This is a genomic window from Sinorhizobium kostiense, from assembly GCF_017874595.1.
Lineage (GTDB): Bacteria > Pseudomonadota > Alphaproteobacteria > Rhizobiales > Rhizobiaceae > Sinorhizobium > Sinorhizobium kostiense.
Genome location: NZ_JAGILA010000002.1, coordinates 789,763 through 903,172 on the forward strand (window position 1 = coordinate 789,763; position 113,410 = coordinate 903,172).

Consider the following 113,410-nt stretch of genomic DNA (forward strand, 5'->3'; position numbering starts at 1 on the left):
CGTTTCGGCGTTCGGAACCCACAAGGGTCGATCTGACTGCATTTTCTCCTCCACTCCCGTTGTTTGCTTCTATACCATGCTGCAACGCAAAATAAACAGCATGCTTCGGCCCCGGAGCGAGCGGCACGACATTTCCCCGTCGCTTGCATTTGCATTATCCCAAGCATCGGCCTATCCAGACGATCTTGCGCAAGGGCGACGGCAAACGGGGCAACGGCAAACGGGCAGAATGAAAACATCTATGCTGAAGGCATCGAGCGCCTTGAGGCAGCGGCTGAGCCGCCGCCATCTCGCCTGGTCGGCGGCGGTCGGCGTCGTGCTTGCACTCGGTTACAACGCCGCCCTGCCCCTGATCGTCACGCGAACGGATGCGCGCGCTACGATGGAGCGGTTGCTCGACAGCTGGTCCGGCGGCAAAAGCAGGATCAGCGGAGAACCCCAGATCCGCTTCTGGCCGGAGCCTCTGGTCATTCTTCCCTCCACAGCGATCATGTCGACCGGAGCGCAGCCGCGCCCTCTGGCCGAGATCGGCCGCATCACTGCCTCCTTCAGTTTGCTGTCGGCAATTCGTGGCGAACCGGCGCTCGAGGACGTCACTCTCATCGATCCGGTCATCACCATCGAGCGCCTTGCCGACGGCACGACCAACTGGCAACTGCCGCACTGGCTGGCCCGACCGACACCGGGAATGGACAATGCCGTCGGCGGTATCGCGATTGAAAACGGCCGGCTGAAACTAAGGGATGCACTGTCGGGTAACAGCACCGATGTTGCCGGCATCGCCGGCACTGTCAAATGGCCCTCCTACGCCGAGCGGCTCAGCGCGCAATTCTCGACGGTTCTTGCTGGACAAGAGGTGGGTTGGGCATTCGTCTGCGACGATCCGCTGGCGTTTTTCGCCAGGCGCAACGCGCCCGTCAAGACCTCGATCACCTCAATTCCGCTTACCTTCTCATTCGAGGGCACGGGCAATCTTCTTCTCACGCCCTTTGCGTCCGGTCATCTGCAGCTGTCGGTACCCTCGCTCGCGGCGCTCGCCACGTGGTTGGGTGAGGCGAAGGACACCGGCCTTCCGCCAGGCGCTCTCAGCATCGATGCCAAGGTGGCGACGGGCGAAGACATACTGAAACTCGACGATTTGCAGCTGACGGTGGGTGGTGCCATCGCGACGGGCGTTCTCGACATCGCCCTACCAAAAGGGAAGGAGCCGCAGATCGGCGGTACTCTGGCTTTCGACCGTATCGACCTGAACGGCCTGTCGATTTCGATGCCGCCTCCGATCGACCGGAGCGGTCGCCTGTTGCAGCTGTTCGAAAACTTCGTCAGCAGATGGCGCACTGATGTCCGGCTTTCTGCACAGGAGGTGCTCGTCGGATCCTTGCATGTGACGGACCTGGCCGCCGGAGTGATCATCAACGGCAACCGTGCCTCGCTCGATATCGGCGACAGCACCTATGCCGGCGGCAGCTTGAGCGGCCGTGCGGCGCTGTCCGAAAAAGGACTGGAGCATGGCGGGCGGCTGCAGTTGAGCCTCAGAAACGCGGACTTTGCCACGGTGCTCGGCGGTTTCGGCCTCAAAGGCCCGATGCCGGACGGCAAGGGATTGCTGAACCTCGATATTGGCACCGATCGGCCCCTCTGGGATGCCGGCCTGGGCGACGCTTCCGGGCGCATCCGCTACTCGCTGACGAATGGAAGCCTGGTGGGATTCGACGTCCACGCCTTCAACGACCTCCTGCACAAGGGCGAGTTCTTTTCTTTGTCTGAGGCAAGCGAAGCAACGTTCGACTTCCAGGCAGCCGACATTGAGGCGAGCTTTGCCGATGGAACGGCGCGACTCGATCGGGCGGATCTCGTCAGCCCATCGGGCAATATTTCCCTGGCCGGCATTATTCCATACCGCAACGGCAGCCTGGCACTCGCCGGAACGCTCAAGGACGCCGCTGCTGACGACGGAAAGCCCCTGCGCTTCTTCGTCGGCGGCTCGTGGCCGAATGCCGTCATCTCGCCGCTTTCGATGCTCGTCGGTCCGAAGTGAGGCACCCGACGGGTGCAGCCGCGCGTCTTTTCAGACGCTGTCAGAGGCGCAATTGAATATACGCAAATCGTTCCGATTCTCTGGCCGATGCGTTAGCCGATTGCCGCAAAGGCTGCGCGCTCGTCCCTCTCGCGCTGTACCTCCCGCCGCTTGGTCACGAGTGAAGCGATAGTGGCACCCAGAGCCACAATGCCGATCAGGATCGTACAGATTGCATTGATTTCCGGCGTGACCCCCAGGCGGACCTGACTGTAGATCTTCATCGGCAAGGTCGTCGCGCCCGGGCCGGTCGTAAAGCTCGCAATGACGAGGTCGTCGAGCGAAAGCGTGAAAGCGAGGACCCAGCCCGAAAACACCGCCGGCGCGATCACCGGCAGCGTGATCGCGAAGAAAGCCCTGACCGGAGTGGCCCCGAGGTCCAGCGCCGCCTCCTCGATCGATTGGTCGAAACTCAAAAGGCGCGATTGCACGACGACGGCAACGAAGCACATGGTGAAGGTGATGTGGGCGAGGGTGATCGTCCAGAAGCCGCGATCGAGACCGATCGCCACGAAGAGCAACAGCAGTGAAAGCCCGGTGATCACCTCCGGCATCACCAGGGGCGCGTAGACCATGCCGGAGAAAAGCACACGTCCGCGAAAGCGCGAATATCGCACCAGCGCCAGCGCCGCCATCGTGCCGAGAACCGTCGCCAAGCTCGCCGACAGAAATGCCACTCGCACGGTTACCCAGGCGGCATTCAGCAAACTCTCGTTGTACCAGAGCTGGCTGTACCATTTCGTCGAAAACCCGGCCCATACCGTCACCAGCCTCGACTCGTTGAACGAGAAGATCACCAAGAGGACGATCGGGAGGTAAAGAAAACCGAAGCCCAAAAGCACGGAGGCGATGTTGAAGCGCGACCATCTCTCCATTCTCACCTCCCCCCGCTTTCGGACTTTGACTGGACGTTCTGGAAATAGACGATCGGAATGACGAGGATCAGGAGCAGGATCGTCGCCACCGCGGACGAGACCGGCCAATCGCGATTGGAATTGAACTCGTTCCAGAGCGTCTTGCCGATCATCAGCGTCTCCGATCCGCCGAGCAGGTCGGGAACGACGAATTCGCCTACGGCCGGAATGAAAACGAGCAGGCAACCTGCCACGACGCCGGGAAGCGAAAGCGGGAACGTCACGCGCCAGAAGGCTTTTATCGGAGTGCAGCCAAGGTCCTGGGCCGCCTCGATCAGCGAATGGTCCATCTTCTCGAGCGCCGAGTAGATAGGCAGCACCATGAAGGGCAGGTAGGAATAGACGATGCCGATATAGACCGCCGAGTTGGTGTTCAGGATGATCAGCGGCTGATCGATAATGCCGATCGCCAGCAGAAATTGATTGAGCAGCCCCTCGGGCTTCAGGATCGCGATCCAGGCATAGACGCGGATAAGAAAGCTCGTCCAGAAGGGCAAGATCACCATCATCAAGAGCATCGGCCGCATGGACCGCGGCGCCTTCGCCATGCCGTAGGCGATCGGGTAGCCGATCAGCAGCGTCAGGAAGGTGGAAACCGTCGCGATGACGACGCTCGATACATAGGCATTGAAATAGAGGACGTCCTCGGTAAGCCAGACATAGTTAGCCGCCGACAACTCACGCATGCTTTCGAAAACGCCGGACAGGCCTTCAGCCAGATCAAAAATCGGCGTGTAGGGCGGCATTGCGATTGCGGTCTGCGAAAGCGAGATGCGGAAGACGATGAAGAAGGGAACGAGGAAGAAAAAGAGCAGCCAGGCATAGGGGATGATGATCACCAAACGGCTGACGAGGGCTGGAACGAGCTTCGCCATGGCTCAATCCTTCAGCACGACGCCGGCGTCTTCGGCGAACGAGATCCAGACCTGCTGATCATAACCGAGCGGATCCTCAACCGCGCGAACCGCGTTCAGGGACGATGCCTTGACGACCTGGCCGCTCTTGAGCCGGACATGGAATATCGTCATGTCACCAAGATAGCCGATGTCCCAGATTTCGCCCTCGCCGGCATTGGTCGGTGCGTGGGCGGGTGGCTGGCGGCTGACCCGGATCTTTTCAGGACGGATGGCGACGGCCGCGCTGGTGCCGTTCGAAAGTTTCTCCGTGGACACCATCCGAATCGGAATGCCGCCGACCGACTCCAGCCGGGCGAAGCCTTCATCCATCGCAGTGATGGTGCCGTCGAAGAGGTTCACGTCGCCGATGAAATCGGCGACGAAGCGCGAATTCGGCGCCTCGTAGATTTCCGCCGGCGTCGCCACCTGGATGACCTTGCCGTGGCTCATGACGGCAATGCGATCTGCCATGGTCATGGCCTCCTCCTGGTCATGGGTGACGACGACGAAGGTGAGGCCGAGTTCCTGCTGCAGGTCCATGAGCTCGAACTGGGTTTCCTCGCGCAGCTTCTTGTCGAGGGCACCGAGCGGCTCGTCGAGCAACAGCACCTTGGGACGCTTGGCGAGCGAGCGGGCGAGCGCCACGCGCTGGCGCTGCCCGCCGGAAAGCTGGTGCGGCTTGCGCTTGGCGAACTTCTCGAGCTTGACGAGCTTCAGCATCTGCTGAACGCGTTCGGCTATGTCCGACTTCGGCATGCCATCCTGCTTCAGGCCGAAGGCGATATTGTTCTCGACCGTCATGTGCGGAAACAACGCATAGGACTGGAACATCATATTGACCGGTCGCCGATAGGGCGGGATGCCCGCGAGATTCTGGCCATCGAGGATGATCTCGCCCGAGGTCGGCTGTTCAAAGCCGGCAAGCATGCGCAACAGCGTCGACTTTCCACAGCCCGAAGCGCCGAGCAAAGCGAAGAATTCCCTTGTGTAGATGTCCAGCGACAGGTCATCGACGGCGGTGAATTCACCGAATTTCTTGGTTACGTTCTTGACGGAAATGAATGGTTTGGACGCCGGGTCCCCCCAGGGGGCAAAAGACCGACGGATACTGCCGAGAGACTTCATCATCTATCCCCGATGCCACAGCCGATGGGCGCGGCACCGCAACCGACACCCATTCTTCTTGCGGGATAAAACCGTTGCCACGATTTTACCCGCCCCCGCAAAAAATTGCCCGGAGCGAGATCCGGGCAATTTCCTTCCATGCCTATTGGCCGGTAACGATCTTGGTCCAGAGCCGGGTCAGGACCCTCTGCTCCTTTGGATCAAACGGCGTGGTCGTGAACAGTTTCTGCATGACCTCGTTCGACGGGTAGATGGCGGTGTCCTCGAGCACTTCCTTGTCAAGGAACTGCTGCGAGGCCTTGTTGCCGTTGGCGTAGAACACGTAATTCGAAGCTTTGGCGATGACCTCGGGCTTCATCAGATAGTTGATGAAGGCATGCGCTTCCTCGACATGGGGCGCATCGGCGGGAATTGCCAGCATGTCGAACCACATCTGCGCCCCTTGCGCGGGGATAGAATAGTCGACCGTCACCCCGGCATTCGCCTCGGCCGCGCGATCGCGCGCCTGGAAGACGTCGCCGGAGAAGCCGATAGCGAGGCAGATATCGCCGTTTGCCAGGGCATTGATGTATTCGGACGAGTGAAACTTGCGGACATACGGCCGAACCTTCATGAGCAAGTCGGCTGCCTTGTCGAGATCGGCCTGTTCATGGCTGTCGGGATTGAGCCCCAGATAGGCGAGCGCCGAAGGCATGACGTCGGTCGGAGAGTCGAGGAGGTGTATGCCGCAGTCCTTAAACTTCGCCGCAAGCTCGGGATTGAAGATCACATCCCAGTTCGGCTTCTCGTCCGTGCCGAGGATTTCCTTCATCTTGTCGACATTATAGCCGATGCCGGTGGTGCCCCACATGTAGTCGACGGCGTATTGGTTGCCGGGATCGTACTTGGCCGTACGCTCCATGATTACATCCCACATATTGGAGAGGTTCGGCAGTTTCGACTTGTCGAGCTTCTGGAAAACGCCGGCGGCAATCTGGCGCTGCAGGAAACTGGCCGTCGGCACCACCACGTCGTAGCCGGAGCCGCCGGCAAGCAGCTTCGTCTCCAGGATTTCGTTGGAATCGAAGACGTCATAGACGACCTTGATGCCAGTCTCCTTGGTGAAGTCCTCGAGAATACTGTCGTCGATATAATCCGACCAGTTGTAGACGTTGACGACCCGCTCCTGTGCGGATGCAAGCGTCGCCGAGCCGGCAAACAGCGCGGCCGCCAAGGTTGCGACGATGAGTTTGGACATGTAACTCCCCTCTTATTGTCGGATCGAGACAAGCCGTGGAACCCGCGCGGTCGTGTCCTGTCCGTTGATCTTGCAACGGCGAAGTTAGGCATGTTTTCCGATAACCTCAAGCGCTTTCGCGCCCCGCAACTTGGCAAATTCAGGTGCAAATTCAAGTTTCTCAAGCGCAGTGAACACGGGTACTTACATGACCGGGTCCGCCCGATCGTTGGGCGGAGCAAGACAGCTACTGGAAATCGAAGACGCTCAATCCCGTCGCCATTTCGTCGAGGCCAAGCGGTCGGGTAACGGGCGGTTCGGCTCGGGCAAGGCAGCCCTGCCGCTCGCACAGACGGCAAGCCGGGCCTACAGGAACTGCCGGAATGCGGGCAGCGCCGTAGATCGTGTCGTCGGCAAATGCCGCGTCACAGCCGATCAGCAACGCCGTACGCCTGACCCGCTCCTGAAAACCCGCCTGTGGCCCGTCGATCGTGCGCGCAATCACCAGGAAAGCACCGCCATCCGGCACTTCCACCCGATCGACAAGAATCTGGCCCGGCACTGCAAAGGCCGCATGGATATTCAGTTTCGGACAGGCGCCGCCGAAGCGGGCGTGCGGAAAAGCCTGAGCACCCATGCGACGCAGGCGGTTACCGGCGTTGTCGATCTCCATCAGGAAGAACGGGATGCCTGGAGCGCCGGACCGCTGCAGCATCGTCAAGCGAGTTGCGGCTTGTTCGAACGACACCTGGAAGCGCGCTTTCAGGACGTCGATATCGTATCTCGCGCGCTGGGCCGCGGCGTGAAACGCTGCATAGGGCATCATCAACGCGTGGGCGGCATAGCGCGCAAGCTCAAAGCGGCCGATGCGCCGGGCCTCGGCGGTGGAGAACCGGAACTGATCGAGCTCTGCCACGATCGCCTCGTGACCGGCGATCGATGCCACCTCCATGGCGATCTCCCGCGTCTGGTCGAAGGGAGACAGCCGCTCGGAAACGAAAAGGCGCATAGAGTGACGATCGAAGCGGCGGCGAAGATTCGGCATGACATGCACCGGCAATGCGCGGACGGCAAGGCCGTGCTCCTTCTTCAGCCAGGTCTTCAGCGCACTCACAAGATCGTCGCCGGGAGAGAGGCTCGTGTGAAAGGCTTCCATCGCCTCCTCGATCCGCGCGAAATGATGAGGCCGCCCCTCGAAGGCCTCTCGAACTTCGTCGATCGGCAGGCGCGTATCGGAGAGCGCCGCCATGTGCCCCTGACCGGCCAGTAGGTCCGCGAGGTCCTTCAGCCGCAATGCCTGCTCGCGATAGGCGCGATAAAGCTTGACGACACCCCCTGCGACGTTCGGTGCCGCTTCGGTGACCTCGATCAGCTCCTGGTCCCCGGGGAGCTCGGCGGCAAGCAACGGATCTGCAAACACCTCCCGCAATTGCGGCAAGCTGCCGCCCGTCTCGCCCTGCAGCTCGTCGAGGTCAACCCTGTAGACCGAAGCCAGCTTCAGCAGCAATTGCACAGTCAGCGGCCGCTGGTTGCGCTCGATCAGGTTCAGATAGGACGGTGAGATTCCGAGCGCCTCCGCCATGGCAGTCTGCGTCAATTGCAGGCCGTTGCGGATACGCCTGACGCGGGGGCCGGCGAAAATCTTGTTCTCAGCCAATTGTAACTCCTTTACAAGCGAGGCTGCATAAGAAGCTTTACATGATTTACAAATTTACTTTAGCGCGTTGTCAAACGCAATACAGGCTAACCCTTTATAGCGGCTCGATTTGATGATTTTCGTAGCCTGATGCCGCAGCGCAATGTAAAAAATGTCACATGACCTTACCGCGGATTGGCTGCGTAAGACGAAAGTCGAAGATCTATCGAATTTTTGCGAGGAGACGTTGATGACTGATTTTTACAAACTGGTTCCGAGCGCGCCGCAAGGTCGTTTCGACAGTGTCGAGCGCCCCTATTCCGCCGAGGACGTGAAGCGCCTTCGGGGCTCGGTCGAAATCCGTTATTCGCTGGCAGAAATGGGCGCGAACCGCCTTTGGAAACTCATTCACGAGGACGACTTCGTCAACGCGCTTGGCGCGCTTTCCGGCAACCAGGCGATGCAGATGGTGCGCGCAGGTTTGAAGGCGATCTATCTTTCCGGCTGGCAGGTCGCAGCTGATGCCAATACTGCATCCGCGATGTATCCGGACCAGTCGCTCTATCCGGCCAACGCGGCGCCGGAACTCGCAAAACGCATCAATCGCACGCTGCAGCGTGCCGATCAGATCGAGACTGCGGAAGGCAAGGGCCTTACGGTCGAGACCTGGTTCGCGCCGATCGTCGCCGATGCGGAGGCCGGCTTCGGCGGGCCGCTCAACGCCTTCGAGATCATGAAGGCCTTCATCGAAGCGGGCGCTGCGGGCGTCCACTATGAGGACCAGCTGGCGTCGGAAAAGAAGTGCGGCCACCTCGGTGGCAAGGTATTAATCCCGACCGCGGCGCATATCCGTAACCTGAACGCCGCCCGGCTTGCCGCCGATGTCATGGGCGTGCCGACACTGGTCATCGCCCGCACCGATGCGGAAGCGGCGAAGCTGCTCACCTCGGACATCGACGAGCGCGACCGGCCCTTCGTCGATTATGACGCCGGCCGCACGGTCGAGGGCTTCTATCAGGTGAAGAACGGGCTCGAGCCCTGCATTGCCCGCGCGATCGCCTATGCGCCGCATTGCGATCTCATCTGGTGCGAGACTTCGAAGCCGGACCTGGAGCAGGCGCGCAAATTCGCCGAAGGCGTGCACAAGGCCCATCCTGGCAAGCTGCTCGCCTATAATTGCTCGCCGTCGTTCAACTGGAAGAAGAACCTCGACGACGCGACGATTGCCAAGTTCCAGCGGGAGCTCGGCGCGATGGGCTACAAGTTCCAGTTCATCACCCTCGCCGGCTTCCATCAGCTGAACTTTGGCATGTTCGAGCTGGCGCGCGGCTACAAGGAAAGGCAGATGGCCGCTTATTCGGAGCTCCAGGAAGCAGAGTTTGCGGCAGAGGCCAACGGCTACACCGCAACCAAGCACCAGCGCGAAGTCGGCACCGGATATTTCGATGCCGTGTCGCTCGCGATCACAGGCGGCCAGTCGTCGACGACCGCCATGAAGGAATCGACCGAGCACGACCAATTCCGCCCTGCGGCAGAATAGGAAAGACGCGAGGTGCGCGGCATCCCTGCCCCGTCACGCACCCTGCGGCAAACCTCGAACCCCGGAAGCGGGAGAATACCAACCCGCTCCGGCTCTAACCCTTAAAGGAGCACTCCCATGACAGTTCAGACACGCGTCAAGGAACGGGCCGAGGAACAATCGTCGGCCATGACACCGGAACAGCAGGCGGCAATCCGCATGGTCGCCAACGACCTGCACAGACTCAACCAGTCAGTCATGAAGGCAGTCGATGCCGGCGTTTCCGTCGAACTCGTACGCTCGGCGCGTCACCATGGCGGTGAAGGCAATTGGGGCGACCTGCTGATCCCCGTCATCGTCACCCAGGGGCGGAAATGATGATAGCGCTCGCCTTGCTTGCAACCGCGCTCATCCTCTGCACCGCGAGCTGGTCAGAACCCCTGCTCGCGAGGACGCAGGCCCTTGCGGTTCGGTCGCGGCGGAGCGACGGATAAAGGCCGAGACGCCCTCCGAGAGGGCAGCAAGCGGCCGGCGACAGCCGGCCGATTTGCGCGTTAGATGGCGTTCCGCCGCGGCCGCTTTCCGGCGAAGAGGTCCACATGGCTGCGAAACAGCCGCGTCATCCGGTCGACGACGGTGCGAATATCCCGCCTGTGGCGGTCCTCGTTGTTCATCACGATCCATTGACGGTGTCTGAGGCCGTCGATCTCCTCGCCCGCACGTTCGAGCTGCGGATCGAGATCACCGACGAAGCAGGGCAACACGGCCTTGCCAGCGCCCGCCCTCGCAAGGTCGAGCAGCGAGCGTGGGCGCGTGACCGTCGCTACGATCCTTGCGGACGCCTTATCGTGCGGCCAGCGCAAGTAGGCCGAGCGTGCTTCGTCTTCGCTGACGGCCACCCATCGCTCCGTTCCGCCGGCCGCGTTCTTTTGGCGATAGGCGGCATAGGCGACTTCGCCGATCAGCCGCGAAGCGAGATAGGTCTCCTCCGGCTCGAAAGCGCGAATGCCGATGTCGCTCTCGCGATAGGCAAGACTTGCCCGCGCCTCACCGATCGAAAGTGAAATGCCGAAGGAGTCGCGCTCGGTACAAATCGCCGGAAAGTTTTCGGCAATCAGCCACGATCCCCATGTGCCTGCCGCGATGCGGACGATCGTGTTCCCCTCGCTCTCCTGCTGCCAGCTCTCCACCTTGCGAGCGGCCGCTTCCATCTCCTGCAATTGCTCAAACAGCAAACGGCCGTCGGCGGTCAGGGCATATCCGGTCTGGCTGCGAATAAAGAGCGCGCGGCCGGTGTGCTCTTCGAGCTCCAGCATGCGTCGCCCGATGGTCGCCGGGCTGAGACCCGTGGCCTGTGCGGCGCCCGTAAGCCCTCCGCCGCGCGCCACGGTCATGAAACAGCGGTAGATGTCCCAATCGATGTTTTTCATGAGTGAAAAACATATGACGAAATCGAGTGTATGTAAAACAGGTTGAGATGCATAAAAAAAGGGATGCCAAGACAAGAACAAGCATGACAAGGAGCATCACCAATGGACATGATGGCAATGGCTCTCCTGTTCGACATGGCATCGAGAAATCGACGCCCAGGCGACGCGTTCAACGTCCGATCGCCTGCTCGCGAAACGACCTTCGCGGAACGCTTGTTTCCTGCACTGCTCCGCGGACGGAAGCAGCTGGAGATTGACCGCGACTGCACGCGCGGCGAGATGCCGTAGAAACCATTGGCGCCGCGCATCTCGGATGCGCGGCGGCCGATCGTGCACAATGGTGCCCCTGGTCTAGGCGGCGCGGTAAACGTCACCCAGGGCAGCGTCCGGCTCCAGGCGGAACTGCTCGACGAGCATCATTAGAGTGTCCGCCTGGTTGGCCAATGCCCGGCTTGTCGCCGTCGCTTCCTCCACCATCGAGGCGTTCTGCTGGGTCATCTGGTCCATCTGGTTCACGGAGCCGTTGACCTCGTGGAGTGCGGTTGCCTGATCTCGGCTGGCGGTGGCGATCATCTCGACGTGCCTGCTGACGGCGACGATATCGGCGCTGATCGAGGCAAGCACGGCGCCCGTCTCCTTGACGAGCAGCGACCCGGAATTGACCTCCTCGGTCGATTTGTTGATGAGGTCCTTGATTTCGTGGGCCGCCTCGGCGGAACGCTGCGCCAATTCGCGGACCTCCTGCGCGACGACGGCAAAGCCCTTGCCGGCCTCACCGGCACGCGCCGCCTCGATTCCGGCATTGAGTGCCAGGAGGTTCGTCTGGAAGGCGATGTCGTCGATCACCTCGATGATCTGCTCGATCCGGCGCGAGGCTTCCTCGATCCGGCCCATCGCCGCAATGGCGTTGGAGACAACCGTCGCCGAACTGTCGGCGCTCTTCTTGGTCTGCGAGACGGCCTGGTTTGCTTCGTGTGCGCGTTCGGCGGAGGAGCGTACCGTGGCGGTGATCTGATCGACGGCCGCGGCCGTCTGCTCGAGAGAGGCGGCCTGTGCCTCGGTGCGCTTTGACAGGGCGTCGGCCGAATGATGCATGTCGGCTCCGTTCTGCTGGATCGCCTGGGCATTCGAGCGGATCTGCGCCAATGTGTCCTGGAGACGGATGAGAGATCCGTTGAAATCGAGCCGCAGCTGCTCGAGCCGGCCCTGGAAAGGCACATTGATCTGCCGCGACAAATCACCTTGCGCCAGGCGCCCGAGTCCGGCGGCAAGCTCGTTGACCGCCAGATCGATCTGCCGATCGAGCTCGCGCTTTTCCGCATCGTTGCGGCTGCGCTCCGCCTCGGCGCGAGCGCGCTCTTCGGCGCTCTCAGCCTCGATGCGCACCTTGGAAAGCGCATTTTCCTTGAAAACGCCAAGGGCCCGAGCCATGTCGCCGATCTCGTCGCGCCGGCCGTCGCCGTCGATGGCGGTGTCGAGCATGCCGTCGGCGAGGCGGCGCATGGCCGCAGTGATCTGACCTATCGGCCGCTTCAGGGTCAGCGTCAGGGCAATGCCGGCGAGAAGCGCAATCACTACGCCAATAACGGTAGCGGCGACGGAAATCTGGTTTGCGTCCTCGCGTTCCGTGCCGGCGGCGACCTTCTGCTGCTCGGCAAAGCCGGTCAGGTCGTTCCAGATTTCATTGATCGCGGCGCCGGCGGCGTTGAACTCGGACCTCCGCTTTTCGGTGATCTCGACGAGGGACACGCCGTCCTTCTTCATGGCGTTGATGACAGGTATGATCGCGTCGGCCAAAGCTTCGAACGAACTCGCGTTCTTTACGATGCCACGCAAGGTTGTCACGTTGGACTGAACGGCGAGGAACTTGTCCAGGAGCTTCTGACGGTTCTCCTCGGTCGTGCTGCCGAGGAATGCGGCCGCTGAGATCTGGACATCGGTAAGCGATACGGACAGCCGGCGCATTGCCGTCAAAACCGCTTCGGTGCTGGCGATCTTGCCGTCGAGTGTGCTGAAGATCTGCGTGGCCTCCCGCATCTTTCCCACGGCAGCGGCTTCGAGGCGGAAGCTGGCGTTGCGGAACCGGTCGACGAATTTCGAGAGCCCTACAAGCGTTTCAGACCCGGCGGGGGCCCTGATGATGGCGCCGATTGCACCCGAGGCCGAGTTGACCGTCTCCGAAAGCGCCTTCTCCTCTTTCGGTAGCAGAGCGAAAATGTCGCGCTGCGTGCGGCCGAGGATCGGGAACAGTTCCTGAGCGACCTTTATCTTTTCCTCGGCGGTAGCCGCGCTGCTCACCTTCGTCGCGAACTCGTTATAGAAGCGGCTGGCGCGCAAGAGCTTTTCGGCATTACGCAACATCGTCTTTGCCGCATTCTCGTCCTTGCGCACCGCGTATTGCAGATCGTTGGTCTGTCCGCTGATCTTTGCCTGCTCGACAGCCAGCTTTTCCAGATTTGCCTTGCTTGCCCGGTACAACCGCTGTTCATTCTCGTGCAAGGTCCAAAGGCCGTCGATACGGTTCTCAATCTCACTTGTCGCGGCTATCGCTCCAGCGAGTTCCGTTTCTCCGCTGGCGCCGGCGACCTGAGCCGCCGTCGCGGCGAGAACGCCCTTTTGCGCCGCGATCGTGTCCTCGACGGCCTTGCGACTTTCCTCGGTGGTCTCGTGCAGGAAATGGTTCATTCCCGCATAGACGTCCTTGAAGCCGCTCAGCGTCTGCAGGACGCTGTTGGAAATCTCCATACGCCCCTGCAGCAGCCCCGAAGCGTAGAGGCCGGTGAGACCAACAGCCGAGATGCTGACGACGAAGGGCAGGATGAACAACAGAACCTTCGTCTGAATCTTGAAGCGAGCAAGAATCCTGTCAATGAGCATGGGAAACCCTTTGGCTCAGCGCGTTTCGCCTCCTCCAGTGGCTCAAGCTCCGTTCCGTCGACCGAGACGTGATCAGGGACAGATGCGCAGGTGCCACGCGACGCGTAAACAGGCTGATTTTCGGAAAGTCATGCGGCGCGCGCCGCCAGTCCACCTGCAATCATTGCGGGACCCGCGCCACTATCGCAGCGAGGGCCTTGCGGACTCACATCCCGGCCATCTTCAGGCGGAACGATTAAAATTCTTATAAGCAGTCCACGAAGGCGACGGATGAACGCCGACGACTCGTCGGACTGGCCCATGCGACCGACCATCCGACTCAGAAGGCGCGGAAGACGGCGACGGCTGCGATCGTGAAAAGTGCGAGAACAGCGGCAAAGGCGATGAGTTCCGCCTGCGAGCGGCGTTCCTCGACACGGGCGATCGTAATGGCGCGGGGCCGGCGGCGTTGCATGTTCATGGCATCCAGTCCTTGACTTGCATGGCGGCAGGCCCAGCCTGCCAGCGACCCGTCTGAGAAGACGTGCCGCGCTATCCGAGGTTCAGCCATTTCCCTTAAGAATGGCTGAAGATGCAAATCACCAATCTTGCCGGCCCGTTACACCGCTTGACCGGCGACGAAACCTGACGCCCAGGCCCATTGGAAATTATAGCCGCCAAGCCAACCGGTGACGTCCACGCATTCGCCGACGAAATAAAGGCCGGGGACCTGCCGCGCCTGCATGGTTCTGGAGTCGAGCTTACGCGTGTCGACGCCGCCGAGAGTCACTTCGGCAGTCCGGTAGCCCTCCGAGCCCGCGGGCTTCAGCCTCCAGGCCTGGACGGACGCGGCCAGCGCATCGATCGCCCTGTCCGAAAGATCGGCAAGCATGCGCCCGGTAACCCGTGCCTCCTCGGCGAAGAAATGCGCCAGCCTGCGCGGCAGCATATCGGCGAGCACCGTCTGCGGCGCTTGACGCCCGTTCGTGCGGCGCATGGCCTTGAGGGCCGCAGCAATGTCGACATCCGGCATGAGCCTAAGGACGATTTCCGCGCCTTCGCGCCAATAGGAGGATATCTGCAGGATCGCCGGGCCGCTCAAGCCCCGGTGGGTGACGAGCACCGCCTCGCGGAAAGCCGCCTTGCCGAGCCGGACTTCGGCATCGGCGGCGACGCCGGCGAGCGCCCCGAGCCTTTCAAGCTGAGCCGGATCGAGCGTCAGAGGCACCAGCGCTGGCCGCGTCTCGACGACCGGCAGCCCGAACTGCTCCGCGAGGCGGTATGCAAGCCCCGTCGCGCCCATCTTCGGGATGGACTTGCCCCCGCTTGCAACCACCAGAGAGGCCGTCTCGATCGTCCCTCCGCTTGTCGTCACGCGAAAGCCCGATGATAACTTTTCGACTGCCGAGATTGCCGTCTCGAGTCTCAAAATCGCGCCCGCCTGCTTCATCTCGGAAAGCAGCATCTGCACGATGTCCTTGGCCGAATGGTTGCAGAAGAGCTGCCCCAACGCCTTCTCATGCCAGGCAATGCCGTGCCGCTCGACCAGAGCCAGGAAATCCTGCGGTCCATAGCGAGAGAGCGCCGACTTGCAGAAGTGCGGGTTTTCGGACAGGAAATTCTTCGGGCCCGCGTCAATATTGGTGAAATTGCATCGGCCGCCACCGGATATGCGGATCTTTTCACCGGGTGCCTTGGCGTGGTCGAGCACGAGTACGCGGCGGCCGCGCTTTGCCGCCTCGATCGCGCACATCATGCCGGCGGCACCCGCCCCGATGATCACCACATCCTGTTTTTCGGCCACGCATTGCCCCCTGGAATTTCCCTTCCTTTTCGAGATGCGCGGCGAAAGTCAATCGTGAAGGACGCTCCTGCGGCAAGTTGCACGGTGACATGGGTGCAAAACGCAATTTTCTCATCCGGCGCTAGCCAATCGTCAAACTGCGGCTATGATGCGCTATCCGAGGCCAAATCCGGTGATTTATGACTTCCAAGAGAAGTATTGCCCAAGAGACAGCAAAGGTCAGCAAAAGCTCCAACATACCTCTAGCGTTGCATTCCCCGCGAGGGGTGAAAACCTGGAAGGAAGCGGTCGACTGGCTCAAGATACGCGGCATCGAAGACATCGAATGCATCACTCCCGACCTTGCGGGGGTGCCTCGTGGCAAGATGATGCCGACCTCGAAGTTCACGTCCAACACCTCGCTGGCACTGCCTTCGGCGATCTACCGTCACACGATCTCGGGCGAGTACCCCGATGAGACCGCGCAGTTTCGCTATGACTCGCGCGACAGTGACATCAAACTGGTGCCGGATCTTTCGACCCTTTCCATAGTTCCGTGGGAAACCGATCCGACGGCGCAGGTGATCTGCGATATCGTCGGCTCCCAGGGCGAACAAATCAGCTACACGCCTCGCAACGTTCTGAAGCGTGTCGTCGACCTCTATCGTCAGAAGGGCTGGAAGCCGGTCGTCGCGCCGGAAATCGAGTTCTACCTCGTCGCGCAGAACGACGACCCGGACTATCCGTTGCGCCCGCCGAAGGGGCGTTCCGGCCGCTCGATCGTCGGAGGCCAGGGCTATTCGATCGCCGGTATCAACGAGTTCGACGAGCTCATCGACGACATCTACCATTTTTCGGAAAAACAAGGGCTGGAGATCGACACGCTTATTCACGAGGAGGGACCGGCACAGCTCGAGATCAACCTCAGGCATGGCGATCCGATCGAGCTTGCCGACCAGGTCTTCCTGTTCAAGCGCACGATTCGCGAAGCGGCGCTGAAGCACGGCATCTATGCCACCTTCATGGCGAAGCCGATGCAGGGCCAACCGGGTTCGGCGATGCATATTCACCAGTCGGTCATCGAGATAGCCTCGGGCCGCAACATCTTTTCCAATCCGGACGGCTCGCCGTCCAAGGAGTTCTTCTCCTTCATCGGCGGCATGCAGCATTACGTACCTAAGACATTGGCAATGATGGCGCCCTATGTGAATTCCTACCGGCGTTTGACGCCCGATATGTCGGCGCCGGTCAATACAGCCTGGGGCTACGACAACCGGACGACGGCCTTCCGAATCCCCGTCTCGGACCCGGTCGCGCGGCGGATCGAAAACCGGCTGCCGAGTTCCGATGCGAACCCGTATCTGGCGCTCGCCGCCTCTCTCGGCTGCGGCTATCTCGGCATCGTCGAGGACCTGCAGCCGACGCCCCCTTCCGAAGACACGGCGAATGAAGGCGAGATCGATCTGCCGCGCGGTCTCCTCGAGGCGGTGTCGCTCCTCGAATCGGCGACGTCGCTCGCCGACGTCTTCACTGCCGAATTCATCGACATCTACGCCGGCGTGAAGCGCGGCGAGTTCGAGACCTTCATGCAGGTGATCAGCCCCTGGGAGCGCGAATTCCTACTGCTGAACGTCTGACCGGAAGTTCTCCTCATGACCTGGCAAAGCCCGATATCGCCCGGAATCTCCTGGTATGAGGCAACCGTGCCCGAGCGGCCGGCCTATCCGGCGATGCCGGGCTCGCGCAAGGCCGACGTCGCCATCATCGGCGGCGGCTATACGGGGCTGCAAGCTGCATACACGCTTTCGAAAAGCGGCGCCGACGTGACGCTGATCGACGCCTGCCGCTTCGGCGACGGCGCGTCCGGCCGCAATGGCGGGCAGCTTGGCACGGGCCAGCGCGCCTGGGCGGAAGATCTCGAAGATCTGCTCGGCCACGAACGGGCGCAAGCCATGTTCGACATGGCGGAGAACGCCAAACGCTACTTGCTCGAGTTTGCGCATGAGCACGAGATCGATATCGAGTTCATGCCTGGCCAGCTCTCGGTCGGCCACAAGGCCAGCTTCGAACGGCATTACCGCCGCCATGTCGAGGCGATGGCCGAGCGCTTCGGTTACCCCCATCTTTCCTTCATGAACCGAGAGGAAACCGCAAGCCGGCTTGGATCGAGCCACTATCGCTTTGGCATCCGCGACACCGGGACCGGCCACATCCACCCGATGAAACTGCTGGTCGGTCTGGCGAAAGCGGCTGCCATGGCCGGCGCCAATCTCCACGAGCGAACGAAGGCGCTGAAAATCGAGAAACGGAACGGGGCGGTCATCGTCGAGACTGATCGCGGGGAAATCGCAGCGGACCGGGCGCTGATCGCCTGCAATGCCTATATCGGCAACCTTGAGCCGGTAACGGCCAGCCACGTCATGCCGATCCGTTCCTTCATCGGCGCTACCGCTGTTTTGACCGAACATCCCGAGGTTCTTCCTGGTGGCGAATCGGTCGACGATTCGCGCTTTGTCGTGCGCTATTTCCGCAGGTCGAGGGATGGCAGGCTGCTCTTCGGCGGCCGCGAGGCCTATACGGCCGACAATCCACGCGACATTTCCAGCCACATTCGCCGCCAGATCCGCGAAATCTACCCGGCACTTGCCGATGTCGAAATAATCCATGCCTGGGGCGGGGCGGTCGGCATCACCATGCCGCGCCAGCCCTTCTGCCGAGAGGTCATGCCGGGCGTCATCACCATCGGGGGTTATTCGGGCCACGGGGTCATGCTCTCCAACTATTGCGGCAAGCTCTATGGCGATCTCGCGCTTGGCAAGCAGACCGAGCTCGACCTACTCAAGGACCTGAAAATACCGGCGTTTCCGGGAGGAGCACGCTTCCGCTCAGCCCTCCTCTACCTTGCGCTGAGCTGGTACGCCCTTCGCGACCGACTTTAAAATTGCCATGGAAGAAGTGTGATACTCTTCGGACCGTGCATCCTGCTTGCGGCGGGAAAGTGCGGTGCGGCAATTTTGTTGCGGGGCACCCTAGCGCTTTTAAATCGATTAGATTATACCTGCCCTGACCTCAACGAGATCGAGACATCCCATGAGCAGCCAGATCATTCCCGTCGAACCGTTTGATTACGTCGTGTTCGGGGGCACCGGCGATCTTGCCGAGCGCAAGCTGCTGCCGGCGCTCTACCATCGGCAGATGGAGGGCCAGTTCACGGAGCCGACCCGCATAATCGGCGCTTCTCGCGCGGCATTGACCCATGACGACTACCGAAATTTCGCAACCCAAGCACTCAAGGAACATCTGAAGCCCGGCGAGTTCAACGAAGAGGAGGTGGCCAAATTCACCGCCCGGCTCTTCTACGTCTCGATCGACGCCAAGTCGGAGCAGGGCTGGGACGATCTCAAGAAGATTCTGGAAGAAGGCAAGGACCGCATCCGCGCCTTTTATCTCGCCGTCGGCCCGGCCATCTTCGGCGACATTTCGGAAAGGATCCGCGATCACAAGTTGATCACCAAGAACACCCGCATCGTCGTCGAAAAGCCGATCGGCCGTGATCTCGCCTCGGCCAACGAACTCAACGACACGATCGGCAAGGTGTTTCGGGAAGAGCAGATCTTCCGCATCGACCACTATCTCGGCAAGGAGACGGTGCAGAACCTGATGGCACTGCGCTTCGCCAATGCGCTCTACGAACCCTTGTGGAACTCGGCCCACATAGACCACGTGCAGATCACCGTTTCGGAATCGGTCGGCCTCGAGAACCGCGCAGGATACTATGACAAGGCGGGCGCATTGCGCGACATGGTTCAGAACCACATTCTCCAGCTCGTCTGTTTCGTCGCCATGGAAGCGCCTACTTCGATGGACGCGGAAGCGGTGCGCGACGAAAAACTCAAAGTCCTGCGTGCCCTGAAGCCGATTACTGCCGCCAATGCCGAGCAGGTGACGGTCCGCGGCCAGTACCGTGCGGGCGCATCGGCCGGCGGTCCGGTCAAAGGCTATCTCGAGGAGCTCGATGGTGGCACCTCAAACACGGAAACCTTCGTAGCGATCAAGGCCGAGATCAGTAACTGGCGCTGGGCCGGCGTGCCCTTCTACATCCGCACCGGCAAGCGCATGGCGGGCCGCATGTCGGAGATCGTCATCACCTTCAAGCAGATCCCGCACTCGATCTTCGACCAGAGCGCCGGCCGCATCTCCGCCAACCAACTGATGATCCGCCTGCAGCCGAACGAAGGCGTCAAACAGTCGCTAATGATCAAGGATCCCGGCCCCGGCGGCATGCGGCTCAGGAACGTACCGCTCGACATGAGCTTCGCCGAGGCTTTCGACGTGCGCAATGCCGACGCCTATGAGCGGCTGCTGCTCGACGTCATCCGCAACAATCAGACGCTGTTCGTGCGCCGTGACGAAGTGGAAGCCGCTTGGCGTTGGATCGATCCGATCCTGAAGGCCTGGGAGACGACGGGACAACAGGTACAGGGCTACACCGCCGGCACCTGGGGACCAAGCCAGGCAATTGCGCTGATCGAGCGCGATGGCCGCACCTGGAACGATACGATCTAAGGCCCGGTCGATGAGCGCAACTCAGCACATATTCGACGACGGTAACGCCCTTGCAGAAGGGCTCGCGGATGCGGTCAGCAGCAGACTTGCCGCAGCCATCGAAACACACGGCGCCGCGAGCATTGCGGTATCGGGCGGCTCGACACCCAAGGTCTTCTTCCGGGCGCTCTCGCAGCGCGAACTCGACTGGGCGAAGGTGACGGTCACGCTCGTTGACGAGCGCTTTGTGCCGCCGGAAAGCGACCGCTCCAATCACGCCCTCGTCGCCGCCAACCTCCTCACGAACAGGGCGACGGCAGCGAACTTCGTACCGCTCTACCATGAGGCGGCAACGGCAGACGATGCGTCGGCACTGGCGAGCGCAGCAACGACAGGGCTCGCCCCCTTCGATGTGGTGGTGCTCGGCATGGGAACGGACGGTCACACGGCCTCGTTCTTCCCAGGCGGCACGCGGCTCAAGGAAGCACTCGATCCCGCGACGCCGCGCGGCGTGATCACCATGGAGGCCGACGGCGCCGGCGAAACCCGCCTCACTTTCACCTTCTCAAGCCTCCACGACGCGGGATTTCTGGTCCTGCATATCGAAGGCAACGGCAAGAAGGAGGTGCTTGCGCAGGCGGAATTGCCAGGCGACGAGGCGGAGATGCCGATCCGTGCGATACTCCGACGCGCGGCCTCGCCGCTGCAGGTCTACTGGGCGCCGTGAGCAACAATACCGGGCGTCGGCCTCGAGCCTCCGCTCGGTTCGGTTCGGCATAGGCGATTCATTCGATGTCGAATCGAGGTAAATTGCGTGTTAATTCAAAGTGGTACAGCGGCACCTACCCGGTAGGGTCGTCGCCGTTGTGACGCCAGAGGAAGAAGAGGAGTCCGAGGACTCCGGAACAGGATGTGCCATGTCCGCCGATTCCCGCATTTCCGCCATTACCGCCCGTATTGTCGAGCGTTCGAAGCCCTGCCGTGAACCCTATCTCGAGCGCATCCGCAGCGCAGCCACGAGTGGACCCCACCGCACGGTGCTCGGCTGCGGCAACCTGGCACATGGATTTGCCGCCTGTTCCCCCGGCGAGAAGGTGGCACTCGCCGGCGACCGAGTCCCCAATCTCGGGATCATCACCTCCTATAACGACATGCTTTCGGCGCATCAGCCGTTCGAGACCTATCCGGCGCTGATCCGCGAAGCGGCGCGAGAGGCTGGAGGCGTGGCACAGGTCGCCGGAGGCGTTCCGGCGATGTGCGATGGCGTGACTCAGGGCCAGCCTGGCATGGAGCTGTCGCTCTTCTCACGTGACATTATCGCGATGGCGGCGGGCGTCGGCCTGTCGCACAACATGTTCGATGCCGCCGTCTATCTCGGCGTCTGCGATAAGATCGTGCCTGGCCTGGCAATTGCGGCGCTTACCTTTGGCCATCTGCCGGCGGTCTTCATCCCGGCCGGGCCGATGACGACGGGCCTGCCGAACGACGAGAAGGCGCGCATCCGGCAGCTTTTCGCCGAGGGCAAGGTCGGCCGCGACGAATTGCTTGAAGCCGAGTCCAAATCCTATCATGGACCTGGCACCTGCACCTTCTACGGCACCGCCAATTCCAATCAGATGTTGATGGAAATCATGGGCTTCCATCTGCCCGGCGCCTCCTTCATCAATCCCGGTACGCCACTGCGCGACGCGCTGACCAGGGAAGCGGCGAAGCGGGCGCTGGCGATCACCGCTCTCGGCAATGAATTTACGCCTGCCGGCGAGATGATCGACGAGCGCTCGATCGTCAACGGCGTCGTAGGCCTGCACGCGACCGGCGGCTCGACCAACCATACGCTGCATCTCGTCGCCATGGCGCGGGCCGCCGGCATCATGCTGACCTGGCAGGACATCTCCGAGCTCTCCGACGTCGTGCCGCTGCTTGCCCGCGTCTATCCGAACGGACTGGCGGATGTGAACCACTTCCATGCCGCCGGCGGAATGGGCTTCCTGATCGCTCAGCTCCTGAAGCACGGATTGCTGCACGACGATGTGAAGACCGTCTATGGTCATGGACTCGATGCCTATGCGATCGACGTGAAGCTTGGCGAAAACGGTACGGTCAAGCGCGAGCCGGCGCCTGATGAAAGCGCCGACCCCAAGGTGCTCACGACCATCGACCGGCCGTTCCAGCACACCGGCGGGCTCAAGATGCTGACGGGCAATCTTGGCAAGGCGGTCATCAAGACCTCGGCGGTCAAGCCGGAGCGCCACATCATCGAGGCGCCGGCCAAGATCTTCAACGACCAGGCGGAGCTCAACGCCGCCTTCAAGGCGGGCAAGCTTGAGGGTGATTTCGTGGCCGTCGTGCGCTTCCAGGGCCCGAAGGCCAACGGCATGCCGGAACTGCACAAGCTCACCACCGTGCTCGGCATCCTACAGGACCGCGGCCAGAAGGTGGCGATCGTTACCGATGGCCGCATGTCCGGCGCCTCGGGAAAGGTTCCGGCGGCGATCCACGTCACCCCGGAAGCCAAGGACGGCGGACCCATCGCCCGTATTCAGGAAGGCGACATCATCCGTATCGACGCGGTCAAAGGAACCATCGAAGTGCTGATCGAAGACATCGCGCTGAAAACGCGCGTACCGGCGCATGCCGATCTTTCAGACAATGAGTACGGCATGGGCCGTGAACTCTTCGCACCCTTCCGTCGGATCGCCGGAACAGCCGACCACGGCGCAAGTGTGCTCTTTCACTGAGCCGGGCACCTCGCGCAATCGGATCTGAAAGCAAGGCGCCGGCTTCAGTCGAGAGAGGATCCCGCGCAACCTGCTCCCGCTAACACCTTTTGACGTCAGGTGGAATCACTTGAGGTCGCACCAATGCGGCAACAACCGACGGGGCGGCGCATTTGAGTGCCCCCTAGCTATAGATGTCGAGTGTGCGATTGCGGTGGTTCGGATGGGTGCTGTAGACGAAGATCCGGTTGAGGTCGCGGTCGCTCAAAAGCCGCAGGAAGCGCGCCTCGATGAGGTTGTTGGCGTGAACGCGCTTCAACAAGCAGCCGATCAGCGGGATGCGGGCGCTCGGAACGTCGAGATAGAAGTTCTGCGGCAGTTGAAATTGCGTCAGAATGCCGATGACCGCGCTGCTCTTCGACAGCTTAATGATCTCGCAACGCCTCGACGAGAGATGCTGCATCCCCTTCTCGGTATATTCGATCCGCGCCTCGTTGCGCGTATCTTCCATCGGGAAATTCGTTTCCCGATCATACATGAAGGATTCTTCCTTATTTAGAAAGTGCCGGTGCATCATAGGGGCACTGCCGCTCATCGAAACTACCTTTCGTGTTTCATTTCGGCTCAGGCTAACCCATGAAAATTTAACGGAGGGTTTGGCTTAGCGGCGGGCCTGTGGAAAAGCAGGCCAAACATCCATCTGAAAATCACCATCACATGCCTGCCCACACCGTCTCCCCGCGGGGAGACGGAACAAGCTACGCTCCCAAGTCCCTCGGGCCAAGCTGGCTGGTCCGGGAGCGAACCTGCGGCGCTGCCGTGCGCAATCTAAGGCCTATAGCTGTGTCCCTTGGCGTCGAAAAGATGCAGCTTGGCCTTGTCGGCGGTGAAGCGCACCTTGTCGCCGCGGCCGACTTTGAGGATGCCCGGCAGCTTGGCGATGATCGGTTCGTTTTCGACGAGCCCTTCGATGTAGAGCAGCGTCACTTCACCGAGCGCCTCGACGATCGCGATCGTACCCTCGAACAGGAAGTCCTCGCCCTCGGTCACTTGGAGATCTTCCGGACGCACGCCAAAGCTCGCCGTCTTGCCGTTTTCGGATGCGCCTGTCGCAATATCGAGAGAAACTGACTTGCCGCCTGTGAGCGTCACCGCCGTCCGGGAGCCGGTCGCCGTGATCGTCGCGGGGATGACGTTCATAGCCGGCGAACCGATGAACCGGGCGACGAAAAGGTTGGCGGGCCGCTCGTATAGTTCGAGCGGAGCGCCCACCTGCTCGATATGGCCGAGAGACAGGACGACGATGCGGTCCGCGAGCGTCATCGCCTCCACCTGGTCGTGGGTGACGTAGATCATCGTCGTGTCCGCCATGCGCTCGTGGAGCTTGGCGATCTCGATGCGAGTGGCGACACGCAGTGCTGCGTCGAGGTTGGACAGCGGCTCGTCGAACAGGAAGACCTTCGGGTTGCGGCAGATCGCCCGGCCGATCGCCACGCGCTGGCGCTGTCCGCCGGAGAGCGCCTTCGGCAGACGATCGAGATACTTGGTGAGCTGGAGAATTTCCGCGGCTGCGCGGACGCGACGGTCGATCTCCTCCTTCGATTCCTTCGCGATCCGCATGCCGAAAGCCATATTATCGTAGACCGTCATGTGCGGGTAGAGCGCGTAGGACTGGAACACCATGGCGATGCCTCGCTTCGACGGCGGCACATCGTTGACCCGCTCGCCGTCGATGTACATGTCACCGCCGGTAATCTCCTCCAGGCCGGCGATCATTCTGAGCAGCGTCGACTTTCCGCAGCCGGACGGGCCGACGAAAACGACGAACTCGCCCTCTTTGATGTCGAGATTGATGCCGTGAATGACATCGACCGCCCCGTAGGACTTGCGGATATCTTTTAGCAGCAGGCCCGTCATGGCATCCTCCCCCCGTTTTCCTAAGCCAGACGCGCGAAGAACGCGCCCCATGCCGGTAGATTGATCTCATTGTCGTTTATATCAGAAACGAATCCGTGGCCTTCGAGCGGCTCCAGTGTCCCGTCCGGCATGGACCCGGTCGCGGTCTCCCCGCTCATGTTGAACAGGCAGAACAGCGTCTCATTGCCGTGGGTCCTGAGGAAGCCGAGCAGCGGCTCTCGCGTCTCGATGAATTCTATGTCGCCCTTGGCGAAAGCCGGATAGGCCTTCCTGAAATTCAAGAATCGGCGGTAATGCTCGAGCACGGACGCCGGTTCGCCTTCCTGCATGGCAACCGCATGCGACAGGTGGTTTGCCGGAATGGGCAGCCAGGGTCTCCCGTCGCTGAAGCCGCCGTCGATGCGGCTCTCCCACACCATCGGCGTGCGGCAACCATCGCGGCCCTTGTAGTCAGGCCAGAACTGAATGCCATAGGGGTCCTGCAGATCCTCATAGGCGAGTTCCGCCTCCGCCAGCGCCAGTTCCTCTCCCTGATAGATGCAGACGGTGCCGCGCAGCGACATGAGCAGGCTCGAAAGCAGCTTGGCATGGGCGACATGATCGCTGACGCTGCTGCCCCAACGGCTGACATGGCGCACGACGTCATGGTTGGAGAAGGCCCAGCAGGCCCAACCCTCAGGCGCCACCCGCTGAAACTCGCCGAGCACTTCGGCGATCCGCTCCGGCGTCAAGGGATCCGGCGCCAGGAACTCGAAGGCGTAGCACATGTGCACCTTGTCGCCGCCGGACGTGTATTCTCCGGCAATCTCGAGCCCGCGCTGGCTGTCGCCGACCTCGCCGACGGCGGCGATCGCTGGAAACTCGTCCATCACCGCACGGAAGCGCTTCAAGAACTCCAGGTTCTCCGGCCGGTTCTTGTCGTAGATATGCTCCTGATAGTTGTACGGGTTGACCGCCGGTGCGGTCGAGGCATTGCGCCGCTCCGGCGCCAACGCGGGATTGTCACGCAACTCCAGATCGTGGAAATAGAAGTTGATGGTATCAAGGCGGAAACCGTCGACGCCGCGCTCCAGCCAGAAGCGTTCGACCGCAAGTAGCGCCTCCTGGACTTCGGGATTGTGCAGGTTGAGGTCCGGCTGCGAGGACAGGAAGTTGTGCAGATAATATTGCTGCCGGGTCGGATCCCAGGCCCAGGCGGAGCCGCCGAAGATCGACAGCCAGTTGCTTGGCGGCGTGCCGTCCGGCTTGGAATCTGCCCAGACATACCAGTCCGCCTTGGCATTGCTGCGGCTCGAGCGGCTCTCCATGAACCACGGGTGCACGTCGGAAGTGTGCGACAGCACGAGGTCGATCATCACGCGGATGCCGAGGCGGTGCGCTTCGGCGATTAACGCATCGAAGTCCTCGAGTGTGCCGAAGATCGGATCGACATTCGTGTAGTTTGAGACGTCGTAACCGAAGTCCCGCATCGGCGAGGTGAAGAAAGGCGAGATCCAGATGGCATCGGCACCGAGTGCCGCCACATGCGCGAGGCGGTCGGTGATGCCGTTGAGGTCGCCGATACCGTCCCCGTTCGTGTCCTGGAAGGAGCGCGGATAGATCTGGTAGATCACCGCGCCACGCCACCAGTCCTTGTCAGGCTGCAGAATGGAATTGGTCGTTCCGGTCAGGTGCATGCGTCTCTGGGTCCTTGTCTTGTTTGAATCAGCCGCCCTTGACGGAGCCTGCCAGCAGCCCGCGAACGAGGTAGCGCTGAAGGGCAAAGAACACGATCAACGGCACGACGATGGTGATGAAGGCGGATGCGGTGAGAATTTCCCAATTGCCGCCACGCGACCCCAGAAGGTTGACGAGACGCCCCGTCAGGACGAGCTGGTCATTACCGGTGCCTAGGAAGACGATGGCGACGAGAAGATCGTTCCAGGTCCAGAGGAACTGGAAAATGGCAAAGGAGGCGAGCGCCGGGAACGACAGCGGCAGGATGATCTTGACGAAGATGTCGAAATCGCTGGCGCCATCGACCCGCGCCGATTCCATGATCTCGCGCGGCAGGCCGGCCATATAGTTGCGCAGGAGATAAATCGCGAGCGGCAGGCCGAAACCGGTATGGGCGAGCCAGATGCCCATATAGGTCTTGGCCGAGACCCCGAGGAAGGCGCCGACGTCGTTATAAAGCCTGAGGAGCGGAATGAGCGACATCTGCAGCGGCACGACCAGTAGGCCGACGACGACGGCGATGAGGATCGCGCGCCCCGGAAAACGCATCCAGGCGAGCGCATAGGCCGCGAAGGCCGCGATCAGGATTGGAATGACGGTGGAGGGAACGGCAACGGTCAGCGAATTGATGAAGGATCTGCCGATGCCTGCGGCGCTCAGCACTTCGCCGTAGTTTTCGAGCGTGAAACGTGGCGGCGTCGCAGCGGTAAAGAAGATCCGCTGGCCTCGCGAACCCTCCATGCGGGTGTCGGAGACGATCTCGTAACTGCCGTCGGCCTGGACCGTGAGGCTTTCTCCATCGTTGAGTTCCGCCGTCTCTCCCGCTTGGAACTTGGCGGGTTCGCGGCTGGAAAAGCCGAAGGCGGAGATCTCGCCGCCCTGGCCCTGCAGCAGATTGCCGGCAATGACGAATTTGCCGTCCCGTTCGACCTGGCTCTCAGGCGACGGTGCGCGCGCGACATCATTGCGCGACGATGTGGCGAGAGCCGTCCACCAGCCGGATACGGCGAGCTGGTCCTTGTCGCGCAGCGACGAGATCAGGAGGCCTGCGGTCGGCATGGTCCAGAGGAGCACCAGGAACAGGACCGAGAGATGGACCACCCAGGTGAGCGGAGAACGCTTCGACGAGGTCATGTCAGTGTCCTCCCGTTTCCTTGGCCGCGTTGCGGATGTTCCAGATCATGATCGGGATGACGAGAACCATGATGATGACGGCGATCGAGGCGCCGCGGCCGAAATCGCCACCGCCACGGAACATCCAGTCGAACATCAAATTGGCGAGCACCTGGCTCTGCCATTGGCCGTTCGTCATCGCCAGCACGATATCGAAAACCTTGAGGACGAGGATGGTGATGGTGGTCCAGACGACGGCGATGGTGCCCCAGATCTGCGGCACCATGATCTTGAAAAAGATCTGCCAGCCATTGGCGCCGTCGATCACCGCCGCCTCGAGCGTCTCCTCGGGAATGCCGCGCAGCGCCGCGGACAGGATGACCATGGCAAAACCGGTCTGGATCCAGATAAGGATTACCATCAGGAAGAAATTGTTCCAGAAGGGAAGCGTGATCCAGGCCTGCGGTTCACCGCCGAAGGCAACGACGAGCGCGTTGAGCAGACCGATCTGCTCGGAACCCGCAGCCCGATAATCATAGATGAACTTCCAGATGACGGCTGCGCCGACGAAAGAGATCGCCATCGGCATGAAGATCAGCGTCTTGGCGATGTTGCCCCACCAGATGCGGTCCGTCAGCGCTGCGATGATGAGGCCGAAGAAGGTCGAGAGAGCTGGAACGACGAGCAGCCAGAGGAAATTGTTGAAGATCGACTGGCGAAACTCGCCGTCATTGACCATCCAGACGTAGTTGCGAAGACCTACGAAATTCTGCCCTGCCCGGTCGTGCAAACTCAACCACACCGACTGGATGACCGGATAAATCAGGTAGATCGTAAGGGCGAAGAGGGCCGGCGCCAGAAACAGCCAAGGGCGTATGGTGTTGGTGATGCGAAGGTTTCGCGACGCCGCGGGGCCCGACAGCCCCTTGGAGGGGAAGATCAAATCAAGAATGAAATTGGTGGCCCAGAAATAGGCTGCGCAGGCAAGGACACCCGCGATCATCGTGGCAATGGCAGCGATCAGCTGCATGACACATCCCTCCCCTCGAACGCTCCGGCACAGAACCCTCGGCGCATGACCCTTATTTTCGACGATACCCGCAATTCACCGGACACTTCCAGATCGCGGCGATTCTAGGCCAAATCGGTCCAGAATCATAAAACGCCATCGATGAAAGCCCGCGCGGGATGCGGTGGGAAAGCGGCGCGCACTTCTCCTCATCCCGCGCCAGGAACGGGCGGGCGACCCTGCCGGCCGCCCTCCAGATCCTTACTTGATTGCGTCCCAAGCCTTCTGCACATCGGCCGCAACGTCGGCCGCGGACTTGCCCCCGACGAAGTCGACCATGCCGGTCCAGAAGGCGCCGGCGCCGATCTTTCCTGGCATCAGGTCGGAACCGTCGAAGCGGAATGTCGTGGCGCTGAGCAGGATTTCGCCCTGCTTCTTCAGCGGCGGGTTGCCATAGACGTCGACATTGACGCTCTTGTAGGGCGTGAGGAAGCTGGTCTGCGCCATCCAGACCTCATGGGCGATCGGTGTCTTGAGGAACTCGATAAAGGCGCGCGCCGCCGGCGTGTCCCGCGTGATCATCGCAAGCGTGCCGGCACCGAGAACGGGATTGCCAAGCTCCTTCTTGCTCTCATAGGGCGGCATGTAGAAGAAGTCCGCATCCTCGCCAACGACCGTGCCTTCCGGGAAGAAGGACGGGATGAAGGAGGCCTGGTGATGCAGGTAGCACTTCGGCGGCGAAGCGAAGAGACCCTTCGGGCTGTCGCGGAAATCGGTGGACGCGACGGCCGCGGCACCGCCGTCGACAAACTGATCGTTGCGAGCGAACCAGCCGAACTCCTCGAGCGCGCCGACCACGGCCTGATCCGTGAAGGGAATCTCGTTGGTGACCCACTTGTCATAGACCTCCGGCGGTTGCGTCCGCAGCATCAGGTCCTCAACCCAGTCGGTTGCCGGCCAGCCGGTCGCCCCGCCCGAGCCTAGCCCGATGCACCAAGGCTTCTCGCCGTCGGCCGCGATCTTCTCCGTCAGCGCCTTCAGCTCTTCCATGGTCTTCGGCACTTCGTAGCCGGCATCCTCGAAGTTCTCCGGCACATACCAGACGAGGGACTTGACGTCGATTTTATAGGGGAAGCCGTAAAGCGCCGGCGTGCCATCCTTGCCGTTATAGGTAGCAAGATCGACCCAGGACTGGCCGGCCGAATAATTGTCGAGCAGCCATTGTTTCGTTTCGTCGCCGAGCGGCGTCAGATGGCCCTTGGAGGCGAGGTCGGCAATCAGGCCCGGCTGCGGAAGGATCGCCACGTCTGGCGGGCTACCGGCTTGCGTGTCGATGACGATCTGCTGTTCGTAGTTTTCCGAGGAGGAATATTTGACCTCAACGCCGGTCGCTTCGCTGAAATAGGCATAGACGCTCTTGAACAGGACCTCGTCCTCGCCGCGCCAGGGGCCGAAGATCGTGAGCGTCTGGCCCTTCAGGTCATGCCCCTTCTTGAACTCCTCGAAGCTCGCCCAGTTGAATTTTGAATCCTCACCCGGCTGGAACTTGAGGTCTTGAGCACTGGCCGCTCCCGCGAGCATAGCGAGCGCCGCAACGCCCATCAGCAATGATCTCTTCACGTTCGAGTCCTCCCCAAAATAAAGCCCGGGCGTCGCGCCGGGCGGGTCGTCAAGGCGCAAATTCAAAGCGCTTTGAGTTCGCTAACACTCCATTGCCGCCGTCGAAGAGTCAAGAGCTTTCCGCCACAGAGCAAAGATCTAGCGAATTTTTGCCATGCGTGATGATTTTTGCGTCGCAAAACAAGGATTTCCGCTTTGTCGGACCTCACCTGAATGGTACAGATCGGAGGGAGGCGCCGCGTAAAATGACACGAATGAAACAGATATCCAAAGCGCTTTGGGAGGTTTCCTGACCATGGCGGTCAATCTCAAGCAGTTGGCGGAGCTTCTCGGCCTGTCGCAAACGACGGTCAGCCGCGCTCTCAACGGCTATCCGGAAGTGAACGCCCACACGCGGCGGCGGGTGCTCGAAGCGGTGCGTGCTACGGGCTATCGACCGAACCGTGCCGCCCAGCGGCTTGCGACTGGGAAGGCTCGCTCGATCGGTCTCGTCATGCCGATTGCATCCGGCATCGATTCCGACATCCATTTCGGCGAATTTCTAGCGGGCCTTGCCGAGGAGGCAGTAAAGCACGACTTCCATTTCGTCATCAATCCGAGTGCGCCCGACGACGAGGAGGCGACCTTTCGGCGACTTGCTGCGAGTGGCAATGTCGATGCGGTGTTCCTCGCCTATATGCGCGCCAACGACCCGCGCATTTCGATTCTGAAATCACTCTCCATTCCCTTCGTCGTGCACGGCCGGTCCATCGGAGGACCGCGCGACTATCCGTTCGTCGACATCGACAATACCCGTGCCTTCTACGACGCGACGAAGCTCCTGCTGCAGCTCGGCCATCAACGGATCGCGCTCATCAACGGGCCGGACTATCTCGCCTTTTCCATCCGTCGCAGAAAGGGTCTCATGCGAGCGCTCGACGAATGGGGCCTTCGCCTGGACGACTCGCTCGTCCAGTACTCGGAGATGACGGACGAACATGGCTACAGGAGCATGCAGCGCTTCTTGCAGCAGCCGGACGCTCCGACGGCCGTCCTCTGCTCCAGTACAGTATTGGCGCTCGGCGCGGTGCGCGCCATCAACCAGGCCGGCCTGGTCATCGGCCGCGACATCTCCCTAATCGCCCATGACGACGTTCTGCCGATGCTTAAACCCGAGAATTTCAGCGTGCCGCTGACGACAACGCGCTCGTCTCTCAGAGCCGCCGGGGCCCGCATCGCGGCACGGCTGATCGGTGGCATTCTCGAACAGGGCGACTACCCGGAGCAGGAGCTCTGGCCGGCCGAACTGATCGTGCGCGCGTCCACCGGAGCGACTCCCGGACGCTAGATCACGAGATTTCGCTGAACCGGGACGGCGATACCTCGCCGATCAGAACTTAGGCGGCTGGCGGCCGGCCTTGCGGTGCGCGGCGATGATGGTGTTGGCCATGAGCATGGCGATCGTCATCGGCCCGACGCCGCCCGGCACCGGAGTGATGACGCCTGCGACCTCGGCGCATTCCTTGAAGGCCGCGTCGCCGACGAGTTTCGTCTTGCCCTCGCCGCGTTCTGGCGCCGGCACGCGGTTGATGCCGACATCGATGAGCGTTGCCCCGGGCTTCACCCAGTCCGCCTTGACCATTTCCGCCCGGCCGACGGCCGCCACCAGAATATCGGCATTGCGGCAGACGGCCGGCAGATCCCTGGTACGCGAGTGGGCAGTCGTGACAGTGGCATTCGCCGCGAGGAGAAGAGCCGACATCGGCTTGCCGAAGAGGTTGGAGCGGCCGATGACGACCGCGTTCAGGCCGGAGAGATCATCGCCGTGAATGTGGCGCACGAACACCATCGCGCCGGCCGGCGTACAGGAGACGAGCCCGCCTTCGAGATCGCCGGTCGCGACCTTGCCGGCATTGACGACGTGCAAACCGTCGACGTCCTTCTCCGGCAGGATCGACTGGATGATCGGCTCCGACATGAGGTGCTTCGGCAGCGGCAATTGCACGAGAATACCGTGGATGGAGGGATCCGCATTGAGCCTACCGACCAGAGCCGCGAGTTCCTCCTGCGTCGTCTCCTCCGGCAGCGTATGCTGGACCGAGAGAAAGCCGCATTCCTTGGCCATCTTGCTCTTCGCCGACACATAGGCGTGGCTTGCCGGATCGTCTCCGACGATCACAACCGCGAGTCCCGCGCGCACGCCCGCATCGGACTCCAAGCTCCTGGTGGCGGATTTCACAGATTCGATGACCGAAGCGGCGACGGCCTTACCATCAATCACAGTCGTCACGGCGTATCTCCCGGTTTGTTCCTCACATTCGGGCGCACTCTAGCCGGCGCGCCCTCAAGCGATTGCCTCAATGCGCCCTATGCTGTTCCAAACGCATAATTGCAAGAGCTTAAAGGGGGCCTGAATTGGCCTGCGGCCGGCGATCGCCGCATTTCGTTGCATCAATGAGAGACTGCAGCAATGACATCGCAATTCTTGAGAGTCTCCAGGCCCCAATGCCCAGCCGTCGATCACGACTTCAGGGAACGACATGGAATTTTCCCTTCGGATTCAGCATCCATTCAGGAACATTTTCCCTATTATCAGCCTAGGTCCTGAACCTACAGCGCCGCGCGTCTTACCAGACGCGCAAAGGTCGCTGTAGCACCTTGAATCGCTGCATATCTTTCGCCGTTAATCGAGGTCGATTTAAGGGCAAATGCAGTGGATCTGAGCGGATTTGTCGATGTCGCCGAGCGGTCAGGATATTTCCATCCATTTCCAAACCGAGCTGGAGAATAGAGCGGATATAGACCTCGTTGTCGTTGTTCCGACGTTCCGCCGCGCGGAGCATCTCGTCAAGACGCTGAAGACCATCGTCTCGCAACGGCCCGACCTTCCTTACGCGACGCTCGTCGTCGAAAACGACGCGGAGGGTCTCGCGGGTGCGGAGGCCGCAAAGAACTTCTTTCTCCAGCACCCGTCGAATGCGGCCGTTATCATCGCTCACCGCCCCGGACACAGCCATGCCTGCAACAGCGGCTGGGCGACGGCCCTCGACCTCTTTCCTAACCTGCGCGCCCTGGCCGGCATCTATGATGATGAAGTCGCCGCTCCCGAATGGCTCGATTGCCTTATTGCGGTCCAGGAAACCCACGGAGCGGACATAGTCGGCGGTCCGCAACTGCCTGTCTTCGAGGGCTCGGCTGGGCAAAGATGGAAACATCATCCGATCTTCTCGCCACGTTACGACGAAACCGGGCCGGTGCCTCGGCTTCTACTCCGCCGGCAACGTACTTCTGACGCGGCCAGTACTTGATTCCATGGCCCGTCCCTATCTGGACCCCGCTCTCAACCTCGTCGGAGTCGGCGACGCGGATTTCTTCAATCGGTGCAAGGCCAAGGGATTCTCATTTGCGTGGGCGGCAGAGGCCTGGGTCGCGGAAGCAGTTCCTCCGTATCACACGACTGCGTCATGGATACGGGCGCGCAGTCGCGAACGGGGCGCGATCTCGGCCCTCCTGGAGCACCAGCGTGATGCGTCCCCTGCAGGTCGGCTGAAGACACTCGGCCGGTCCACCGCCATGCTTGCCGCATCGCTGCCATGGGGCATCAAGCTTTGGGTGCAGACCGGCCTTGCCGCTGCGGCACTCTATCATTTTCACGTGGCGAGCGGCCGCCTCATGGGCGAGTTCGGCCTTGCGGGCGAACGGAAGCACGAGCCCGAATAGAGAACGGCAGCATGCTGCCGTTACCTTCATAGTGCTTTCCGGGGCCGGTGCGCTAGTGCGCGCTGACGGCGCCCTCAGGAAGCTTGTCGGAGGCGACTTCACCGTTCCTGTCGACGATTGGCGCCGGTTTCTCATAGCGCGCGGCCTGACCGTTGGCCGCACGCGCGACTTCCTCCTTGTTCAGATATTCGAGCTGCTCGACGAGCACCTCGGTGATCACTTCCCCGCCCAGTTTCCCGTTGAGCCCGTCTTTCACCGCAAGCTTGAAGTCCGCCAGGGCGAACGATCCGGTATCGGCGACATCGATGAACTTCGAGCCGACGAGCATGTCATAGAGCTCACTGGTCACGAGTTGGCGAAGTGGCGCGTGGAGCTTCGCAATCCCTTCCCTCTTTGCCGAGAAGGAGAGTTTCGCAAGGAAGTACCCCTGGACGGCGCCGTCCTCGATCACCGGAATGGTGATGATTTCTCCCGGGACATATTCCTCCGACGCACGGCGCTCGGCCTCAGCGTCCGAGATGGCGGGTGCCGACGCATATTGCATCGAAAAATAGACCGACCCGAGCGTGACGGCGCAGACCCAGACCCCGGTGAGAAGGAGCTTGAGCATTAGAAGTCGCTGTAGCGGAATTGCGCTTCGGTGTAGATGCCGTCCGCATCGGCATCCTGCACGGCTGTCTTCAGGAGCTCGACGACGGAGCGGACGGCCTCAAGATGAGCCTCGACCTTCTGGGCGTTGAGCGCAAGTTTCTTTCGCAAATGACGCGCCTGCGAGGTGAAGGCCGGCGAGATTTCGCCAGGAGCGGCATCGCGATGCAGCATCGTCAACTCATATAGGCAGCGGCTCTTGTGCGCATTTGACGTCTTCATGTCGAAATCGGGGTCGACGCCGATGCGGCTGTTCTCGTTGTCGATGATCATTTCCAGGCGGCCGAGGACATTTTGTATGCGCAGGTCATTGGTTGCCACAGCTTCCATAAATCAGCTCCAAGTGAATATCAGCGGGTCGAGGGCGGAAACGCCGGCCGCCGCTCAAGCTTTGTCTTTGTCTTGGTCTTCAGTCGTCAGAAAGGCGGAGAGCGCTTTGCGCTCGTATTCCTGAACCATACCGGAGGCGAGGTTCCGGCTGTCGCCGTCGAGCTTTGCGTTGACGCGGGCGGTCGGGTCGTCGCCGACCAGACTTTCAGCAATTCCGATGCCGCCGCCCTTGGCGATAACGTCGCCGATCTGCTCCGCCATCATGCTCTTCCAGATCTCGCCGGAGGTGCCCTTTCCGAAGACATTTTCACTGTCGTTCGGCAGCATGGATTTCACGAAGTTCTGCAACACCATCGCCTCGAACTTGCGATAGGTTTCAGGAATCTTCTTCTGTTCGACGCGGTTCGTGACATCGGCGAGGCCGCTCGACCCTTCCGAAGAATTCAAGACCGAAACGACGGCAGCAAAGCCATTGCCGTTTTCCGCAAGGCTGGTCGCCTGGAACGCGGCGCGATTGGCTTTAAGCCGCGCCTGTGCCTCCTGAACTTCCGCCGGATCGGCCGCGCGCACGACGTCCATCACCAGATCGCTGGGCGGGGAAATAGCCATTGTCAGATCCTCTCGAAGACGACTGCCGATCGGCAGCCGATCCGCGTTGCGAACAGGCGGTCCACCCTCAGAGGGCCGTCCGATAACGCACTATCGCCGCTCAACCTTACCGGAAGCTGGTGCGTGACCCGCGACGTACTGGTCGATCAGGTCGAGGATTTGGGCGTCTGCCGCCTCGCGCTCCTCCATCAGGCGCGCATCCATCATGCTCTCCTCGAGCCGGTCGCCCTTGGCGCGCTCCTTCGCGATGCGGGCCTCGTGCACCTCCTGGATGCCGAGCAGCATCTGGTCCTTCTGTACGAGCCGCCCGAGTTGGGAGCCGTAATAACCCGAGAACATGCGGTGCAGCGGATGAGCCGAACCCATCGCATCGACAACCGAAGTGATCGTCTCGGAAAGTAGGCCGCGCTGGCTGGCGATCTCCGCGAGCTCACTCTCGGCGATCCGTTCGAGATGCCTTTGAACGGCGACGAGGCGTTTCAGTTTCTCCGATCGCGTCTTCATTCTCTCAACCGCCCCGCATCACGGTCACGAAGCCGCCAGCAAACAGGTGCAGCATTGCGGCGATGCCGAGGTACAGCAGGAACAGGCCGCCCATGATCAGATAGGGCTGGGAAATGAAATAGATCGGGATCTGCGGCGCCAGCTTGTTCACCATGCCAATGGCGACGTTGAAAAGAAGGCCGTAGATCACGAAAGGGCTCGCAAGGCGCAGCATGATCATGAAGGTCTGCTCAAGCGAATTGGCTAGCGTGATCAGCATGCCCTGGGGGTCAAAACCGGCTCCGATCGGCATCACCCGATACGACTGTGCAATCGCCTCGAAGATGACGTGGTGGAAATCCAGCATGAAGAGAAGCATGACGCCAGTGAAGCTGATCAGGCTGGTCAACTGGCTTTCGGCCGTGTCTTCCAGTACGTCGCTGGACGGCGGCGGGTTGAAGCCGATCAGCATGGACAGGGCCGTCCCGGCAAACTGCAGACCGAGAACATAGTATCGCGCGACGAGCCCCATCACCGCGCCTACGACGGTTTCGGTCGCGACGAGATAGATATAGGTGTGCCCCCTACCCGCGACCTGCGGATGGATGTCCGTCCACATGAGCGGCAGAATGGCCATCGAGAGCGCGACGGCGATGAACAGCCTGACCTGCAGCGGCACGCGAGCGGTCGAAAATCCCGGCATTACCATGACGCAGCCGCCGATCCGGCAGAATGCTGCGAACAGCGCCAGCACCGTGCCTTCCGGGTCGCTTATCATGAAATCGAGCCGATGATCTTGATCTCAAGGCCCTTGGCAAGCTCGACATGGGAGAGGACCGGCAGCGTGGCGAAGAGTCGTTCGATGATCATGCGGACATAAGAACGAGATTCGGGCGAACTTACCAGCACGAAAGGCATGCCGCGATCGAGATGTTCACGGATTACCTTTGTCGCCTGCTCACTGAATTCCTCGAGCTGACGCGGATCAATATCGAACTCGACGATTTCGCCCTTGGCGTCGCGCTTCAACGCCTGATGGAAGACCATGTCCCATCTGTTGCCAAGGCGCAGAACACGCAGAACGCCGTTGTCGGCAAGATCGCCGCAGAGCTGCTGAGACATGCGCACGCGCACATGCTCAACGATCTGCTCGGTCTTGCGGACATGTGGCGCCAGCTCGGCCACGGCTTCGAGGATCAGATGCAGGTTGCGGATCGATACGCGCTCGGCCAAAAGCAACTTCAACACCGCCTGCAGGCCGGAATAGGACATGTGCGACGTGCAGATCTCGTCGGCGAGCTTGCGATATTCCGGATCGAGCCGCTCGATCAGCACCTTGACGTCCTTGTAGGACAGGAGCTGCGGCAAATTGTTGCGGATCACTTCGCTCAAATGCGTCAGCACGACGGAAACGTTGTCGATCGGATGGAAGCCTTCGCGCTTGAGGTCCTCTGTGAACGTCTCGAGAATCGAAAGCGCGGGCATGCCGAAGGCGGGCTCGCGCAGTTCGTCGCCGGGAATGCTCGGCCGGCGGCCGCCACCCGTGACGACCAGGACTTCGCCGACCCGCACCGTGTTGGAAGCAACAGTCGTTCCATGGATGCGAACCTGGTAGGCCTTGTCCGGGATCGAGATGTCGTCCGAGACCTTGATCTCCGGCACGACCAGTCCGTACTGAAGGGCGAACTTGCGGCGCATCTTGCCGACCCGGAATGCCAGTTCCTGGTGCGCCCCGAGCAGTCTGGTCGAGACCTGCTTGCCGAGCAGGAGTTCGATTTCCGCCGTCTTCAGGACCGATTTGACCGAGTCCTTGTCGCTCTCCTTGTTCTGCTGGGCCGTCGCCTCTTCCCGGGCGCGCTTCTCCGCATTGAGAGCCTCGATCTGCCTGGGGATGAACCAACTTAAAAATGCCATGCCGCCGCCAAGCGCGGCAAAAGGCAGGAACGGGAGGCCCGGCATCACCGATAGCAGAATAATCAGCCCGGATGCTACCATCAGTGCCCGGGGGTAGCCACTGAGCTGGCCGACGACGGCCTGGTCCGTCGAGCCGGCGGTGCCGCCGCGGGAAACGAGCAGGCCGGCAGCCAGCGACACGATCAGCGCCGGAATCTGCGAGACGAGACCGTCGCCGACGGAAAGCTTGACGAAAACGTCGGCGGCCTGACCGATCGGCATGTCATGCCGGAGATAGCCGATGATGATGCCGCCAAAGATATTGATCGCCGTAATGATCAGGCCGGCGATCGCATCGCCGCGCACAAATTTCGAGGCACCGTCCATCGCGCCGTAGAAGGAACTTTCCTCTTCCAGTTCGCGACGGCGCCGCTGTGCCTCCTTCTCGTCGATAAGTCCGGCCGACAGATCCGCATCGATCGACATCTGCTTGCCGGGAATGGCGTCGAGAGTGAAGCGCGCGCCCACTTCCGCGATACGCGTCGCGCCCTTGGTGATGACGATGAAGTTAACGGTGATGAGGATCAGGAAGACGATCAGCCCGATGACGAAGTCGCCGGACATGACGAGGCTTGCGAAACCGGAGATGACGCCGCCGGCAGCACCATGACCCTCGTGCCCGTGGGAAAGAATGACCCGCGTCGTCGCGATATTGAGCGACAGGCGCGTCATCGTCGAAATCAGAAGGATGGTCGGAAACGACGAGAATTCGAGCGGCCGCTGGATCCAGAGCGCCACCATCAGGATCAGCACCGAGAAGGCGATCGAAAAGGCGAGCCCCAGATCGATCAGGAACGCCGGTATGGGCAGGAAGAGGATCGAGAGGATCGTGACGATCCCGAGCGCAAAGCCAATGTCCCGGCTCTTGGGCGCGAGTTTCGGGATGGTCAGTGTCGCCGGTTGTGCCATGTCTTTTCCGTCTCTTCATGAGAGGCGGGCAGCGATCACGCAAGCTGCCCGAACGTTGACGGATAGACCTAAAGAGCCAAGCTTGCGCGAAGGTGGCTTCCAGCGGCGCACGTCTTACACAGAGGTCGCTTTAGAGCTTGGTTTCAGGAGACTTGCAGAAGAAGCAGCGACTTCAGAATCCGGACTGGATCCGGGAAAAGATGATGTCTGTGAAAATGGAAATCTGCCCACCGATGAAAGGCGCTGAAATCGCGGCGGTAACCATCACCGCCAGGATTTTCGGGACAAAGGTCAACGTCATTTCCTGCACCTGCGTCAATGCCTGGAAGAAGGCAATGACGACGCCGACCACCATTGCGGCAAGGACGGCAGGCCCCGCCGCCACGATCACGGTCCAGATCGCAGCCTGCACGATGTCAAGGGCGTCTGCTTCGTTCATTCCGCGGGGGTCCTTTCTGCCGCGTGCGTCGCCCGGCACATCGGGGCGCTTCGATCTTCGCGATGATTCGCTAAGAATCGCCGCTGCCACCCGCCGCCGTCAAGCGCCGTGCGGGCCTACGGTCGCCGCCTGAGCCACGCCTTCCGCGTGGTGCGTCCTTCGGGACGCATCACGGAGGCCCCAAATCTTTGTAACCAGGTGCCGTGCTAGGTCGAGGAGGTCATCGAAACCGTGATGCCGGGCTCGATCGCGATCTCCTTGCCACTTGTGGTGATCGCCGTCACTCCCTCCGACGTGACTTCGACTTCGGCGACGACGCCGCTCGTCTGACCGTCGCTGCTGGTGATCGTCTTGCCGATATAGGTCGACGCCTGCGTCAAGGATTCGCTTACCAGCAAGGTCTCGAGATTGCTGTTAATCTTGATCGACTGCTCGACCTGCGAAAATGTTGCTAGCTGAGCGATCTGCTCGCTCGCATCCATGGGTTCGGTCGGGTCCTGATTCTTCATCTGCGCGATCAGCAGCTTCAGGAAGCTTTGGTAGTTCAGGGTTGCGTCGGCAGCATCCGTACCGCTCGTCGAGCCCGGGCTCGCGGTGCTCGTTGGCGAGGTGCTGGAATTGACGCCGCTTACCGCCATGGTGCAATCTCCTTGCGGATCTGGTCGATCATTGCCGGCGCAATTTCCTGATTGTTAAGGATGCGTTCTTCAACGGGATAGAGGCCGCGGATCGCCTTCAGCGCTTCGAAAGCGCGACCCTGCGTCACCAAGCCGTCGATGCGCTTCAGTTCAGCCAGCACTTCCTCGTTCTTGAAGCAGGTCAGAAGCATCACGATCGACTTGCGGAACATGGCGGTCGATTGCTCGGCACCTTCCGGATTGATCAGAATCATCTGCGCGATGAAGTAGAGCTGGCGAAGCGGCGTCGTTGCATCTTCGGGCTGCAGGACGTGGTTTTCCAAAAGGAAAGTTACATCGTTCAGGAATTCGACGGCCACCTTGCGGTCGACGCGAAGCACCGCGCCGTTTACGAAAATTCTTTCACCCGATTTCAACGAAATACGCAGTGTGCTTTTCATTTCAGTCCATCCCTGATGATGGTGGTGATGTCAATTATGCCTTGGAAGTTGGAAGACTCGCGTCTGCGGATCTTCTCTATCTCGTTCAGAATCCAGATCCCGATCGAAATCAGATTGGCGCGCAATTCGGCGTCCAGCTGGTTATCCGGTGTGCGCAAGTCCTCGATGAAGCGTATCCAGAGGCGGCGCGTGAAATAGATCGCCTCGATTGCCTCCCTCGAATACCCCTTCTGCTGCTTTGCCGCCTCGAGTAGAGCGATCGAGCGGTTCAGGACTTGCCGCTCTCGATCCTTGGAGACGGCGACGCCTTCCTCCATGATCTCGGCGTATGCAAACTGATACATTCAGACATCCTTCATGATTGCCCTTATCCTCTTGTCATCAGAGGAAATTTATCAAATTCAACTGCTGGATTCGCGAGGTCAGCGTGTAGGATGTCTCCATCTGCGTTAGCAAAGTGTTCATCCGGACTCCGGCCGCGTAGGTGTCGACGCCCTCGAGATCGGTGATGTGCGTGTTGATGAGTTTGATCTGAACCTCGAGCGAGGTGTTGGCCTTTTCCACGCGCGCTTCAGAGATACCGAGCGTGCTGCGCTCGGCGGTGATGCCGGTGATCGCCTGCTCGACATAGCCGATCGCTGCTTCACCAATATAGGTGCGCACGTCGGAGCTGATGTTGGCGTCCATGAGCTCCGAGGAGATCACGGCGGCAAGAGCGAACCTCCGGAAGCCATCTGTCGTCGCATTGGTCGAGCTTTGGATCACCTCTCCCGCACTGATGCGGCTGGTCATGTTCTGGCTCGAGGCTTGGGACCAGTCGACCGTCCATTGCGCGCCGGTATAGAGCGGGGCCAGCGTATTGGTGATGAAGTCTTCCATCTGCGCCCGGGTAAAGTCGCTCATGGAAGCGATGCCGTTCGCCGTCATGTAGGTCGCGAGTTCCGTGTCGAAGGTCGTCTCTGCGGCCGAACCGGTTGCGTAATAGTCTTCGAGAGGCTTCACGTCGGTATTGATGCCGGCGAAGAGGAACTCGCCATTGAAGGACGTATTGGCGGCCGCCGTGAACATCGACATGGCGCTCTTGATCTCAGTCTCCTGAACGGACAGCTGATCGACCGAGTCGTTGCCCTTGAAGGTGACGAGCGTATTGCGCACCTGCTCGGCCGCTTTGGCCATCAACGAGAGCGACTCCTGCGAAGCCGCAAGTCTCTGGGTGACAATCGCGTTCGTGTCCTTCAGCGTCTCCAGCCGAGTCAGTTCCCGCTGCAGGCTGACGGAGCGTTCGGTGGAGGAGCCGAGCGCGACGCCCACATCCGCAAGCCGGCCCGTAGAAACTTCCGTCTCGAGCTTCAGGAGTTCCGCCTGACCCTGCTGAATGGTCAGGCGCATGGCATTCTGCACTGCCAGGTTAGAAACGAAGGATGTCTTCATGATTACCTCACGGCTTCCAGAAGGGCCGCCATCATGGCGTCCACGGTACTGATCAACTTGGCAGATGCCTTGTAGGATTGTTCAAGATCGAGCAGCAGCGAGAGTTCCTCGTCGATGCTGACCCCGGTCACCTTGCCGAAGGCCTCTTCCGTACGAGCCAGCAGCGCCGCCTTGTTCTCGTCGGCGGTGGAGGCGGCGCTGCGGATCTGCTCGAACCAGCCGATCGATGCGGCGGCGAATTCCATGATCGAGCTCGTGCCGTCGAGCTCCGTTGCAGCATCGAACGCCATGTCCGTGTCCATGGCTGCGATGTAGCCGTCGAGCAGATCGGTGTAGCCTGAGGCACCGGTCGTATTGGAGACGACGGCGTTGAAGCCGCCGTCGCGCAGCAGGAACGGATTTGCTTTCGCAAGCGGATTGACGGTCAGAGATGCCGCGATTCCCGGCTCGATCGTGCCGGCCACGGGAACCGTTCCGCCGGTCCAGGTGAACAGGCCGGGCTGACCGCCTTCCTGGAACAGCTCCACGAGTCCGCGAGCCATCTCGTCGAGCTGCGACTGGAAGGTCGGCGCAATGTCGTCCCGCAATTGCACCAGGCTGGCAAGCTTGCCCTGCGCTGTTGTGTCGGCGCCCGAGCCGGCGGCGAGCGGCACGCCGTCGACGAAGATCGCGTTGCCAGTGACCGTCGCGTCAAATGCTGTCGTCGGGGTGAAGGTGACCTGCCGCGCCAGGGTCTCGAACAGGACAGTGCCGCCCGACGTGTAGATCACGGTATCGTTGTTCGCCCGCGTCACAGTCGAGATGCCGACCAGTTCCGATATCTGCTTCAGGAGCTTGTCGCGCTCGTCGAGCACGGCCGTCGTATCCGCGCCGGCTGCCGTCGCCGACTTTACCGCATTGTTCGCCGTCTCGAACTGCGCGAGGAGAGCGTTGAGATTGGCGACCTCCTCGGCGATCTGCTTGTCGGTATCGAGGCGCAGGTCCTGCACCGCCGCCGCCGTATTGCTGATCGAATTGGCAAGATCGGTTGCGTCTGCCACCACGGTTGCGGCAAGCGTCGAGTTTCCCGGCGTCGAAGCGAAGGTCTGAAGACTGTTGCGGAAAGCCGAAAGGTAGGTCGACGGCGCCGCCTCGTAATCGTTACCGCCGAGCGCTGATTTCAGGATTTCCAGTCCGGAAAGGAGGCTGCTCTGTGCGGAGGATTGCGAGATGCTGGCGAGGTTCTGCTTGAAGAGAGCCTCGTTCTGCGCACGGTAGATCGAGACGATCTGAGCGCCGTTCGGGGTAGTTCCCAGCATGGCCATACGGCGCGAGTAATCCGCATTGCTCGCATTGGCGACGTTCTTCGACACCGTGGCCGTCTGTTGCGCCGTGGTGCTGAATGCTGATTGCGCAATAGCGATTGCGGAGGACAACGACATGCTGGGACCGTCTTCCTGGAATTACCGCTTCAGATTAACGAGGACGTCCAGGAGCTCCGAACCGGTCTGAAAGACCTTGGAGTTGGCCGTGTAGTTGCGCTGCGACTCGATCATCGAGGTCAGCTCGTCGGCGATGTCGACGTTCGAGCTCTCGAGTGCGCCGGAAAGAATGGTGCCGAAGCTGCCGGAGCCCGCAAACCCGGTGATGATGACGCCCGAATCCACACCCTGCGAGTAGACGTTGCCGGATTCTGGGATGAGCTTGTCGGGGCTCTGGACGTCCGCAAGAGCGATGCGGTAGCGCGGCTCGAGCTCGCCATTGGCATATTTGATGTAGACGATGCCGTCCGTGTCGATCTGATAGCCGGAAATCTTGCTCGGCGCATTGCCGTCGATCTTACCGCCGTCCGGCGTGAAAGCGGTTCCGAGCTGGGTGGTTTTCGTGAAGTCGACGACGATATCGTTGAGGACGGCGCCGGTGCCGGCAATTGGACTGATTGCTCCACCGTTCAGGGTCAGGCTCGCCGGCGATGTGGTGAGCACGCCATTTGCGTCGAAGTCCAGTGTCGCGGTGCCGAGAGAAGTGCTCGATGTGCGATCGATGATCTCGAGCTCCCACTGGTTGTCGGCAAGCTTCTCGTAATTGAAATCGAGGATGCGGGTGTTGCCTTGGCTGTCGTACACGATGAGCGAGGTCGTGAATACATCGCCATTTGCAGCGCCCGAGGGCAGGTTCGCGCCCATCGAGCCCGCGGTCGAACCGGTCGCCGTCAGGCCTTCCGAGGCAAGATTGACCTTGGTGAGGCCGTCGAAGCCGTTGACGACGACGGTCGGATCGACGCCGGCCTCGTATTCATAGCCCATCAGCGTGAAGCCGGCGGAGTTGACGAGATTGCCTTGGTCGTCCTGGACGAATGCCCCGGCCCGCGTCAGATACTCCTGGCCGTTTGCACCTTCGACAATGAAAAAACCGCCGCCGCTGATCGCAAGGTCGCTTGCCGAGGTCGTGAAGGTCGTCGCCCCCTGATCCGAGATGCTGTAGCGGACCTGTGTCTGGACGCCGCCGGAATTATAGGAGCCATTGCTCGACGGCAGGATCATCGAGGAAAATTCGGTCGACGCACGCTTGTACCCAACCGTGCTGGAATTTGCGATGTTTTCAGCCACCGTGCTGAGGCGGTTCGCCTGGGCGTTCATGCCTGAAACGCCCGTTCTCATGCTACCGAAAAGACTCATGTCGATCCTCGTTTCCTGCTTTGATCGCAGACTAGAAGCCCGGCCTTGCGTGAACCTGTCTTTGTCCGGCTTGTGGCATCTCTTCTCAGTTCCAGTCGATGCAGTAGCCGAGGAAGCGCTTGGAATCGATCGGGTCGAATCCGAGCTTCTTGCGCAGTTTCTTGCGCAGCTTGCTGATGTGGCTTTCAACGACGTTCTCTTCGACGTCCTCGTCGAAGATGCCGTAGATTGCGTTGAAGATCTGCGACTTGGAAACGCGGCGACCGCGGTTTGCGACCAGATATTCGAGGATGCGCCGCTCGCGCCGCGGCAGGGCGAAGACCTCGCCATTGATCTCCGGATCGCGGCCGTCGGCGAAGACGCGGATCGGCCCAATATCCGTATGATTGGCAATCGCCTTCAGGCGCCGGCGGATCGCCGCCACACGCGCGAGGATTTCCCGCGGATGAACCGGCTTGCGCACGACGTCGTCGACGCCGCAGTCGAACAGCGCCAGCGTCGTCTCCAGCGACGGCGTATCGCTCACGGCGATGACGGGAGCCTCAGACCGATCGCGGATCGCCCTCGGGAGGCTCAGGGCGCTCTCGCCCTGGCCTATCAGGAACGCCTCAACCGCATCGATGTCGGAATCGGCCGCCGTATGCACCCATTCCCCGAATTCCTTCGGGTCGAATCCGGTCGAGGGAATTCCCTCGCGTCCGAACAGGGACGTGTAGCCGTCCTTCACAAGCTCTCTTTCGTCAACCACCACGATCATTCGTCCGCCTCCGAATCAGTATGGGTGTCCTACTGATTGAGAGGTACGAATCATGGGATTCACGAACAACTAGATAAAATTAATGGGGGATTTTAATAGTTGATTAAGGAATGCGTGCCGATTTGATCTATATCTAGTGGGTGCTCGTTAATCATGACACTAACACAGTGTGGAAAAGTTAACGCCATGCGATGAAAGGCCTTGCAGTCACAATCTCTCCGCATTGTCGCCACAATAAGGCAAGGCCGTCAGATATGCAACTTTTGGTAGCTACCGGCAGAACTGCGTGGCGTTCGGCGTCCACTTGCCGTAGCCCGTCGCGACGAGATTGGCGATGACCCGGCAGACATATTTCTTCTGCGCGGGATCGTTATTGGGACCGGCGTGATAACGTGCGACGGCCATCGTCCAGCTCTCGTGCCGCGCACGCAGGTCGGACAGGAAGCGCGCGGCATATTCGACGTTCCGGTGCGGATCAAGCATCTCCCCCGGGGAACCGAAATGTTCGCCATGGAAGTGATGATTGATCTGCATGCAACCGAGATCGATGAGCTTGGCGCCCCGCGCACGCGCCTCGTCGAACCGCGCCAGAACATCCTCGATGCCGGTCCCGAAATAGGCCTTGCCCTCGATGTTCATCGCATAGGGCTGAAGGGAACCCTTGCGACCCGTCTCGGTCAAGCCGACCGAGTAGAGGATACCGGTCGGTATGCCGTACTTGGCCGCCGCGGAAACGATCTCGCGTTCGCAGACGCCCGCACTCGCAAAGGCACTACATGTAGACGCCGCCAGTGCGAGCGCGCTCAGCACCAATCGACGCCTCATCCGTTCCGTCATTCCCCGTCCATCCCTCTGCCATCTCGACGCGGCCGCCGTCCTGCCGCTGATGTCCCTGGCTGCCACCGTCGCCGGCACGCTCCCGGCCCGGTTGTCCAGGCTGTGACTGCGCCTGGGAACCGCCGCCGCTCGACGCATCGCTGCCGCCGTTGAACGTGACGTTCACCTGGTCCACGGCAAAGCCTTGGGCGCGCAGAGCCTTTACCATTTCGCTCTGGTCGTCCCGCAGCTGACGGAAAGCCTCGCCGGTTTCCACCTTCAGCTCGACGTGAAGCTCTTCATCCTTCAGGCGCAGCGTTGCCGTCACCGTGCCTAGCTCAATCGGGTGCATCTGAATCTTGAGCGTGTTCAGCACCTTGCCGGCTTGATTCCACGTCTCCGGCTGCGTCAGCGAACTGGACTGGAGGGCAAGCGCCCATTCGCCATCACCGGCGATCGCGCCCGCAACCGAAGCCGAATTCGCGTTCATCGCCACGCCGAGATAGCGGCGCGCTTCCAGAACCGTTACAGTTTCGGCCCGCGCTGCCGCCGACGACACGCCACTCTCGACGACGCGCTCGCCATCCCTGGAGATGCTCATCGACACGGCCTGTCCCGTGCCGTCGGCGCGAGCGAAGCGGAAAAGCCGCTCCGAGGCCGCCTCGTCTGGCTGCTTCCCGGACTGCACCTCATCGCTGGTCGCGAGCTCGGCCGATGTGCTGCCGGCGACCGTCGCGGACTGTTGAGTGGCCACGCCATCGCTCGAGGCACGCACAGCCTTGCCCTCCGCCGGCATGCGCCCCGGCGCCGGACCGGCGAGCAAGGTCAAAAGATCACTGACGGCTTCCTTTGTGGGCCCGGCGGGGTCGGGGGGAGCGTAGGTTCCATCATTGCCGTGCGCTCCTCCGGTCGCTTCCGCGGAGCCGCGCGAACCGGCGCCCCAAGTCTCCTCGCCCACGGCTTCGCCCGCTGCCGTGGCATGCTCCAACATCTGCCCGTTTCGATCGTCCTTTGCCTTGGCGCCTGGCGCATGTGCCCGATGCTCGGCGGCTTCCCTGCCCGATGGCTTCGCCTTTCCAGCCATTTGCGGCAGTCGCGTTACATTCTGACGGTCGTCGACCGCCAGCGATGAATGCTCCTGCGCGGACGGCGCTTGCTGGAACGCAGCCGAGAAGCGGGAACTTGCTTCAAGCTCATCGCTCGCGATCACGAGGCCGGCCCCGCGACTGCCGACATCCGCTTGCCCGATTCCGGCCAGCTCGCCGGCTTTGCCTGCCGTTGCGCCTTGTCCCTGCGTCTTCTGGCGGCCGGCATCGGCAACCGCGCTCTCGAAGGCTCCGGGCTCGCCTGCGGGTTGGTCCTTTGCGCCTTGCCGGGCGTCGGACTTACCCGGGCTCGCAGGCGCACGCAAAGTCTGTTCAAGAGGGTTCATCGTACCTCCTCCTCCAGGAGCGCATCGATCTCCTTGAGCTTGGATAGGCCGCCCGCCAGGAAATCATCAAAAGCCGGGTCGGTCGACGCGGCGATCTCGGCGCCGCCTGGCGCCTCGCGCGTGGCGGCCTCGGCTGGCGGTGCAAAGGGGCTCATGCCGCTTCCCGTTTCCTCCGGCCCTGGCTCGCTTTCGGTCCCAAGGTCTTTCGTCAGTGTAGCCAGGGACGCTTGCGCGGGACTTACATCCTGAGGTGGTCGAACGACCGCATCGGCAATCGCTTTGGCCGCCTGCCGTAAGGCACGGTCGCGCTGGGACAGCTTTTCTTCCGGGATGGCCGTGATCGTCTGCGCTGCAGCGAAAACATCGTCCGACGGAACGGAAGCGAGCCCCTGATAGAAGCTCGCGAGCATCTGCGATTGCGAACCGCTGGCCCCCGCCAGTTCTTCGGCGCGTCTGGACGCGAGCAGCGCCAGCGGCTGATGGCCGGCGATTGCCGCCCGCCGCGCGATGCGCAGATAGACCTCGCGCTGGCGCGGCGGATCCATAAATCCAAGAACCTCTGCGACCCTCTGCTCGGCCGTCTCGCCGAGATGGACGACCGCGAGTTCGACGAACACGTCGGCAAACTGGCTAGCATAGGGCGACGTCATATAGCGCCGCGCGTAATTCAGCGCGTAACGGAAGCCTCTCTCGGGTTCATCGGCCTCTGCCGCGAGCGCCACGGAGCGCCGAAGCGCCGCTTCCTCGATGATGGATCCCGGTGCCGTCAGGCGCGCCCAGTCGTAATATTTCATCGCGGCGACCGGATCCTGCTGCGCCGTGGCGTTGCCGAGAACCAGGAAGACGTAGGGAGCAATGAAGGAGTTTTTATATTCGGGAGCAGCCTTGGAGAGTGTCTCGACGATCAGCGGTCCCTTGCCGCGCAGATATTGCCGCAGCGAGTCGGTGACGCGCGAGTCGAAATTGCCCTCGACATCCCGGTCCGTCAGAAGGTCGAGCGTCTCCGGATTGCCGCCGCTCATGACATAGACGAGCGCGGCATCGACATTGCGGGGATCCCGGAAGAGGGATGGATCGGCCGTCCGCAGGCGCTTGTCGATCTCGCCCAGTATGAAACGCTGCATCTCGATCGCTGAGTGATCGCCGAGCACGACCGAATCCTGGATGTATTGCAGCGACCGGATCAACTTGAAGGGCGCGAGTTCTTCCATCTCGCTGGCCCGTGCGGACCCGATCGCTAGCGGGACCGTCAGAACCGATGTCACCAGAATGCTGCGCAACCGCTTCAACATTTCAATTCAACCCTGCCCCGCCTGCAACAGGATCTCGATCCGCCGGTTGGCGGGCGCATAGGGATCGTCGGGAACCTGCAGGCGGCGGTCGGCGAAGCCGCTGATCTGGCTGACGCGCTCTTCCTTGAGGCCGCCGCGAACCAGCATGTAATAAGCGCTCTGGGCACGCGCCGCCGACAGGCGCCAGTTGTCATAGGTCCCGTCCTTGAACGGCCGCCCGTCCGTGTGCCCTCTGATGGCGACGGCACCCTGACGCCCGGCGAGCAGCGTGCCGATCTTCTCCATGGCGAGCACGAGCTCCTTTTGCGGCACGGCGGAGCCAACGGCGAACATCGGTGCGTCCGACTGTTCGCTGATCGTGACCAGCAGCCCGCCCTCCGTCGGGGTCACCGCGAGCCCCTCGAGCAGCCGTCCGGCCTCGCCGGCCACCGCCCTGCGGATTTCCGCCTTAAGCGCGTCGGCCTGCCTCTGTTTTTCCTGCTCCTGGTCCTGCGCTTGTACTTCGTCGCCGGGCGCGTGGCCGTCCTTTGGGTCCTGGTGTTCGCCCTCGGCCGCAAGTTCGACGGGCTTCTCGCCATCGGCAGGCCGTTGCTCTACCTGCTTGCCGGGTTCGGTATTCCGCCCCGCCGTCAGCGCGCCGCCATCTTGCGCGTTGCCGGCGTCCTTGACCTCGACCTGCTTCGTCCAGAAGTCCGGGTCGAAAGGATCGCGAAAGGCCTCGCCGCCATCGGCGCCGCTCGCGGGACCGGACTGTGCTGCCCCGCCGTCACCCTTGGAGCTGATATTGGCTTGCTGGCCGACCTCCTGGGCGATCTCGGAAAGAACCGAATAGGGATTTTCAAAGAAATCGGCATCGGAATATTGGGTTTCTTCCCCCGAAGTCGCGGTCAACTGATCGCCGGTCCTGGCGGTGCCGCCGGATTTCGCCTGCTCGCCTTCAGCCTTCGAGCGCTGCTGCGTCTCCTCGCCTTGCGCATCCTTTGCGGGATCCTTCAAACCCTTCTCGGACGGCTTCTCCTGGGTGAGCTGCACGGGATTGAAATAGGCGGCGATTGCCGCCTTGGTCTCCTCGTTCGCAGCATTGATCAGCCACATTACGAGGAAGAAGGCCATCATCGCGGTCATGAAGTCGGCATAGGCGATCTTCCACGCTCCGCCGTGGTGATCGCCATGGCCGCCGCCGTTGCGCTTGACGACGATGATTTCGTTCTTGCCGTTGTGATGGCTCTCGTTACTCATGCCAAAACCTTCCGAACGGTGTCGGACCATGCCGCCATCCTTGTGACCAGGATCGCGTCACCGAATTCAACTGCGAGATCGACGTCGGCGGTCTCGACATGGCGGAACACCATCGTGTCGTCGGGGAGATGCCGCTTCAGCGCCTCGAAAAGGGCGGCCGGCCCCCTTACGGTAATTGCAAGGCCTTCGCCCGCTGCCATGCCCTGTAGGACCATGCTCGCGAGGTTCTCGATGGCGCGCGCGCGCAGCGCTTCCTCCATGACCGGCGCCAGCACGCGCGCCGTCTGGTCCCCGAGCGCCATCCCCAGCCTCTCCGTCATCTCGGCGAACTGGGCGGCAAGCTTGTGCGCCACCTCCTCCTCGAGGCGCCGCGACAAGCTCTCGATTTCCCTCGCGTGACGGGTCTTCAGTTCGGCAATCTCACGCTGGTGCTCGGCCACGAGTTCGCCGGTCGCCTCGGCGCGGCCCGCTTCGAAAGCGGCGCGGCGCTCGGCATCGACGTCGATCTCGGGCATCATGGGTCTCTCGCCGGATCCGCTGGCGCAAACGCCTCCGTCCATATCCGGAAAATACTTCGGCGGCATGCGCGTGAGCTCGATCTTCGGCGCGCTGAAATCCTTGAGATAGCGGGAGAGCGACGCACTCATGGGCGCCTCCGCCCCGCGAATGCCGGCGCGCTCCGCCTTGCCGGCAGAGACAGCCCCTTGCACCGGATATCGAAAGAGCCTGACACGTCTTAAATGTCTCCCTCGGTCCCGGCAGTCACCAGAGCGACGGGACCCCACATCTTCGATAGCACCGGTTCGCATTAGGCGACCCACTCGAAGGACCGGTGCAGCGGCGGCGCAATCCATCTTGGCCGGCAATCATACGACTGCGAGGAAAGGCTATCGGGTCAAACTTGTGCGAAAATGAAGGTGTTGGACCGCGCCAGGGCAATAGCGCGGTCCAACCGGCTTCCGACACGCCGATGACCGGCGGCGCGGCGGAAGGAAGGGGTTGAAATCAGGTTGCGGCTTCTCGGGCACATGCATGAACCCCTCCCCACAAGTGGGAGGGGCAAGAGTGTGCCGCACCGCCTCCGGTACATTCACCCTCTCTCCCAGCAGCCACGCCGAGAGGAGCGGAGCGGGGAGCGGCAGTCTAAGCCCCTCCCCTTGTAGGGAGGGGTTGGGGAGGGATTTGTTCTCTCCCACTCCTCACCCGCCGGAACCTGCCCTTACTGCTGGAACAGGCGCAGGATGTTCTCGGAGTTGGTGTTCGCGATCGAGAGCGACTGGATGCCGAGCTGCTGCTGCGTCTGCAGCGCCTTGAGCCGCGTCGATTCCTCGTTCATGTCCGCGTCGACCAGGCGGCCGACTCCCTTGTCGATCACATCCATGAGGTTCGCCACGAAACTCTCCTGCATTTCGATGCGGCTACTGACAGCACCGAGAGTCGAGGCGGAGTCGGTCAACTGCTGGATGAGGTTATCAACGACGCGGATCATGTCGGTCAGCTCGGCATCCGTCGTGGCGTCGTCGAGCTCGATCTCGGTCGCGCCCGCGGGAGCGGTGCCGACCGCAAGCAGGTAATATTCCCGCGGCGTACCCGTCGTATTCGGGTCAAGGGCGTCCGCGTCCACCGCCTTGGTAAGCATGCCGCGGCTTGCATCCTGCACATCCACCAGCACGGATGTGGACGTATCGTAATCGAGCTTCGAGACCGTGACGCTGCCGTCGGCGCTTCGATTGAAGGAGGCGACGACGGACTTCGTGCCGATCGCCGCCGCCGCCTCGTTATAGAGCCAGTTCTCACCTGAGAAGGACGCCGACTGCGCGGCCGAGACCAGCTGGCTTTTCAGCTGGGCCATTTCCGAGTTGATCTTGTCCTTGTCGACGCCAGGCTCCGCCGCAGCCACGAGCTTGGATTTGATCTCGCTCATGACCTCTACGACGGTATCCAGTCCGGCATAGAAGGTGTCTACCTTCGCGGCCCCCAGGCCGAGCGCATCGTGAACGGTGTCGAGGGCCGAATTGTCGGAGCGCATCGTGGTCGCGATCGACCAGTAGGCGGCGTTATCGGCCGCGGTCTCAACGCGATAGCCGGAGGAGATTCGGCTCTGGGTGATTTCGAGGTTTCGATTGATCGCGCGCAGGGTCTGCAATGCAGCCATGGCGGCTGGATTGGTCAAAATGCTGGTCATTGATGTTTGCCCTGTTGGGAAAGGAGCATCCGGGTGAGAGCCCGGCGCGACAGTGCGGCGTCATGCGCGCTGGCGCCTCCTTTGCCCTGGGCGGCCAGACCGTCGTCCTTAACAAAGCGTTAACGTGAAATGGTTAACAATGCGTTAACGCGGTTAAGGGATGATTAGGATAATGAAGAAAGAGTTGAGTGGCGAAGTGGAACGGACCGACCAAGTGCTGGATTGTGGCGCTCCCGTTGGGGTGACGCAAAAAACCGCGCCTCTTGCGAAGCGCGGTTTCGATTTCGATGAGGAGGAGATTATCCCTTTGCCTGTTCCGATTAACGGAAGAGGGTGAGGATGTTTTCCGAGGAAGTGTTGGCGATCGACAGCGACTGGATGGCGAGCTGCTGCTGCGTCTGCAGTGCCTTGAGGCGGGTCGATTCTTCGTTCATGTCGGCATCGACAAGACGGCCGACGCCGGAGTCGATCGAGTCGGTCAGCTTGGAGACGAACTCGCTCTGGAGGTCGATGCGCATGCCGATCGAACCAAGGTCGGCGGCCGCACTGGTCATCGAGGTGAGGGCATCGTCAACCATCTGGATGAGCTGATCGAGCTGGCCGCTGGTCGTGGTCCCGCTGATCTGCAGGGTCGAGACGGATGCGGTCGTGACCGTGGCCGGTGCAGCCGTCGTGTCCACTGCCCAAAGCGTGGTACCATCGTCATACGCCACTTCCTGCGTCGGCACAGTGGTCTGGTCGACAGCGGCTACCCAGGTGTCGTCTGCTACCTTGACGTAGCTCAGGGCACCGCCCGTTGCGGAATTGCCCGTGAACACGCTGCCTGCATCGGCGATGACATCGTCAGTCGTGTATGTCGTGACGGTATAGGCCGAGATTACGCCGCCGACATTGATGTTCAATGTGATGCTGTCGTCTTCGATCGAGGTCAGCGAGTCGAGAATGGCAGTGTTGCCGACCGTGTCGAAGAGAACACTCGTGGTGCTGAGATCGTAGTCGACCTTTTTGACGGAAACGTTACCCGAGGCGTCGCGAACGAAGGAGGCAACAACGCTCTTCGTGACAGTGCCGCCGCTCAGGTCGGCCTGCAGCCAGTTTTCACCGGAGAAGGAAGCCGCTTCGGAGATGCTCGTGAGCTGGTCCTGAAGCTGGGCGATTTCTTCCTGGATTTTGGTTTTGTCGACGCCGTCCTCGGTGGCGGCAACAAGCTTCTTCTTGATTTCCTTCACGACTTCGATGGCCGACTCCATACCGGCGTAAGCCGTGTCGACCTTGGCGGCGCCGAGGCCGAGCGCGTCCTGGACGGCGGAAAGCGCCATGTTGTCGGAACGCATGGTCGTTGCGATCGACCAATAGGCGGCGTTGTCAGCGGCTTCGCCAACACGCAGGCCGGAGGAGACGTGGGCCTGCGTCTCTTCCATGTTGGAACCGATAGAGCGCAGGGTCTGGAGCGCGGCCATGGCCGCGATGTTGGTCAAAATGCTTGTCATGGATGGTGCCCCTTGATGGCTGATTTATTAAAGGGACATTCCGGGTCGCACCGGGAACGGCAGTCAGCGTCATGCTTGCTAACCAGTTGATAAACAAGGTCAACCCGCCGTTTCGATAGCGCCATCTAACCTTACTATGGTTAACGAATGCTGAAGCAGTATCACAAAAATGAAGAACCGCGCCCGTGGCGGGCGCGGTTCTTCGGAGTTGGCCTGTGCGGGTCAGCCGCCCGCACTGGAGACCATTAACGGAACAACGAGAGCACGCTCTGCGAGTCGGAGTTGGCGATCGAGAGCGCCTGGATCGCGAGTTGCTGCTGGGTCTGCAGTGCCTTGAGGCGGGTCGATTCCTCGTTCATGTCGGCATCGACGAGACGACCAATACCGGAGTCGATCGCGTCAGTCAGGTTGGAGACGAACTCTTCCTGCATTTCGATGCGCGAGGAGATCGAGCCAAGCGACGCGGCAGCACTGGTCATCGAGGTCAGGGCGTCATCGACCATCTGGATGAGCTGGTCGAGCTGCCCGCTGGTCGTGTTCGCGTCGATGGAGAGCGTAGCAACGGATGCGGTCGTGACCGTGGCCGGTGCAGCCGTCGTGTCAACGGCCCAAGACGTCGTACCGTCATCATACGCAACTTCCTGCGTCGCAACAGTGCTCTGGTCGACTGCGGCTACCCAGGTGTCATCGGCTACCTTGACATAGCTCAGGGCGCCGCCCGTTGCGGAGTCACCGGTGAAGACACTGCCCGCATCGGCGATAACATCTTCCGTCGTGTAGGCGGTGACGGTATAGGCAGACGTGACACCATTGACGTTGATGTTGAGCGTGATGCTGTCGTCTTCGATCGAAGTTGTGTTGTCGAGGAGACCGGTATTGCCGACCGTATCAAAGAGAACACTCGTGGTGCTAAGATCGTAGTCGACCTTCTTGACAGAGACGTTGCCCGAGGCGTCACGGACGAAGGACGCCACAACGCTCTTCGTAACAGTACCGCCGCTCAGGTCAGCCTGCAGCCAGTTTTCGCCGGAGAAGGAAGCAGCATCGGCGATGCTCGACAGCTGATCCTGCAACTGGGTAATTTCTTCCTGAATCTTGGTCTTGTCGACGCCGTCTTCAGTAGCGGCCACCAGCTTGGCCTTGATTTCCTTCACGACTTCGATGGCCGATTCCATGCCGGAATAGGCTGTGTCGACCTTGGCGGCGCCGAGGCCGAGCGCGTCTTGAACGGAGGAAAGAGCGGCGTTGTCGGAGCGCATGGTCGTTGCGATCGACCAGTAGGCGGCGTTGTCCGAGGCCGAGCCAACGCGCAGGCCGGAGGAAATGCGGCTCTGGGTGTCTTCCATGCTCGATGAGATCGAACGCAGTGTCTGCAGCGCGGCCATTGCCGAGGTGTTGGTGAGAATGCTCGTCATATTCGTTTGTCCCTTACGAAATACGGATTGGGGGGACATACCGGGCTGAGAACTCGCTTACCGGTCACGACGATCCGGCATCATGCCACTCGGCTCCGCTCAACTGGTGAAGGACGCCAAACCCGTCGTGTGAGGACGAAATTCGCAGCCATTCATTGCCAAGTACTTAACCGGAGAACAGGCGGGAGGCTCATGCGCGACCGTGGTTAATCGCACGTAAAATCTGATGGTTAACGCATTTCGGAGAGAGAGGGCGTTCAGCTCAGACGAAGGAACGCACGAGGCTGCCGACGAGCAGATTCCAGCCGTCGATCAGGACGAAGAAGAGGATCTTGAAAGGCAGCGAGATCGCCGTCGGCGGCAGCATCATCATGCCCATCGCCATGGTGATGGTCGAGACGATCAGGTCGATCACGAGGAAGGGCAGCATGATGAGGAAGCCGATCTCGAAGCCGCGGCGGATTTCAGAGATCATGAAGGCGGGGACGACGGCGCGGAGATCAACCTGATCATCGACGACGACCGTCTGGCCCTTTTCCTTGGCGATGTCGATGAAAAGCTGCAGGTCCTTGTCACGCGTGTTGGCCAGCATGAACTGACGGAAGGGTTCTGCGATGCGCGGCATCGCCTCGGTTTCGGTGATCTCGTTCTTGAGCAGCGGATCGATGCCCGTGCGCCAGGCGCTGTCGAAGGTCGGCGCCATCACATAGAAGGTCATGAACAGCGCCAGCGACACCATGATCATGTTGGACGGCGTCGTCGCCAGCCCCATGCCGGAGCGCAGGATTGCGAAGGCGATCACAAAGCGGGGGAAGCTCGTCACCATGATCAAGATGCCCGGCGCCACCGAGAGCACAGTCAGGAGGCCGAAGGTGCGGATGATCCACGAGGCCACCGATCCGTCGACCGGGGTGTTCAAGATGTCCGCAGGGAAGCTCTGCGCCCCGGCGATTCCCGACATCGCCGTCATGGCGACTATGAATGCAGCAATCCGGAGCATTAGCGAATCATTGAATGACGAAAGTTCTCACCATCACATTCGTTACGCGCCCGTCGGAGCGCAGGTCAACCCGTTCCTGAATGTCATCCCGTAGATATTGGAAGCCGCGCGGACCTTGAATTTGCTGAAGCGACACGGTCTTCAGATAGGCGACTATGTCCTGATGGATTTCTTCGGCGAGCGTCACGTCGGGCTCGCCCTGGAACTGCAGCGCAACCTCGAGACGCACCCAGTTTTCCGAAGGATAGGCAAGATTGGTCGTGATCGGCTCGAGCTGGACGATGCCGTTGGCTTCGGTGGCCAGTTTCGGAATGTCTTCCTTTTGCTTGCCGTGAGCTTCGGCGGTCGGCTCCGTCGCCGCTTCGGTCTTCTCAGCGGGGGGCGGCGCCAACATCGCGCCGACGACCCAGCCGCCGCCGCCGGCGACCAGCGTCAACGCAGCCACGGCGGCTATGGTGATCATCCGCGATGGAGACTTGGGTTGATTGTTGTCGGTTTCTTCCATCATGCCGCTCCTTGCGGATCTTTCCGGGCCAATCCCTGATCAGATCGGAGAAATGAGATCCATCACCTGCTGGCCGTAGGGCGGCTGCTGCACTTCCGTCAGGCGACCGCGGCCGCCATAGGAGATGCGCGCTTCGGCAATGCGGTCGTAGGAAATGACATTGTCGGCATCGACGTCGCGCGGCCGGACAATACCGGCAACATTGAGGATGCGCAGCTCGTGGTTAACCCGAACTTCCTGCGAGCCGGCGATCAGCAGGTTGCCGTTCTCCAGCACGCCGGTGACCACCGCGGCGACGAGCAAACGGAGCTTCTCCGAGCGCTCTGTGCTGCCGTCACCTTGCGTCTTCGTGTTCGAACCATAGTCCAGGTTGCCGGCCCATTCGAAATCGCTGGTCTGCGATTCGCCTCCGGCGCCGATGTTGAAGCCGCTGGAATTGGTGCGGCTGCGGTCTGTCTTGTTATCGAACGAGGCCTTGTCGTCGATACGGATGTCGACGGTCAGGATATCGCCGATATTGATCGCGCGCGCATCCTTGAAGAGGGCGGCCTGCTGGTCGTTCCAAAGCGAGTAGCCCGCCGTCACCTGATGCGGCTGCTTCGGATAGGCCGCAAGCTGCGGCGCCTGCGTATATTGCAGTCCGCTGCCGATCGGGCTCATGGCGGGCGCCTGGCCGATTTCCTTTAAGGTCTGGCTCTCGCATCCGGCAAGGAGCCCGGCGGCCAGGACGGCCGTAAGATGCTTTCTCATGATGGCTCCTTCGAGGTGTTGGGGTCGCTGGCGCTTGAAATGATGTTCGTGAGCACTGCCGCCTTGTCGTCGCTCATCTCGCCGAGAATCAGCGACGATTGGCGCGGCGGCAGCTTCATGACGATCGCCGCGGCGATTTCGGGGTGCACCATCTCGAGCTTGCCGGCGGCATCGTCCGGTTTCATCGTCTTGTAGATGTCGACGAGCCCGAGTTCAGCCTGCTTCAGGAAATCGTTGCGGCGCTTCAACCAGTCTTCGTATTCGGCCCGGCGCTTCTCGAGCTCGGCGATCCGATCGTCGACGCTCGCCTTCAGCGTTTCCAGTTCCTTGCGCTGCAGCACGTAGCGCTGGTCGCGCGCGGCATCGGCGATGTTGGTGCAGAATTCCTGGACCTCGCTCGGCGGCGCGTTTTCGGCGGGCGGCGCGGTCACGTCCTGCGCGAAGGCGCCGGGCATGGCCAACATCAGCGCCCCGGAGGCCGAGGCGAGAAGCGTGCGGCGGGACTTACGAAGAAGATGGACGAGATATTCGGTCATTGCAGCACAAGCTCCGCCTGAAGCGCTCCGGCCGTTTTGATGCTCTGCAGAATCGCGATGATCCCGTCCGGCTTGACGCCGATGCTGTTGAGGCCGGCCACCAGCGAACGCAGGCTCGAGCCGTTGAGGATCGCGACCGTGCCGCCGTCGGCCTGCGCCTCGATTGTCGTATTCGGCTCGATGGCGGTTTCGCCACGGGAGAAGGGTGCCGGTTGCACGACGGTCGGCGTTTCGGTCACCTGCACCGTCAACGTGCCATAGCTCACTGCGACCTCGGCAATCCGGACGTCCTGGCCGATGACGATGGTGCCCGTGCGCTCGTTGACGACGACACGGGCCGGCACATCGGTCTCGATCACGAGGTTCTCGATGTCCGCCATCAGCCGCGCGAGATCGGCCAGCTTCGGCTTCTGTATCAACACGGACTGCGAGTCCAATGCCTCGGCGATGCGGCCGCCGAACTGCGCGGTGGCATAATTGTTGATCGCGGCGGCCATGCCGACAGCGGTCGAAAAATCCGGATTGCGCAGCTGCAGGACGAGATTGAAGCCATCCTTGAACTTCGAAGGCAATTCGCGCTCGATAATGGCGCCGTTCGGTACGCGCCCCGCCGTCGTCACGCCCTGATTCAGCGTGGCGGCATCGCCCTCGGCATTGAAGCCGCTCACGACGATCGAGCCCTGCGCAACCGCGTAGATCTGGCCGTCGGCACCTGAAAGCGATGTCATGACCAACGTGCCGCCGCGCAGGGAAGCCGCATCACCAAGCGAGCCGACCGTCACGTCGATGCGGCTGCCGGGGCTTGCGAAGGGCGGGAGCGTGGCCGTCACCAGAACCGCCGCGACGTTGCGCGTCCGCGAGTCGCCCCCTTGCGTCGAAATGCCGAGATTTTGCAGCATGGCGCGGATCGACTGTTCGGTGAAAGGCGAGGAACGCAGGCTGTCACCTGTTCCCTGCAGCCCGACGACGAGGCCGTAGCCGATCAGCTGGTTGTCACGCCCGGCCTGGAGCGAAGCCACGTCCTTGATGCGCGACGCGGCATGCGCAAAGCTCAACGTCGCGGCAAAGACGACGACGAAGGCCACCAGCCACTTGCATCCATGCTTCGTCATTTGGCCACCACATGGATCGTGCCGTCAGCCATGACGGTGCCGGAAACGATGACGCCGGTATCGACGTTGCGGGCGCGGATGAGATCGCCGACCGCCGCATCCTGCAGCGGCGAGCCCGCGGCGGTGATCGTCAGTCCGCCTTTGTTGAAGACCAGCAGGGCCTTCGCGCCGCGCTCGACTGCATATTGTTCGCGCAGCGCCGAAGGGAGGATCACCCGTCCGGGAAGAAGGGTCCGTTTCGTGACTTTTCCTTCCACCTCGTCGAGGGAGCGCACGTAGCCTTCCGCGATGTCGGGATTGGTCACGTCGACCACTTCCAGCATGCCCGCGTCCAGCGTTGTGCCGGGATAGATCGTCTGCTTCGGGATGACGGCGGTCGGCCGCTCCCCGGCAGCGAGCGCCGGCGACAGGAAAGCGGCGAGCGTTGCGATGGCGACGGCCTGCACTCGAAACGCGGCCCGGCCTGCAATTGCTGCCCTTTCGGCGGTCTGGCGAAACGTCATGTTTGCCCCCTGCTTCGGTTATCTGAGATTCTTGCTCACCGTAGCCGCCATCTCGTCCGCGGCCTGGATGACCTTCGAGTTCATCTCGTAAGCCCGCTGGGCCGAGATCAGATCGGTGATCTCCTTGACCGGGTCGACATTGGAGGATTCGAGATAGTCCTGCTTGATCTGCGCGAAACCGGGGTCGGCCGGTGTGCCGACAATGGGCTCGCCGGAGGCGGCCGTCTGCCGGAACAGGTTCTCGCCCATGGGCTCGAGGCCGGCTTCGTTGACGAAGTTCGCGATCGTCAACTGCCCGATTTCCTGGAGTTCGGTGTCGTTGCCGATGCGCACCATCACCTGACCGGAGGAGGTGAAGATGATTTCGCTCGCATCCTGCGGCACGGTGATGCCGGGGACGACCGTGTAGCCGTCAATGGTGACGAGCTGGCCGGTGGCATTGGTGTTGAAGGCACCGGAGCGGGTATAGACCGTCTGGCCGTCCGGCGTCTCGATCTGGAACCAGCCGCGCCCGACCAGCGCCAGGTCGTAGTCGTTGCCGGTGTTGACGAGGCTGCCCTGGATATGAAGGTTGCGGACCGCCGAGGTCTGCACGCCGAGGCCGACGATCGCGCCTTCCGGGACGATCGCCTGGTTGGAGCGGTTCGGCACGCCCTGGGCACGTTCCGTCTGGTAGAGCAGATCCGAAAACTCGGCGCGCGCCCGCTTGTAACCGGTCGTGTTGATGTTCGCGATGTTGTTGGCGATGACTTCGAGGTTCAATTGCTGGGCGTTCATGCCCGTGGCAGCGATGGAAAGGGCCTTCATGTCTCGTTCCTTCAGATCTGCATGCGCGCGATTTCGAGATAGGCGGTGACCACCTTGTCGCGTATCGCGATTGCGGTCTGCAGCGACTGTTCCGCCGTCATCACCGCATCGACCACCTCACGCGTGTCGGCTTCGCCGCGGATGGCCTGCAGCGATACTCCTTCGGCGGATTTCATCGATCGGATCACGTCCGTGGTCATGTTGCCGAAGACCTCGGCGAAGCTCTGCGATTGCGGCAAGACCGCACCGGCCTGCGGCGTGGCGACGGCGGTGGAGGCAGTGAGCTCTGCCGCCCCGGTCTCCCTTGTGGCCAAAAATGCGCCGATGGACTGAATTGCATCGATCATTATTGCGAAGCCCTCAACAGGTCGATTGTCTGGGAAATGAGATCGCGAGACTGCTTGATGGTCTGCAGATTGGCCTCATAGGCGCGGTTGGCTTCGCGCATGTCGGCCATTTCGATCAGGATGTTGACGTTCGGCATCTTGACCATGCCCTTTTCATCAGCGGCCGGATTGCCGGGATCGAATTCGACGTTGAAGTTCGAATCGTCCGTGCCGATGCGATCGATCTCGACCAGCGACGCGCCGCTCGCCCGGTCCACTTCCGCCGCGAAGGAAACGGTCTTGCGGCGATAGGGATCGGCGCCCGGAACATCGCCGCTCGAACGTGCGTTGGCGATATTCTCCGAAACGATGCGCAAACGGGTCGATTCCGCCTGCAGGCCGGAGGCCGAGACCTTGAGTGCCGAGGTCAAAGGATCCATGGGGCTACCTCCGTACCGTCATCAGCATCATCCGGTGAAAGGCCTTGACGAGCCCCGCATTGAGCTCGTGATCGCGCTTGATCTCACCGGTCTTCATCATTTCCTGCTCGATTGCGACGGTGTTGCCGGACTGCTGCACCGCGATGTCGTCGAGGGCACTGACTTCGGTCACCTGGGCGGCTTCCGGGCTCTCGGTGAAGTGCGCGCGATGGGTCGCTGCGAGCTGGAAACCGGTGTTCTGGAGCACGCTTTCGAAGGGCTGGACGTCCTTGGCCTTGTAGTGCGGCGTGTTGGCATTGGCGATGTTGCCGGCCACCACGTTCTGGCGCACCGTCAACCATTGCGCCTGGCGCGATGCGAGTTCGAAAAGCTGAATCGGTTCCATCAAAAGCTCCTGCTCATGAGACGGAACCTAGGCGGGTAATCTTGCGTGGGACTTGTCGAGAATCCGGATAGTCAGGCCCGCAGGCCGATGCGGAAGCAGATTGGGCAGGTCAAGGCGAGCGGAGGAGCAACGCGCCCCTCTTCGGACACGCAAGGTTGCGCGATCTAACGATGTGTGGAATGTCCGGGGTCTTGGCCTACTTAGCCTCGTAGACCTCTCCCTTGGAAGTGATCATCACCCAGCGGCCGTCCCGCTGCTCGAAGGTCGCGAGCCGGCTGCTGTCCGGCAGGATCGAACCGATGCGCACGACATAGATGCCGCTCGCGTCCTCGATAAGTGCCCTGCCGCCGGCGACGTGCATCAGCCTGAAGTGTGGCGACTCCGGGAAGGGCTGGTTCAGGCCGCCTTCCGTCTCTCTCGCGTTCTCCGGTCGTTCGCGGCTGATTCCAGGAACAGTAGCCGTCGCCAGCCGATCGATGGCAGTGGCAAGGTCCTCGCCGTCCCTGTCCGTCATCGCGAGCGGCGAAACCGACACGACGTCGCGGCCTGGCCGTTCGGGCAGGTCCCGGGTCGATTCCTGCCAGAGGGACGGCATCGAAAATTCGTCCCGATGGAGAAGCGCGTACCAGGGAAAGAAGGTGGCGAATGCGGCCATCGCCAGGCCGACGGCACCCAGGAGCTTGTCGATCACTGGCGTCTTGGCGCCACGCCGCCGCTGGCGGACAATATCGTCTGCGTCGTAATCGGTCATCTCTGACTAGGCCCTTCTCGGCGCGCCGGCGCCCGGCTGGTTAGCCATTGCGGCCGCTTTCAGCGCGTTGGCAAGGTCGGTGAAAGCGTCGACTGCGGGTCGCTCGCCTGGCGTCTGTTTCAAGACATCGTAAATGACGGGGACCTGTTTGATCGCCATGTCGAGATCAGCGTCGCCGCCCGGCCGATAGCCGCCGATCAGTCTCAAATCCCGGGTCTCCTCGAACCGATGGACCAGCGACTTCAGCCGCGCCACGAGCTTTTCCTGATCAGGCGTCCAGGCCTTGCGTGCCAGGCGCGAGATCGAGGCAAGCGGGTTGATCGGCGGATAGCGCCCCTCCTCGGCAAGGCTCCGGTCGAGAACGATGTGTCCATCGAGAATGCCGCGGGCGGAATCGGCAACAGGATCGTTGTGGTTGTCGCCATCGACCAGGATCGAGATGATGGCAGTGATCGTGCCGGTTCCTTCGGCGCCGGGCCCGGCCCGCTCGAGCAGCCGCGGCAATTCGGTGAAGACGGAAGCGGGATAGCCGCGCGCAATGGGCGGCTCGCCCGCGGCAGTCGCGACCTCGCGGATCGCATGGGCAAAACGCGTGACGCTGTCGACGATCAGCAGCACATTGTCGCCCTTGTCGCGGTAGTGCTCAGCGATCGTGACGGCCGTGAGCGGCGCCATTTTTCTCAGCATAGGGCTTTCGTCGCTCGTGGCGACGACGGCGACCGATTTGGCGAGATTGTCGCCGAGCGTGTCCTCGATGAACTCGCGCACCTCTCGGCCGCGCTCCCCGACAAGGGCGATCACGACTTTGTCGAAGGCGTCGGCGCGCGCGAGCATCGATAGCAGCGTCGACTTGCCGACGCCGGAGCCGGCGAAGATGCCCAAGCGCTGGCCGAGGCATAGCGGCGAGAAGATATCGATTGCCCTGACGCCGGTCCTGAACCCCTTTTCGACCCGCCTGCGGGTCATCGACGGCGGCGCGGTATTGGAGATCGAACGGCGCACATCCCCCTGCAACAGCGGCCCAAGACCGTCGATCGGCTCGGCTAGAGCATTGATCGTGCGGCCGCACCAACCATCGGTCGGAGCGATGCGAAAGGCGCCCTTGCGGATGACGGTGTCGTGGATGCCGATCGGATCGCCGGGTTCTATCGGGCAGACGACGACCCGCTCAGGCTCGACGCGGACCACCTCGCCGAGATGGATGCCGGTCGCGCTTTTATGGGCGACGAATTCGCCAAGCCGCACATGGCGCGAAAGGCCGGTGACCGTGTAATGCCCCGGCGAAATCGTCTGGACGTGACCTCCCGGCGCGATCGCAAACTCGGGATTGGCATAACGCGCGACGAGTCCGGCGAGTGCCGCCAGCGAAGTCGATGTTGCGATGGTAGAGCCTGGTCGTTCCATGCAGATTTCCGGCAGGGTCACGCCCCCGCAAATGGGTTCATTAATCAGCGGCTGCCGCCTAGCGTTTTGATCGCCTCTTCGAGCGATCCTTCACTGTCACGCATCAGGGCGGTCACGTTGTCGAAGGCGCGCGTGATCATGATCAGCTGCGACATTTCCTGAACGGCGTTGACATTCGACTCCTCGAGGAAGCCCTGCATCACACCTGTCTCGAAGCGATCGACGACGGGCTCAGGCTGGGCGGCGGGCATCACGGCGCTGTTGTCATAGCGCATGAAGCCCTTGCTGAAGTCGGCTTGGTAGAGACCGAGCGAGGCGACCTGAACCCCGTTCTGATGAATGACGCCATCGGCACCGACAGTGATGTCGCCGGCGCTGCCGTTCAGCTGGATCGGAGCGCCGCCGGCGTCAAGCACCGGATACCCCCTGATGGTGACGAGTTCGCCCGCCTCCGTCAGGGTGAAGCGGCCGTCCCGGGTCAGCGCCGGCCCTCCGGGCGTTTCGATAGAAAACCAGGCATCTCCCCTCACGGCGAAGTCGAGCGCAGAACCGGTCCGCGCCAGCGCACCGTTGTCGGTGCTGAGATATTCGTCGCCACCAGACACGTAGGAAACCTTGGTGGGCTTGGTATCGCCGAGCACCTGGTTGAACTTCACTTCGGTGGCGCGAAATCCGACCGTGTTGGAATTGGCAATGTTGTCGGCAAGTGTGTTCAGACGCTTTTCAAGCGCCATTTGTGAAGAAAGCGCCACATAAAGACCGGTCTGCACCTCAGCGCCCTCCGAGTTTCAGGTTGTTGATGGAAAGAAGCAGGTCGGGGGAGATGCCGTAACCGCTTGAAGAACCGAAAATCGCCAGCGGATCGTAGCCGTCGGAGGGGTTTTTGATCTCCCAGAGCGCGGTGAAACGATCGAGGAATGCGGAGAGCTTGGCAGGATCCTTGAGGTCATCGAGCTCGATCGCGTCCTCCAGGGTCTTCGCCTGGCGGTCTATGTCGGCGGCAGCGAATTCATCAGGCAGTTGCAAAATGGTTCGAACAACCTGCGCCAAGGCTTCGTCGGCGAGAATCTCGTATGCGTTTGTAATCGTCGGCGCCATGCGCTGAAAATAAAGCGCCAGTCTTACCCCGGTGTTTTCCTCACCGGCACTCTCCTCAAGAGTCTGGCGCGTGTATTTGTCGGCAACGCCCCTCTGGGCGCGGTCGAAGGCCGTGGCCGTTTCGCCATGCCGGGCGAAATTCAGCGATTCGACCAGGGCCTTGTAACGATTGTCCGAAAGCTTGTTGGCGAAGGCATCTTCACTGTCGATGCCTTCGGTCAGAGCCTTGCGCATGAACGCCTTGGCGTAGGCCATGTCCTCAAGGCCGTGTGCCTTCATCGCGTAGTTATAAAGCCGGGTGTCGGCGAAAAACTCGTCGATGGTTTTGATGCTGCCGATCTTCGACAGATAGTATTCCGTCTCACGCGCAACGTCCGGCTGCTCCGAGACGCGCTGAAGCGACTTCGTGAGGTCGGCAGCGATCAGCTTATAGCTCGTATAGGTGGTGGTCACGTTTTCGCCCTGCCCGATAACCAGTGGGATCCCTGCGGTTTTCCCGTGGCATCCCGCGCTGCCTGCACCGCCGTGTGCCCTCAACGAGGCACGAGAGACGCTGTAAGCCGATGCGTGGAGCCGGGGCACAACTCGGCCCGGCCTTGACGAAGATCCTGACCTGACTTGCTTGTGCGAACCTGTTCCGGAGTGCCGTTTCGACCGGATTTCACGGCCAGCCTCACGCAAGGAAGAAGCCCTATTCCATCAGGGGAAACGATCGCGGCAGGTATCGACAATGAACATCATAATCGGGCTCCTAGTGACTTTCGGCTGCATTCTCGGCGGATACGTCGCGATGGGCGGCCATCTGGAGGTCCTCAATCAGCCGTTCGAACTGATGATCATCGGCGGTGCGGGTATCGGCGGCTTCATCATGGCCAACTCGATGAAGGTGGTCAAAGATACGGGCAAGGCGCTCGGCGAAGCCTTCAGGCACAAGGTACCCAAGGAGCGTCACTACCTCGACACGCTGGGCGTCCTCTACAGCCTGATGCGCGATCTCAGGACCAAGTCACGCAACGAGATCGAAAGTCACATCGACAATCCGGAAGAGTCCTCGATCTTCCAGTCCGCCCCCACCGTTCTGCAAAACAAGGAGCTGACTGCTTTCATCTGCGATTACGTGCGGTTGATCATCATTGGCAACGCACGAGCACACGAAATCGAAGCACTGATGGATGAGGAGATCCAGACGATCACCCACGACAAGATGAAGTGCTATCACGCGCTGACGATCATGAGCGACGCCCTGCCCGCCATCGGGATCGTCGCCGCAGTGCTCGGCGTCATCAAGGCAATGGGCGCGATCAACGAGGCGCCGGAAGTGCTGGGTGCGAAGATCGCCGCCGCTCTCGTCGGAACGCTGCTTGGCGTGTTCCTCTCCTATTCGGTCGTCGCACCGCTCGTATCGAACATCAAATCCGTTCGCGAAAAACAGAACCGGCTCTACGTCATCGTGAAGCAGACATTGCTTGCCTACATGAATGGGTCCGTCCCGCAGGTCGCGCTCGAATATGGACGCAAGACGATCTCCGCCTATGAGCGCCCGTCGATCGATGCGGTGGAGCAGGAGATGATGAACCCGGGCGGCGGCGACAGCAAGGCGGCTTAAACCATGAATCCGAGCACTGAATCGAACATCCATCCCTTCGACAAGAGGCTGCTTGCGCGCATGATCGGTGCGCTCGGCGACGACAAGGCCATCGGCCGCACGGCTCTGGAGCTTGGTCAGGTGTTCGGCGAGCTGCTGCCGGACCTTCTCAGGGCCGAGACCGGGTACGACATCGCGATTGGATATGCGGGTTTCAAGACGGGACTGCGGAACGACCTGATCGAAGAACTCGGCAGCGGATACCTGCTCAGCGATGCTTCGCTGCGCAACTGGTGCCCGGACTTCCAGATCGGCTGCGACAGTCCCGCCCTCGTTGCCCTCGTCGAGGCCCAGCTCGGCGCCGAACCGGCGAGCATCGAGGAGCCCGAGCCAAGGGCTCTGTCGAAGATCGAAATCGACGTGGCATTGCCGGTGTTCGAGAAGATCGCCGAGGTTCTGCGCGCGGCGGTGAACGCACCGGGCGACTACGAGCCTGTCGTTGGCAGGCCGCACAACAGCGAGGAGCGTCCGCGGCCGGACGCTCAGATCGCCGATGTCTACGCAGCCTGCGTCGAGATGACGATCGGCCTTGGGCCGGTACTTTCCACCTTCTGCATGATCATTCCGCAAAGCGCCCTGCTCAAGACCCAGGTCATGCTCCCCGGCAGTGCCCGGCAGAGCATGAACGCGAAGTCGGTATGGACGGAGCAACTCGAGGAGCAGGTTCGCCGTTCAGCAGTAACGCTCGAGGCTCGCATCCGGCTGGAAAGCCTGACGCTTGACACGATCAGCCGTCTGCAGCCGGGAGAGGTGATCCCCTTCCACGACAGCGACGACGTCCGGGTCGAGGTGAACGCCAATGGGCGCGAGCTCTATGTCTGCGAGTTCGGCCGTTCCGGCGCCAGATACACGGTCCGCGTCAAGGACACCCACGGATCCGAACAAGATATCCTCCGCCATATCATGAGTTAAACCGTCGCCTCGCCCCGCAGAATGCCTGAGGCAAGCTTCAACTGGAATGATCCGAACATGGCACGAAAAAAAGCAACATCCATCGACGAACAGGCCTTTACGGAGGACGCCGAACTCGACCAGGCGATCGACGACCTGCGGGGTGTCCTGAAGAAGGACAATGACGCAGCAGATTTCGGCGCGGACTTCGCCGCTCCCGCACCGGTCTCCGACTTCGACAGCGAGTTCGGCACTGGCGATGATGCGGGATTTGGCGGGGATTTCGCCGGTGGAGGCTTCGGCGGCGCCTTCGGCCATGCCGGCGTGACTGGAGACCTCGAACTCGACACCGGGTTTGGCGGCAGCGATTTCGACGCTGCCCAGACTGCGCCGGGAACGGGCATGGCCGCCAATATGGATTTGATCATGGACATACCGATCGATGTCCAGATCGTGCTCGGCACCAGCCGCATGCAGGTCTCCAGTCTCATGGGCTTGACCGAGGGAGCGACAATCGCGCTCGAGCGCAAGATCGGCGAGCCGGTCGAAATCATGGTCAATGGCCGTATCATCGGCCGTGGTGAAATTACCATGCTCGAAGGGGATGTGACCCGCTTCGGCGTCAAGCTCATCGAGATCAAGAGCAGCAAGAATTAAAGCCCGATGTCGGGGCGAAGGATGAATCCATGATGGATTTCGAAAATTTCGATGGACAGGCAATCGCAAGCCCGCTGAGCCAGACGGAGAAAGCCGCTGCCGTTCTTCTCGCGATGGGCAAGTCCGTGGCCGGAAAGCTGTTGAAATTCTTCACCCAAAGCGAGTTGCAGGCGATCATCGCCGCTGCGCAGTCGCTGCGGGCCATCCCGCCCCATGAGCTCGAGTCGCTGGTCAACGAATTCGAAGATCTCTTCACCGAAGGCGCGGGCCTGATGGATAACGCCAAGGCCATGGAAAGCATCCTGGAAGAAGGGCTGACACCGGACGAGGTCGACGGCCTGCTCGGCCGCCGGGCGACCTTCCAGTCCTACGAAGCGAGCATTTGGGATCGGCTGCAGGATTGCGACCCGGTCGTCGTTGCCGAGTCGCTTGCCAAAGAGCATCCCCAGACCATCGCTTATGTTCTGTCGATGATGCCATCGAACTTCGGCGCCAAGGTCCTGATCAGGCTGTCTGACAGGCAGCGCCCCGACATCCTCAAACGTGCCGTCAACATCAAGAATGTCAGCCCCAAGGCGGCGGGCATCATTGAAGAGCGCGTCATCGAGATGATCGAGGAGATGGAGGCGGAACGCAATGCGCCCGGACCGGCAAAGATCGCCGAGGTGATGAACGAGCTCGAGAAGAAGCAAGTGGACTCCTTGCTCGCTTCGCTGGAAACTCTCAGCACCGATTCCGCCAAGAAGGTACGGCCGAAGATCTTCCTGTTCGACGATATCCTGTACATGCCGCAGAGAAGCCGCGTCCAGCTTTTCAACGACGTCTCGACCGATGTCATCACGATGGCGCTCAGGGGCTCCGGCCCGGAACTGCGCGAATCGATTCTCGCCTCGATCGGCGCCCGGCAGCGGCGGATGATCGAAGCGGACCTTGCTGCCGGCGATGGCGGCATCAATCCCCGCGACATCGCTATCGCCAGACGTTCGATTGCCCAGGAAGCGATCCGCCTCGCCGCAAGCGGGCAGCTGGAACTCAAGGAGAAGGAAGCCGAGGCCGCGTAAGGTTGACCTTCCGCGGCCCGCCGCCCGCCCATCGATCGAAATCAGACGAATCCTGTTGAGCTGGTCGCCTTGCAGGCGGCCGGCTCTTGCGTCGAGCGCGCGCAAGGTCCACCAAGGAATTGGGGTCGCGTCGGCTTGGCTGATCGATCCTGCAGCGCCGCGCGCCTTATCGGCCGCGCAAAGGTCGCTGTAGCACTTTGGATTGCTGCATGTCTTTGTCCTTAAATCGAGGGCGATTCAAGGAGACATCCAGTGACGGGGCGGTGAAGCGTGGCACGAGCGGGGACATGCCCACTTACCTGCTTCATCCCGCACGGCCCGAGAGCGATGGGGAGCGATCGGCGGTATGTCGGACGATCAGGACAAGGACAGCAAAACCGAGGCGCCATCGGAAAAGAAGCTATCCGATGCCGCCGACAAGGGAAACGTGCCCTTTTCCCGTGAAGTCACCGGCTTTGCCTCGACGCTGGCAATCTACATCTTCATCGTCTTCTTCCTGGCGAACGGCGTGGCCAGCACGGCCGAGGCGCTCAAGGACATTTTCGAGCAGCCGGAAGCCTGGCGTCTCGGAACGGCAACCGATGCGGTGGGGCTGATTTCCCACGTGGTCCTCAAATCGGCGGCGCTGGTCGTTCCGATATTCGTCCTCCTCATCGTCTTCGGAGTTGGCTCATCGATCTTTCAGAACCTGCCGCGCCCTGTGCTCGACCGGGTCATGCCGAAGATGAACCGCGTATCGCCGGTAGCGGGTTTCAAGCGCATCTATGGCCTTCCGGGGCTGGTGGAATTCGGCAAGTCGCTGTTCAAGATCATCATCGTATCGCTCATCGTCGTGCTCGTTCTGTGGAACGACTATTTTGCGACGCTCGATCTCATGTTTTCCGATCCGATGACGATTTTCACGACAATGACCTCCGATCTCAAGCAGATCATGACCGTCGTGCTCCTGGCGACCGCGGTTCTGGCGATCGTAGATCTCTTCTGGACCCGACATCATTGGTACACGCAATTGAAGATGACGAAGCAGGAGGTGAAGGAGGAACTGAAGCAGTCGCAAGGCGATCCGATCATCAAGTCGCGGCTGCGCTCCATTCAGCGCGACCGCGCCCGCAAGCGCATGATCGGGTCCGTGCCCCGCGCCACACTCGTGATCGCCAATCCGACGCATTATGCGGTTGCGCTGCGCTATGTGCGCGAGGAGAACGACGCCCCAGTCGTCGTCGCCAAGGGGCAGGACCTCGTGGCGCTGAAGATCCGCGAGATTGCCGAGAAGAACGGCATCCCCGTATTCGAGGATCCGCCGCTCGCCCGCTCCATGTTTGCACAAGTCTCGGTGGATACTGTGATTCCACCGGTGTTTTACAAGGCGGTCGCCGAGCTCATTCACCGGGTCTACGCAGCTCAGCCGCAACAAAGACGGGTGACATAATCTTGAAAAAGAACGAATTCTCCGAAGAACGCGAAAAGATAGTGGCAGAGGCGATCCGTCCGGTGGCAACGGAACTGCGCCTGATCGACGCTGCGGATTTCATCGCCCTTCTGCGGTTTGAATCCTATGCGAGCCTCGCCGACCTCGTGGAATCGGCGGCGGAACTCTATTTCCTTCCCGGAACCGTGAATTTCGGCCTCGGCGGCAACTATAGCCTCGACTGGAACAGTTTGCCCGAGATCGTCCTCGACCTCGAACTGAAGCCGCGCGGCGTAACCGTCTATGCACGCCTCGTGCTTGCCGGGGAGACGGCCGGGCTGGAGATCAGCCACATCAATTTCCAGCAGCCTTCGAAAGATCCAGACGAGAATACTGCCTTTCTTGCGAAGAGCCTGGAAGAGGCGAAATTCGCCAAATCCTACCCGCTGCCGCTCGCAAGCTGAGCGACGCTTCATCGCCCTCATCGGGCCCGCCGGCCACCTTCTTCGCGCTCGCAGGGCGAGGGACTTACGCTGCCGCTTGCCTTTCCTCGATCTTTCGGAAGGACTGAGTTGCCGCAAGTCACCTTCGCCCCGCCTGCGGGGAGAAGTCGCCGCGATCCCTAAGAAGGCCCTCAGAGAGGGCTAGCTGATATACCCCAGCCTTATGGCCTTAGCGATCGCCTGGATGCGATTGACCGAATCGAGTTTCGTCGTCGCTGCACCGAGGTAGGCGTTCACCGTATGGACGGACAAGCCCATCTTCTCGGCTATCTCCTCGCTAATATGACCGTCACCGGCCATCTGCAAGCATGCGATCTCGCGATCAGTGAGAGCTTCGGCCTTTACGGGTTGCTTTTCGTCAGCTGCGAGCATGTCCGTCATAACATGCGCTGAGCGTCCGTGCAGGTCCACGATCTGCTCCCCGGAAGCATCGATATAGCTGCCAGTGAAAATAACATAGCCATTGCCCCGCGCGCCAAGCCGAATCGGAAAGCCTATCCCCGAATAGGAGAGCTTCCGTCCCTTCAGCCGATGCGTAAACGGCGCGAAATCGGAGGCGTCCGCAGCCTGGTGTTCGCCCTGCCCATCCCATAGAACCGGCAGTGGCGCCCGATCCAGGTGCTGAAGCAGTTCCTCGCCGTAGACGCTGATGAGCTCGTGTGCATTCACTTCCGAGGAGGCACCCCAGTTGCTCAGCGCGCAAGTCAGCTTGCGCGCCAAGACCACTCCGCCGCCACTGACGCGCAGAACCGCGAAGCTTCTTGCATTGATCTGCCGCTGCATGGCCTGCAGCCGCGTCACGAGCGTCGCAGCGAGTGCCCCCCTTCCATTGCCTACCGGCCGGCCATTGTCGTCGAAGCGGCCATCGATCGGGATCCGCACCATTCTCGCCCCCTACACCAGATTGTGGCGAACCGCATGGGCGATCGCTTCCGAGCGGGTGCGTGTCCCGGTCTTGCGCATTACGCTGGTGATGTAGTTGTTGATCGTATTGCGGGAGATCCCGAGAATAACGGCGATCTCTTCGCTCGTCTTGCCTTCCGCGATCCACAACAGACACTCGAGCTCGCGTTCGGTCAGATCGCATTCCCGCTCCTGCCGCCCGGCGATCTCCGCCTTCAAGCTGACGAGATAGCCTGCGAGCACGGCGATGTCGCGCAAGCCTTCCCGGGAGAGAATGACGTCCTCAGGAAAGAGGAGCATCAGCAGGAACCGGCGGCGACCCACATTGATGGTGACGGCGCAATAGGAGCGGCTGACACCGCGCGGCAAATCGACGTCATGCGGCATCGGAAGAAAGCACGGCTGAAGCGTTGCCAGGCATTTTTCCAGTTCGCTGCTCTTTGTGTTGAGATCGGCGACTATCCCCGACAGACGACGCACAACATCAAAAGGCCAGTCGGAGCAGATGACAAAATCGAGTCCGCTGTCCTGGGAAAGATCATGGCGGGCCAAGAGATAATGTGACGCCCCGACATATCCCGTCAGGGCGGCCAGGCCACTGCCGAGGCTCGCACGAGCGGCGCTCTCGCCTAGCCTTGCGGTCAATTGTTCCCGTGACACGCCCGAGCCACATGCGCGTGGTGCAGCGGCCTCGAAAGACCAGGCTGCATTCGCCTGCGAAGTCTCCATGAAATCAGCCCCCACCGCCGAGTTCGCCATCCGGAAACACGCTTGCCCTGCCACACCAACACCCCGGCAAGGGTCGGTATTCGCCACCGTGCGCAATTAAAGGACGCGAATCAATTTCTAAACTGTACATCGCTTCCCCCTAAAATGGCACTGTCATTGCTCTGCCGTTTGCTTAACTGGTTCATGCGGCAATCGGCTGCCTGCCTGCCGGCGTGCGGGCAGGTTGCAGTCGCGGTCCGAATACCTAAAATTCGGGTTACCCTTTTGTTTTAAAAAAGGATCTCGCTCGATCAAAGAAGCGATCACAGGGTGAAATGGTCGCGCCTCGGTGCGGGAAATTCGCCCGCTTGCGTACAACCATGGACGCTCATGCAGGTCTCAGCACCCACAATAAAATCAAGAAAGACAATTTAACTTAGATCCATGTTGCCAAAATGCATCGGTCCAAAGAGGGCATAGGCACAGATGCGCGAGGAAGAAACAGGCTAGAGGCGAAAATTATGTTTCTACAACCTGTCTCTATATTTAAACAAAACTGAGTCAACGGCAAACAACCAGCGGAGGACAGATGGCGACTTCGAGACGTCGCCTGGTTGGCGAATCTAGAAAGATAAAATTTTCATTAAAATCGCCGCCGCTTGCGCAACCAAGATTCCGTGAAACGCGACGGATTCTTCGGCGGAGCTGCGGACCTACAAATCCCGCACCCTATTAGACTCAAGCAATATTTTATCGATCTGGCCAGCACAGCCAACTCACTCAATGCCCCGCTGTAAGATGGCAAAACCCCGCCCAACGGGCGGGGATGAGAAGAACTGCTTGACTTCGTCAGGCTGCGTGATCGAGAGCCCATTTGCGCAGGATCTTGGCGGCTCGCTCCTCGCTGATCTCCACCATGCGGGCGAGCCGGCGCTCCGGCCCCTCCTTGACGCGGCGGTTGAACCCGCCTTCGTCGCCGAGATTGAGCAGGTCGTCGGTGCTGTCGAAGCCGAAGTCCGAACCGAAGCCTTCCATGAGGGCGCCTCCGGCGCCGGCGCCAGCCGGCGAGAAATCCGGCAATTCTAGACCGGCTGCTTCGCCTTCGAGCTGGCCAGCCTGGCCGCCAAAGCCCATCTGGCGAGCGAGCGGCCTCATTCCCAACCAGACGACGAGGAAGGCGACGGCGACAAAGGCGAGCGAATTGATGATGCCGCCCAGATTCCTCGTCAGCATCTCCATGACGCCCGGGCCGGAGATCGGCTGGTCGAGCAGTTGCGTTTCGACGAAGTCCATTGCCGTCAGCGTGACGACGTCGCCGCGGTCGAGATTGACGCCCGCGGCGGACGCAACGATTTTCTGCATTTCCTGGAGATAAGCGTCGACCTTCGCCTGGTCAGCCGGCTCGCCGACCATGGCCGCCAAACGACCGCGGTTGACGACGACGGCGATCGACAGGCGTTCGATCGAATAGCTGTTCTTGACGGTGGCAATCGTCTTGCTGTTGATTTCGTAGTTCGTCTGCTCTTCCTTTTTCTCCGCCTCGTCGCTCGATTGCTGCCCAGCTCCGCCTTTGGGTGCAGCCTGGGGCACGTTCTGTTGCACGGTTGCGGCGTTGTCGGGCTGCTGCTGGCTGGACTTCTGCTCTTCCTTGATGACGCGTGTCGAGCGCTCCACCCGCGATTCCGGATCGAAGACGGTCTCCTGGATCTGCTGGGCGTCAGTATTTAGCGCGGCAGTGACACTGGAGCGGAAATTGTCCATGCCGAGGAAGGGGGCAAGCGCGTTGTCGATCTTCTTTTCGAGATCGGTCTGGACGTTCTGGATAACGCCGAGCGACTGGTTGAGAGCGGTGTTGGCCGGGTCGTCGCCGGAGGCGAGGAGCTGCCCTGTCGAATCGAGAATGGTGACGTCGTCGACATCGAGCCCCGGAACCGACGAGGCGACCAGATGGCGGATCGAGGCCGCAGCATTGCGGCCGACAGTCGCGCTGGCGCGAATCATCACCGAGGCGGTCGGCGTCTGCTCGGCTTTGCGGAAGCTTCCACGCTCCGGCATGACGATGTGGACGCGCGCGGCGGCTATGCCGGAAATCTGCTGGATCGTTCGGGCGATCTCGCCTTCAAGTGCGCGAACCCGCGTCACCTCCTGCATGAAAGAGGTAAGGCCGATGGAGCCGACATTGTCGAAAAGCTCGTATCCGGCATTGGCGCTGCTCGGCAGACCTCGCTCGGCAAGCAGCAGACGAGCCTTGCCGGTCATGCCCACGGGTACCTGGATGCTGCCGCCGTCCGAACCCACTTCGAAGTCGACATTGGCCTCGGCAAGCGCAATGCTGATCTGGGTCACGTCGCTGCGTTCAAGGCCGACATAGAGCGTTTCGAAGGCCGGCTTGTTGACGTAGATCGCAGCACCGAGAATGACGCCGATTGCGACGATGCCCGCTAGAGCAAGGGCAATCAGTTTGCTCTGCCCGAGATTGCCCAAATTCTTCGTGAACGTCGAAAATTGATCGAACAGAGTCATTCTGTTTCCGCACCCAGTATCGCAAGACAGCCTTGCCGGTTATCGACGGCGCCCTGCGCAGTTCCAACATTCGGGTTTGCTGGCTTTCGGCTTCGATCAGCCATCATTCGGTACACGCGAATCTACCAGCCCCGGAAGCGAAGCTAGGCAACGAAACTTGCGCGAACTTGACGGCTGTCAGCATACGGCACCAGCAAAAATCTTTGCGGCCGGCGAATGACGCGTGAGCGGGGGATCGAGCGGACTACCAGGTCCGCGTCAGAATGCCTCGAAATCGCCGGAGGCCTTGGTCAGTGGCTGGGAGTGCCCGTGGCGAAGGACACCGCTGCCGAGGGCCCTCTTCATATCTGCGAGTTTGACGAGGTTGACTGCGGTGCTGATATCCACCAGCCAGGCATCCGGAATGGACGCCGTGATCGTATCGATGAATTCGGCGAGCCCCCGCGTCTTCTGCACCGCCAGATCGACGCCCTGAAAAAGCATCATCCTGTCAACCGTATCCCCGCCGCTAGCGGAATCATCCAGGAGCTGCGGCTCGATGCGCTCGATGAGATAGGCCACGTCGTGGAGTTCGGTCACGATGCGCATCAGCACCGCCGGCAGCGATTCTTCCGCGTGAGATATGTGGCTCTGGCAATCGGTCTGCATTTCGTCTCTCACGTGCTTTTGAAATCTGCTGCGATGGGCGGGAGTGATCAGAAGAACTCGATGGAGCTTTCCGCCGGTTTGGGCGCGGGCGCGGGCCGCTGGTCCAGTTGGATTGCGCGCTGCGCCTCGACGCCCGTCAACGCATACTGGCGGGCACGTCCGGTCACCGGCCAGTATTCGAGCTTGCGACCGTGCTCGCCACCGGTGCTTTCACCGACAATCCTGATGCCCTCGTCCATGAGGAATTGGCGCGCAAAGGCGGCGTTCTGCTCCCCGACATTCGAGAAGCGTGCAATCGTCCTGGCGCCGCCGAAGATCTTCGCCTCGAGCCGATCCCTTCGCGCACCCTGCTTGAGGAGACCGTTGATGAGAAGCTCCATGAGGTGCACGCCGTAGCGCGTGGCATCGCCGCCCGCGGCGACCGAAGCCGCGGAGCCGGGCAACAGGAAGTGGTTCATGCCGCCGACGCCGGCTACCGGATCGCGCATGCATGCGGCCACGCAGGAGCCGAGAATGGTCGAAAGAACGATATCGGGATCGCTAACGACCTTGAACTCGCCCTGGATGACGTGCACACGCCTGCCGGCAGCTTCGGTGATCATTTCAGCGCCCCGAAAACGGCTTCGATCGCAGCCTTCATCTTCTCGATCGTGAACGGCTTGGCCAGCACGTTGTTGGCGCCAAGCGCCGCCGCCTTCTGCACCAGAGCACGGTCTCCTTGCGCCGTCAGGATGATGAAGGCCGCCTTCTTGGTGGCCGGGTTCGCGCGCACCGCCTGCAACAGGCCAAGGCCATCCATCTTCGGCATGTTGAAATCCGAGATGACAAGGTGATGGGGGTTCTGCGCCATGATCTTCATGCCCTGCTCCCCGTCGCCGGCGGCAGTGATCTGCTTGAAGCCGAGCTGCTGAAGAGCGTCGCCCAGAAGCAGACGGCTCGTCACCTGATCGTCGACGATCAGTACTTTTATTTTTTCCGCGATGGACATTATTCGCTTCCTTCCTTCCGGGCTGCCGCCGATTTCAATATCTCTTCCCCGATGGATCCAAGGGGAAGCTGGGTTTCGACGGCTCCCAATTCATAGGCGACCCTCGGCATGCCGTAGACGACACAGGTCTTTTCGTTTTGTCCGAAGGTGCGTGCTCCGGCGTGCCGCAATTTCAGGAGACCGGCCGCGCCGTCACGACCCATGCCGGTCAGAATGACTCCGATTGCATTGCGTCCCGCCAGTTCGGCAACCGAATCGAACAACACGTCGACGGACGGGCGGTGGCCGTTGACAGGCTCCCGATCGACGAGCCGGCAGCAGGGTGCCGAGGCGTTGGCGACCTGGAGATGCCGCTCGCCGCCCGGCGCCAGATAGATCTTGCCGATTTCGAGGCGGGCGCCCTCGGTCGCCTCCTCCACCGTCGGCGCGCAGAGGCGGTTCAATCTTTCGGCGAAGCTCTTCGTGAAGGTGTGCGGCATGTGCTGCGTGATCACCGTCGGCGGACATCTGGCCGGGAATTTCTGCAGCACTGCGATCAGCGCTTCGACACCGCCGGTGGAGGCGCCGATGGCAACGATCTTGCGGCCAGCCCGGTACTCGGAGGCGGCATTCGCGACGGGCGTGGCCGCGCGGTTCGTTGTGAACATCGCCTTTCGCTGCGAGCGCGCGGCTGCCTTGACCTTGTCCACCAGGCCGCCGAACGGGTTAGGATCGCCGGGATGCGGTTTGCCCACACAATCGAAAGCGCCGATTTCAAGGGCGGCAATCGTCGCCTCTGCTCCCTTGTGAGTCAGCGTCGACACCATGATGACCGGCATCGGCCGGAGCCGCATGATCTTGTCGAGAAATTCGAGGCCGTTCATGTTCGGCATCTCGATGTCGAGAGTGACCACGTCCGGGTCGAGCTGCTTGATCGCCTGACGCGCTTCGAAGGCATCTGCCGCCTGGCCGACAACCTCCACATTCGGATCGGCGTTGAGTACGGCGGAGATAAGACCCCGCATCGTGGCGGAGTCATCGACGACGAGAACACGGGCGGGAGCCGTCATGCCCGACCTCCATGAAACCTGCCGGTGTGGCGATAGGTGGTGACACCGATATTGTCGAAGACGACCTTGGCATCGCCCGAGATGCGTTCCGAGTGGCCTATGTAGAGATGCCCGCCGGTATCGAGAACGCTCGCGAAACGCGACCAGATCTTCATCTGTGTCGGCTCGTCGAAGTAGATCACGACGTTGCGACAGAAGATGACGTCGAACGGGCCCTTCACCGGCCATTGCGCCATGAGGTTGAGCTCGTTAAAGGTAATCAACCGCTTTACGCGGTCGTCGATCTGCCACTTCACGCGGCCGCCAACCTCGACCTCGCTGAACCATTGTTTGCGCATGGCCGGACTGACTGTCTCAAGGGCGGTCGCGTCATAGGCGCCAGCCCGAGCGAGCGCAAGGATCTTGGGATCGATATCGGTCGCCAGAATGCGGAAGTCGTACTCTGCGACGTTCGGCAGGAGCGACAGCACCGTGAGTGCAATCGAATAAGGCTCCTGCCCGTCGGAGCAGGCTGCTGACCAGATCCGCACACGACCGCCGCTCTTTGCCCGCGCGACCAGCTCCGGCAAGACTTCCGCCTTCAAATGTTCGAAATGATGGTTCTCGCGGAAAAAGCGGGTGAAATTCGTCGTCAGGTGGGAAAGCATGTCTCGGCGCGCGGCAGCACCGGTCGGCGATGCGACGAGCTGACAGTAATCGCGAAAGCCCCTGAGCCCGAGACTGCGGATATGCTTCGACAGCCGCGAATAGACGAGCGAGGCCTTCGTTTCATTGAGATAGATCCCGGCATCCGCATAGATCATCGCCGCAATCTCCTGGAGGTCGCGACGGGTTAGCGGATATTCGCCATTCGCAACGCATTCGTCTGGCGAGAGCTTCGGTTCAAAGGTGGCTTGAAAATTCATGCCGCCTCCCTTTCGTGATGCGGGAAGATGGAGTCGAGTTCGACCAGGCAGATCATGCGCCCGTCGATCGCCAGAACTCCCCGGGCGAGACTTCTTGCAAATTCCGAGGCAATTTCCGGCGTGGGCTGGATATCGGCATCGGAGACGGTCAGAATATCGGAGACGGCATCGACCAGCAGCCCGACCACCTGGCTGTTGACCTGGGCAACGATGATCACATGCCTCACTGTCGGCTCGGCCGGCTTCATTCCGAGGCGAGCGCAGAAGTCGATGATCGGCAGTACGGCACCACGCAAGTTGATTACGCCCAGCATGTAGGAAGGAGCATGCGGCATCGGTGTCGCAGGCGTCCAGCCACGAATTTCACGAACCGACATGATGTTGACGCAGAATTCCTGATCGCCGACACGGAAAGCGATCAGCTCCCGTCCGCCAGTCGTCAGATTTTTTGCGGCATAGGTCATGACTACTATCCGGTCGCAGCAAGGGTCATTTCGGGTTTCAGGGTTTGCCCGCGCGAGGCGGCAACGATGGCATCAACATCGAGGATCAGAGCAACGCGCCCATCGCCGAGAATGGTCGCCGCCGCGATGCCCGGAACATGCGTATAGTTCGCCTCGAGGCTCTTGATGACGACTTGCCGCTGCCCCTGGATGGCGTCCACCATGAGGGCGCGCTGCCCGCCCCCTTCCGATTCCACGAGGAGCGCCACGCCTTCGACCGGATTCGCCTGTGTCGCGCGGAAGTTCAGGATGCGGCCGACATCGACCAATGGGCAGAAGGAGTTGCGGATCGAAATCAGCCGCTGGCTCGCGCCGAAGCTGTGAATGGCGGAGGCTTCCGGCTGGAGCGTTTCGACGATAGCGGTCAATGGCACCACCAGCGTCTGGTTAGCGACGGTCACCACCATGCCATCGAGAACCGCGAGCGTGAGCGGCAGGCTCATAATGAAGACCGAACCCTGCCCCGGCTTCGACTGAATGTTGATGCGACCGCCGAGCGCCTGGATCGAGCGCTTGACAACGTCCATGCCGACGCCGCGCCCGGAAATGTCGGAAATCTTGTCCGCGGTGGAAAAGCCGGCGTGAAAAATCAGGTTGTCGATCTCCTCGTCGGAGAGATTGGCATCGGCGGCGATCAGGTCGTTGTCGATCGCCTTTTGCCGCACCTTCTCGCGATTGATGCCGGCGCCGTCGTCGGCAAGCTCGATGACGATACGACCGGAGCGATGTTTCGCCGTCAGCCGCACCGTGCCTTCCGGGTTCTTGCCCGCGGCGACGCGCTTCTCAGGCGTTTCCAATCCATGATCGACCGCATTGCGGATCATGTGCGTCAGCGGCTCGGCCAGCTTGTCGATGACCGTCTTATCCACTTCCGTGTTCTCGCCCTCGGTCACGAGTCGCACCGACTTCCCGGTCATGTCGGCGATTTCGCGGACGATGCGCGACATGCGCTGGAACACCGGCTTTACCGGCTGCGCGCGGATCGCCATGACACTGTCCTGGATTTCGCGCGTGAGCTGCTGCAGCTCCTCGAGACCCATATTGATCGACGAGGTTCCGTTGGTGTCGTTCTCGATTACGCTTTGCGACAGCATCGCCTGGTTGATGACGAGCTCGCCGACGAGATTGATGAGGCGGTCGACGCGATCGAGATCCACACGGATCGTCGGCTGGGCGGCAGAGGCCGCCTGCTGGGCAGCCGCCTGCGCCGCGGAGGCGGTCGACGCCACTTTCGCATTCTCCAGGGGCGCGCGCGCTGCAGTCTGGGCCATCTGCAGGACATTGCTGGCGGTTGCCGCGGCCGATGCGGCCGCACTGCGGGGGTCACGCTGCTGCGAGACCATTTCCTCATCCTCTTCGGCCGATTCGCCCCGGGACGGAGCTTCCTCGTCGAGCAAGCTAAGATCGAAGGGGACAGGGTGCATGGGCAGTTCCTCGCCCGCACCGGAGGCATCGCCGCTTACGAGCGTCACATCGAGGTCGCAGTCCCACTCGGCGAACTCGAAGACGGACCGGATTGCCTCTTCGCCCTTTTCGGTCTTCAGCGATATCTCCCAGCTGAAATAGGCGGCCTCCGGGTTCATTTCTTCGAGCGCCGGCAGGCGATCCATATCGCAGCGGATGCTCATTTCGCCAAGACGAGACAGATCGCGCAGAAGCAACGTCGCATCGTTGCCCTTCGCATAGAGCTCGGACTTCGGGCTGAAGACGATCTCGTAGGTGGACGGCTCGATCGCCGGCGGCTCGGAAGCCTCGAACTCGTCGAAGGAGAAGGCGACCGGCTGAAAGCCATCGTCATTCACCGCCGGAGCGGGAGCGGCAGGAGCAACCGCTTTTGCAATCTCGGGGGCGCCGGGCTGCGGCATCTCGCCATTCGCCAGCGCCTCGAGCTCCTTGATCAGCTGTCGACTGCGCGCCTCGTCGACGCCGCCACCGTCGCGCGCGGCATTCGTCAGGTCGGCGAGCACGTCGGCTGACCGAAGCATGACCTTCAGGACGTCCTGATTGGGTTCAAGCCTGTTGGATCGAACGCAGTCGAGTGTCGTCTCGAACACGTGCGCGAACGAGACGAGGTCGTCCAGCCCGAACGCGCCCGCACCGCCTTTGATGGAGTGGACTGCGCGGAAGACGGCGTTTACCGTTTCCGGATCGCGATCGCCGTCGTTGAGCTTCAGGAGACCCGATTCCAGTTCTGCGAGTTGCTCCTCGCATTCCTGGAAGAAGATCTCTTTGATTTCGTTCATATCCATTGGAGGCTACCCTCGGACTTCAGGCCGTTACACGCTCGATGGCATCGATTAGCTTGGTAGGGTCGAACGGCTTGACGATCCAGCCGGTGGCGCCTGCCTGGCGTGCGCGGTTCTTCTTCTCGGCATCGCTTTCCGTCGTGAGTACCAGAATCGGGACGGCGCGATAGCGATCGTTCTTGCGCACGCCCTCGATGAAGCCGAAGCCGTCGAGGCGGGGCATGTTGATGTCAGTGACTATGACATCCGGATTGGCGCTCTCGAGCACTTCGAGGCCTTCGACCCCGTCTTCCGCCTGGATCGTTTCGAACCCGGCATTGTTGAGCGTGACGAGAAGCATGTTCCGGATTGTCCGGGAGTCGTCGACAGTCAGAACTCTCTTCTTCATTTCTCAAATCTCCTTTGCCATCAGGGGAGCAATATCCACGCCGATGAGCTGTGTCGCTTTAACGAAGGCGTCCGACACCTTGGCAAAGGTGAAGGACAACTGATCCACTTCCCAGGTTTTTGCGCCTGCCATAAGTACCTGCGCGCAGAGCGACCCCATGCGCTCGACGGCAGAAGCGTCGATTGCGATCGGGGCACCCTTCAGCTCCAGAAGCTTGTTGTGCAACGCCGTCGCCTCGTTCAGGTCCAGGACTGGAGCGAGCTTGAGCGGTTTTCCTGCACTGTTCCTGCTGGCCATCTTGTTCCTCGCCAACCTCAAAATCCCTTCAACTAGCCTCGCCATCCGACGAAGTGCCGTTCGGAGGCGTCCTCCTCTTCGAACAGCATTGCCGGCTCTTCTTCATTCCTCTGCTGCGGCAAGCCGGCCACGGCAGGGACAGCCACTCTCGCCGCCAAGCCAGCCTGGCGCTCAAAACGGAACCTGCGGATCGTCTGTCCCAGTTCCAGGATGACGCTCTGGAGGTCGTCCGTCGAAGCCAGCGTCTCGCCAGCAAGCGCCGCACTGCGGCTCAACGCCTGTGAGATCCCGCCGATTTCGGTAGCCGCGGCGGCAAGATCGCTCACTTGGCTCTCCGCCTCGCGGGCAATGTCGGATACGGCGGCATTGATGGAGGTCACCTGTGCGACGATGCTGCTGATCGCGTCCTGCGTCCGGCCGACGATCTCGACCCCCGCCTCCACCTGGGATTTCGTGCCGCTGACGAGTTGCTTGATCTCGCGGGCCGCTTCTCCCGAGCGCTGCGCGAGAGCCCGAACCTCCTGCGCCACGACCGCAAAGCCCCGGCCGCTTTCACCGGCGCGGGCCGCCTCGATGCCGGCGTTCAAAGCCAGCAGATTGGTCTGGAAGGCGATCTCGTCGATGACGCCGATGATCTGGCCGATTTTCTCCGCCGAGGTCTCGATGTCTGCCATGGCCGAAATCGCCTGTCCGGCGACTTCGCCGCTGCGCTCGACCGCAAGACGGGTTTCGCCCGCCGCCGTCTCGGTCTCGCCGATCTTGAGCGAGCTCGAGCGCATGCGCTCCGCCATGCCGCCCAATGTCGCGACGTGACCGGACAGCGCTTCAGCTTCGCCAGCGGCGCTGCCGGCAAATCCGCCGGCGCGCTCGTGCAGGCTGCGGGCGAGCGCTTCGGCAGCAGCTGCGCGCTTGTCCGCGGTCAGCAGGGCATCCTGGATCTGGTCCAATGCCGTGTTGAGGCCGGTCGCGATCGGGCGATAGGCATCCGGCGCAGCTTCCGGCAGACGGGCCGCAAGATCGCCGCCGACCAAGGCACCGAGGAAGTTTTCGAAAAGACCGGTCACTTCGGTCTCGTCCCCCTGGCGCTGCTCTGACAATTGACGCTGGTGCTGCTGGCGCAAGGCGTTGAAGCGCAGCGAAACCGCGATCTCTGCATCGACGAATGCGGCACGGATGAGCGCGGCAACGAGCGCGCAGAGTTCTTTCTTGCGCGACCTACCGAGGGGAAGCAGGGATTTCGGCCAGGCATTGTCGATGGCGCCGACGATGAGATGCTCCAAAACCACGGCGTGGCTTGCGATCTGCCAGCGCGGGTCGAGCCCCATACGGCTTCCGGTATCGGCCAGCACCTTCACGCGCTCGGCATAGAGCGCGTCGAAACGGGCATCGGTCAGCACGTTCCAGTGGGAGGATTGCAGATCCTCGAGGCGGTCGAGCTGGCGGTCGCTTTCGAAGTGGCGCGCGGCGTCGGGATGGGTCTGCAGGCGGTTGAAGAGATCGCGCAGCGCGAGTTCGATCCGCGGCGACAGTGTTTGACGATGAGCGCGCAACAGAGTGCAGGCTTGCTCGTCGAGGCCGGCAAAGCGCAGGCGTTCGAGCAGACTGGCTGCCTGGCCCCTCCCTGCCTGTCCTGACGCTTCCTGCTTCACGCTTTTCCCCGGCCTGATGCGTGTTCGAAACTCGCCGAAAGGAAGATGTGGCCGCCAGGACCCGTGGCCGGTCACGCCCGATCGTCAGGATCAGCGCGCCCCAAGCGTGTGCGATCATCCATCCCGCAAGTAGATTTTGGGTGAGTAAATGCATACCGGACCGGAACCGGTACGGCGGCGCGGCATCATGCCTAGAGGAGAAACTTCAGACTTTCCCATTCCGACGTGCCGGACCATCTTTATGGTTAATTCCTTGCTTGAAGGTTAACAGCTTCGGCGCATAACCGAACTCGCTAAAATTGGTGCGGGCGCCCTTGGCAATGTCTCGCATGGGGGTTCTCCGTCGACGATCGGCAGCAACTCTTCATTCATAAGAGTTCGGGATTGCGGATCTACTTGTCGTGCAGTATCGAAGCGAAGATCGACTGGGCACCGACCGCGCGTGCCGTCAAACGGGGCAGAAGCGACATCATGATGATGCGCTCTCGGGAAATGAACACATGATTGTTCTCGGAATTAGTGCCGCTATTACTGCCATCATGGCGATGACCGCGATATCTCTCGTCGTCCGTCTCGAGAACGACCGATCGGCAAGCAGAAACATATTCTGACCCGTCTCGCGGCAAGAATTACATTATTCTTCAGAGCCATTCGCAATCACGGGCGGATCACAGGTGTCCCGTCGTGAGACGGCGCCAGCGCTGCGCATATTTGATCAGGGCCTGTGGAATTGCTTCAGTGAAATATTCCGCGCCTGTCCTGATGCGAGCGCCAGTGACAAGACAGGCGGCCCCGAGGCTTGTCCCGGTGCTGCTGAGCCTGTTGGCTAGAACCGGCCGTTCGGTCGCGCCGGCCAGCATCCGCAGATAGGCGGCGTTGGCGGCGAAGGGACCTTCCACCACGGTCTCGCCTTTGGCGCCAATCAGATCGAGGCAGGTCGCCGCCATAAGGGCAAGATGGAAGGAGACGGCGGCGAGCCGCTCGGCTGGGTCGAGCGTCCCCTCATCCACCGTCCAGCGGGGGCGAGAGGATGGGAAGGGACCGGAGCCCCCCGGCACCGAGGGCAGCAGCATGTGGCACGCCGCAAGCACCCGCTCTTCGGCTTCGGGCGAGGCCGGCGGCGGATCGTCGCCGACAAGCATGGAGAACGCGCGGCCACCCATGAAACGGGCGGAAGGCACCGGATCGCCAAGCGCGTTGACATTGATCAGCGTGTCGCGCGTCTCGTCGAGACCGACCGCCTCGCCGCCGACCGCCAGCATGACGACCCAGGTTCCCGTCGAGACGACGGAAAACGGCGCGGGGCGGGTCAGGAGATGTGGCAGCAGCGAGGCATTGGAGTCGTGGATACCGCAATAAACCGGCAGGCCCTGCGGCAAACCGGTTATCTCGGTCAGCGACGGCAATAGCCCGCCGATGACGTCACCCGCCTTGCGCACCGGCGCGAACAGCGGCCGCCAACCCTGTGCCTCTACCAGTGTCGAAAACGCTGCCGCTTGGGGATTCCAGAGGTCCGTATGGCAGCCGAGCGAGGTCAGTTCGTTGGTTCTGACGCCGGTCAGACGATAGGACCAATATTGCGCATAGGTCAGGATCGTCGCCACCCTTGCGAATTGCTCGGGGAACCTGCGCTGCTGCCAGAAAAGTTGTGCGCCGACATTCAGTCCCATGGGCAAGCGCGCCGAACCGGTCTCCGCGAATGGCGGCCTTACCTTGCCATAGTCTTCCGCGAGGCCGTCCGGCCCGGCGAACTCATAATCCAGAACCGGCAAAGCGAGCCCGCCTTCTTCCTCGAGCAGAACGGCGGTTGCGCCGTGGGTCGTGACCGAGATCGCCTCCACGGGGCATTCGCGATGGAGCGCGGCCAAGCTCTCCAGAATGAAGCGCCAGAGATGATCGATATCGAAATGAGGGTAGAGCCCGCTCCCAATGACGAGATTGGGTGTCTTGCGGACGGCAATCTCCTCGAAGCGATCAAGGTCGACCAGCGCGACCTTGGCGTTCGTCTTTCCGATATCGATGACGGCGACCGTCCTCATGGCAGATGGAAAACCATCTTGAGCGGGACGGCGACCGGCTCGTTGTCGGTCTGCGTCTCCATGATGTCGGCCATGTAGGCCCACCACTTCTGCATTACCGGATGGGAAGGCAGATCGGCCATCTTGTGGTCGTCGCTCCGCCAGAGCACACCGAAAAGCAGGTTCGTTTCTTCGTCGAGGTGAATCGAATAGTCGGAGATCCCGGCCTCTTTCAGGAGCGCGGCGAGTTCGGGCCAGATCGCATCGTGGCGCGCCCGATATTCCTCGGCCTTTCCGGGGTTGAGCCGCATGCGGAAGGCGTATTTTTCCATGGAACGACCCTCATTGGGAGAGGCGGCGGCGAGCGCGCTGCCACAAGATCGGCAAGGCGATGACCGAGATCAGCAGCAGGCCGATGAAGATCGACATGACGATACCCGGGACGTTCAAAAGGCCAAAACCGAAGGTGACCATGCCCATGATCAGCGCAGCCAGCACGACGCCTGGGATGGTTCCCGAACCGCCGAGAATGTTGACGCCACCGAGCACGACCATCGTTACCACTTCGAGTTCCCAACCGAGCGCGATCGAGGGCCGGGTAGAGCCGAGCCGCGAGGTGAGGCAGATCGAGGCGAGCCCCGCCATCAGTCCGGTCATCAGGAACAGCGCGAATTTTACCCTGGCCACGCGCACTCCCGAAAACAGCGCCGCGGTCTGATTGTTGCCGATCGCATAGACGGCACGACCGAAATTCGTCTTGTGCAGCAGGACGCCGTAGATGACGGCGAGCAGCACGAAAAGGGTGAACTCGAAGGAGAAGACCCACCAGACATAGCCTTGGCCGAACCAGGCGAAGCTTTCCGGATAACCGGTAAAGGCCTGATCGCCGAGAACGATGAAGGAGAGACCGCGAAACAGGCTCATGGTGCCGATCGTCACTACGATCGATGGCAGGCCGAGACCGGTGATAAGGAGACCGTTGACCGCGCCGCAGACGAGCCCGACGCCAAGGCCGATCGCGACGAGCGCCGGCGTATCCAAACCGAGCTGCACCGCGTAACCCATGGCCGTCGAGGCGAGCGCGATGATCGAAGCGACCGAAAGGTCGATCTCGCCGGAAATGATCACCAGTGCCATTGCGAAGGCGATCATCGCCTTCTCCGTGAAATTGAAAGTCGCGTCCGACAGATTCCACGGATCAAGGAAGTAGGGAGACGCCAGCGAATTGCCGAGGAAGATGGCGGTCGCGACGACGACAAGCAACGCCTCCCAGCTCTTCAGCAGCCGGGCGCTCCGCCCCTGCAGACGATCGGGGATGGTGCGCGGTGAAAGTTGAGCGTGGGCCATCAGACCGCCTCCGCTTTCTTAAGAATGACCCTGCCCTTGCGCCGCTCGGCGCGGGCATTGACGGCGACGGCGATGATGATGACGGTGCCGGAGATCGCCATTTGCGCGAAGGGCGAGATGTTGATCACAGGCAGCGCGTTCTTGATCACGCCCAGGAAGAGCGCCCCGAGCACCGCGCCTGCGACGGAGCCGATGCCGCCGGCGATTGAAATGCCGCCGATGACGCAGGCCGCGATGATGTCGAGTTCGAAACCGGCGGCGATATCGACATAGGCGACCGCGTAACGCGACACCCAGAGATAGCCGGAAAGCCCAGCCAGCGCGCCCGAGAGGCAATAGGCAAAGAAGCGCGTGCGGCCGACGTCGATGCCAGTGTAGATCGCCGCATGCGGATTGCCGCCGACCGCGTAGAATGCGCGGCCGAGCGGTGTGCGGCCCATCACCACGAACATCAGCGCGATCATCACGAGCGAAAGCCAGGAGAGCACCGGCAGCCCGGCGAGATCTTGGCGCGGCAGAGCCTTGAAGGCGTCGCTCATCTCATGCGCGTTGATCCATTTGCCGTCGGTCAGGAGAAAGATCAGGCCGCGGTAGATCGTCAGCGTGCCGAGGGTCACGACAATCGGCGGGATGTCGAGTTTCCAGACGAGCGTGCCGTTCACCATGCCGAGCAGCCCGCCGAGCACCATCACGGCGACGATGACGAGCGGGATCGGCAGACCGGGAAAGGCCGTGTTCAACATCGCCGCAACCATGCCGCAGAGCGCGAGGTTCGCCGCCATCGACAGGTCGATGCAGCGCGTCAGGATCACGGCCATCTGCCCGAGCGCCAGGATGATCAGGATCGAAGTGTCGTTATAGACTCGTGCGAGATTGGCCGGCGCCACGAAGCCGGGGAAGCGCAGGGCGATGACGGCCAGCAGCACCATGATCGCCACGACGAGCAGGATTTCGCGGTTCTTGAGGAGCTTGGCCATCATGCGGCTCTCCCTTCCGGCTGCGCTTCGATACCGGCTGCGGCGCGAACCAGTTTCTCCGCAGTGAGTTCGGAACGCTCGAACCGGCCGGCGATCCGCCCTTCGCGCATGACGATGACCCGGTCCGACATTCCCATGATCTCGGGGATTTCCGAGGAAACCATGATGACGCTAAGCCCTTGAGCCGCGAGCTCGCTCATGAAGGCATGGACTGCCGCCTTGGAGCCGATGTCGATGCCCTTGGTCGGCTCATCGAGAATGATGACCTTGGGTTTGGTTGCCAGCCACTTGGCGATCACTACCTTCTGCTGGTTGCCGCCGGAAAGCGTGCCCACGTCCTGATCGAGTGAGGCGGCGCGGAGATCCAGCCGCGACGTATATTCCCGGGCCAGCGCGAACTCGTTGGCTAGCCTCAGGAAGCCCGTGCGTGACGTGTGGGAAAGCGACGGCAGGGTGACGTTCTGAAAGATCGGCATGCCTATGATCGCGCCTTGGCGGCCGCGCTCTTCCGGTACGTAGACGATGCCGGCGCGGATCGCTTCGGCGGGACTGCGGATCACCAGCACCTCACCGTCCAGCCTGATCGCGCCCGCCGACGGCCTTGTGATACCTATTAAAGACTGCATGAACTCCGAACGGCCGGCGCCGACGAGCCCGTAGAAGCCGAGGATTTCGCCGCGCCTCAATTCGAAGTTGATGTCTTCGAACTCGGTCGGATGGCGATAACCGGAGACGGTCAGCACCGGCTCGCCGATCCCGACCTCTTTCTTGGGATAGACGGAATCGACGGAGCGGCCGACCATCATGCGGACGAGATCGTCCTGCCTGACATCGGCGATCACTCCTTCGCCGACCATGGTTCCGTCGCGAAAGACGGTGTAGCGGTCGGCGATCCGGAAGATCTCGTCGAACTTGTGGCTGATGAAGAGGATCGCCTTGCCGTCGGCCTTGAGCCGCTCGATCAGTGCGTAGAGTTCGTGGATCTCCTTGTGCGACAGAGCCGCGGTCGGCTCGTCCATGATGACGACGCGGGCGTCGACGGAAAGCGCGCGGGCGATCGCCACCAGATGCTTCCTGGCGATTCCGAGATCACGCAGCCGGATCGTCGGGTCGAAATCCGCGCCCGCCCGGTTGAGGAGGGCGGCAGCATCGGCGTTGAGCTTCTTCCAGTCGATGAGGCCGAAGCGGTTGCGTGGCGCGTGGCCGAGAAAGATGTTCTCGGCGACGGAAAGCTCGTCGAAGAGCACTGTCTCCTGGTGGATGGCGGTAACGCCGGCGCGGGCAGCGGAAAGGGCGGTCGGAAACGCGGTTTCCGTTTCTCCGACGCGGATCACGCCGGAATCCGGTTGATAGATACCGGTGAGGATCTTGACGAGCGTCGACTTGCCTGCGCCGTTCTCGCCGATCAACGCCGTCACCGAACCCGGATAAAGCGTGAGCGAAACCTCCGAGAGGGCACGCACGCCCGGAAAGGACTTGGAGATGCCCTCAAGCGCGATGGCGGGCTTCATCCGCGATGTGGTCGTATCCTGCAACAAGAGAGAGTCCACCAATTCAGTTGTTTTTCTGAGGCGGTCGGCCGGCAGAACCGCCCTTGGATAGCCGGCCTGCCCCTCTCCTCGGGTTTAACCCGAGGACTAGCCCTCTCCGCGCAAGCGGGGAGAGGGGACCCTTTCGCTGACCGCGCTCGCGCTAACGTTCATGGGCGAGGCGGCGCCGCGAGTCCCCTTCTCCCCGCGAGCGGGGAGAAGGTCGCGGCAGCGGGATGAGGGGCAGATCCCCTCCCCCGATCAGAAGATCTTCGCGAATTCCTCGACGTTCTTGGCATCATAGACGAACGGGTCGGCCATAGCGCCTTCATTATTCTCGTCGAGCTTCACCGTGCCCATGCGGCCCATCTTCAGTTCCGCACCGGGCTTGGCCTCGGCACCCTGGATCAGATCGTAGGCGATCATTGTCGCCGAATAGCCGAGGTCGATCGGATTCCAGATCGCGAAGGACTTGGAAGCGCCCGACTTGACGTGGCCGGCCATTTCGGACGGAAGGCCGAGACCCGTAACGTTGATCTGGCCGATCTTGCCGGCGTCTGTGACGGCCTGCGCGGCGGCGACGATGCCGACCGAGGTCGGCGCGATGATCGCCTTCAAATTCGGGTGGGACTGAATGAGGCCCTGGGTCTCGCGATAGGATTTGTCGGCAAGGTCGTCACCATAGACGGTCGCGACGACGTTGATGCCCTTGTAGTTGTCCTGGACCTTCTTCATCTCGGCGATCCAGGTATTCTGGTTGGTGGCCGTGGCCGAGGCGGAGAGCACGGCGACGTCGCCGCCTTCCGGCAGATGATCGGCGGCAAGCTTGATGATCATATTGCCGATGAGGGCGTTCGAAGACGGGTTGAGGTGCATCATCCGGCCTTCCTTGGCGACGCCCGAATCCCAGGAGATAACCTTGATGCCGCGATCCATCGCCTTCTTCAGCGCCGGCACGAGCGCGTCGGTGTCGTTGGCCGAGACCGCGATCGCATCCACCTTCTGAGCGATCAGCGAGTTGATCACCTCGATCTGGCCTTCCGCCGTCGTCGACGTCGGGCCGGTATAGATGACCTCGACGTCGCCGAGTTCCTTGGCCGCTTCCTGGGCGCCCTTATTGGCGGCCTCGAAGAAGCCGATGCCGAGCGCCTTGACGACAAGCGCGATCTTCTTGTTCTCCGCATGAGCGGCATTGGCCATGAGAGCGACCGCAACGGCTGCAGTCACCATCAATGATTTGAGAACCTTCATCACTTTCTCCTCCCTTGGCCGAGCATCCGGAGTGGATGCCTCTTGCGGCCGACAACTCAACTCAGCAGCTTTCCGCGACAGCGCACGAAAGCCAGCCCACTCCCCTCTCCCACCCGCCTCAGGCGAATGTCGAAGCAGTCTCCGCGTCGCCCGCCGCCCGTGTGTGGGCAATGACGAGATTGACGCCGGCATTTTCAAGCATCGAGGCATGCCTGTCCTCGATACCCGGATCGGTGATCACGGTGGTGATGCGCTTCAAGCCGCAAAGAATGAGGCTCGAGCGCTTGTGAAATTTCGAGGAGTCGACGAGGACGACGAGTTCGTCTGCCTGGTCGATCAGCTTCTGCTCGGCCTGGATCAACAGCGGATCGGCCTCCATCAGCCCGAGCGGACCGAGCCCCTGCGCGCCCATGAACATGCGCCGCGCATAGAAGTTGCGCGTCACGTCGTTTTCGAATGGGCTCAAGATGATGTTCTGCTCGCGATAGATCGTGCCGCCGGACAGCATCACCGTGTTCTTCGAATGCTTCAGCAGATGCTCGGCGATCGGAAAGGAATTCGTGAAGACCTGCATTCGGCGGTTCGCCAGGAAATGCACCATCTGGAAGGTCGTCGTGCCGCCATTGATGATGATCGGCTCGCCTTCCTGACAAAGGGCCACGGCCTCGCGGGCGATCGCCTGCTTCTCCCGCGCATGCAGCCCCTCGTTGACGCTGAAGGGCCGGCCGGCAAGGCCGACGAATTGCGGCGGATTGATTGCCTCGGCGCCGCCGCGCACCCGGCGCAGGCGTTTCTGCACGTGAAGCGATGCGATGTCGCGGCGGATCGTAGCCTCCGAACTGCCGGTGAGTTCCACCAGTTCAGCCACAGTCACGACCGGCTTTTCCTGCACCGCCGACAGAATGATCCGGTGTCTTTCTTTCTCGTGCATGCGCTCCTCCGATGTCCCGCATGCTTCCATCATCCCCAAGCATTGTCAATCAGTATCGATCATATATTTTCATTGTGCGCTGCAGTATGACTGATTTTGATCGTTTTTGATTGACAATCGTAGATCTCCCGTGTGATCTGATGACGATCAATCGCGCGGCGTAAGCACAAGCGGGCCACCGACCGGGAGGAATTCGACATGCTCGACAAGCAACAGGGCGCACGCCTGGCCAATCTCTGGGACGACACCAAGGCGGCGGGGATGAGCGAGCCCGAGCGGCTCCTCTATCGGTCGAACCTGCTCGGCTCCGACAAACGCATTACCAATTACGGTGGCGGCAACACCTCCGCAAAAGTCATGCAGAAGGACCCGCTGACCGGCGAGACGGTCGAGGTGCTGTGGGTCAAGGGATCGGGCGGCGATGTCGGCACCATCAAGATGGACGGCTTCGCCACGCTTTACATGGATAAGCTCCGAGCGCTGAAGGGTATCTATCGCGGCGTCGAATTCGAAGACGAGATGGTCGGCTACCTGCCGCATTGCACCTTCAATCTCAATCCGCGCGCCGCCTCGATCGATACGCCGCTGCACGCCTATGTGCCGAAGGCGCATGTCGACCACATGCACCCGGATGCGATCATCGCCATTGCCGCCTCGAAGAACAGCAAGGAATTGACGCAAAAGATCTTCGGCGACGAGATCGGCTGGCTGCCCTGGAAACGCCCGGGTTACGAGCTCGGCCTCTGGCTCGAAAAATTCTGCCTCGAAAACCCGAAGGCACGCGGCGTGGTGCTCGAGAGCCATGGCCTCTTCACCTGGGGAGACACGGCCAAGGGGGCCTATGAGACGACGATCGATATCATCAACCGCGCGATCGCCTGGTTCGAGGGCGAGAATGGGGCACCAGTCTTCGGCGGGGCGGTGAAGCCGGTGCTAGAAGCCGCCGAGCGCGCCACTGTTGCAAAGCGGCTGATGCCGGTGATCCGCGGGCTGATCAGCGCCGAGGAAAAGAAGGTCGGCCATTTCGACGACAGCCAGGCAGTTCTCGATTTCGTCTCGTCAAGAGATTTACAGTCACTCGCCGCGCTCGGGACGAGCTGCCCGGACCACTTCCTCAGGACGAAGATCCGGCCGCTGGTGATCGATTTCGATCCGGCAAAGCCGGATGTCGAGAAGACGCTTGCCGGCCTTCCCAAAGCGATAGCCGCCTATCGCGCCGACTACGCGGCGTATTACGAGCGCTGCAAGCGCTCCGACAGCCCGGCGATGCGCGACCCGAATGCCGTCGTCTACCTCGTTCCGGGCGTCGGCATGATCACTTTTGCAAAAGACAAGGCGACGGCGCGCATCTCCGGCGAATTCTACGTCAACGCGATCAATGTCATGCGCGGCGCCTCCGGCGTTTCGACCTATGTCGGCCTGCCGGAGCAGGAAGCTTTCGACATCGAATACTGGCTGCTCGAGGAAGCGAAACTACAGCGCATGCCGAAGCCGAAGAGTCTTGCCGGGCGTATCGCCCTCGTCACCGGCGGTGCCGGGGGCATCGGCAAGGCGACGGCCACCCGGCTGATCCAGGAGGGCGCCTGCGTCGTCCTCGCCGATATCGACGAAGCGGCGCTCGAAGCGGCCGAAAGCGAGCTTGCCGGTCGCTATGGCAAGGATTTCGTCCGAGCGGTCAACATGAACGTGACGAGCGAAGCGGCGGTCGAAACCGGCTTCGGCGACACGCTGCTTGCGTTCGGCGGCCTCGACATTCTTGTTTCCAATGCCGGCCTTGCCTCCTCGGCGGCGATCGAGGACACGACGCTCGCGCTCTGGAACAGGAACATGGACATCCTGGCGACGGGCTATTTCCTGGTCTCGCGCGAAGCCTTCCGCATTTTCCGTATTCAGAATGCCGGCGGCAACATCGTTTTCGTCGCTTCGAAGAACGGCCTTGCCGCCTCGCCCGGCGCGTCGGCCTATTGCACCGCCAAGGCCGCGGAGATCCACCTCGCCCGCTGCCTGGCGCTCGAGGGCGCGTCGGCGCAGATCCGCGTCAATGTCGTCAATCCCGATGCGGTCTTACGCGGCTCGAAGATCTGGACCGGCGAATGGAAGGAACAGCGCGCCGCCGCCTACAAAATGGACGTCGACGAGTTGGAGGCGCATTATCGCGAGCGCTCCATGCTGAAGCTCAGCGTTTTCCCGGAGGACATCGCGGAAGCGGTCTACTTCCTCGCCTCCGACATGTCGGCGAAATCGACCGGCAACATCGTCAATGTCGACGCGGGCAATGCCCAGTCGTTCACGCGCTGAGAAGGAGGCTGCCATGACCTCCATGATCAGCACATCCGTTATCGAAGCTGAGAACGAGAGCCGCAAGGAAGCTCTCAAGCGTGACTATGAAGGCCTCGGCGAACGGCTCTCCCGCCGCGGCATCGACATCGAATCCATCAAGAGGAAGGTCGCGGCTTATGGCGTCGCCGTCCCATCCTGGGGTGTCGGCACCGGCGGCACCCGCTTTGCCCGTTTCCCCGGGCCCGGCGAGCCGCGCAATATTTACGATAAGCTTGAAGATTGTGGGGTCATCCATCAGCTGACGCGCGCGACTCCGAGCGTATCGCTTCACATCCCCTGGGACACGGTCTCCGATCTTTCGGCGCTGAAGGAGAAGGGCACGGCCCTTGGCTTGAGCTTCGACGCCATGAACTCCAATACCTTCTCCGATGCACCCGGCCAGGCGCATTCCTACAAGTTCGGGTCGCTCACCCACACCGACGCGGCGACGCGCCGGCAGGCGGTCGAGCACAATCTCGAATGCATCGAGATCGGCAAGGCGCTCGGCTCGAAGGCGCTGACGGTCTGGATCGGCGACGGTTCGAACTTCCCGGGCCAGAGCAATTTCACCCGTGCCTTCGAGCGCTATCTGGATTCGATGAAGCAGGTCTATGCGGCGCTCCCCGACGACTGGCGCGTCTTCACCGAACACAAGATGTATGAGCCGGCCTTCTACTCGACCGTGGTGCAGGACTGGGGAACCAACTACCTGATCGCCCAGGAGCTCGGCCCTAAGGCCTTCTGCCTAGTCGATCTCGGACATCACGCACCGAACGTCAACATCGAGATGATCGTCGCCAGGTTGATCCAGTTCAGGAAACTCGGTGGCTTCCACTTCAATGACTCGAAATATGGCGACGACGACCTCGATACCGGCTCGATCGATCCGTATCGGCTCTTCCTGGTCTTCAACGAGCTCGTCGACGCCGAGACGCGCGGCGCGAAGGGCTTTGATCCGGCGCATATGCTCGACCAGAGCCACAATGTGACGGATCCGATCGAAAGCCTGATGACGAGCGCGACGGAAGTCTGCCGCGCCTATGTCCAGGCGCTGATCGTCGACCGCGAGGCGCTCGACGGCTATCAGCAGGAGAATGACGCGCTGATGGCGTCCGAAACGCTGAAGCTGGCCTTCCGCACCGACGTCGAGCCGATCCTCGCCATGGCCCGCCTCGAAGCGGGCGGCGCGATCGCACCGGTTGCGACCTACAGGGCAAGCGGCTACCGCACCAAGGTGGCGGTCGAACGGCCGGCAGTCGCCGGCGGTGGCGGCGGTATCGTCTGAGGCGACCTTGATCAATTGCTACCGCATTCATGGCCCCGGTTCGTTTCGGACCGGGGCTTTTCGTCGCTGCCTTTTCGCTCCGCGAGCAGAAATCCCATTCGCGCAGAAAATCGCCTGCGCGCCCGAATTTGCCGTATCTGATCTCAAGGGAGAAGTTATCTTTCCAAGAGCGAATCGCGCCTTCCGAGAGGAGAATCAATGGGCATCGAAAGCATTCTGGTATACCTGCTCGTCGGGGCTGTGGCCGGGTGGCTCGCCGGTCTGATCGTGAGCGGCTTCGGTTTCGGGCTGATCGGCAATATGGTGGTCGGCATCCTCGGTGCTCTCATTGCCGGTTATCTGTTTCCGGCCCTCGGCGTCACGCTCGGCACCGGCATTCTTGCTGCGATCATTCATGCGACGATCGGCGCTGTCATTCTTCTGGTGCTGATCCGCATCGTCAAACAAGCCTGAAGGCGCGATGGCGGCCTCACGCACGATCCCTTGGATATTGCGGGTCCAGGCACCAAATCATGAGAGAGCACGGCGCTGCAGGAATCCATGGCGCGCGGTTTTCAAGAAGGATGAGCGGAGGAAAGAATGAACGACATCTATGGCGACAAGATCGAGACGGCACTCCAAACCTACATCAACGATCATCAGGGCAGCCTTACGCGCGAGCAGGCAATCTCCACGATCCTGGAAAACTGGTTCGCAAGCCACGGTTATCTGCCGCCACAGCAGGAGGGCATGCGGCCGGAGGAGCTTGACGCCTCGAACGACGACTGAGACATTCGCGCGTCCCCGCGACACCGGTGTAATGCTTGCGCCACCGGTGTGCTTTTGTCATTCACCAGCCCAGATCGCCCGAAATGAGCCTCGCCTCCGTCAAAGCATTCTTCTTGGAACACGCCCCGGACATCGATGTCATCGAACTCAAGCAGAGCACCGCGACCGTGGCGCTCGCGGCCGAAGGCCACGGCGTCGAGCCGGCGCAGATCGCCAAGACGCTGGCGCTGCGTGTCGGCGACGATGTGATCCTGATCGTTACCCGCGGTGACGCGCGGCTCGACAACAGGAAGTACAAGGCCCGCTTTGGCACCAAGGCGCGTATGCTCGACCTCGCGGAGTTGGAGGCCGAAACCGGCCATCCGGTCGGCGGTGTCTGCCCCTTCGGTCTTGCAAGGCCGCATAGCGTCTATTGCGATGAATCCTTGAAAGCGTTCGATATCGTCGTGCCGGCCGCCGGCGCGACCAATGCCGCGGTCCACATCAGCCCTCACCGGATGGCGGAACTGACCGGCGCGGAATGGATCGACGTCTCGGAAACGTGAGCGTCCGCCGCCCGCCGGTCGCGGCAGCCCGCGGATTCGAGCGATTTCTCACTTTCAAGCCGCTTAGAGCACGGCCAACAGGACCATGAGCGAACCGAGCGAAAGCCCGGCGATGATGCTCATCAACAGCTTCATCATGTGCGTGGTCATTTCCTCGCCCCTTGCCTGCGGCCCATTCGGATGAACGCAGACACGACAGCCGGGCCGCGCCGACCAAACGGCTTTGCGACCCGCCCCTCCCGATACCCTGGAATTGTCCGACAACTTGGTTAACGAGTCATCCTGCCAATGAGGCTTAGCCCGCAGGCGAGGTGAGGCAACGTGCCGCCGCATCCGACAAGATGCGAACTGCAACCCCGAGATTTTACGATCTTTAGCAAGCTAATGGTGCCCGGAGGCGGATTCGAACCACCGACACGCGGATTTTCAATCCGCTGCTCTACCAACTGAGCTATCCGGGCATTTTGCCGTTGATGGCAACGGCTTCTTCTTGAGAAACCGCCGGGGCGCTTGGTTCGCCGCCGGAAGCGAGCGCGGTTATAACATCTTGTTCGGCCGTGTCCAGCATCAATCGATTCTTTTTTGACGAATTTGGTCGGCAGTGGAAAAACGGCGAAAAGCCAAGGGTTTCAGCAGGATCACCCGGACTTGATTGGAGGAGCGCGGACCGTCAGCGCTCGTCGCCGTCATCCGCCTTCGACTCGTCGTCGGCAACAGGAATCGCATAGGATCCCGAGAGCCAGCGGTTGAGATCGACATTGCGACAACGCTCGGAGCAGAAGGGATAGTGCTCGCGCACCGACGGACGACCGCATTCCGGACAGGGCCGCGTTGCGCGCAGGGGCTCGACGTTCGAACCGCTTTTCTTGCCTTCCCCGGTCACTGGCCTTCAGCCTTCAATCCAGCTGCCATGCACGTCAAACCCCTCGCCGACGAGGAGGTTGACGGTCTCATAGAGCGGCAAGCCTACCACATTTGTATAGGAGCCGACGAGCTTGACGACAAAACTTCCGGCAATGCCCTGGATGGCATAGCCGCCGGCTTTGCCGCGCCATTGGCCGGAGGCAAGATAGCTCTCGATGTCCAGGTTCGAAAGGCGCTTGAAGCGCACCTTGGTGTCGACGACCTTCTGCCGGAACGTCCGGTCGGGCGTCACGAGGCAGATGCCCGTATAAACGCGATGGCTGCGGCCGGAGAGGAGATGCAGCGCACTCGATGCCTCGCTGATGAGCTCCGGCTTCGGCAGGATGCGGCGGCCGACACAGACGACGGTATCGGCCGCGAGAATGTAGCTGCCGTGCCAGTCCGCTTCCCCCTTGATCGCCGCCAGCGCCGCCTTCGCCTTCTCCGCCGAAAGTCGGCGCGCCAGCGAGCGCGGATGCTCGGCACGCTTTGGCGTTTCGTCTAGGTCCATGGGGAGCAGCCGGGCAGGCTCGATACCGACCTGCACCAGAAGCTCGACGCGACGCGGCGATCCGGACGCCAATATCAGTTTTTGGGGCACTGTCATCGAAGCGAGCCGTCAATCCCGGGGTGGCGCTCCAGCGCCCTTTGTCGTCTGGTCGAAGCCAAGGAAAAATGTGCAGCCATCAAACGTTTGTGGTTGTGCGTCTGGTGACGCACGCCGCTGGGAGGCTTACTTGAAGCGGTAGGTGATCCGGCCCTTCGTCAGATCGTAAGGAGTCATTTCGACGAGCACCTTGTCGCCCGCGAGAACCCGGATACGGTTCTTGCGCATACGGCCAGCCGTGTGGGCGATGATCTCGTGCTCATTCTCAAGCTTGACGCGGAACGTCGCGTTGGGGAGCAATTCAGTGACCACGCCCGGGAATTCGAGGACTTCTTCTTTCGCCATGCAGGGTTGTTCTTTCTCGCGTTTATTCGCGGATGCGCCACGCATCCATCAGAAATTTTGGCGGAAACTACACAATCGCCAGGGTTTTGTGAACCCGCCTTGATGCCGCTTTTCCGCAATAGCGCGGGAGGAGGGAAAGCATGCGCGGTTTCCCGTCCGCATTCCGCGCCAACTTATTGAAACGAAAGAAGTTATGATTTCAGGCCGATCTGTCTAAAATCTGCGTGATCTCATGACTTTCCTCCGCGTCAGTGCGACGCTCGAGAGCAAGGCCGCTCAGGCGCCCTTGCGCAGACCGTTGCCGGCGAGCCGGCTCAGGATCAGCGCGGAAAGGTGGTCGCGCACCGCCCGATAGGCGTCGACGATCTGCTCCCGCGTGCCCATCGCCACCGTCGGATCAGGCGTCGGCCAATATACCACCTCGACGGCCATAGAGCGCGTCAGTTCAAGCGCGACGTGATGGGCTTCCGGTGCCAGGGTGACGATCACGTCGAAATAATCGTCCTCGAGCTCATCGAGTGTGCGCGGCTGGTGTCGGCCGATGCTCAATCCGATCTCCTCGAGAACGACGTCGACGAAAGGATCGCGTTCGCCGTGCCGGACGCCTGCCGAGGCGACATAGGTTCCTCTCGGCAGCGCCGCCCTCGCGATCACCTCGGCCATTGGCGAGCGGATCGCATTCATTCGGCACATGAACAGAACGGATCGGGGCGTTCTGAAATCCGTGAAGGCGGTCCCGGTCATCTCCGCCTCCCGTCAGCCGCGCCAGTAAAGCACACAGACCAGCGTGAACAGGCGGCGCGCCGTATCGAAATCCAGCCTGATCTTGCCAGAGAGTCGGTCCATCAAGGTCTGCGAGCCCTCGTTGTGAATGCCGCGCCGACCCATGTCGATCGCCTCGATCTGGCTCGGCGTTGCTGATCGAATCGCCTCGTAATAGCTTTCGCAGATCATGAAATAATCTTTCACGATCCGGCGAAAGGGCGTGAGCGACAGGATGTGCGTGGCAACGTCCGTGCCACCGTCTGTCGAAATCGCGAAAACGAGCTTGGAGTCGACCAGCGACAAATTGAGCCGGTAGGGCCCGCCTGGATGGCCGAGGGGTTCGAACAGGTTCTCCTCGAGGAGGTCGAATATCGCAACCGCGCGCTCGTGCTCCACGTCAGGTGTCGAGCGGCCGATCGTCTCGTCCAGAACGATGTCGCAGAGCCGGAGGTTGCGATCGGCCTTCATCCCTCTCCCCCGAGATTGAGGCGGAAGGCGACGGACCGGGCATGGGCCTCGAGCCCTTCCGACTTCGCAAGTGCGATCGCAGCCGGGCCGAGCGTGCGCAATTGTTCCGGGCCAAGCCGGAGGATCGAGGTGCGTTTCATGTAATCCAGCACCCCGAGGCCAGACGAGAAGCGGGCCGAGCGCGCCGTCGGCAGGACATGATTGGAGCCGCCGACATAATCGCCGATCACCTCCGGCGTATGGCGACCGATGAAGATCGCCCCGGCATTGCGGATCTTCGGCACCATCGTGTCCGGATCGGCCATTGCCAGTTCGAGATGCTCCGGCGCGATGCGATTGGCGAGCGGCACGGCGTCGTCGAGCTCCGGCACCAGGATTATGGCGCCAAAGTCGCGCCAGCTTGCCGTCGCCGTCTCCGCCCGCGGCAAGGTCTTCAACTGCCGTTCGACCGCGTTTTCGACTGCGTCACCAAAGGCGGCATCGTCGGTGATCAGGATCGCCTGCGCGCCGGCATCATGCTCCGCCTGCGCCAGGAGGTCGGCGGCGATCCAATCCGGATCGTTGTCGCCGTCGGCGATCACCAGCACTTCCGAGGGGCCGGCGATCATGTCGATGCCGACGGTTCCGAAGACCTGCCGCTTGGCAGCCGCGACATAGGCGTTGCCCGGGCCGACGATCTTCGCCACCGGAGCGATGGTCTTCGTGCCATAGGCAAGGGCCGCAACGGCTTGCGCGCCTCCGATGCGGTAGATTTCCTCGACGCCGGCAAGCCGCGCCGCCGCGAGCACGGCAGGGTTAATCGCTCCGCCGCTCGCCGGCACGACCATGACGATGCGCGGAACGCCGGCGACCTTCGCCGGCAGCGCGTTCATCAGCACCGAGCTCGGATAGCTTGCCGTCCCGCCCGGGACATAGAGGCCGACCGCATCGATCGCCGTCCAGCGGGAACCGAGGCCGACGCCCATCGAATCCTCATAGAGATCGTCTTTGGGCAATTGCCGGCGATGATGCGCCTCGATCCGGGTTGCCGCGACCTTCAGCGCGCCCAGAACTTCCGGCTCGACCGCATCGATCGCCGCGTCGATCTCGGCCGCCGTGACCGCCATGCCGGTCTTTGCAAAGTCGATTCCGTCGAAACGGGCGGAATAGTCGGCGAGCGCCGCATCGCCTCGCGCGCGGACGTCATCGATGATGGCGCGCACTGTGGCGTTGACGTCCTCCGACACCTCCCGCTTCGTTGTCAGGAAGGCGGCGAAGTCACGTTCGAAGCCGCTGTCGAGAGAGTTCAGCCTCATAGCCAATGCGATGGTCCTTTTGAATGGTGACGAGCGGTCAATCAAGCGCCTTCGGGATGGCGCGGCTTGAACGCGGTTTCCCAGGCGCCGCCGGTATCGGTCAGCTGCGCCTCGATGCACTCGACGTCGAGTGCGATTGAGGCATCGCCGGCAAGCACGAGCTCGATCGTACCCTCGGGGCCCTCGCCCCTGACCGAAAAGCGCACGGCGAGCAGATCGAGCACCGCCTCCGCGTCGCTGCGATCGAAACCGAGGGAGCGCACGGCGGTGACGCACTTGAACAGCAAGACCGCGCGGCGCCGTTCGAAATTGCGCCGTTTGCCTTCGGCCTTTTCCCAGGCGAAGCGGTTGATCACCAGCGAGAATTGATGGCGGCGGCCATCGTAGAGAATGCCGGCCACCTTGAAGACTGCGTCCTGCACGTGAGCGGACACGACACTCAGGTCCTCCTCGTCGAGTGCCAGCAGTTTCAAAGCGTCCATGCGAACCATCCCTGTTTCATCGCCTGTTGCGTCGCAACCGCCAAGGACATAGGACGCGCCCGAAACCGCAACGGTTTCAGGCGTCAAGAGGCGAATCAGTCGCTGACGCGCTCTACGTGAGCGCCGCAGCGAGTCAGCTTCTCCTCTAGCCGCTCAAAGCCGCGATCGAGGTGATAGACGCGGGAAACCATCGTCTCGCCTTCGGCCGCCAGGCCGGCGATGACGAGCGAGACGGAGGCGCGCAGGTCCGTCGCCATCACCGGCGCACCCTTCAACCGGTTGACGCCATCGATCTTCGCCGTCTGGCCGGAAAGCGAGATTTTCGCGCCCAGACGCGCGAGCTCCTGCACATGCATGAAACGGTTCTCGAAGATCGTCTCGGTGATGTGGGAAACGCCGCTCGACTTGGTCATCAGGCCCATGAACTGGGCCTGCAGGTCGGTCGGGAATCCCGGGAAGGGATCGGTGACGATATCGACCGGCCGTATCCCGGCGCCATTGCGCACCACCCGGATGCCGCTGTTCGTCGCGCTGATCTCGGCGCCCGCCCGGCGGATCGCCTCGAGCGCCGTCTCGAGCAGGCTCGCATCGGTATCCTCGAGAATGACGTCGCCGCCGGCCATCGCCACCGCCATCGCATAGGTGCCGGTTTCGATGCGGTCGGGCAGCACCCGGTGGCGCGCCCCCGACAGCGAGCGCACGCCCTCGATCGTGATCGAGCTCGTGCCGTGGCCGGAAATCTTCGCACCCATGGCATTGAGGCAGCGGGCGAGGTCGGCGACTTCGGGCTCGCGCGCCGCGTTGCCGATAACCGTCGTACCGTTGGCAAGGGTCGCCGCCATCATCATCACATGCGTGGCGCCGACCGACACCTTCGGAAACACGTAGCGTCCGCCGATGAGCCCGCCTTGCGGTGCCGTGGCATTGACATAACCACCGTCGATTTCGATGTCGGCGCCGAGCGCCGTCAGCCCCTCGATGAAGAGATCGACCGGACGCGTACCGATGGCGCAGCCGCCCGGCAGCGACACGCGCGCCTTGCCTTCGCGAGCAAGCAACGGCCCGATGACCCAGAAACTTGCCCGCATTTTCGAGACGAGCTCATAGGGAGCCGTGGTCGAGACGATATTGCGGCTCGTGAAATGGATCGTGCGGGCATAGCTTTCGCCCTGGCGCTCGCGCCGGCCATTGACGGAAATGTCGGCACCATGATTGCCGAGAATGCGGATCAGCTGCTCGACATCGGCGAGATGCGGCACGTTTTCCAAGGTCAGCGTATCGTCGGTCAGGAGCGACGCGATCATCAGCGGCAAGGCGGCGTTCTTCGCGCCGGAAATGGGGATGACCCCGCGCAGTTCATTTCCGCCAACGATCCTGATGCGATCCATGAGACCTCTCGTACGGGCGCCGCCCGCTTTCCAATATCCAGTGTTGCTAAGGGGCGTCTCTTAGTGGAGATGCCGAGAAAATAGAAGTGCCTTGAAATGCAAGTCAAAGAGATTGCGTCGGCGGCGAGGGCCACGCGTCATTCGTGCCGTCCTCGATCGCGCCAGGACCTAATCTTCCGATTCGTCCGTTTTTGCGGCGGGCAGGCCTGAGGTCTCGTCGGCCCCGCCCGACCGGCGCGCACGGGCCTGTTGCTTGCGGCGCTGGAGATTGTCGCGCAGGTTCTTTGCCAACCGTTGGCGCCGCGCCTCCGCCTCGTTCGCGGCTTCATGCGCGCCGCTTCGCGAGCCCGGTGTGCGCCCCTTGTCGTCACTCTTCTGCATGGAGCATGGATTAGCGCAAATGCGGCGATTTCGGAAGCGGCAAAGCCGATTCCGCCGATGTGGAACTCTGAAACACACCGGGCCGCGTTCCCGTCACTCCAGCAGTCAAGCAGCTGAAATCATAGGCTGCCGTGGTTTGATTCCGGCTCCACGAGGCGGCTCGGAGATGCCGTCGGGCCAAAATCTTCGAAACGCGGCTTGCGCTCTCTCTCAAGCTATGGCAATAGGCGCTCGCTTGCTGCGGCTCGTCACAGACCGCCGCCGGATGCTGCTATAGCTCAGGGGTAGAGCACTCCCTTGGTAAGGGAGAGGCCGAGAGTTCAAATCTCTCTAGCAGCACCAGCCTATCCCAAGGAAAATTCAAAAGAACAGCGCTTGCTGCGCGTACGAGCGCGCCGACGCTACACGACCACTTGCTCTCCCAGCTCGACGACCCGGTTTGGGGGCAGGTGGAAATAGTCGGTCGGGTCGATCGCCGATGCCGCCATGGCGATGAAGAGTTTGTCCTGCCAGAGCGGCATGCCGGAGTTCGGGTCTGCAATGAGCTTCCGCCTGCCCAGATAGAACGACGTCGCCATGATCTCAAACTTGAGGCCTGCCTTTCGGCATTGCGCAAGCGCCTGCGACACATTCTGTTCGTCCATGAAGCCGAAGCGCAGCTCCAGTTTGCTGAATCGTTCGGAGAGCTTCGTGAGGGTGAAACGGTCCTTCTCCGGGACATAGGGCACTCTGGCGGTCTTGATCGTCAGGATCACGTTGTGCTGATGAAGCACGTGATTGTGCTTGATGTTGTGCAAGAGAACCGCCGGGGTGGTATCCGGGGTGGCCGTGAGGAAGATCGCCGTTCCGGGGACGACGACGGGAGCGTGTTCTGACTTTCGTTCGGCTGCGGCTATGAACTGGCTCAGCGGAATTTCGTGTCGCGCCGTCTTATCGCGCAGCAGCTTCACACCTTTTCGCCAGGTCCACATCATCGTCATCACCGTGGCGGCGAAAAGGATGGGAACATAGCCGCCGTGGTGGATCTTGAAGAGGTTCGCGCCGAGAAAGATCGCTTCCAGCAAGAATAGCGGGAGCAGGAAGGCCGTAGCGGTCAAGCCGGGCCAGTTCCACAGATAACGGACAAAGGCGAAGGCGAGGATCGTGTCGATGATCATGGCGCCGCTGATTGAGACGCCGTAGGCGGGGGCAAGCGATTCGGAACTGCCGAATACAAGCATGAGAACAAGCACCCCGGTCAGGAGCGCGGTGTTGACCCACGGCAGATAGATCTGGCCCGTCTGGGTTTCCGAGGTGAAGCAGATCTGCAATCGCGGCAGGAAGCCAAGATGGATCGCTTGCCGCACGAGCGAAAAGGCTCCGGTGATCACCGATTGGCTGGCGATGATCGTTGCGGCGGTGGCAAGGATCACCACCGGCAGGATCGCCCACTTCGGGAACATCAGGAAAAATGGATTGGAGGCGGCATCCGGATGGGACAGAACGAGCGCGCCCTGACCGAGGTAGTTCAAGGCCAGAGCCGGGAAGACCACGGCGAACCAGGCCGCCTGGATCGGGCGCCGGCCGAAGTGACCGAGATCCGCATAAAGGGCCTCGGCGCCTGTCACCGTAAGGAAAACGGCCCCGAGCACGATAAAGCCCACGAGGCCGGCATTCCAAAGAAACACGACTGCATGGAAGGGATTGAACGCCGCGAGAATTCCCAGATCGTCGCCGACGTGGGCGACACCGGCCCCTCCAAGGAGAAGAAACCAGACGAGGGTGATTGGGCCGAAGAATCTCGACACGGCCCCCGTACCTTGGGACTGGATGGCAAACAGCAGCACCATGATCGCGACCGAAATCGGCAAGACATAATCGTGTAAGGCTGGGGTCACGAGCCTCAACCCCTCGACGGCGGACAGTACCGAAAGGGCCGGCGTGATCATCGCGTCGCCGATAAACAAAGCGGCGCCCAGAATTCCGGCGGCAAACATCAAGGTCGTATAGCGCGGCGCTCTCTTCATCAGCAGGGCAAGCAGCGACAGCGTGCCGCCTTCGCCATCATTGTCCGCACGCAGCAGAAACAGGACGTATTTGCAGGTAACGATGACTGTCAGGGTCCAGAGCATCAGGGAGATGAGGCCGATAACCTCTTCTCGCTCGACACCGCCGCCAGCAAAAGGCCGCATTGCCTCGCGGAAGGCATAGAGGGGGCTTGTGCCGATGTCGCCGTAAACCACCCCCACCGACCCAAGAGTCAACGCCAGAAACTGGCGCAAACTTTTTGCTCGTACAGGTACATGGTCGAGGGAGGCAGTCACCGGTTCCCCCTATACTCCTTGGGCGCCGTCATACGACTGCGCAAATTCGGGTTTGTCAAATAGGAGCTATACGCACTCAGCGGAGAACGCCCGGAGTTAAAGGAAGTTTCCTGCTGCAGTTTCCATTCATCGGATTCCAATAGAAACATACGGGAATTCAAAGCATTACGGCGCGCGGTGCAGCAGGCGGGGCGCGACAACGTCGTCACGTTCCCTTCCCTCCTTGCACTCGTTCGGGAGCTGAAAAGACCGGGAAACAGCCCTATCGCATCGCGAAGGCGATCAAACGGTGGAAATGATATCGGACGTAATCGGATTGCTCCGCCGATTGGTGCCAGAAAGCACGGCTATAGCGCCCCTGGCAGGCGATCCGATCGGTCGCCCAAAGGGCAGCCAGGATGACGATGGTCATTAGCAAGCCGCGCATGGCGACACCATACTGCTGGTAAATTCAGAAATGACTAAATTAATTGGTTTGCAGATGGCTTCAGGCGAGCACTCTTTGCTCTGTTTTCGTACAGTTGCCGCATGTCTCCTTTAGTCGACCCCGAATTAAGGACAAAGGACATGCAGCCATTCAAGGCGCTACAGGGACTTTGCGCGTCTGAGATAGGACGCGCGGCGCTGTAGCTATTTCTCGCACAGCCTCCGCGGCCCGTGATAAGGCTGGAATGTACAATCGTCGGGGCGGAACGAACGGTAAGCTCTCGCGCAGGCGCGGAAGTTGCAAGCCGGGGCGGAGCCGGCGACCCTCGGCTCGGCCTCCTCCGGACCGCCCTCGGCCAGGGCCGCAGTCATGAAGTTCCGCCAGATCTTTGCAGGCAGCTTGCCGCCGGTGACGTCCTTCATCGGTTTCTCGTCGTCGTTGCCGACCCATACGCCGACGATCAGCGGCTCGGTGAAGCCGATGAACCAGGCGTCGCGGTGGTTCTGGCTGGTGCCGGTTTTGCCGGCCGCCAGCGCTCCTATGTCGGCCTCGCGGCCAGTTCCCCGTGTAACGACCAGTCGCAGCAGACCGACGAGATCCGGCCGATACTGGCTGATGTCGGTCGTCGGTTTTTTGGCCGGGCCGACGCGGAAGGCCTGCGGCTGGCCCTCGGCGTGCAGCGACACGATGCCCCAGGGCTCGATTGGCGCCCTGCCCGCCCGAACGGATGCGTAGGCGCCCGTCAGGTCGAGCAAGTTCACTTCCGAGGAGCCGAGCGCAATGCTCGGCGTGTCGATGAGCTCTGCATCGATCCCGAGTTCTCGCGCGGCTTCGACGACGCGGTCTATCCCGACCTCCATCGCCAAGGCCACGGTGGCCGCGTTCAGCGAGCGTGCGAAGGCTTCCGCAATGCTGACCGGACCGCTATAGCCGCCGCCGAAATTCTCCGGCGACCAGCCGCCTATGTCGATCGGGGCATCGTCGATGGGATCGAAGGGCGTGAGACCCGCCTTGAGCGCGGCATAGTAGACGAAAAGCTTGAATGCCGAGCCAGGCTGGCGCATGGCCGAGACGGCGCGGTTGAAAGTATTCTTCGAATAGTCGCGCCCGCCGACCATGGCGACCACGGCGCCTTCAGGCGTCATCGCCACCAGCGATGCCTGCGATGCGCCAACCTTTGCGCCTTCCCGCTTGAGCGCGTCGGCGACGACCTTTTCGGCGATCGACTGCAATCTCGCCACCATTGTCGTCCTGATCTCAATGGTGCCGCGATAGGGACCTGCAAGTTCGCGCGCATCCTGCATGACCCAATCGGCAAACCAGCTGCCGGAACGGGTCGCCGGCGTCGTCGGCTGAAGGTCCGCAAATTCTGCCCGCGCCGTCTCGGCCTGTTCTGCGGTGATCGTGCCTCCCTTGCGCATGGCTTCGAGGACCGATTCGGCCTGACTGCGGGCGCCCTCCGGATTGCTAAACGGATTGAGCTGCGAGGGCGCACGGATGATTCCCGCGAGCATTGCCGACTCGCCTACATTGAGTTCGTGCACGTCCTTGTCGAAATAGATGCGGGCGGCTGCCGGCACCCCGGTCGCACCCGCGCCGAGATAGATATTGTTCAGGTAACGGGTGAGGATCTCGTCCTTGCCGAGCTTGCGCTCCAGCCAGAAGGCGATCACCGCCTCCTGTATCTTCCGCTTCCAGGTGCGGTCCCGCTCCAGATAGAGGATCTTGATCAGCTGCTGGGTGATCGTGCTGCCGCCTTGGACGACTTCCCCCGCCCCGAGATTGGCATAGATTGCCCGGGCGATGCCCCTGAGATCGATGCCGAAATGCGCATAGAAGCGACGGTCCTCCCTCGCGAGTACGGCATCGATCAGGTGCTGAGGAAAATCCTCTCGCGCCGCATAGGAGCCCTGGAACGGTCCCTGGCTCACCAACGGCTTGCCATCCGCCGTTTCAAGCACCACAACCGGCTTCAGCGAGCCATCGGCAATCTCGTCCCAAGGAACGTCCGCCAAGGCCCAGGCGAAGACGGCGATCAGGAGCACAAGGAATCCGGCGCTTCCGATCAGGGCACTACGCGCCACCATTCTTGCTGTCGGGCCGTGATTGCTCCTGCTTGAATCGCCTTCCCTCCAGCGCCCGCTTCGAAAGCTTCGCAGCGATGAGCGAGCTGCTACAGGCACGTCGATGGCAGACCGCGTCGGATTTCTCCTCAGTCGCCCGCGAAGGGAAATGACGCCCGTGCCGATTATTCCAGCCGCCCTGCGCACAGCCGGCGGCACCTCCTCGCGGAGGGCTCGGCCAAGCCTCGTGAGGGCGCGTCCAACTCCGGCAAGGGCCTTCCGCGTCTTGGCAAAATCCAACCTCTGCTGCTCGGGGCAGTGATCACGATCGAACAGAGGCCCACCCGACCCCTCGTCGTCCCGACCTTCCGACGCGACTTCGCTTTCGGCCATCCGAGCTCCCGATCAGCCGCTCCCTTTGGACAAGGCGTCCAGGAGAGATACGTCTTCGCCTGCTGCTGGCGTTTGGGCGCCCGCAGTGAGAAGCCTGTAGGCGCGTAGTGGATCAGTATAGATCATCGTAGGCTGGAGCCCAGCGGCCGCGCTTGCACTTGATCTCTTCCTTGTATTCGTCGGCGTCCCACTTGCGCTCGATCTTGCAATTGCCGCGCCGATATTCCTCTTTGTAGGCGCTGCGGTACCGATGCTCGCGGTAGTGGCGCCGGGGGTTCCAATCATGGCGCTCCTGGTAGCGAGGAATCCATCGTCCGTGACCGCTTTCGTCTTTCCAGGGATCAGCTGCAGCCGTCCCGGCGGCGATCGTCATCGCTGCAACGAGGGTGAGTACCAGACCGGCAATCTTCCCCGCAACCTCCATTGTAGGCCTCCTTGCCTTCCGCGCATAACGCAATCATCGGCGAGTGGTTGCGACAAACTTGTCCAAAACATGGTCGCGCTACGTCAGGGACGGTAATCCACTGTTCTCAGCTGCCCCTGGAACCATCGGCGCACTCGCTGCCGAAGAACTGCAACCTGTCGTTAACCATAGGTAACGTTACGCGGGGAACAGACGGAGCGCCGCCACAGGATTATCCCGATCTGGCGTTCTTTACGGCCGAGGCCGCAGATCACATGAATTTGGAGGATGAGGAATGGTCAAATCGGGGCTGGGCGCAACGGTCGCCGTTCTCGTGGTTTCGATCGCCGTCAGCGGCATTCTCCATATAGCCCTGTCTCAACACCGGACAGAGGCAAATGCCGCCATTTCCCGCGAGATCACCTCATCGATACCACGCTGAAGGTCGCGTAGCGCGCCTTGCCAGCGCGGCCGTCGCTTGCCTCCATTCCGGGCGCTCGACACGCCTTGGATGCAAAGGCTCGTAGACGCGAGCCTTTCAAGGCTTGCGCTTCCTTCCGCTCTTCAAGAGACGTGGCCGCTTTCAGGAATGCCGGTGATGCGGGTCCGGCGTGAAATCGCCCATCCGAGCCAGGAGCTCGTCGCAGGAGCATTTCTTCTGACCCATGAGGTCGAGAATGCGCCGGGCGGCCCTGTTGGCTTCTGCCCCATCCTTTCCGACGTTGTGCAGAGCGCACCAAATATCGAGTGCTCCTCGCATAACGTCGACGTCATGTGGTGAATAGGCTTGACGCACGAACCCCTCCCAAGGTGTACCTCAATGCGCGCCATCATGGGGCATTTCAGGGGAAATTCAAGAAAATAGTGAGGTACCCCAATAAGTCATACGATTGGGCCCGGAGCGCGGAGATTTCCATCGCTTCCGCGCCGGATGCCAAGCGTCGGTTCGGGTCGCCATCTTAACGGGAGCTTAAGTTTCTACTGCTAAATCTAGCGGTGCGATGATGGACACTCGCAACGCTCAACTCCCCTTTCGAAACCGGCACGCGCCGGTTTCCTTTTTTCCGGATATGGCAGGTCAGACACGAACGGTCTGTTCGACAAAATCCTCGGTGCCAAAGAATTTCAGGTAGCGTTCCACCTCCGCAGGATCGCCTATGACCTTGCGCGGATTGTCAGAGAGCTTGACGGCCGGGCGGCCGTTGGCTTCGCTGACCTTGCAGACGATCGAAATCGGGTTGAGGCCGCGGATCTCCGTGGGCGCGCAATCGGCAAAATCATTGGTGAGGTTGGTTCCCCAACCGAAACTCATGCGCACGCACCCTTCGAAATGGCGGTATGTCTTGATGATTGTGTCGACGTCTAGGCCGTCGGAGAAAATCAACAGTTTCTCCCGGGGGTCGCGGCCCATCTCCTTCCACCAGGCAATAATCCTCTCGCCGCCGTCGATAGGCGGAGCGCTGTCCGGCCTGAAGCCGGTCCAATCCGAAACCCAGTTCGGCGCATTCCTCAGGAAGGCCGCGGTGCCGAACGCATCCGGCAGCACGATCAGAAGATTGCCGCCATAGAGCCGGTTCCAGTCCTGCAGGACCTTGTAGGGCGCCTCGGCAAGCTCTTCGTCGTTGCGGGCCAGTGCCGCCACCACCATCGGCAGCTCATGCGCATTGGTACCGAGCGCCTCCAGATCGGTATCCATGGCGAGAAGCACGTTGCTCGAGCCCGTGAAGGACGCGCCGATGCCTTCCTTCAGTGCCTCCACGCACCAGCGCTGCCACAGGAAGCTGTGGCGGCGGCGGGTACCGAAGTCGGAAATGCGCAGGTTCGGATATTGCCTGAGCCGCTCGACCTTCGACCACATCTTGGCCTTGGCTCGCGCATAGAGTACGTCGAGCGTGAAGGGGCCGAGGCCCTTCATCGCAGCACGCGAGCGCAATTCGTTGATGATGGCGAGCGCCGGTATTTCCCACATTGTCGTCTCGACCCAGCGGCCACGGAAGGTCAACTCGAACTGGCCGTCACGACGCGACAGCTCGTATCCGGGCAGGCGGAATTTGGCGAGCCAGGCGAGGAAATCCGCGGAGAAAATCTGCTTGCGGCCGTAGAATGTGTTACCCGCCAGCCAGATCATCTCCTTTTTGGTAAAGCGCAGGCTGCGCGCGTGGTCGAGCTGATCGCGAAGTTCCTGCTCGTCGATTTCCTCGGCAAGCCGCACGGTTTTGGTGCGATTGATCAGAGAAAAGGTCGCGTCAACCTCCGGGTAGAGCTTCCAGATCATCTGCAACATCAGTAGCTTATAGAAATCCGTGTCCAAAAGGCTGCGGATGATCGGATCGAGCTTCCAGGTATGATTGTAGACCCGTCGCGCAATATCGGTCTTTGGCATCTCAGACAAACGCTCCTTCTGGACTGCGACGATCTCGAGCGGACGGCCCGAAGGGCAGCGCGATCGGTTGCAAAAGTCAGAGCAGGAATCTGACAAAGAAACCGTAAACGGCGCTTCCAAATCCGGACCAACTTTAGAGGTCCTGAGCCTAGATCAAATTGACGCCGGCATTGCGCATGCGTGCCGTCATCGCCGCAAGCGAGCCGTTCAGGTCAATGCCGCGGCAGGCGTCGAGTACCACGGATGTCGAAAAACCCTCGGCCACCGCATCGAGCGCGGAGAAGGCGACGCAATAATCGGTCGCCAGGCCGCAGAGCTGGACTTTCGTGATGCCGCGTTCGCGGAGATAGCCGGCGAGGCCCGTCGGGGTCTTGTGATCATTCTCGAAGAAGGCCGAATAGCTGTCGATCTCTGCTCGAAAGCCCTTGCGCACGACAAGTTCGGCCGTCCTCCATCCAAGGCCGGGGTGGAAGTCGGCGCCCGTGCTGCCCTGTATACAATGATCCGGCCAAAGCGTCTGCTCACCATAGGGCATTGTCGTCGTCTCGAATGGCGCCATGCCGGGATGGCTGGACGCGAAGCTCGAATGGCCGGCCGGGTGCCAGTCTTGTGTCAAGATCACGTGAGGGGCCAGTTCGATCAGGCGATTGATTGCCGGCACGATTTCGTCGCCGCCCTCGACCGGAAGCGCGCCGCCAGGACAGAAGTCATTCTGCATGTCGATGACGATCAACGCTTCATGAGCCATGTGCCCTCCTCGCGGTCAGCCCGTGAGCCGACGATCGCAAATTCGATTCCGATGCAAGATCAATCATAGAACGCGCGGGGCGGCAAGCATGTTCACCGCGCACTACTCCAACCCGGCAGGGATCGCCTGGGCCGACAGGCGATCGCTTCTAAAGGGCTGCGAAGTGCCGCTACGGAGGCTCAGGTGGAGGCGCCGGCCTCCGTCCTCAATTGCCGAGATCGTTGATATTGTCCGCGACATTGACGCCGGAATTCGCGATTCCGATCGGTCTCGCGATGAATTCCATGAACTTGGTGATGTCGACCGAGGGGTGGCGCGAGGCGTAGATCACATCGCGGTTCTTGATCGGGAATGTCTGGCCGACGATCAGACTGTCGGGGTTCGTCATATCGAAACGGTAGACGATCGGATAGCGGCCGACGCTGTCAGGCTTCATGCCCTTCTTCAGCATTGCGTGGAAGCGCTCCTGCCCAAGAAGGCTCATAGCGATGTCCGGTTCCTCGTAACGGAAAACGAAATAGCCCTTCGCATCGACCGTTCGGTCGGAACCGCCGCCGGCAAGCGCCACCGCTTCCAGCAGGTTCAAGTCGTTGGAGCCGAACTCGACGCGTTGGTTCGCACGGACCTGCCCCAGGATCGTGAAGGTGCGCGGGTCGCGCGTGACGAAGATCTGGTCGCCCGGCTTGACGTGGATGTTTTCCGTCGGGCTTTCGATGATCGACTTCAGAAGCACTGTGCCGGTCTTCTTGCCGCGCACGAGCGTGACATAAGTCTCGTAGGGCTGGGCCGACGGCCCTCCGGCCTTGGCGATGACTTCGTTGATCGTCTCGCTGACGAGGTTGAGCGGCACGACCGAGGGACGGCCGACCGCACCGGAAACCGTCACGATGCGCGAGGCCGTCGAGGTGCTCGTCACGATCACGTCGGGCTCCACCGCCTTCTGTCTGAGAGCGTCGAGGATCGCCTGACGGGCCTGCTCCAGCGTCAGCCCTGCGAACCTGACCGAGCCGACATAGGGAATGGCCGCCTTGCCATCCGGCTGGACGACCAGGTCGATGCTCGTCTGTTTCGATTCCGTTGTGGAGAACAGTCCGTCGCTGCCGGCTTCAAAGATGGTGACCTTCAACTGGTCGCCAACGCCGATCACAACCTGGCCAACGCCGCCGCCGATTCCGAATCGGCGGCTGAGCGTCGTCGCCACATAGTCGGAAACGAGCCGCGCGGACTGGCCATCGACATCAACAATATCGAAAACCGTGGCGTTCCTTCTGCCGATCTCGGCGCCGGACTGGCCGGCCTCCGCCACGATGTCGCTGCTCAAGGGTCCCTCGCCCGGTACGGCCTGACATCCCGCAAGCGCGGTACAAAGCAGAAGGGCAGTCACACGTTTCACTACGACACTCCAGTTTCGGCACAGCGATGATTCCATTCGGATATCGGCGCCGCATCTTTCCCCGGCAGGGAACCCGCCGGTCCCTGAAAAGCACAATCGCCGTCTCACAACAAGTCACACCCGGCCAAGGCAGCCAAAATATTCGGCACTGCG

At 61.5% G+C, this 113,410-nt stretch carries 112 protein-coding genes, 2 tRNA genes and 1 pseudogene (1 of these 115 cut by a window edge); 24 read left to right on the plus strand and 91 right to left on the minus strand.

Annotated features, from left to right (window positions below; genetic code table 11):
- Positions 1-42, minus strand: partial view of an acetoacetate--CoA ligase gene (locus tag J2Z31_RS10205; protein ID WP_209601775.1) — the beginning only. 1,911 nt of this gene lie to the left of the window's left edge; 42 of the gene's 1,953 nt are visible here — the first part of the coding sequence; it begins with the start codon at positions 40-42; its stop codon lies off the left edge, out of view.
- Between the two features lie 187 nt (positions 43-229).
- Between J2Z31_RS10205 and J2Z31_RS10210 the strand changes: the two genes are divergently transcribed.
- Positions 230-2,038 carry an AsmA family protein gene (locus J2Z31_RS10210; protein WP_209601776.1) on the plus strand — a complete coding sequence of 603 codons (1,809 nt, stop codon included), beginning with the start codon at positions 230-232 and terminating at the stop codon, positions 2,036-2,038.
- Between the two features lie 92 nt (positions 2,039-2,130).
- Here the strand turns inward: J2Z31_RS10210 and J2Z31_RS10215 are convergent, their stop codons facing one another.
- From J2Z31_RS10215 to J2Z31_RS10235, 5 genes are all read right to left on the minus strand, one after another.
- Complete coding sequence (locus J2Z31_RS10215) at positions 2,131-2,952, minus strand: ABC transporter permease subunit (RefSeq protein ID WP_209601777.1); 822 nt, start codon at positions 2,950-2,952, stop codon at positions 2,131-2,133.
- 2 nt (positions 2,953-2,954) lie between these two features.
- A complete protein-coding gene (locus J2Z31_RS10220) occupies positions 2,955-3,866 on the minus strand; it encodes an ABC transporter permease subunit (RefSeq protein WP_209601778.1) in 912 nt (303 codons plus the stop codon).
- Between the two features lie 3 nt (positions 3,867-3,869).
- On the minus strand, positions 3,870-5,015 hold the full coding sequence (locus J2Z31_RS10225; RefSeq protein ID WP_408022023.1) for an ABC transporter ATP-binding protein: 1,146 nt from the start codon (positions 5,013-5,015) through the stop codon (positions 3,870-3,872).
- A 139-nt stretch (positions 5,016-5,154) separates the two neighbouring features.
- Entirely contained in the window at positions 5,155-6,249 is a 1,095-nt protein-coding gene (locus tag J2Z31_RS10230) for a polyamine ABC transporter substrate-binding protein (protein ID WP_209601779.1), read from the minus strand.
- Positions 6,250-6,475: 226 nt separating this feature from the next.
- Positions 6,476-7,885, minus strand: a complete 1,410-nt coding sequence (locus J2Z31_RS10235; RefSeq protein ID WP_209601780.1) for a helix-turn-helix domain-containing protein — start codon at positions 7,883-7,885, stop codon at positions 6,476-6,478.
- A gap of 229 nt (positions 7,886-8,114) precedes the next feature.
- Here J2Z31_RS10235 and aceA point away from each other — a divergent pair, with 229 nt between their 5' ends.
- Together aceA and J2Z31_RS10245 are read left to right on the plus strand one after the other, a co-directional pair.
- On the plus strand, positions 8,115-9,404 hold the full coding sequence (gene aceA, locus J2Z31_RS10240) for an isocitrate lyase (RefSeq protein WP_209601781.1): 1,290 nt from the start codon (positions 8,115-8,117) through the stop codon (positions 9,402-9,404).
- A gap of 117 nt (positions 9,405-9,521) precedes the next feature.
- Positions 9,522-9,761 (plus strand): SMc00767 family acetate metabolism repressor, encoded by a 240-nt coding sequence (locus tag J2Z31_RS10245; RefSeq protein WP_209601782.1) that lies wholly within the window; start codon positions 9,522-9,524, stop codon positions 9,759-9,761.
- A gap of 176 nt (positions 9,762-9,937) precedes the next feature.
- Here the strand turns inward: J2Z31_RS10245 and J2Z31_RS10250 are convergent, their stop codons facing one another.
- The 4 genes from J2Z31_RS10250 to J2Z31_RS10265 all read right to left on the minus strand — a co-directional run bounded on the left by J2Z31_RS10250 (position 9,938) and on the right by J2Z31_RS10265 (position 15,473).
- A complete protein-coding gene (locus J2Z31_RS10250) occupies positions 9,938-10,813 on the minus strand; it encodes a LysR family transcriptional regulator (RefSeq protein WP_209601783.1) in 876 nt (291 codons plus the stop codon).
- Positions 10,814-11,164: 351 nt separating this feature from the next.
- The gene (locus J2Z31_RS10255; RefSeq protein ID WP_209601784.1) at positions 11,165-13,690 is read right to left on the minus strand and encodes a methyl-accepting chemotaxis protein; all 2,526 of its coding nucleotides are present in this window, start codon (positions 13,688-13,690) and stop codon (positions 11,165-11,167) included.
- Between the two features lie 319 nt (positions 13,691-14,009).
- On the minus strand, positions 14,010-14,150 hold the full coding sequence (locus J2Z31_RS10260) for a hypothetical protein (RefSeq protein ID WP_209601785.1): 141 nt from the start codon (positions 14,148-14,150) through the stop codon (positions 14,010-14,012).
- A 138-nt stretch (positions 14,151-14,288) separates the two neighbouring features.
- Complete coding sequence (locus J2Z31_RS10265) at positions 14,289-15,473, minus strand: BaiN/RdsA family NAD(P)/FAD-dependent oxidoreductase (protein WP_209601786.1); 1,185 nt, start codon at positions 15,471-15,473, stop codon at positions 14,289-14,291.
- A 179-nt stretch (positions 15,474-15,652) separates the two neighbouring features.
- Between J2Z31_RS10265 and J2Z31_RS10270 the strand changes: the two genes are divergently transcribed.
- From J2Z31_RS10270 to edd, 5 genes are all read left to right on the plus strand, one after another.
- Positions 15,653-17,089 (plus strand): glutamine synthetase family protein, encoded by a 1,437-nt coding sequence (locus tag J2Z31_RS10270; protein ID WP_209601787.1) that lies wholly within the window; start codon positions 15,653-15,655, stop codon positions 17,087-17,089.
- A 15-nt stretch (positions 17,090-17,104) separates the two neighbouring features.
- Positions 17,105-18,391 carry an NAD(P)/FAD-dependent oxidoreductase gene (locus J2Z31_RS10275; protein WP_209601788.1) on the plus strand — a complete coding sequence of 429 codons (1,287 nt, stop codon included), beginning with the start codon at positions 17,105-17,107 and terminating at the stop codon, positions 18,389-18,391.
- 151 nt (positions 18,392-18,542) lie between these two features.
- Positions 18,543-20,018 carry a glucose-6-phosphate dehydrogenase gene (zwf, locus tag J2Z31_RS10280; protein ID WP_209601789.1) on the plus strand — a complete coding sequence of 492 codons (1,476 nt, stop codon included), beginning with the start codon at positions 18,543-18,545 and terminating at the stop codon, positions 20,016-20,018.
- Positions 20,019-20,028: 10 nt separating this feature from the next.
- On the plus strand, positions 20,029-20,724 hold the full coding sequence (pgl, locus tag J2Z31_RS10285) for a 6-phosphogluconolactonase (protein ID WP_209601790.1): 696 nt from the start codon (positions 20,029-20,031) through the stop codon (positions 20,722-20,724).
- A gap of 190 nt (positions 20,725-20,914) precedes the next feature.
- Entirely contained in the window at positions 20,915-22,735 is a 1,821-nt protein-coding gene (gene edd, locus J2Z31_RS10290) for a phosphogluconate dehydratase (RefSeq protein WP_209601791.1), read from the plus strand.
- Between the two features lie 163 nt (positions 22,736-22,898).
- Here the strand turns inward: edd and J2Z31_RS10295 are convergent, their stop codons facing one another.
- The 6 genes from J2Z31_RS10295 to J2Z31_RS10320 all read right to left on the minus strand — a co-directional run bounded on the left by J2Z31_RS10295 (position 22,899) and on the right by J2Z31_RS10320 (position 30,089).
- Entirely contained in the window at positions 22,899-23,309 is a 411-nt protein-coding gene (locus J2Z31_RS10295; RefSeq protein ID WP_209601792.1) for a hypothetical protein, read from the minus strand.
- Positions 23,310-23,542: 233 nt separating this feature from the next.
- Entirely contained in the window at positions 23,543-24,631 is a 1,089-nt protein-coding gene (locus J2Z31_RS10300) for an ABC transporter ATP-binding protein (protein ID WP_209601793.1), read from the minus strand.
- A gap of 20 nt (positions 24,632-24,651) precedes the next feature.
- Positions 24,652-26,307, minus strand: coding sequence for a beta-galactosidase BglA (bglA, locus tag J2Z31_RS10305; protein WP_209601794.1), 1,656 nt, complete (start codon positions 26,305-26,307; stop codon positions 24,652-24,654).
- 28 nt (positions 26,308-26,335) lie between these two features.
- On the minus strand, positions 26,336-27,481 hold the full coding sequence (locus tag J2Z31_RS10310) for a carbohydrate ABC transporter permease (protein ID WP_209601795.1): 1,146 nt from the start codon (positions 27,479-27,481) through the stop codon (positions 26,336-26,338).
- A 1-nt stretch (position 27,482) separates the two neighbouring features.
- Positions 27,483-28,490, minus strand: coding sequence for a carbohydrate ABC transporter permease (locus J2Z31_RS10315; protein WP_209601796.1), 1,008 nt, complete (start codon positions 28,488-28,490; stop codon positions 27,483-27,485).
- 240 nt (positions 28,491-28,730) lie between these two features.
- Positions 28,731-30,089 carry an ABC transporter substrate-binding protein gene (locus J2Z31_RS10320; RefSeq protein WP_209601797.1) on the minus strand — a complete coding sequence of 453 codons (1,359 nt, stop codon included), beginning with the start codon at positions 30,087-30,089 and terminating at the stop codon, positions 28,731-28,733.
- A gap of 295 nt (positions 30,090-30,384) precedes the next feature.
- Here J2Z31_RS10320 and J2Z31_RS10325 point away from each other — a divergent pair, with 295 nt between their 5' ends.
- On the plus strand, positions 30,385-31,416 hold the full coding sequence (locus tag J2Z31_RS10325) for a substrate-binding domain-containing protein (RefSeq protein WP_209601798.1): 1,032 nt from the start codon (positions 30,385-30,387) through the stop codon (positions 31,414-31,416).
- Positions 31,417-31,458: 42 nt separating this feature from the next.
- On the opposite strand, the gene J2Z31_RS10330 is transcribed toward J2Z31_RS10325, so the two are convergent.
- The gene (locus J2Z31_RS10330; protein ID WP_209601799.1) at positions 31,459-32,358 is read right to left on the minus strand and encodes a bifunctional methylenetetrahydrofolate dehydrogenase/methenyltetrahydrofolate cyclohydrolase; all 900 of its coding nucleotides are present in this window, start codon (positions 32,356-32,358) and stop codon (positions 31,459-31,461) included.
- A gap of 445 nt (positions 32,359-32,803) precedes the next feature.
- Between J2Z31_RS10330 and J2Z31_RS10335 the strand changes: the two are divergent.
- Positions 32,804-33,788 (plus strand): annotated as a pseudogene (locus J2Z31_RS10335) (glycosyltransferase family 2 protein).
- 52 nt (positions 33,789-33,840) lie between these two features.
- Here the strand turns inward: J2Z31_RS10335 and J2Z31_RS10340 are convergent.
- From J2Z31_RS10340 to J2Z31_RS10435, 20 genes are all read right to left on the minus strand, one after another.
- Positions 33,841-34,398, minus strand: a complete 558-nt coding sequence (locus J2Z31_RS10340) for a hypothetical protein (RefSeq protein WP_209601800.1) — start codon at positions 34,396-34,398, stop codon at positions 33,841-33,843.
- Positions 34,398-34,766, minus strand: coding sequence for a hypothetical protein (locus J2Z31_RS10345; RefSeq protein ID WP_209601801.1), 369 nt, complete (start codon positions 34,764-34,766; stop codon positions 34,398-34,400). The genes J2Z31_RS10340 and J2Z31_RS10345 overlap by 1 nt, the downstream gene beginning before the upstream one ends.
- A gap of 54 nt (positions 34,767-34,820) precedes the next feature.
- Positions 34,821-35,375 (minus strand): rod-binding protein, encoded by a 555-nt coding sequence (locus J2Z31_RS10350; RefSeq protein ID WP_209601802.1) that lies wholly within the window; start codon positions 35,373-35,375, stop codon positions 34,821-34,823.
- Positions 35,376-35,465: 90 nt separating this feature from the next.
- The gene (locus J2Z31_RS10355) at positions 35,466-35,879 is read right to left on the minus strand and encodes a hypothetical protein (RefSeq protein ID WP_209601803.1); all 414 of its coding nucleotides are present in this window, start codon (positions 35,877-35,879) and stop codon (positions 35,466-35,468) included.
- Positions 35,880-35,883: 4 nt separating this feature from the next.
- A complete protein-coding gene (gene fliR, locus J2Z31_RS10360; RefSeq protein ID WP_209601804.1) occupies positions 35,884-36,636 on the minus strand; it encodes a flagellar biosynthetic protein FliR in 753 nt (250 codons plus the stop codon).
- Positions 36,633-38,720 carry a flagellar biosynthesis protein FlhA gene (gene flhA, locus J2Z31_RS10365; protein ID WP_209601805.1) on the minus strand — a complete coding sequence of 696 codons (2,088 nt, stop codon included), beginning with the start codon at positions 38,718-38,720 and terminating at the stop codon, positions 36,633-36,635. Before flhA ends, fliR begins: the two co-directional genes overlap by 4 nt.
- A gap of 172 nt (positions 38,721-38,892) precedes the next feature.
- The gene (gene fliQ, locus J2Z31_RS10370; protein WP_209601806.1) at positions 38,893-39,159 is read right to left on the minus strand and encodes a flagellar biosynthesis protein FliQ; all 267 of its coding nucleotides are present in this window, start codon (positions 39,157-39,159) and stop codon (positions 38,893-38,895) included.
- Positions 39,160-39,365: 206 nt separating this feature from the next.
- Positions 39,366-39,797: a flagellar hook assembly protein FlgD gene (gene flgD, locus J2Z31_RS10375; RefSeq protein ID WP_209601807.1), complete on the minus strand. Its 432-nt coding sequence runs from the start codon at positions 39,795-39,797 to the stop codon at positions 39,366-39,368.
- A complete protein-coding gene (flbT, locus tag J2Z31_RS10380; RefSeq protein WP_209601808.1) occupies positions 39,788-40,237 on the minus strand; it encodes a flagellar biosynthesis repressor FlbT in 450 nt (149 codons plus the stop codon). The genes flgD and flbT overlap by 10 nt, the downstream gene beginning before the upstream one ends.
- Entirely contained in the window at positions 40,234-40,581 is a 348-nt protein-coding gene (flaF, locus tag J2Z31_RS10385) for a flagellar biosynthesis regulator FlaF (protein WP_209601809.1), read from the minus strand. The genes flbT and flaF overlap by 4 nt, the downstream gene beginning before the upstream one ends.
- A gap of 37 nt (positions 40,582-40,618) precedes the next feature.
- Positions 40,619-41,668 (minus strand): flagellar hook-associated family protein, encoded by a 1,050-nt coding sequence (locus J2Z31_RS10390; protein ID WP_209601810.1) that lies wholly within the window; start codon positions 41,666-41,668, stop codon positions 40,619-40,621.
- A gap of 2 nt (positions 41,669-41,670) precedes the next feature.
- Positions 41,671-43,089, minus strand: coding sequence for a flagellar hook-associated protein FlgK (gene flgK / locus J2Z31_RS10395; RefSeq protein WP_209601811.1), 1,419 nt, complete (start codon positions 43,087-43,089; stop codon positions 41,671-41,673).
- 21 nt (positions 43,090-43,110) lie between these two features.
- Positions 43,111-44,325 carry a flagellar hook protein FlgE gene (locus J2Z31_RS10400; RefSeq protein ID WP_209601812.1) on the minus strand — a complete coding sequence of 405 codons (1,215 nt, stop codon included), beginning with the start codon at positions 44,323-44,325 and terminating at the stop codon, positions 43,111-43,113.
- A gap of 85 nt (positions 44,326-44,410) precedes the next feature.
- Entirely contained in the window at positions 44,411-45,082 is a 672-nt protein-coding gene (rem, locus tag J2Z31_RS10405) for a transcriptional activator Rem (protein ID WP_209601813.1), read from the minus strand.
- A gap of 270 nt (positions 45,083-45,352) precedes the next feature.
- Positions 45,353-45,919, minus strand: coding sequence for a transglycosylase SLT domain-containing protein (locus J2Z31_RS10410; RefSeq protein ID WP_209601814.1), 567 nt, complete (start codon positions 45,917-45,919; stop codon positions 45,353-45,355).
- Complete coding sequence (fliK, locus tag J2Z31_RS10415; RefSeq protein ID WP_209601815.1) at positions 45,855-47,330, minus strand: flagellar hook-length control protein FliK; 1,476 nt, start codon at positions 47,328-47,330, stop codon at positions 45,855-45,857. The genes J2Z31_RS10410 and fliK overlap by 65 nt, the downstream gene beginning before the upstream one ends.
- A complete protein-coding gene (motC, locus tag J2Z31_RS10420) occupies positions 47,327-48,622 on the minus strand; it encodes a chemotaxis protein MotC (protein ID WP_209601816.1) in 1,296 nt (431 codons plus the stop codon). The genes fliK and motC overlap by 4 nt, the downstream gene beginning before the upstream one ends.
- Positions 48,623-48,628: 6 nt before the next feature.
- Positions 48,629-49,861: a MotB family protein gene (locus J2Z31_RS10425; protein ID WP_209601817.1), complete on the minus strand. Its 1,233-nt coding sequence runs from the start codon at positions 49,859-49,861 to the stop codon at positions 48,629-48,631.
- A complete protein-coding gene (locus J2Z31_RS10430; RefSeq protein ID WP_209601818.1) occupies positions 49,858-50,508 on the minus strand; it encodes a hypothetical protein in 651 nt (216 codons plus the stop codon). Before J2Z31_RS10430 ends, J2Z31_RS10425 begins: the two co-directional genes overlap by 4 nt.
- A gap of 572 nt (positions 50,509-51,080) precedes the next feature.
- Positions 51,081-52,046 carry a flagellin N-terminal helical domain-containing protein gene (locus tag J2Z31_RS10435; protein WP_209601819.1) on the minus strand — a complete coding sequence of 322 codons (966 nt, stop codon included), beginning with the start codon at positions 52,044-52,046 and terminating at the stop codon, positions 51,081-51,083.
- Positions 52,047-52,218: 172 nt separating this feature from the next.
- Between J2Z31_RS10435 and J2Z31_RS10440 the strand changes: the two genes are divergently transcribed.
- Positions 52,219-52,383 (plus strand): hypothetical protein, encoded by a 165-nt coding sequence (locus J2Z31_RS10440; RefSeq protein ID WP_209601820.1) that lies wholly within the window; start codon positions 52,219-52,221, stop codon positions 52,381-52,383.
- Here J2Z31_RS10440 and J2Z31_RS10445 read toward each other — a convergent pair.
- From J2Z31_RS10445 to J2Z31_RS10520, 16 genes are all read right to left on the minus strand, one after another.
- Positions 52,367-53,536, minus strand: coding sequence for a flagellin N-terminal helical domain-containing protein (locus J2Z31_RS10445; RefSeq protein WP_209601821.1), 1,170 nt, complete (start codon positions 53,534-53,536; stop codon positions 52,367-52,369). The two genes, J2Z31_RS10440 and J2Z31_RS10445, sit on opposite strands and share 17 nt — an antisense overlap.
- Before the next feature lie 245 nt (positions 53,537-53,781).
- Positions 53,782-54,951 carry a flagellin N-terminal helical domain-containing protein gene (locus J2Z31_RS10450; RefSeq protein ID WP_209601822.1) on the minus strand — a complete coding sequence of 390 codons (1,170 nt, stop codon included), beginning with the start codon at positions 54,949-54,951 and terminating at the stop codon, positions 53,782-53,784.
- A 262-nt stretch (positions 54,952-55,213) separates the two neighbouring features.
- Positions 55,214-55,951: a flagellar type III secretion system pore protein FliP gene (gene fliP / locus J2Z31_RS10455; protein WP_209601823.1), complete on the minus strand. Its 738-nt coding sequence runs from the start codon at positions 55,949-55,951 to the stop codon at positions 55,214-55,216.
- 7 nt (positions 55,952-55,958) lie between these two features.
- The gene (locus J2Z31_RS10460; protein WP_209601824.1) at positions 55,959-56,456 is read right to left on the minus strand and encodes a flagellar basal body-associated FliL family protein; all 498 of its coding nucleotides are present in this window, start codon (positions 56,454-56,456) and stop codon (positions 55,959-55,961) included.
- 39 nt (positions 56,457-56,495) lie between these two features.
- A complete protein-coding gene (flgH, locus tag J2Z31_RS10465; protein ID WP_209601825.1) occupies positions 56,496-57,206 on the minus strand; it encodes a flagellar basal body L-ring protein FlgH in 711 nt (236 codons plus the stop codon).
- Positions 57,203-57,742, minus strand: a complete 540-nt coding sequence (locus J2Z31_RS10470) for a MotE family protein (RefSeq protein WP_209601826.1) — start codon at positions 57,740-57,742, stop codon at positions 57,203-57,205. Before J2Z31_RS10470 ends, flgH begins: the two co-directional genes overlap by 4 nt.
- The gene (locus J2Z31_RS10475; RefSeq protein WP_209601827.1) at positions 57,739-58,854 is read right to left on the minus strand and encodes a flagellar basal body P-ring protein FlgI; all 1,116 of its coding nucleotides are present in this window, start codon (positions 58,852-58,854) and stop codon (positions 57,739-57,741) included. Before J2Z31_RS10475 ends, J2Z31_RS10470 begins: the two co-directional genes overlap by 4 nt.
- On the minus strand, positions 58,851-59,357 hold the full coding sequence (gene flgA / locus J2Z31_RS10480; RefSeq protein ID WP_209601828.1) for a flagellar basal body P-ring formation chaperone FlgA: 507 nt from the start codon (positions 59,355-59,357) through the stop codon (positions 58,851-58,853). The genes J2Z31_RS10475 and flgA overlap by 4 nt, the downstream gene beginning before the upstream one ends.
- Positions 59,358-59,375: 18 nt before the next feature.
- Positions 59,376-60,164: a flagellar basal-body rod protein FlgG gene (gene flgG, locus J2Z31_RS10485; protein WP_209601829.1), complete on the minus strand. Its 789-nt coding sequence runs from the start codon at positions 60,162-60,164 to the stop codon at positions 59,376-59,378.
- An 11-nt stretch (positions 60,165-60,175) separates the two neighbouring features.
- A complete protein-coding gene (locus tag J2Z31_RS10490; RefSeq protein WP_209601830.1) occupies positions 60,176-60,511 on the minus strand; it encodes a flagellar hook-basal body complex protein FliE in 336 nt (111 codons plus the stop codon).
- Positions 60,511-60,930 (minus strand): flagellar basal body rod protein FlgC, encoded by a 420-nt coding sequence (gene flgC, locus J2Z31_RS10495; protein ID WP_209601831.1) that lies wholly within the window; start codon positions 60,928-60,930, stop codon positions 60,511-60,513. Before flgC ends, J2Z31_RS10490 begins: the two co-directional genes overlap by 1 nt.
- A 4-nt stretch (positions 60,931-60,934) precedes the next feature.
- Entirely contained in the window at positions 60,935-61,315 is a 381-nt protein-coding gene (gene flgB, locus J2Z31_RS10500; protein ID WP_209601832.1) for a flagellar basal body rod protein FlgB, read from the minus strand.
- A 196-nt stretch (positions 61,316-61,511) separates the two neighbouring features.
- A complete protein-coding gene (locus J2Z31_RS10505; protein ID WP_209601833.1) occupies positions 61,512-62,066 on the minus strand; it encodes a flagellar protein in 555 nt (184 codons plus the stop codon).
- Positions 62,067-62,072: 6 nt separating this feature from the next.
- Positions 62,073-63,470, minus strand: a complete 1,398-nt coding sequence (gene fliI, locus J2Z31_RS10510) for a flagellar protein export ATPase FliI (RefSeq protein ID WP_209601834.1) — start codon at positions 63,468-63,470, stop codon at positions 62,073-62,075.
- 44 nt (positions 63,471-63,514) lie between these two features.
- Positions 63,515-64,240: a flagellar basal-body rod protein FlgF gene (gene flgF, locus J2Z31_RS10515; RefSeq protein WP_209601835.1), complete on the minus strand. Its 726-nt coding sequence runs from the start codon at positions 64,238-64,240 to the stop codon at positions 63,515-63,517.
- A gap of 1 nt (position 64,241) precedes the next feature.
- Positions 64,242-65,021, minus strand: coding sequence for a DUF1217 domain-containing protein (locus J2Z31_RS10520; RefSeq protein WP_209601836.1), 780 nt, complete (start codon positions 65,019-65,021; stop codon positions 64,242-64,244).
- A gap of 277 nt (positions 65,022-65,298) precedes the next feature.
- Between J2Z31_RS10520 and motA the strand changes: the two genes are divergently transcribed.
- From motA to J2Z31_RS10550, 6 genes are all read left to right on the plus strand, one after another.
- Complete coding sequence (gene motA, locus J2Z31_RS10525; protein WP_209601837.1) at positions 65,299-66,174, plus strand: flagellar motor stator protein MotA; 876 nt, start codon at positions 65,299-65,301, stop codon at positions 66,172-66,174.
- 3 nt (positions 66,175-66,177) lie between these two features.
- Complete coding sequence (locus J2Z31_RS10530; protein ID WP_209601838.1) at positions 66,178-67,125, plus strand: FliM/FliN family flagellar motor switch protein; 948 nt, start codon at positions 66,178-66,180, stop codon at positions 67,123-67,125.
- Between the two features lie 57 nt (positions 67,126-67,182).
- Positions 67,183-67,761 (plus strand): flagellar motor switch protein FliN, encoded by a 579-nt coding sequence (fliN, locus tag J2Z31_RS10535; RefSeq protein ID WP_209601839.1) that lies wholly within the window; start codon positions 67,183-67,185, stop codon positions 67,759-67,761.
- 29 nt (positions 67,762-67,790) lie between these two features.
- A complete protein-coding gene (gene fliG, locus J2Z31_RS10540) occupies positions 67,791-68,822 on the plus strand; it encodes a flagellar motor switch protein FliG (RefSeq protein WP_209601840.1) in 1,032 nt (343 codons plus the stop codon).
- A gap of 346 nt (positions 68,823-69,168) precedes the next feature.
- A complete protein-coding gene (gene flhB, locus J2Z31_RS10545; RefSeq protein ID WP_209601841.1) occupies positions 69,169-70,251 on the plus strand; it encodes a flagellar biosynthesis protein FlhB in 1,083 nt (360 codons plus the stop codon).
- Positions 70,248-70,694, plus strand: a complete 447-nt coding sequence (locus J2Z31_RS10550; RefSeq protein WP_209602292.1) for a hypothetical protein — start codon at positions 70,248-70,250, stop codon at positions 70,692-70,694. Before flhB ends, J2Z31_RS10550 begins: the two co-directional genes overlap by 4 nt.
- A 180-nt stretch (positions 70,695-70,874) precedes the next feature.
- On the opposite strand, the gene visR is transcribed toward J2Z31_RS10550, so the two are convergent.
- From visR to J2Z31_RS10650, 21 genes are all read right to left on the minus strand, one after another.
- Positions 70,875-71,618 (minus strand): transcriptional regulator VisR, encoded by a 744-nt coding sequence (gene visR, locus J2Z31_RS10555; protein WP_209601842.1) that lies wholly within the window; start codon positions 71,616-71,618, stop codon positions 70,875-70,877.
- 9 nt (positions 71,619-71,627) lie between these two features.
- A complete protein-coding gene (visN, locus tag J2Z31_RS10560) occupies positions 71,628-72,365 on the minus strand; it encodes a transcriptional regulator VisN (protein WP_209601843.1) in 738 nt (245 codons plus the stop codon).
- An 828-nt stretch (positions 72,366-73,193) separates the two neighbouring features.
- The gene (fliF, locus tag J2Z31_RS10565; protein WP_209601844.1) at positions 73,194-74,867 is read right to left on the minus strand and encodes a flagellar basal-body MS-ring/collar protein FliF; all 1,674 of its coding nucleotides are present in this window, start codon (positions 74,865-74,867) and stop codon (positions 73,194-73,196) included.
- Positions 74,868-75,125: 258 nt separating this feature from the next.
- Complete coding sequence (gene cheT / locus J2Z31_RS10570) at positions 75,126-75,515, minus strand: chemotaxis protein CheT (RefSeq protein ID WP_209601845.1); 390 nt, start codon at positions 75,513-75,515, stop codon at positions 75,126-75,128.
- 47 nt (positions 75,516-75,562) lie between these two features.
- A complete protein-coding gene (gene cheD / locus J2Z31_RS10575) occupies positions 75,563-76,117 on the minus strand; it encodes a chemoreceptor glutamine deamidase CheD (RefSeq protein ID WP_209601846.1) in 555 nt (184 codons plus the stop codon).
- Positions 76,114-76,503 carry a response regulator gene (locus J2Z31_RS10580; RefSeq protein ID WP_026618232.1) on the minus strand — a complete coding sequence of 130 codons (390 nt, stop codon included), beginning with the start codon at positions 76,501-76,503 and terminating at the stop codon, positions 76,114-76,116. Before J2Z31_RS10580 ends, cheD begins: the two co-directional genes overlap by 4 nt.
- Positions 76,503-77,552 (minus strand): protein-glutamate O-methylesterase CheB, encoded by a 1,050-nt coding sequence (cheB, locus tag J2Z31_RS10585; protein WP_209601847.1) that lies wholly within the window; start codon positions 77,550-77,552, stop codon positions 76,503-76,505. The genes J2Z31_RS10580 and cheB overlap by 1 nt, the downstream gene beginning before the upstream one ends.
- Complete coding sequence (locus tag J2Z31_RS10590) at positions 77,549-78,457, minus strand: protein-glutamate O-methyltransferase (protein ID WP_209601848.1); 909 nt, start codon at positions 78,455-78,457, stop codon at positions 77,549-77,551. The genes cheB and J2Z31_RS10590 overlap by 4 nt, the downstream gene beginning before the upstream one ends.
- Positions 78,454-78,921 carry a chemotaxis protein CheW gene (locus J2Z31_RS10595; protein WP_209601849.1) on the minus strand — a complete coding sequence of 156 codons (468 nt, stop codon included), beginning with the start codon at positions 78,919-78,921 and terminating at the stop codon, positions 78,454-78,456. The genes J2Z31_RS10590 and J2Z31_RS10595 overlap by 4 nt, the downstream gene beginning before the upstream one ends.
- Before the next feature lie 5 nt (positions 78,922-78,926).
- Positions 78,927-81,209 (minus strand): chemotaxis protein CheA, encoded by a 2,283-nt coding sequence (locus J2Z31_RS10600; protein WP_209601850.1) that lies wholly within the window; start codon positions 81,207-81,209, stop codon positions 78,927-78,929.
- 19 nt (positions 81,210-81,228) lie between these two features.
- Positions 81,229-81,594, minus strand: coding sequence for a response regulator (locus J2Z31_RS10605; protein WP_034851747.1), 366 nt, complete (start codon positions 81,592-81,594; stop codon positions 81,229-81,231).
- Positions 81,595-81,597: 3 nt separating this feature from the next.
- Positions 81,598-81,891 carry an STAS domain-containing protein gene (locus tag J2Z31_RS10610; protein WP_209601851.1) on the minus strand — a complete coding sequence of 98 codons (294 nt, stop codon included), beginning with the start codon at positions 81,889-81,891 and terminating at the stop codon, positions 81,598-81,600.
- A gap of 32 nt (positions 81,892-81,923) precedes the next feature.
- Complete coding sequence (locus J2Z31_RS10615; protein ID WP_209601852.1) at positions 81,924-83,540, minus strand: globin-coupled sensor protein; 1,617 nt, start codon at positions 83,538-83,540, stop codon at positions 81,924-81,926.
- A 205-nt stretch (positions 83,541-83,745) separates the two neighbouring features.
- Complete coding sequence (locus J2Z31_RS29615; protein WP_268828434.1) at positions 83,746-83,871, minus strand: hypothetical protein; 126 nt, start codon at positions 83,869-83,871, stop codon at positions 83,746-83,748.
- A gap of 337 nt (positions 83,872-84,208) precedes the next feature.
- Positions 84,209-85,579 (minus strand): FGGY-family carbohydrate kinase, encoded by a 1,371-nt coding sequence (locus J2Z31_RS10620; RefSeq protein ID WP_209601853.1) that lies wholly within the window; start codon positions 85,577-85,579, stop codon positions 84,209-84,211.
- Positions 85,576-85,890, minus strand: coding sequence for an L-rhamnose mutarotase (rhaM, locus tag J2Z31_RS10625; protein WP_209601854.1), 315 nt, complete (start codon positions 85,888-85,890; stop codon positions 85,576-85,578). The genes J2Z31_RS10620 and rhaM overlap by 4 nt, the downstream gene beginning before the upstream one ends.
- Positions 85,891-85,900: 10 nt before the next feature.
- Positions 85,901-86,905 carry an ABC transporter permease gene (locus tag J2Z31_RS10630; RefSeq protein WP_209601855.1) on the minus strand — a complete coding sequence of 335 codons (1,005 nt, stop codon included), beginning with the start codon at positions 86,903-86,905 and terminating at the stop codon, positions 85,901-85,903.
- Positions 86,905-87,885, minus strand: a complete 981-nt coding sequence (locus tag J2Z31_RS10635) for an ABC transporter permease (protein ID WP_209601856.1) — start codon at positions 87,883-87,885, stop codon at positions 86,905-86,907. Before J2Z31_RS10635 ends, J2Z31_RS10630 begins: the two co-directional genes overlap by 1 nt.
- A complete protein-coding gene (locus tag J2Z31_RS10640) occupies positions 87,882-89,393 on the minus strand; it encodes a sugar ABC transporter ATP-binding protein (protein WP_209601857.1) in 1,512 nt (503 codons plus the stop codon). Before J2Z31_RS10640 ends, J2Z31_RS10635 begins: the two co-directional genes overlap by 4 nt.
- Before the next feature lie 279 nt (positions 89,394-89,672).
- Entirely contained in the window at positions 89,673-90,662 is a 990-nt protein-coding gene (gene rhaS / locus J2Z31_RS10645) for a rhamnose ABC transporter substrate-binding protein (RefSeq protein WP_209601858.1), read from the minus strand.
- Between the two features lie 118 nt (positions 90,663-90,780).
- On the minus strand, positions 90,781-91,593 hold the full coding sequence (locus J2Z31_RS10650) for a DeoR/GlpR family DNA-binding transcription regulator (protein WP_209601859.1): 813 nt from the start codon (positions 91,591-91,593) through the stop codon (positions 90,781-90,783).
- A gap of 198 nt (positions 91,594-91,791) precedes the next feature.
- Between J2Z31_RS10650 and J2Z31_RS10655 the strand changes: the two genes are divergently transcribed.
- From J2Z31_RS10655 to J2Z31_RS10675, 5 genes are all read left to right on the plus strand, one after another.
- Positions 91,792-93,891 carry a bifunctional rhamnulose-1-phosphate aldolase/short-chain dehydrogenase gene (locus tag J2Z31_RS10655; protein WP_209601860.1) on the plus strand — a complete coding sequence of 700 codons (2,100 nt, stop codon included), beginning with the start codon at positions 91,792-91,794 and terminating at the stop codon, positions 93,889-93,891.
- 13 nt (positions 93,892-93,904) lie between these two features.
- Complete coding sequence (gene rhaI / locus J2Z31_RS10660) at positions 93,905-95,197, plus strand: L-rhamnose catabolism isomerase (RefSeq protein ID WP_209601861.1); 1,293 nt, start codon at positions 93,905-93,907, stop codon at positions 95,195-95,197.
- A gap of 198 nt (positions 95,198-95,395) precedes the next feature.
- Positions 95,396-95,650: a GlsB/YeaQ/YmgE family stress response membrane protein gene (locus tag J2Z31_RS10665; protein ID WP_209601862.1), complete on the plus strand. Its 255-nt coding sequence runs from the start codon at positions 95,396-95,398 to the stop codon at positions 95,648-95,650.
- A gap of 126 nt (positions 95,651-95,776) precedes the next feature.
- Complete coding sequence (locus J2Z31_RS10670) at positions 95,777-95,965, plus strand: hypothetical protein (RefSeq protein ID WP_209601863.1); 189 nt, start codon at positions 95,777-95,779, stop codon at positions 95,963-95,965.
- A gap of 83 nt (positions 95,966-96,048) precedes the next feature.
- A complete protein-coding gene (locus tag J2Z31_RS10675; RefSeq protein ID WP_209601864.1) occupies positions 96,049-96,510 on the plus strand; it encodes a YbaK/EbsC family protein in 462 nt (153 codons plus the stop codon).
- A gap of 385 nt (positions 96,511-96,895) precedes the next feature.
- Here J2Z31_RS10675 and J2Z31_RS10680 read toward each other — a convergent pair.
- The 10 genes from J2Z31_RS10680 to J2Z31_RS10725 form a co-directional block, all read right to left on the minus strand.
- Positions 96,896-96,971: transfer RNA gene (locus J2Z31_RS10680), tRNA-Phe, on the minus strand.
- Positions 96,972-97,180: 209 nt separating this feature from the next.
- On the minus strand, positions 97,181-97,393 hold the full coding sequence (gene yacG, locus J2Z31_RS10685; RefSeq protein ID WP_209601865.1) for a DNA gyrase inhibitor YacG: 213 nt from the start codon (positions 97,391-97,393) through the stop codon (positions 97,181-97,183).
- A 6-nt stretch (positions 97,394-97,399) separates the two neighbouring features.
- On the minus strand, positions 97,400-98,020 hold the full coding sequence (locus J2Z31_RS10690) for a Maf-like protein (protein WP_209601866.1): 621 nt from the start codon (positions 98,018-98,020) through the stop codon (positions 97,400-97,402).
- Between the two features lie 126 nt (positions 98,021-98,146).
- A complete protein-coding gene (gene infA, locus J2Z31_RS10695) occupies positions 98,147-98,365 on the minus strand; it encodes a translation initiation factor IF-1 (RefSeq protein ID WP_004435948.1) in 219 nt (72 codons plus the stop codon).
- A gap of 276 nt (positions 98,366-98,641) precedes the next feature.
- Positions 98,642-99,109, minus strand: a complete 468-nt coding sequence (locus J2Z31_RS10700) for an arsenate-mycothiol transferase ArsC (RefSeq protein WP_209601867.1) — start codon at positions 99,107-99,109, stop codon at positions 98,642-98,644.
- Between the two features lie 12 nt (positions 99,110-99,121).
- Positions 99,122-99,598: a UPF0262 family protein gene (locus J2Z31_RS10705; RefSeq protein ID WP_209601868.1), complete on the minus strand. Its 477-nt coding sequence runs from the start codon at positions 99,596-99,598 to the stop codon at positions 99,122-99,124.
- Positions 99,595-100,893, minus strand: a complete 1,299-nt coding sequence (gene hisD, locus J2Z31_RS10710) for a histidinol dehydrogenase (RefSeq protein ID WP_408022030.1) — start codon at positions 100,891-100,893, stop codon at positions 99,595-99,597. The genes J2Z31_RS10705 and hisD overlap by 4 nt, the downstream gene beginning before the upstream one ends.
- 41 nt (positions 100,894-100,934) lie before the next feature.
- Positions 100,935-101,375 carry a DUF2948 family protein gene (locus J2Z31_RS10715; RefSeq protein ID WP_209601870.1) on the minus strand — a complete coding sequence of 147 codons (441 nt, stop codon included), beginning with the start codon at positions 101,373-101,375 and terminating at the stop codon, positions 100,935-100,937.
- A gap of 95 nt (positions 101,376-101,470) precedes the next feature.
- Complete coding sequence (murA, locus tag J2Z31_RS10720) at positions 101,471-102,763, minus strand: UDP-N-acetylglucosamine 1-carboxyvinyltransferase (RefSeq protein WP_209601871.1); 1,293 nt, start codon at positions 102,761-102,763, stop codon at positions 101,471-101,473.
- A 168-nt stretch (positions 102,764-102,931) separates the two neighbouring features.
- Positions 102,932-103,144: a hypothetical protein gene (locus tag J2Z31_RS10725; RefSeq protein ID WP_209601872.1), complete on the minus strand. Its 213-nt coding sequence runs from the start codon at positions 103,142-103,144 to the stop codon at positions 102,932-102,934.
- A gap of 267 nt (positions 103,145-103,411) precedes the next feature.
- On the opposite strand from J2Z31_RS10725, the gene J2Z31_RS10730 reads away from it, so the two are divergent.
- Positions 103,412-103,486 (plus strand) — tRNA-Thr (locus J2Z31_RS10730).
- Positions 103,487-103,545: 59 nt separating this feature from the next.
- Here J2Z31_RS10730 and J2Z31_RS10735 read toward each other — a convergent pair.
- The 3 genes from J2Z31_RS10735 to J2Z31_RS10745 form a co-directional block, all read right to left on the minus strand.
- Positions 103,546-105,447, minus strand: coding sequence for a potassium transporter Kup (locus J2Z31_RS10735; RefSeq protein ID WP_209601873.1), 1,902 nt, complete (start codon positions 105,445-105,447; stop codon positions 103,546-103,548).
- 630 nt (positions 105,448-106,077) lie between these two features.
- Positions 106,078-108,330 (minus strand): PBP1A family penicillin-binding protein, encoded by a 2,253-nt coding sequence (locus J2Z31_RS10740; protein WP_209601874.1) that lies wholly within the window; start codon positions 108,328-108,330, stop codon positions 106,078-106,080.
- A gap of 112 nt (positions 108,331-108,442) precedes the next feature.
- Complete coding sequence (locus tag J2Z31_RS10745) at positions 108,443-108,754, minus strand: hypothetical protein (protein ID WP_234939356.1); 312 nt, start codon at positions 108,752-108,754, stop codon at positions 108,443-108,445.
- A 274-nt stretch (positions 108,755-109,028) separates the two neighbouring features.
- Here J2Z31_RS10745 and J2Z31_RS10750 point away from each other — a divergent pair, with 274 nt between their 5' ends.
- Positions 109,029-109,175: a hypothetical protein gene (locus J2Z31_RS10750; protein WP_209601875.1), complete on the plus strand. Its 147-nt coding sequence runs from the start codon at positions 109,029-109,031 to the stop codon at positions 109,173-109,175.
- Between the two features lie 141 nt (positions 109,176-109,316).
- Here the strand turns inward: J2Z31_RS10750 and J2Z31_RS29760 are convergent, their stop codons facing one another.
- From J2Z31_RS29760 to J2Z31_RS10770, 4 genes are all read right to left on the minus strand, one after another.
- Entirely contained in the window at positions 109,317-109,529 is a 213-nt protein-coding gene (locus tag J2Z31_RS29760) for a hypothetical protein (protein WP_328243298.1), read from the minus strand.
- 282 nt (positions 109,530-109,811) lie between these two features.
- Positions 109,812-111,116, minus strand: a complete 1,305-nt coding sequence (gene pncB / locus J2Z31_RS10760; RefSeq protein WP_209601877.1) for a nicotinate phosphoribosyltransferase — start codon at positions 111,114-111,116, stop codon at positions 109,812-109,814.
- Positions 111,117-111,264: 148 nt separating this feature from the next.
- A complete protein-coding gene (gene pncA, locus J2Z31_RS10765) occupies positions 111,265-111,864 on the minus strand; it encodes a bifunctional nicotinamidase/pyrazinamidase (protein ID WP_209601878.1) in 600 nt (199 codons plus the stop codon).
- A gap of 205 nt (positions 111,865-112,069) precedes the next feature.
- A complete protein-coding gene (locus J2Z31_RS10770) occupies positions 112,070-113,257 on the minus strand; it encodes a polysaccharide biosynthesis/export family protein (protein ID WP_209601879.1) in 1,188 nt (395 codons plus the stop codon).
- Positions 113,258-113,410: the final 153 nt, after the last annotated feature.

Coding starts and splice junctions, on each gene's coding strand:
- J2Z31_RS10210 (WP_209601776.1), top strand. CDS start 230: ATGAAAACATCTATGCTGAAGGCATCGAGCGCCTTGAGGCAGCGGCTG.
- J2Z31_RS10215 (WP_209601777.1), bottom strand. CDS start 2,952: ATGGAGAGATGGTCGCGCTTCAACATCGCCTCCGTGCTTTTGGGCTTC.
- J2Z31_RS10220 (WP_209601778.1), bottom strand. CDS start 3,866: ATGGCGAAGCTCGTTCCAGCCCTCGTCAGCCGTTTGGTGATCATCATC.
- J2Z31_RS10225 (WP_408022023.1), bottom strand. CDS start 5,015: ATGATGAAGTCTCTCGGCAGTATCCGTCGGTCTTTTGCCCCCTGGGGG.
- J2Z31_RS10230 (WP_209601779.1), bottom strand. CDS start 6,249: ATGTCCAAACTCATCGTCGCAACCTTGGCGGCCGCGCTGTTTGCCGGC.
- aceA (WP_209601781.1), top strand. CDS start 8,115: ATGACTGATTTTTACAAACTGGTTCCGAGCGCGCCGCAAGGTCGTTTC.
- J2Z31_RS10245 (WP_209601782.1), top strand. CDS start 9,522: ATGACAGTTCAGACACGCGTCAAGGAACGGGCCGAGGAACAATCGTCG.
- J2Z31_RS10250 (WP_209601783.1), bottom strand. CDS start 10,813: ATGAAAAACATCGATTGGGACATCTACCGCTGTTTCATGACCGTGGCG.
- J2Z31_RS10255 (WP_209601784.1), bottom strand. CDS start 13,690: ATGCTCATTGACAGGATTCTTGCTCGCTTCAAGATTCAGACGAAGGTT.
- J2Z31_RS10260 (WP_209601785.1), bottom strand. CDS start 14,150: ATGAACATGCAACGCCGCCGGCCCCGCGCCATTACGATCGCCCGTGTC.
- J2Z31_RS10270 (WP_209601787.1), top strand. CDS start 15,653: ATGACTTCCAAGAGAAGTATTGCCCAAGAGACAGCAAAGGTCAGCAAA.
- J2Z31_RS10275 (WP_209601788.1), top strand. CDS start 17,105: ATGACCTGGCAAAGCCCGATATCGCCCGGAATCTCCTGGTATGAGGCA.
- zwf (WP_209601789.1), top strand. CDS start 18,543: ATGAGCAGCCAGATCATTCCCGTCGAACCGTTTGATTACGTCGTGTTC.
- pgl (WP_209601790.1), top strand. CDS start 20,029: ATGAGCGCAACTCAGCACATATTCGACGACGGTAACGCCCTTGCAGAA.
- edd (WP_209601791.1), top strand. CDS start 20,915: ATGTCCGCCGATTCCCGCATTTCCGCCATTACCGCCCGTATTGTCGAG.
- J2Z31_RS10295 (WP_209601792.1), bottom strand. CDS start 23,309: ATGAGCGGCAGTGCCCCTATGATGCACCGGCACTTTCTAAATAAGGAA.
- J2Z31_RS10300 (WP_209601793.1), bottom strand. CDS start 24,631: ATGACGGGCCTGCTGCTAAAAGATATCCGCAAGTCCTACGGGGCGGTC.
- bglA (WP_209601794.1), bottom strand. CDS start 26,307: ATGCACCTGACCGGAACGACCAATTCCATTCTGCAGCCTGACAAGGAC.
- J2Z31_RS10310 (WP_209601795.1), bottom strand. CDS start 27,481: ATGACCTCGTCGAAGCGTTCTCCGCTCACCTGGGTGGTCCATCTCTCG.
- J2Z31_RS10315 (WP_209601796.1), bottom strand. CDS start 28,490: ATGCAGCTGATCGCTGCCATTGCCACGATGATCGCGGGTGTCCTTGCC.
- J2Z31_RS10325 (WP_209601798.1), top strand. CDS start 30,385: ATGGCGGTCAATCTCAAGCAGTTGGCGGAGCTTCTCGGCCTGTCGCAA.
- J2Z31_RS10340 (WP_209601800.1), bottom strand. CDS start 34,398: ATGCTCAAGCTCCTTCTCACCGGGGTCTGGGTCTGCGCCGTCACGCTC.
- J2Z31_RS10345 (WP_209601801.1), bottom strand. CDS start 34,766: ATGGAAGCTGTGGCAACCAATGACCTGCGCATACAAAATGTCCTCGGC.
- J2Z31_RS10350 (WP_209601802.1), bottom strand. CDS start 35,375: ATGGCTATTTCCCCGCCCAGCGATCTGGTGATGGACGTCGTGCGCGCG.
- J2Z31_RS10355 (WP_209601803.1), bottom strand. CDS start 35,879: ATGAAGACGCGATCGGAGAAACTGAAACGCCTCGTCGCCGTTCAAAGG.
- fliR (WP_209601804.1), bottom strand. CDS start 36,636: ATGATAAGCGACCCGGAAGGCACGGTGCTGGCGCTGTTCGCAGCATTC.
- flhA (WP_209601805.1), bottom strand. CDS start 38,720: ATGGCACAACCGGCGACACTGACCATCCCGAAACTCGCGCCCAAGAGC.
- fliQ (WP_209601806.1), bottom strand. CDS start 39,159: ATGAACGAAGCAGACGCCCTTGACATCGTGCAGGCTGCGATCTGGACC.
- flgD (WP_209601807.1), bottom strand. CDS start 39,797: ATGGCGGTAAGCGGCGTCAATTCCAGCACCTCGCCAACGAGCACCGCG.
- flbT (WP_209601808.1), bottom strand. CDS start 40,237: ATGAAAAGCACACTGCGTATTTCGTTGAAATCGGGTGAAAGAATTTTC.
- flaF (WP_209601809.1), bottom strand. CDS start 40,581: ATGTATCAGTTTGCATACGCCGAGATCATGGAGGAAGGCGTCGCCGTC.
- J2Z31_RS10390 (WP_209601810.1), bottom strand. CDS start 41,668: ATGAAGACATCCTTCGTTTCTAACCTGGCAGTGCAGAATGCCATGCGC.
- flgK (WP_209601811.1), bottom strand. CDS start 43,089: ATGTCGTTGTCCTCCGCAATCGCTATTGCGCAATCAGCATTCAGCACC.
- J2Z31_RS10400 (WP_209601812.1), bottom strand. CDS start 44,325: ATGAGTCTTTTCGGTAGCATGAGAACGGGCGTTTCAGGCATGAACGCC.
- rem (WP_209601813.1), bottom strand. CDS start 45,082: ATGATCGTGGTGGTTGACGAAAGAGAGCTTGTGAAGGACGGCTACACG.
- J2Z31_RS10410 (WP_209601814.1), bottom strand. CDS start 45,919: ATGACGGAACGGATGAGGCGTCGATTGGTGCTGAGCGCGCTCGCACTG.
- fliK (WP_209601815.1), bottom strand. CDS start 47,330: ATGAACCCTCTTGAACAGACTTTGCGTGCGCCTGCGAGCCCGGGTAAG.
- motC (WP_209601816.1), bottom strand. CDS start 48,622: ATGTTGAAGCGGTTGCGCAGCATTCTGGTGACATCGGTTCTGACGGTC.
- J2Z31_RS10425 (WP_209601817.1), bottom strand. CDS start 49,861: ATGAGTAACGAGAGCCATCACAACGGCAAGAACGAAATCATCGTCGTC.
- J2Z31_RS10430 (WP_209601818.1), bottom strand. CDS start 50,508: ATGAGTGCGTCGCTCTCCCGCTATCTCAAGGATTTCAGCGCGCCGAAG.
- J2Z31_RS10435 (WP_209601819.1), bottom strand. CDS start 52,046: ATGACCAGCATTTTGACCAATCCAGCCGCCATGGCTGCATTGCAGACC.
- J2Z31_RS10440 (WP_209601820.1), top strand. CDS start 52,219: ATGAAGAAAGAGTTGAGTGGCGAAGTGGAACGGACCGACCAAGTGCTG.
- J2Z31_RS10445 (WP_209601821.1), bottom strand. CDS start 53,536: ATGACAAGCATTTTGACCAACATCGCGGCCATGGCCGCGCTCCAGACC.
- J2Z31_RS10450 (WP_209601822.1), bottom strand. CDS start 54,951: ATGACGAGCATTCTCACCAACACCTCGGCAATGGCCGCGCTGCAGACA.
- fliP (WP_209601823.1), bottom strand. CDS start 55,951: ATGCTCCGGATTGCTGCATTCATAGTCGCCATGACGGCGATGTCGGGA.
- J2Z31_RS10460 (WP_209601824.1), bottom strand. CDS start 56,456: ATGGAAGAAACCGACAACAATCAACCCAAGTCTCCATCGCGGATGATC.
- flgH (WP_209601825.1), bottom strand. CDS start 57,206: ATGAGAAAGCATCTTACGGCCGTCCTGGCCGCCGGGCTCCTTGCCGGA.
- J2Z31_RS10470 (WP_209601826.1), bottom strand. CDS start 57,742: ATGACCGAATATCTCGTCCATCTTCTTCGTAAGTCCCGCCGCACGCTT.
- J2Z31_RS10475 (WP_209601827.1), bottom strand. CDS start 58,854: ATGACGAAGCATGGATGCAAGTGGCTGGTGGCCTTCGTCGTCGTCTTT.
- flgA (WP_209601828.1), bottom strand. CDS start 59,357: ATGACGTTTCGCCAGACCGCCGAAAGGGCAGCAATTGCAGGCCGGGCC.
- flgG (WP_209601829.1), bottom strand. CDS start 60,164: ATGAAGGCCCTTTCCATCGCTGCCACGGGCATGAACGCCCAGCAATTG.
- J2Z31_RS10490 (WP_209601830.1), bottom strand. CDS start 60,511: ATGATCGATGCAATTCAGTCCATCGGCGCATTTTTGGCCACAAGGGAG.
- flgC (WP_209601831.1), bottom strand. CDS start 60,930: ATGGATCCTTTGACCTCGGCACTCAAGGTCTCGGCCTCCGGCCTGCAG.
- flgB (WP_209601832.1), bottom strand. CDS start 61,315: ATGGAACCGATTCAGCTTTTCGAACTCGCATCGCGCCAGGCGCAATGG.
- J2Z31_RS10505 (WP_209601833.1), bottom strand. CDS start 62,066: ATGACCGATTACGACGCAGACGATATTGTCCGCCAGCGGCGGCGTGGC.
- fliI (WP_209601834.1), bottom strand. CDS start 63,470: ATGGAACGACCAGGCTCTACCATCGCAACATCGACTTCGCTGGCGGCA.
- motA (WP_209601837.1), top strand. CDS start 65,299: ATGAACATCATAATCGGGCTCCTAGTGACTTTCGGCTGCATTCTCGGC.
- J2Z31_RS10530 (WP_209601838.1), top strand. CDS start 66,178: ATGAATCCGAGCACTGAATCGAACATCCATCCCTTCGACAAGAGGCTG.
- fliN (WP_209601839.1), top strand. CDS start 67,183: ATGGCACGAAAAAAAGCAACATCCATCGACGAACAGGCCTTTACGGAG.
- fliG (WP_209601840.1), top strand. CDS start 67,791: ATGATGGATTTCGAAAATTTCGATGGACAGGCAATCGCAAGCCCGCTG.
- flhB (WP_209601841.1), top strand. CDS start 69,169: ATGTCGGACGATCAGGACAAGGACAGCAAAACCGAGGCGCCATCGGAA.
- visR (WP_209601842.1), bottom strand. CDS start 71,618: ATGGTGCGGATCCCGATCGATGGCCGCTTCGACGACAATGGCCGGCCG.
- visN (WP_209601843.1), bottom strand. CDS start 72,365: ATGGAGACTTCGCAGGCGAATGCAGCCTGGTCTTTCGAGGCCGCTGCA.
- fliF (WP_209601844.1), bottom strand. CDS start 74,867: ATGACTCTGTTCGATCAATTTTCGACGTTCACGAAGAATTTGGGCAAT.
- cheT (WP_209601845.1), bottom strand. CDS start 75,515: ATGCAGACCGATTGCCAGAGCCACATATCTCACGCGGAAGAATCGCTG.
- cheD (WP_209601846.1), bottom strand. CDS start 76,117: ATGATCACCGAAGCTGCCGGCAGGCGTGTGCACGTCATCCAGGGCGAG.
- J2Z31_RS10580 (WP_026618232.1), bottom strand. CDS start 76,503: ATGTCCATCGCGGAAAAAATAAAAGTACTGATCGTCGACGATCAGGTG.
- cheB (WP_209601847.1), bottom strand. CDS start 77,552: ATGACGGCTCCCGCCCGTGTTCTCGTCGTCGATGACTCCGCCACGATG.
- J2Z31_RS10590 (WP_209601848.1), bottom strand. CDS start 78,457: ATGAATTTTCAAGCCACCTTTGAACCGAAGCTCTCGCCAGACGAATGC.
- J2Z31_RS10595 (WP_209601849.1), bottom strand. CDS start 78,921: ATGACCTATGCCGCAAAAAATCTGACGACTGGCGGACGGGAGCTGATC.
- J2Z31_RS10600 (WP_209601850.1), bottom strand. CDS start 81,209: ATGGATATGAACGAAATCAAAGAGATCTTCTTCCAGGAATGCGAGGAG.
- J2Z31_RS10605 (WP_034851747.1), bottom strand. CDS start 81,594: ATGAAGAAGAGAGTTCTGACTGTCGACGACTCCCGGACAATCCGGAAC.
- J2Z31_RS10610 (WP_209601851.1), bottom strand. CDS start 81,891: ATGGCCAGCAGGAACAGTGCAGGAAAACCGCTCAAGCTCGCTCCAGTC.
- J2Z31_RS29615 (WP_268828434.1), bottom strand. CDS start 83,871: ATGCGAGACATTGCCAAGGGCGCCCGCACCAATTTTAGCGAGTTCGGT.
- J2Z31_RS10620 (WP_209601853.1), bottom strand. CDS start 85,579: ATGAGGACGGTCGCCGTCATCGATATCGGAAAGACGAACGCCAAGGTC.
- rhaM (WP_209601854.1), bottom strand. CDS start 85,890: ATGGAAAAATACGCCTTCCGCATGCGGCTCAACCCCGGAAAGGCCGAG.
- J2Z31_RS10630 (WP_209601855.1), bottom strand. CDS start 86,905: ATGGCCCACGCTCAACTTTCACCGCGCACCATCCCCGATCGTCTGCAG.
- J2Z31_RS10635 (WP_209601856.1), bottom strand. CDS start 87,885: ATGATGGCCAAGCTCCTCAAGAACCGCGAAATCCTGCTCGTCGTGGCG.
- J2Z31_RS10640 (WP_209601857.1), bottom strand. CDS start 89,393: ATGAAGCCCGCCATCGCGCTTGAGGGCATCTCCAAGTCCTTTCCGGGC.
- rhaS (WP_209601858.1), bottom strand. CDS start 90,662: ATGAAGGTTCTCAAATCATTGATGGTGACTGCAGCCGTTGCGGTCGCT.
- J2Z31_RS10650 (WP_209601859.1), bottom strand. CDS start 91,593: ATGCACGAGAAAGAAAGACACCGGATCATTCTGTCGGCGGTGCAGGAA.
- J2Z31_RS10655 (WP_209601860.1), top strand. CDS start 91,792: ATGCTCGACAAGCAACAGGGCGCACGCCTGGCCAATCTCTGGGACGAC.
- rhaI (WP_209601861.1), top strand. CDS start 93,905: ATGACCTCCATGATCAGCACATCCGTTATCGAAGCTGAGAACGAGAGC.
- J2Z31_RS10665 (WP_209601862.1), top strand. CDS start 95,396: ATGGGCATCGAAAGCATTCTGGTATACCTGCTCGTCGGGGCTGTGGCC.
- J2Z31_RS10670 (WP_209601863.1), top strand. CDS start 95,777: ATGAACGACATCTATGGCGACAAGATCGAGACGGCACTCCAAACCTAC.
- J2Z31_RS10675 (WP_209601864.1), top strand. CDS start 96,049: ATGAGCCTCGCCTCCGTCAAAGCATTCTTCTTGGAACACGCCCCGGAC.
- J2Z31_RS10690 (WP_209601866.1), bottom strand. CDS start 98,020: ATGACAGTGCCCCAAAAACTGATATTGGCGTCCGGATCGCCGCGTCGC.
- infA (WP_004435948.1), bottom strand. CDS start 98,365: ATGGCGAAAGAAGAAGTCCTCGAATTCCCGGGCGTGGTCACTGAATTG.
- J2Z31_RS10700 (WP_209601867.1), bottom strand. CDS start 99,109: ATGACCGGGACCGCCTTCACGGATTTCAGAACGCCCCGATCCGTTCTG.
- J2Z31_RS10705 (WP_209601868.1), bottom strand. CDS start 99,598: ATGAAGGCCGATCGCAACCTCCGGCTCTGCGACATCGTTCTGGACGAG.
- hisD (WP_408022030.1), bottom strand. CDS start 100,893: ATGAGGCTGAACTCTCTCGACAGCGGCTTCGAACGTGACTTCGCCGCC.
- J2Z31_RS10715 (WP_209601870.1), bottom strand. CDS start 101,375: ATGGACGCTTTGAAACTGCTGGCACTCGACGAGGAGGACCTGAGTGTC.
- murA (WP_209601871.1), bottom strand. CDS start 102,763: ATGGATCGCATCAGGATCGTTGGCGGAAATGAACTGCGCGGGGTCATC.
- J2Z31_RS10725 (WP_209601872.1), bottom strand. CDS start 103,144: ATGCAGAAGAGTGACGACAAGGGGCGCACACCGGGCTCGCGAAGCGGC.
- J2Z31_RS10740 (WP_209601874.1), bottom strand. CDS start 108,330: ATGGCCGAAAGCGAAGTCGCGTCGGAAGGTCGGGACGACGAGGGGTCG.
- J2Z31_RS10745 (WP_234939356.1), bottom strand. CDS start 108,754: ATGGAGGTTGCGGGGAAGATTGCCGGTCTGGTACTCACCCTCGTTGCA.
- J2Z31_RS10750 (WP_209601875.1), top strand. CDS start 109,029: ATGGTCAAATCGGGGCTGGGCGCAACGGTCGCCGTTCTCGTGGTTTCG.
- pncB (WP_209601877.1), bottom strand. CDS start 111,116: ATGCCAAAGACCGATATTGCGCGACGGGTCTACAATCATACCTGGAAG.
- pncA (WP_209601878.1), bottom strand. CDS start 111,864: ATGGCTCATGAAGCGTTGATCGTCATCGACATGCAGAATGACTTCTGT.